106 protein-coding genes, 1 tRNA gene and 1 riboswitch (1 of these 108 running past the window's edge) are annotated in these 109637 nt (G+C 71.0%); of the genes, 40 read left to right on the top strand and 67 right to left on the bottom strand.

The annotated features are described in order from the left end of the window. The 3 genes from Q8W71_RS07665 to Q8W71_RS07655 form a co-directional block, all read right to left on the bottom strand. A protein-coding gene (locus Q8W71_RS07665; protein WP_305524745.1) for a zinc-dependent alcohol dehydrogenase crosses the window boundary here: on the bottom strand, positions 1–62 show its 5' end (the start). The gene continues 1111 nt to the left of window position 1, outside the view; only the first 62 of its 1173 coding nucleotides appear in the window; the start codon lies at positions 60–62; the stop codon falls past the left edge of the window. A 201-nt stretch (positions 63–263) separates the two neighbouring features. Next, positions 264–590 (bottom strand): metal-sensitive transcriptional regulator, encoded by a 327-nt coding sequence (locus Q8W71_RS07660; RefSeq protein WP_370875360.1) that lies wholly within the window; start codon positions 588–590, stop codon positions 264–266. Between the two features lie 86 nt (positions 591–676). Further along, positions 677–1534: a manganese catalase family protein gene (locus Q8W71_RS07655; protein WP_305524744.1), complete on the bottom strand. Its 858-nt coding sequence runs from the start codon at positions 1532–1534 to the stop codon at positions 677–679. A 230-nt stretch (positions 1535–1764) separates the two neighbouring features. On the opposite strand from Q8W71_RS07655, the gene Q8W71_RS07650 reads away from it, so the two are divergent. Then, on the top strand, positions 1765–2586 hold the full coding sequence (locus tag Q8W71_RS07650; protein WP_305524743.1) for an alpha/beta fold hydrolase: 822 nt from the start codon (positions 1765–1767) through the stop codon (positions 2584–2586). Between the two features lie 69 nt (positions 2587–2655). Here Q8W71_RS07650 and Q8W71_RS07645 read toward each other — a convergent pair whose 3' ends face one another. The 7 genes from Q8W71_RS07645 to Q8W71_RS07615 all read right to left on the bottom strand — a co-directional run bounded on the left by Q8W71_RS07645 (position 2656) and on the right by Q8W71_RS07615 (position 6828). Further along, positions 2656–3141, bottom strand: a complete 486-nt coding sequence (locus tag Q8W71_RS07645) for a F0F1 ATP synthase subunit B family protein (protein ID WP_305524797.1) — start codon at positions 3139–3141, stop codon at positions 2656–2658. A gap of 15 nt (positions 3142–3156) precedes the next feature. Continuing rightward, positions 3157–3735 (bottom strand): F0F1 ATP synthase subunit B family protein, encoded by a 579-nt coding sequence (locus Q8W71_RS07640; protein ID WP_305524742.1) that lies wholly within the window; start codon positions 3733–3735, stop codon positions 3157–3159. Between the two features lie 140 nt (positions 3736–3875). Continuing rightward, on the bottom strand, positions 3876–4103 hold the full coding sequence (locus Q8W71_RS07635; RefSeq protein WP_007566773.1) for a F0F1 ATP synthase subunit C: 228 nt from the start codon (positions 4101–4103) through the stop codon (positions 3876–3878). Between the two features lie 66 nt (positions 4104–4169). Then, positions 4170–4925 carry a F0F1 ATP synthase subunit A gene (locus Q8W71_RS07630; RefSeq protein ID WP_305524741.1) on the bottom strand — a complete coding sequence of 252 codons (756 nt, stop codon included), beginning with the start codon at positions 4923–4925 and terminating at the stop codon, positions 4170–4172. A gap of 80 nt (positions 4926–5005) precedes the next feature. Beyond that, positions 5006–5371, bottom strand: a complete 366-nt coding sequence (locus Q8W71_RS07625; protein WP_305524740.1) for an AtpZ/AtpI family protein — start codon at positions 5369–5371, stop codon at positions 5006–5008. 191 nt (positions 5372–5562) lie between these two features. Beyond that, positions 5563–6204 (bottom strand): DsbA family protein, encoded by a 642-nt coding sequence (locus tag Q8W71_RS07620; protein WP_305524739.1) that lies wholly within the window; start codon positions 6202–6204, stop codon positions 5563–5565. 141 nt (positions 6205–6345) lie between these two features. Further along, entirely contained in the window at positions 6346–6828 is a 483-nt protein-coding gene (locus tag Q8W71_RS07615; protein ID WP_305524738.1) for a DUF721 domain-containing protein, read from the bottom strand. A 113-nt stretch (positions 6829–6941) separates the two neighbouring features. Between Q8W71_RS07615 and mutY the strand changes: the two genes are divergently transcribed. Beyond that, positions 6942–8255, top strand: coding sequence for an A/G-specific adenine glycosylase (mutY, locus tag Q8W71_RS07610; RefSeq protein ID WP_305524737.1), 1314 nt, complete (start codon positions 6942–6944; stop codon positions 8253–8255). Between the two features lie 120 nt (positions 8256–8375). Here mutY and Q8W71_RS07605 read toward each other — a convergent pair whose 3' ends face one another. Further along, positions 8376–9578, bottom strand: a complete 1203-nt coding sequence (locus Q8W71_RS07605; RefSeq protein WP_305524736.1) for a site-specific DNA-methyltransferase — start codon at positions 9576–9578, stop codon at positions 8376–8378. Positions 9579–10143: 565 nt separating this feature from the next. Here Q8W71_RS07605 and Q8W71_RS07600 point away from each other — a divergent pair. From Q8W71_RS07600 to Q8W71_RS07555, 10 genes are all read left to right on the top strand, one after another. Further along, positions 10144–10455 (top strand): septal ring lytic transglycosylase RlpA family protein, encoded by a 312-nt coding sequence (locus Q8W71_RS07600; RefSeq protein ID WP_305524796.1) that lies wholly within the window; start codon positions 10144–10146, stop codon positions 10453–10455. Between the two features lie 130 nt (positions 10456–10585). Then, positions 10586–10900, top strand: coding sequence for a polyhydroxyalkanoic acid system family protein (locus Q8W71_RS07595; protein WP_305524735.1), 315 nt, complete (start codon positions 10586–10588; stop codon positions 10898–10900). Between the two features lie 82 nt (positions 10901–10982). Then, complete coding sequence (locus Q8W71_RS07590; protein WP_305524734.1) at positions 10983–11219, top strand: hypothetical protein; 237 nt, start codon at positions 10983–10985, stop codon at positions 11217–11219. Between the two features lie 51 nt (positions 11220–11270). Beyond that, entirely contained in the window at positions 11271–13079 is a 1809-nt protein-coding gene (locus tag Q8W71_RS07585) for an ATP-binding cassette domain-containing protein (protein WP_305524733.1), read from the top strand. A 90-nt stretch (positions 13080–13169) separates the two neighbouring features. Beyond that, positions 13170–15098 carry a hypothetical protein gene (locus Q8W71_RS07580; RefSeq protein ID WP_305524732.1) on the top strand — a complete coding sequence of 643 codons (1929 nt, stop codon included), beginning with the start codon at positions 13170–13172 and terminating at the stop codon, positions 15096–15098. A 43-nt stretch (positions 15099–15141) separates the two neighbouring features. Beyond that, positions 15142–15411 (top strand): hypothetical protein, encoded by a 270-nt coding sequence (locus Q8W71_RS07575; protein WP_305524731.1) that lies wholly within the window; start codon positions 15142–15144, stop codon positions 15409–15411. A gap of 74 nt (positions 15412–15485) precedes the next feature. Beyond that, entirely contained in the window at positions 15486–16160 is a 675-nt protein-coding gene (locus Q8W71_RS07570; RefSeq protein WP_305524730.1) for a YidB family protein, read from the top strand. Positions 16161–16302: 142 nt separating this feature from the next. Continuing rightward, positions 16303–17391 carry a TadE/TadG family type IV pilus assembly protein gene (locus Q8W71_RS07565; protein WP_305524729.1) on the top strand — a complete coding sequence of 363 codons (1089 nt, stop codon included), beginning with the start codon at positions 16303–16305 and terminating at the stop codon, positions 17389–17391. A gap of 3 nt (positions 17392–17394) precedes the next feature. Next, positions 17395–17865 carry a TadE/TadG family type IV pilus assembly protein gene (locus tag Q8W71_RS07560; protein WP_305524728.1) on the top strand — a complete coding sequence of 157 codons (471 nt, stop codon included), beginning with the start codon at positions 17395–17397 and terminating at the stop codon, positions 17863–17865. A gap of 1 nt (position 17866) precedes the next feature. Continuing rightward, a complete protein-coding gene (locus Q8W71_RS07555; protein WP_305524727.1) occupies positions 17867–18403 on the top strand; it encodes a TadE/TadG family type IV pilus assembly protein in 537 nt (178 codons plus the stop codon). 4 nt (positions 18404–18407) lie between these two features. On the opposite strand, the gene fabF is transcribed toward Q8W71_RS07555, so the two are convergent. The 5 genes from fabF to Q8W71_RS07530 all read right to left on the bottom strand — a co-directional run bounded on the left by fabF (position 18408) and on the right by Q8W71_RS07530 (position 22897). Next, complete coding sequence (gene fabF / locus Q8W71_RS07550) at positions 18408–19670, bottom strand: beta-ketoacyl-ACP synthase II (RefSeq protein WP_305524726.1); 1263 nt, start codon at positions 19668–19670, stop codon at positions 18408–18410. An 86-nt stretch (positions 19671–19756) separates the two neighbouring features. After that, a complete protein-coding gene (locus Q8W71_RS07545; RefSeq protein ID WP_007559070.1) occupies positions 19757–19996 on the bottom strand; it encodes an acyl carrier protein in 240 nt (79 codons plus the stop codon). A 326-nt stretch (positions 19997–20322) separates the two neighbouring features. Further along, the gene (fabG, locus tag Q8W71_RS07540; protein WP_305524725.1) at positions 20323–21060 is read right to left on the bottom strand and encodes a 3-oxoacyl-[acyl-carrier-protein] reductase; all 738 of its coding nucleotides are present in this window, start codon (positions 21058–21060) and stop codon (positions 20323–20325) included. Between the two features lie 79 nt (positions 21061–21139). Further along, positions 21140–22072, bottom strand: a complete 933-nt coding sequence (gene fabD, locus Q8W71_RS07535; protein WP_305524724.1) for an ACP S-malonyltransferase — start codon at positions 22070–22072, stop codon at positions 21140–21142. A gap of 102 nt (positions 22073–22174) precedes the next feature. Continuing rightward, positions 22175–22897 (bottom strand): carbonic anhydrase, encoded by a 723-nt coding sequence (locus tag Q8W71_RS07530; protein ID WP_305524723.1) that lies wholly within the window; start codon positions 22895–22897, stop codon positions 22175–22177. A 166-nt stretch (positions 22898–23063) separates the two neighbouring features. Here Q8W71_RS07530 and rpoZ point away from each other — a divergent pair, with 166 nt between their 5' ends. Beyond that, positions 23064–23474 carry a DNA-directed RNA polymerase subunit omega gene (gene rpoZ / locus Q8W71_RS07525; protein ID WP_305524722.1) on the top strand — a complete coding sequence of 137 codons (411 nt, stop codon included), beginning with the start codon at positions 23064–23066 and terminating at the stop codon, positions 23472–23474. Between the two features lie 167 nt (positions 23475–23641). On the opposite strand, the gene Q8W71_RS07520 is transcribed toward rpoZ, so the two are convergent. Further along, positions 23642–25471, bottom strand: a complete 1830-nt coding sequence (locus Q8W71_RS07520; protein WP_305524721.1) for a glycoside hydrolase family 15 protein — start codon at positions 25469–25471, stop codon at positions 23642–23644. A 92-nt stretch (positions 25472–25563) separates the two neighbouring features. Beyond that, positions 25564–26445, bottom strand: a complete 882-nt coding sequence (locus Q8W71_RS07515) for an SMP-30/gluconolactonase/LRE family protein (protein WP_305524720.1) — start codon at positions 26443–26445, stop codon at positions 25564–25566. A gap of 236 nt (positions 26446–26681) precedes the next feature. On the opposite strand from Q8W71_RS07515, the gene Q8W71_RS07510 reads away from it, so the two are divergent. Together Q8W71_RS07510 and Q8W71_RS07505 are read left to right on the top strand one after the other, a co-directional pair. Then, positions 26682–28913, top strand: a complete 2232-nt coding sequence (locus Q8W71_RS07510) for a RelA/SpoT family protein (RefSeq protein ID WP_305524795.1) — start codon at positions 26682–26684, stop codon at positions 28911–28913. A 349-nt stretch (positions 28914–29262) separates the two neighbouring features. Then, positions 29263–29895, top strand: coding sequence for a LabA-like NYN domain-containing protein (locus Q8W71_RS07505; RefSeq protein WP_305524719.1), 633 nt, complete (start codon positions 29263–29265; stop codon positions 29893–29895). A gap of 112 nt (positions 29896–30007) precedes the next feature. Here Q8W71_RS07505 and smpB read toward each other — a convergent pair whose 3' ends face one another. Both smpB and dapA read right to left on the bottom strand, forming a co-directional pair. Next, positions 30008–30481 carry an SsrA-binding protein SmpB gene (gene smpB / locus Q8W71_RS07500; RefSeq protein ID WP_305524718.1) on the bottom strand — a complete coding sequence of 158 codons (474 nt, stop codon included), beginning with the start codon at positions 30479–30481 and terminating at the stop codon, positions 30008–30010. Positions 30482–30498: 17 nt separating this feature from the next. After that, positions 30499–31398, bottom strand: a complete 900-nt coding sequence (gene dapA / locus Q8W71_RS07495) for a 4-hydroxy-tetrahydrodipicolinate synthase (RefSeq protein ID WP_305524717.1) — start codon at positions 31396–31398, stop codon at positions 30499–30501. A gap of 179 nt (positions 31399–31577) precedes the next feature. Between dapA and Q8W71_RS07490 the strand changes: the two genes are divergently transcribed. Next, entirely contained in the window at positions 31578–33908 is a 2331-nt protein-coding gene (locus Q8W71_RS07490) for a lytic transglycosylase domain-containing protein (protein WP_370875359.1), read from the top strand. A gap of 148 nt (positions 33909–34056) precedes the next feature. Then, positions 34057–34141, top strand: a riboswitch (ZMP/ZTP riboswitch). 20 nt (positions 34142–34161) lie between these two features. Continuing rightward, positions 34162–34800, top strand: coding sequence for a LysE family translocator (locus Q8W71_RS07485; RefSeq protein WP_305524716.1), 639 nt, complete (start codon positions 34162–34164; stop codon positions 34798–34800). 134 nt (positions 34801–34934) lie between these two features. Here the strand turns inward: Q8W71_RS07485 and metW are convergent, their stop codons facing one another. The 3 genes from metW to Q8W71_RS07470 all read right to left on the bottom strand — a co-directional run bounded on the left by metW (position 34935) and on the right by Q8W71_RS07470 (position 37277). Continuing rightward, the gene (gene metW, locus Q8W71_RS07480) at positions 34935–35630 is read right to left on the bottom strand and encodes a methionine biosynthesis protein MetW (protein WP_370875358.1); all 696 of its coding nucleotides are present in this window, start codon (positions 35628–35630) and stop codon (positions 34935–34937) included. After that, a complete protein-coding gene (metX, locus tag Q8W71_RS07475) occupies positions 35627–36832 on the bottom strand; it encodes a homoserine O-acetyltransferase MetX (RefSeq protein ID WP_305524715.1) in 1206 nt (401 codons plus the stop codon). The genes metW and metX overlap by 4 nt, the downstream gene beginning before the upstream one ends. 154 nt (positions 36833–36986) lie before the next feature. Beyond that, a complete protein-coding gene (locus Q8W71_RS07470) occupies positions 36987–37277 on the bottom strand; it encodes a hypothetical protein (RefSeq protein ID WP_305524713.1) in 291 nt (96 codons plus the stop codon). Between the two features lie 157 nt (positions 37278–37434). Between Q8W71_RS07470 and Q8W71_RS07465 the strand changes: the two genes are divergently transcribed. The 5 genes from Q8W71_RS07465 (at position 37435) to glmU (ending at position 43839) form a co-directional block, all read left to right on the top strand. Next, complete coding sequence (locus Q8W71_RS07465) at positions 37435–38562, top strand: pyridoxal phosphate-dependent aminotransferase (protein ID WP_305524712.1); 1128 nt, start codon at positions 37435–37437, stop codon at positions 38560–38562. After that, a complete protein-coding gene (locus Q8W71_RS07460) occupies positions 38555–39514 on the top strand; it encodes a prephenate/arogenate dehydrogenase family protein (protein WP_305524711.1) in 960 nt (319 codons plus the stop codon). The genes Q8W71_RS07465 and Q8W71_RS07460 overlap by 8 nt, the downstream gene beginning before the upstream one ends. Before the next feature lie 126 nt (positions 39515–39640). Beyond that, positions 39641–40171, top strand: coding sequence for a peroxiredoxin (locus Q8W71_RS07455; protein ID WP_305524710.1), 531 nt, complete (start codon positions 39641–39643; stop codon positions 40169–40171). 448 nt (positions 40172–40619) lie between these two features. Then, positions 40620–42179, top strand: coding sequence for an RNA polymerase factor sigma-54 (gene rpoN / locus Q8W71_RS07450; protein ID WP_305524709.1), 1560 nt, complete (start codon positions 40620–40622; stop codon positions 42177–42179). 283 nt (positions 42180–42462) lie between these two features. Then, a complete protein-coding gene (gene glmU / locus Q8W71_RS07445) occupies positions 42463–43839 on the top strand; it encodes a bifunctional UDP-N-acetylglucosamine diphosphorylase/glucosamine-1-phosphate N-acetyltransferase GlmU (RefSeq protein WP_305524708.1) in 1377 nt (458 codons plus the stop codon). A 121-nt stretch (positions 43840–43960) separates the two neighbouring features. On the opposite strand, the gene glmS is transcribed toward glmU, so the two are convergent. The 4 genes from glmS to Q8W71_RS07425 form a co-directional block, all read right to left on the bottom strand. Further along, on the bottom strand, positions 43961–45787 hold the full coding sequence (gene glmS / locus Q8W71_RS07440) for a glutamine--fructose-6-phosphate transaminase (isomerizing) (RefSeq protein ID WP_305524707.1): 1827 nt from the start codon (positions 45785–45787) through the stop codon (positions 43961–43963). A gap of 144 nt (positions 45788–45931) precedes the next feature. Next, a complete protein-coding gene (locus Q8W71_RS07435) occupies positions 45932–47035 on the bottom strand; it encodes a DUF2125 domain-containing protein (protein ID WP_305524706.1) in 1104 nt (367 codons plus the stop codon). A 92-nt stretch (positions 47036–47127) separates the two neighbouring features. Next, positions 47128–47574, bottom strand: coding sequence for a hypothetical protein (locus Q8W71_RS07430; protein ID WP_305524705.1), 447 nt, complete (start codon positions 47572–47574; stop codon positions 47128–47130). A gap of 127 nt (positions 47575–47701) precedes the next feature. Continuing rightward, a complete protein-coding gene (locus Q8W71_RS07425) occupies positions 47702–48478 on the bottom strand; it encodes a lysophospholipid acyltransferase family protein (RefSeq protein WP_305524704.1) in 777 nt (258 codons plus the stop codon). 97 nt (positions 48479–48575) lie between these two features. Between Q8W71_RS07425 and Q8W71_RS07420 the strand changes: the two genes are divergently transcribed. Then, positions 48576–48866 (top strand): hypothetical protein, encoded by a 291-nt coding sequence (locus Q8W71_RS07420; protein ID WP_305524703.1) that lies wholly within the window; start codon positions 48576–48578, stop codon positions 48864–48866. A 4-nt stretch (positions 48867–48870) separates the two neighbouring features. On the opposite strand, the gene Q8W71_RS07415 is transcribed toward Q8W71_RS07420, so the two are convergent. The 5 genes from Q8W71_RS07415 to Q8W71_RS07395 all read right to left on the bottom strand — a co-directional run bounded on the left by Q8W71_RS07415 (position 48871) and on the right by Q8W71_RS07395 (position 55938). Then, positions 48871–49362, bottom strand: a complete 492-nt coding sequence (locus Q8W71_RS07415; protein ID WP_305524702.1) for a hypothetical protein — start codon at positions 49360–49362, stop codon at positions 48871–48873. Between the two features lie 198 nt (positions 49363–49560). Beyond that, positions 49561–52755, bottom strand: a complete 3195-nt coding sequence (locus Q8W71_RS07410) for an efflux RND transporter permease subunit (RefSeq protein WP_305524701.1) — start codon at positions 52753–52755, stop codon at positions 49561–49563. Positions 52756–52835: 80 nt separating this feature from the next. Continuing rightward, entirely contained in the window at positions 52836–53972 is a 1137-nt protein-coding gene (locus Q8W71_RS07405; protein WP_305524700.1) for an efflux RND transporter periplasmic adaptor subunit, read from the bottom strand. A gap of 223 nt (positions 53973–54195) precedes the next feature. After that, positions 54196–54516, bottom strand: coding sequence for a rhodanese-like domain-containing protein (locus tag Q8W71_RS07400; RefSeq protein WP_305524699.1), 321 nt, complete (start codon positions 54514–54516; stop codon positions 54196–54198). A 123-nt stretch (positions 54517–54639) separates the two neighbouring features. Next, positions 54640–55938, bottom strand: coding sequence for a glycosyltransferase family 4 protein (locus Q8W71_RS07395; protein ID WP_305524698.1), 1299 nt, complete (start codon positions 55936–55938; stop codon positions 54640–54642). Positions 55939–56076: 138 nt separating this feature from the next. Here Q8W71_RS07395 and Q8W71_RS07390 point away from each other — a divergent pair. Beyond that, a tRNA-Pro gene (locus Q8W71_RS07390) sits at positions 56077–56154 on the top strand. Between the two features lie 369 nt (positions 56155–56523). Next, positions 56524–56718, top strand: coding sequence for a hypothetical protein (locus Q8W71_RS07385; protein WP_305524697.1), 195 nt, complete (start codon positions 56524–56526; stop codon positions 56716–56718). 70 nt (positions 56719–56788) lie between these two features. Here Q8W71_RS07385 and Q8W71_RS07380 read toward each other — a convergent pair whose 3' ends face one another. The 3 genes from Q8W71_RS07380 to Q8W71_RS07370 form a co-directional block, all read right to left on the bottom strand. Then, on the bottom strand, positions 56789–57622 hold the full coding sequence (locus tag Q8W71_RS07380) for an SANT/Myb-like DNA-binding domain-containing protein (RefSeq protein WP_305524696.1): 834 nt from the start codon (positions 57620–57622) through the stop codon (positions 56789–56791). Between the two features lie 580 nt (positions 57623–58202). Beyond that, positions 58203–58601, bottom strand: a complete 399-nt coding sequence (locus Q8W71_RS07375) for a hypothetical protein (RefSeq protein ID WP_305524695.1) — start codon at positions 58599–58601, stop codon at positions 58203–58205. Beyond that, complete coding sequence (locus tag Q8W71_RS07370; protein WP_305524694.1) at positions 58598–58939, bottom strand: hypothetical protein; 342 nt, start codon at positions 58937–58939, stop codon at positions 58598–58600. The genes Q8W71_RS07375 and Q8W71_RS07370 overlap by 4 nt, the downstream gene beginning before the upstream one ends. Positions 58940–60079: 1140 nt before the next feature. Here Q8W71_RS07370 and Q8W71_RS07365 point away from each other — a divergent pair. Next, complete coding sequence (locus tag Q8W71_RS07365) at positions 60080–60586, top strand: Ros/MucR family transcriptional regulator (protein ID WP_370875357.1); 507 nt, start codon at positions 60080–60082, stop codon at positions 60584–60586. Between the two features lie 21 nt (positions 60587–60607). Here the strand turns inward: Q8W71_RS07365 and Q8W71_RS07360 are convergent, their stop codons facing one another. Beyond that, on the bottom strand, positions 60608–61132 hold the full coding sequence (locus Q8W71_RS07360) for a hypothetical protein (protein WP_305524693.1): 525 nt from the start codon (positions 61130–61132) through the stop codon (positions 60608–60610). 378 nt (positions 61133–61510) lie between these two features. Here Q8W71_RS07360 and Q8W71_RS07355 point away from each other — a divergent pair, with 378 nt between their 5' ends. After that, positions 61511–62581 (top strand): hypothetical protein, encoded by a 1071-nt coding sequence (locus Q8W71_RS07355; protein ID WP_305524692.1) that lies wholly within the window; start codon positions 61511–61513, stop codon positions 62579–62581. Positions 62582–62688: 107 nt separating this feature from the next. After that, positions 62689–63162, top strand: a complete 474-nt coding sequence (locus Q8W71_RS07350; RefSeq protein ID WP_305524691.1) for a hypothetical protein — start codon at positions 62689–62691, stop codon at positions 63160–63162. A 12-nt stretch (positions 63163–63174) separates the two neighbouring features. Here Q8W71_RS07350 and Q8W71_RS07345 read toward each other — a convergent pair whose 3' ends face one another. After that, the gene (locus Q8W71_RS07345; protein ID WP_305524690.1) at positions 63175–63744 is read right to left on the bottom strand and encodes a hypothetical protein; all 570 of its coding nucleotides are present in this window, start codon (positions 63742–63744) and stop codon (positions 63175–63177) included. Between the two features lie 79 nt (positions 63745–63823). Between Q8W71_RS07345 and Q8W71_RS07340 the strand changes: the two genes are divergently transcribed. The 3 genes from Q8W71_RS07340 (at position 63824) to Q8W71_RS07330 (ending at position 65947) form a co-directional block, all read left to right on the top strand. After that, the gene (locus Q8W71_RS07340) at positions 63824–64096 is read left to right on the top strand and encodes a hypothetical protein (protein ID WP_305524689.1); all 273 of its coding nucleotides are present in this window, start codon (positions 63824–63826) and stop codon (positions 64094–64096) included. A 209-nt stretch (positions 64097–64305) separates the two neighbouring features. Beyond that, the gene (locus Q8W71_RS07335; RefSeq protein ID WP_305524688.1) at positions 64306–64455 is read left to right on the top strand and encodes a hypothetical protein; all 150 of its coding nucleotides are present in this window, start codon (positions 64306–64308) and stop codon (positions 64453–64455) included. A 613-nt stretch (positions 64456–65068) separates the two neighbouring features. Then, positions 65069–65947, top strand: a complete 879-nt coding sequence (locus tag Q8W71_RS07330; RefSeq protein WP_305524687.1) for an SDR family oxidoreductase — start codon at positions 65069–65071, stop codon at positions 65945–65947. Between the two features lie 578 nt (positions 65948–66525). Here Q8W71_RS07330 and Q8W71_RS07325 read toward each other — a convergent pair. The 13 genes from Q8W71_RS07325 to Q8W71_RS07265 form a co-directional block, all read right to left on the bottom strand. After that, positions 66526–66909, bottom strand: a complete 384-nt coding sequence (locus tag Q8W71_RS07325; protein WP_305524686.1) for a hypothetical protein — start codon at positions 66907–66909, stop codon at positions 66526–66528. A gap of 152 nt (positions 66910–67061) precedes the next feature. Next, on the bottom strand, positions 67062–68033 hold the full coding sequence (locus tag Q8W71_RS07320) for a hypothetical protein (protein WP_305524685.1): 972 nt from the start codon (positions 68031–68033) through the stop codon (positions 67062–67064). Continuing rightward, positions 68030–69364: a S49 family peptidase gene (locus Q8W71_RS07315; RefSeq protein WP_305524684.1), complete on the bottom strand. Its 1335-nt coding sequence runs from the start codon at positions 69362–69364 to the stop codon at positions 68030–68032. Before Q8W71_RS07315 ends, Q8W71_RS07320 begins: the two co-directional genes overlap by 4 nt. After that, positions 69364–69621, bottom strand: coding sequence for a hypothetical protein (locus Q8W71_RS07310; protein ID WP_305524683.1), 258 nt, complete (start codon positions 69619–69621; stop codon positions 69364–69366). Before Q8W71_RS07310 ends, Q8W71_RS07315 begins: the two co-directional genes overlap by 1 nt. Before the next feature lie 60 nt (positions 69622–69681). Then, positions 69682–70134 carry a hypothetical protein gene (locus Q8W71_RS07305; RefSeq protein WP_305524682.1) on the bottom strand — a complete coding sequence of 151 codons (453 nt, stop codon included), beginning with the start codon at positions 70132–70134 and terminating at the stop codon, positions 69682–69684. A gap of 115 nt (positions 70135–70249) precedes the next feature. Beyond that, a complete protein-coding gene (locus Q8W71_RS07300; RefSeq protein WP_305524681.1) occupies positions 70250–70537 on the bottom strand; it encodes a hypothetical protein in 288 nt (95 codons plus the stop codon). 66 nt (positions 70538–70603) lie between these two features. Beyond that, positions 70604–71143 (bottom strand): hypothetical protein, encoded by a 540-nt coding sequence (locus tag Q8W71_RS07295; RefSeq protein ID WP_305524680.1) that lies wholly within the window; start codon positions 71141–71143, stop codon positions 70604–70606. A gap of 561 nt (positions 71144–71704) precedes the next feature. Further along, a complete protein-coding gene (locus tag Q8W71_RS07290; protein WP_305524679.1) occupies positions 71705–71875 on the bottom strand; it encodes a hypothetical protein in 171 nt (56 codons plus the stop codon). Positions 71876–73092: 1217 nt separating this feature from the next. After that, entirely contained in the window at positions 73093–73518 is a 426-nt protein-coding gene (locus tag Q8W71_RS07285; protein ID WP_305524678.1) for a DUF6074 family protein, read from the bottom strand. After that, the gene (locus Q8W71_RS07280; protein ID WP_305524677.1) at positions 73515–74288 is read right to left on the bottom strand and encodes a hypothetical protein; all 774 of its coding nucleotides are present in this window, start codon (positions 74286–74288) and stop codon (positions 73515–73517) included. Before Q8W71_RS07280 ends, Q8W71_RS07285 begins: the two co-directional genes overlap by 4 nt. A 47-nt stretch (positions 74289–74335) precedes the next feature. After that, positions 74336–74539: a helix-turn-helix transcriptional regulator gene (locus Q8W71_RS07275; protein ID WP_305524676.1), complete on the bottom strand. Its 204-nt coding sequence runs from the start codon at positions 74537–74539 to the stop codon at positions 74336–74338. 95 nt (positions 74540–74634) lie between these two features. Continuing rightward, positions 74635–75306, bottom strand: coding sequence for a hypothetical protein (locus tag Q8W71_RS07270; protein WP_305524675.1), 672 nt, complete (start codon positions 75304–75306; stop codon positions 74635–74637). Next, entirely contained in the window at positions 75303–76565 is a 1263-nt protein-coding gene (locus Q8W71_RS07265) for a tyrosine-type recombinase/integrase (RefSeq protein WP_305524791.1), read from the bottom strand. Before Q8W71_RS07265 ends, Q8W71_RS07270 begins: the two co-directional genes overlap by 4 nt. Positions 76566–77137: 572 nt before the next feature. Between Q8W71_RS07265 and Q8W71_RS07260 the strand changes: the two genes are divergently transcribed. After that, positions 77138–77290 carry a hypothetical protein gene (locus Q8W71_RS07260; protein WP_305524674.1) on the top strand — a complete coding sequence of 51 codons (153 nt, stop codon included), beginning with the start codon at positions 77138–77140 and terminating at the stop codon, positions 77288–77290. Between the two features lie 10 nt (positions 77291–77300). On the opposite strand, the gene bcsN is transcribed toward Q8W71_RS07260, so the two are convergent. From bcsN to Q8W71_RS07225, 7 genes are all read right to left on the bottom strand, one after another. Beyond that, complete coding sequence (bcsN, locus tag Q8W71_RS07255; RefSeq protein ID WP_305524673.1) at positions 77301–78275, bottom strand: cellulose biosynthesis protein BcsN; 975 nt, start codon at positions 78273–78275, stop codon at positions 77301–77303. Next, entirely contained in the window at positions 78272–80185 is a 1914-nt protein-coding gene (locus Q8W71_RS07250) for a tetratricopeptide repeat protein (protein ID WP_305524672.1), read from the bottom strand. Before Q8W71_RS07250 ends, bcsN begins: the two co-directional genes overlap by 4 nt. Continuing rightward, complete coding sequence (locus tag Q8W71_RS07245) at positions 80170–81357, bottom strand: glycosyl hydrolase family 8 (protein WP_305524671.1); 1188 nt, start codon at positions 81355–81357, stop codon at positions 80170–80172. Before Q8W71_RS07245 ends, Q8W71_RS07250 begins: the two co-directional genes overlap by 16 nt. Next, positions 81354–83918, bottom strand: a complete 2565-nt coding sequence (locus Q8W71_RS07240) for a cellulose biosynthesis cyclic di-GMP-binding regulatory protein BcsB (protein WP_305524670.1) — start codon at positions 83916–83918, stop codon at positions 81354–81356. The genes Q8W71_RS07245 and Q8W71_RS07240 overlap by 4 nt, the downstream gene beginning before the upstream one ends. 10 nt (positions 83919–83928) lie before the next feature. After that, positions 83929–86385: a UDP-forming cellulose synthase catalytic subunit gene (gene bcsA / locus Q8W71_RS07235; protein WP_305524669.1), complete on the bottom strand. Its 2457-nt coding sequence runs from the start codon at positions 86383–86385 to the stop codon at positions 83929–83931. 108 nt (positions 86386–86493) lie between these two features. Further along, positions 86494–87246 (bottom strand): cellulose biosynthesis protein BcsS, encoded by a 753-nt coding sequence (gene bcsS, locus Q8W71_RS07230; protein ID WP_305524668.1) that lies wholly within the window; start codon positions 87244–87246, stop codon positions 86494–86496. A 653-nt stretch (positions 87247–87899) separates the two neighbouring features. Beyond that, positions 87900–90404: a response regulator gene (locus Q8W71_RS07225; protein WP_305524667.1), complete on the bottom strand. Its 2505-nt coding sequence runs from the start codon at positions 90402–90404 to the stop codon at positions 87900–87902. Positions 90405–90671: 267 nt separating this feature from the next. Here Q8W71_RS07225 and Q8W71_RS07220 point away from each other — a divergent pair, with 267 nt between their 5' ends. Next, the gene (locus Q8W71_RS07220) at positions 90672–91331 is read left to right on the top strand and encodes a carboxymuconolactone decarboxylase family protein (RefSeq protein ID WP_305524666.1); all 660 of its coding nucleotides are present in this window, start codon (positions 90672–90674) and stop codon (positions 91329–91331) included. A 38-nt stretch (positions 91332–91369) separates the two neighbouring features. On the opposite strand, the gene Q8W71_RS07215 is transcribed toward Q8W71_RS07220, so the two are convergent. Both Q8W71_RS07215 and Q8W71_RS07210 read right to left on the bottom strand, forming a co-directional pair. After that, positions 91370–92365, bottom strand: coding sequence for a catalase family peroxidase (locus Q8W71_RS07215; RefSeq protein WP_305524665.1), 996 nt, complete (start codon positions 92363–92365; stop codon positions 91370–91372). Positions 92366–92554: 189 nt separating this feature from the next. Beyond that, positions 92555–93778 (bottom strand): MFS transporter, encoded by a 1224-nt coding sequence (locus Q8W71_RS07210; RefSeq protein WP_305524664.1) that lies wholly within the window; start codon positions 93776–93778, stop codon positions 92555–92557. Positions 93779–94062: 284 nt separating this feature from the next. Between Q8W71_RS07210 and Q8W71_RS07205 the strand changes: the two genes are divergently transcribed. From Q8W71_RS07205 to Q8W71_RS07195, 3 genes are all read left to right on the top strand, one after another. Beyond that, positions 94063–94791, top strand: coding sequence for a DUF2490 domain-containing protein (locus tag Q8W71_RS07205; protein ID WP_305524663.1), 729 nt, complete (start codon positions 94063–94065; stop codon positions 94789–94791). A gap of 255 nt (positions 94792–95046) precedes the next feature. After that, a complete protein-coding gene (locus Q8W71_RS07200; protein WP_305524662.1) occupies positions 95047–95892 on the top strand; it encodes a hypothetical protein in 846 nt (281 codons plus the stop codon). A 112-nt stretch (positions 95893–96004) separates the two neighbouring features. Further along, positions 96005–96631 (top strand): hypothetical protein, encoded by a 627-nt coding sequence (locus Q8W71_RS07195; RefSeq protein WP_305524661.1) that lies wholly within the window; start codon positions 96005–96007, stop codon positions 96629–96631. A gap of 26 nt (positions 96632–96657) precedes the next feature. Here Q8W71_RS07195 and Q8W71_RS07190 read toward each other — a convergent pair whose 3' ends face one another. Beyond that, a complete protein-coding gene (locus Q8W71_RS07190; protein WP_305524660.1) occupies positions 96658–97107 on the bottom strand; it encodes a hypothetical protein in 450 nt (149 codons plus the stop codon). A 256-nt stretch (positions 97108–97363) separates the two neighbouring features. On the opposite strand from Q8W71_RS07190, the gene Q8W71_RS07185 reads away from it, so the two are divergent. Next, the gene (locus Q8W71_RS07185; protein ID WP_370875356.1) at positions 97364–98476 is read left to right on the top strand and encodes an alpha/beta fold hydrolase; all 1113 of its coding nucleotides are present in this window, start codon (positions 97364–97366) and stop codon (positions 98474–98476) included. A gap of 103 nt (positions 98477–98579) precedes the next feature. On the opposite strand, the gene Q8W71_RS07180 is transcribed toward Q8W71_RS07185, so the two are convergent. From Q8W71_RS07180 to ybeY, 4 genes are read right to left on the bottom strand one after another with little or no spacing between them, the layout of a single operon-like run. After that, a complete protein-coding gene (locus Q8W71_RS07180; protein ID WP_305524659.1) occupies positions 98580–99758 on the bottom strand; it encodes an MFS transporter in 1179 nt (392 codons plus the stop codon). Next, entirely contained in the window at positions 99755–101428 is a 1674-nt protein-coding gene (gene lnt, locus Q8W71_RS07175; RefSeq protein ID WP_370875355.1) for an apolipoprotein N-acyltransferase, read from the bottom strand. Before lnt ends, Q8W71_RS07180 begins: the two co-directional genes overlap by 4 nt. Further along, positions 101425–102618: a CBS domain-containing protein gene (locus Q8W71_RS07170; protein ID WP_305524658.1), complete on the bottom strand. Its 1194-nt coding sequence runs from the start codon at positions 102616–102618 to the stop codon at positions 101425–101427. The genes lnt and Q8W71_RS07170 overlap by 4 nt, the downstream gene beginning before the upstream one ends. Positions 102619–102654: 36 nt before the next feature. Continuing rightward, positions 102655–103146: an rRNA maturation RNase YbeY gene (gene ybeY, locus Q8W71_RS07165; RefSeq protein ID WP_305524657.1), complete on the bottom strand. Its 492-nt coding sequence runs from the start codon at positions 103144–103146 to the stop codon at positions 102655–102657. Between the two features lie 122 nt (positions 103147–103268). On the opposite strand from ybeY, the gene Q8W71_RS07160 reads away from it, so the two are divergent. After that, complete coding sequence (locus Q8W71_RS07160; RefSeq protein WP_305524656.1) at positions 103269–103994, top strand: hypothetical protein; 726 nt, start codon at positions 103269–103271, stop codon at positions 103992–103994. Then, positions 103991–104455 (top strand): hypothetical protein, encoded by a 465-nt coding sequence (locus tag Q8W71_RS07155; RefSeq protein WP_305524655.1) that lies wholly within the window; start codon positions 103991–103993, stop codon positions 104453–104455. The genes Q8W71_RS07160 and Q8W71_RS07155 overlap by 4 nt, the downstream gene beginning before the upstream one ends. 21 nt (positions 104456–104476) lie before the next feature. Here the strand turns inward: Q8W71_RS07155 and Q8W71_RS07150 are convergent, their stop codons facing one another. The 3 genes from Q8W71_RS07150 to Q8W71_RS07140 form a co-directional block, all read right to left on the bottom strand. After that, positions 104477–105586 (bottom strand): PhoH family protein, encoded by a 1110-nt coding sequence (locus Q8W71_RS07150; protein WP_305524654.1) that lies wholly within the window; start codon positions 105584–105586, stop codon positions 104477–104479. Positions 105587–105623: 37 nt separating this feature from the next. Then, positions 105624–106961: a tRNA (N6-isopentenyl adenosine(37)-C2)-methylthiotransferase MiaB gene (gene miaB, locus Q8W71_RS07145; RefSeq protein ID WP_305524653.1), complete on the bottom strand. Its 1338-nt coding sequence runs from the start codon at positions 106959–106961 to the stop codon at positions 105624–105626. A gap of 112 nt (positions 106962–107073) precedes the next feature. Continuing rightward, positions 107074–108072 (bottom strand): ABC transporter substrate-binding protein, encoded by a 999-nt coding sequence (locus tag Q8W71_RS07140; protein WP_305524652.1) that lies wholly within the window; start codon positions 108070–108072, stop codon positions 107074–107076. Between the two features lie 471 nt (positions 108073–108543). Between Q8W71_RS07140 and Q8W71_RS07135 the strand changes: the two genes are divergently transcribed. Then, positions 108544–109587: an IS110 family RNA-guided transposase gene (locus tag Q8W71_RS07135; protein WP_305524651.1), complete on the top strand. Its 1044-nt coding sequence runs from the start codon at positions 108544–108546 to the stop codon at positions 109585–109587. Positions 109588–109637 lie beyond the last annotated feature (50 nt).

Raw genomic sequence — 109637 nt, 5'->3', positions numbered from 1 at the left:
TGCGGATCCGGCACCGTATCGCAGCGGATGTCGTTCCTGCCGTGCCAGCAGAGAGCCTTCATCGTTCTGATCTCCAGATGGGAAGCGTGCGCGCGGGCGCGGCCTGACGAGGAAGCCCGCGATGACACGGCCAAGTTCCAACGGTGCGTTCCCGAGGTCGGCGGGTCGTCCGGCGCAGGATTTCGGGCGTGCGCGGGCGCGCGCGGCTGCCCGCGTCGGCCTCGCCGATCCGTTCGTCGTCTGAGGGCGGTCCGGAGACCCGCTTACTCGCTCTTGCGCATGGCCGCCCGCAGCACGCGCATCACGTCCGCGACGGCGACGCTCTCAGGGGTGTCGGCGCGGGCGGCGAGGGAGACCCCCGCCGCCACGTGCTCGGCGATGATGACCAGCGCCACCTCCCGCAGGGCGGCGGTGATGGCGTTGATCTGCTGGACCTCGTCGAGGCAGTAGCGGTCGGCTTCGACCATCCCGCGCAGGCCCCGCACCTGACCTTCGATCCGGTTCAGGCGCTGGAGCAGCGGCCGCTTGGCCGCGTCGCTGCGCCGGAGTTCGATCCTGTCCCCGGCGATGTCCGCCTCGATCCCGTCCACGGTTGCCCCCGTCGCCCCGAGGGTTCATGACCTATCATAGGTTATGGCGATGGTCCCCGCGCACGATGCGGGACGCGCGCGACGCCTCAGGCGATCTGTTCGTTCTGCGCGCTGCTGTCGGGCCGGGCCGGGCCGAGATTGGGCTCCTCGCCCATCGGCTTGTTCTTGAACACGGTGTACTCGCCCTTGCCGTCGAGCGAGGGCCCCTGCGTCCAGCGGCCGCCCTCGGACAGGGTGCCGTCCACCGACGTGACGTAAAAATTGTAGTTGTTGCGCTGATCCTCCTTCTCCTGCGGGAAGGAGTTCGGGATCGGCAGCGCCCCGGCGTGGCCGCCGAGTTCCTCGATCACCGCGAGCCATTGTTGCTGGTGCATCGTGTCGCGGGCGATCATGAAGTGGAGCATGTCCTTCATGCCGGCATCGTTGGTGGCGTTGTACAGCCGCGTCGCCAGCACCCGGCCGGTGCTCTCGGCGGCGACGTTGCAGTACATGTCCGCCGCGAGATTTCCGCTCGCGTAGATGTGGCTCATGTCGAAGGGCACGCCCTCGCAATTGGCCGGAAAGGCTGCCATGCCGGTCGACAGGATGTGCCGGTGCAGCATGCCCTCGACCATGTGGCGCGGGTTCTCGCCGCCCATCACTGCGCCGACGATGGTGTCGGCCGCCCCGGCCTCCTGGACCTTGGACGGCGCGGTCTCGAGATTCATCGCCACGGCCGTCGCCAGCATCTCGATGTGGCCGATCTCCTCGGTGGCCGTGTTCAGCAGCATCTCGCGGTACTTGGTCGACGGGCCGCGCGCGCCCCAGGCCTGGAAGAAGTACTGCATGCACACGCGGATCTCGCCCTCGATACCGCCGATCGCCTGCTGGAGCATGCGGGCGAAGACGGGATCGGGGCTGTCGACGCGAACGGGATACTGAAGGCGCTTGTCGAAGTAGTACATGGGAAAATCCCCGCGTATGTCGGGCGCCAGATACTCACCGTGAGTATGTGACGAATACCCCTCCAACCACCCGCGGCGGCGCGGGTTCGCACGGCCCGCGCAAAAAGGGCGTGGGAACCGATGCCGGTCGAGGCCGCTCGCGCGCGTTCGGACCGGCCCATGCCACGGCGGTGGAGCGGAACCGCCGCGGGGCTTCCGGCCGTTGACACGCTTTCGACGGAGCGATGGCGATGCCCTTCATCGAGGCCCGGGACGGCGCGCGGCTGTTCTACAAGGATTGGGGACGCGGACGGCCGGTGGTGCTGATCCACGGCTGGCCGCTCGATGCCGACATGTGGGAGTACCAGCAGCCGGCGCTGACCGAGGCGGGCTTCCGCACCATCGCCTACGACCGGCGCGGTTTCGGGCGCTCCGACCAGACCTGGGCGGGCTACGACTACGACACCTTCGCCGACGACCTGAAGGCCGTGCTCGACGGTCTCGACCTTCAGGATGTGGCACTGGTGGGCTTCTCGATGGGCGGCGGCGAGATCGCCCGCTACATGGGCCGGCACGGCGGGGCCCGCGTCACCCGGGCGGCGTTGATCTCGGCGGTGCCGCCGTACCTGCTCAAGACCGCCGACAACCCCGACGGTGTCGACGCCGCGGTGTTCGCGGGCATGATCGACGGCCTCAAGAAGAACCGCCCGCATTTCCTCGCCAATTTCGCCAAGACGTTCTTCGGCGCCGGGGTCTTCTCCTCGCCGGTGTCGGCCGAGCTGATCCAGTGGACCGGGAACCTCGCGATGCTGGCATCGCCGAAGGCCACGGTCGACTGCGTGCGCGCCTTCGGCGAGACCGACTTCCGCGCCGACATGGCCGCCTTCCGGGTGCCGACCCTGGTGGTGCACGGCGACGCCGACGAGACCGTGCCGTTTCCCGTCTCCGGCAAGGCGGCGGCCGCCGCGATCCCGGGGGCCCGGCTCGCGGTCTACGAGGGTGCATCGCACGCCGTGCCGTTCACCCACGCCGATCGCCTGAACGCCGACCTCCTGGACTTCCTGAAAGGCTGAGACCTCCATCCGCCTTGGAACGAAAAAAGCCGCCCGGAGGCGGCTTTTCGGATCGGAGGGACGCGCCCGTCAGGAGCGCATGCGGGTGCGGATCTCGCCGAGGCTGGAGCGGATCAGTCCCTGGGCGGCCTCGCCCTGCATCCGCTCGCGCAGGATCGTCTCGGAGACGCGGACCGCAGCCTCCGCGGCGGCGGCGCGAACCTGCGCCTCGGCCTGGGCCTCGGCCTGCGCGATCTTCGTCTCGGCGGCCTTGGTCCGGCGGGCGAGGAACTCGTCGAGCTTGCGGTGCCCCTCGTCGGCGGCGCGCTGCGCTTCCTCGCGGGCGTTGGCGACGATCGTCTCCGCCTCGCGCTCGGCCTCGGTCCGGCGGCGCTTGTAGTCGGCCAGCACGGCGGCGGCCTCCTCGCGCAGGCGCTTGGCCTCGTCGAGTTCGTGGCGGATGCGGTTGGCGCGCCCGTCGAGCCCCTTGGTCATCGTCGTGAAGCCGCCGACCTTCCAGACGATCGCCATGAAGACGAAGAAGGCGACGGCGACCCAGAATTCCGCTTCGAGCAGCATGAACCGTCCCCGTCAGTGTGCGGTGGCGTCGAGGGCGCGGTCGAGGCTCGCCCGGTCGGGAGCCTGCCCGGTCAGGCGCTCGACGATCGCCGCGGCCGTGTCGCCGGCGATCTCGCGGACGTTGCCCATGGCCTGCTCGGTGCGGCTGCGGATGGTCGCCTCGGCGGCTGCGAGCTTGGCGTTCAGGTCGCCTTCGAGCGACTTCCGCTTGTCGTCGGCCTCGGCGGCGAGGTCGTTGCGCGTGGCCTGGGCGATGTCGCGCGCCTTGGCCTGCGCGTCGCTCAGCGCGGTCTCGTAGGCCACGCCCGCGGCGTCGGCCTCGGACTTCATCGCCTGCGCCTGGTCCAGATCCGAGCGCAGCCGCTCGGCGCGGTTGTGCAGGATGGCCTGGATCCGCGGCAGCGCGATCTTGTCCATCAGGTAGTAGAGCAGCCCGAAGGCGAGGGCGAGCCAGATGAGCTGCGCCAGGAAGCCGGAGCTCTCGAAGGGCGGGAAGGCGCCGGTGTGGCTGTTGGCGTGCTCGGTATGGCCCGGCACGATCTGTGTGTCGGCGCCCGGAGGCGGCGTTGTGAGGGGGTTGGGCTGCGCCATGACACCGTCCGAGAGGGCACCGCGGCGGCGGTGCAGAAACACGGTGAGCGCCCGCGCCCAGGCGCCGGACGCTCACCCGCGAAGCGGCGGCCGAGGCCGCCCGGCCGGGAGCCGCGTCGCCGCGACCCCCGGAGTGCGCCTCAGACGGCGAACAGGAGGAGGAGGGCGATCAGCAGCGAGAAGATGCCGAGCGCCTCGGTGAGGGCGAAGCCCAGGAGCAGGGTGGCGCGCTGGCCGTCGGCAGCGGAGGGGTTGCGAAGGGCGCCGGCGAGGAACTGACCGAACAGATTGCCGAGGCCGATGCCCGCGCCCGCCATGCCGAGGCAGGCGAGGCCGGCGCCGATGTACTTCGCAGCGACGGGATCCATGATATCTCCTGAGGTCTCTTCTTTGCGAAAAACGTGCGCGACGTTCGCGGCGGGTGGAGCCGACCGTCAGTGGCCGGGGTGAAGGGCGTCGTTGAGGTAGATCGCCGTCAGCGTCGCGAAGACGTAGGCCTGGAGCGCCGCGACCAGGAATTCGAGGGCGGTCAGGGCGATCGTCAGGAACAGCGGCAGGGGCGATAGCACGCTCCAGGCGCCGGCGAGAAGGAGTTGCACCACGAAGAAGGCGAAGATCTTCATCGCGATGTGGCCGGCCAGCATGTTGGCGAACAGACGGACCGAGAGGCTGATCGGCCGCGAGATGAACGAGATCACCTCGATCGGCACGAGGATGCCGAGCAGCACCTTCGGCACCCCCGACGGGACGAACAGGCCGAAGAAGTGTGCGCCGTGCTTGTAGACGCCGTAGCCGACGACCACCGAGATCACCAGGGCGGCCAGCCCGAAGGTGATGATCAGGTGGCTGGTGACCGCGAAGGCGTAGGGGATCATCCCGAACAGGTTCAGGACCAGCACGAACATGAACAGCGAGAACACCAGCGGCATGAACTTCTTGCCGCCGTCGCCGGTCGCCTGATGGAGGGTGTCCTCCATGAACTCGTAGAAGATCTCCGCCAGCGCCTGCATGCGGCCCGGCACGACGGCGCGCGAGGCGGTCGCGACGATGGTGATCAGCGCGATCACGCCGACCGCGGCGAACATGTACAGGGCCGACTGGGTGAACGCGAGCTGCTGGCTGCCGATATGGCCGAGCGGCACGAGCGTCTTCAGCTCGAACTGGTGGATCGGGTCGATCGTGACCGCCATGCCCGTTTCCCGCCCTCGCATCTCGCTGCCCGGCAGCGCCGGGACTCACAACCCCTGGTGATCGGCGCGCCTTATGGCTGCTACCGATCGCGCTGTCCGGGACGCCCGCCGGCAAAGCCTGACACGCGCATCACGTTGTAGATGCCCGCCACGCACCCGAGCAGCAGGAGGACGATCAGGCCCCAGGGTTTCGTCCCGAAGACATGATCGACGATCCAGCCGAGGATGCCCCCCGCGATCACGCCCGCGACGAACTCCGTGGAGAGCGTCATCGCCTGCGCCAGCGGGGTGCGCCCAGTGTCCCGAGGGCGCGTCGAAGGATCGGGAGCAGCCAGCGGCCGCTTCCGTTCGATCTGCGTCTCGAGACGTCTGAGCCTCGCGGAAAGGTCGCTATCCGGCGGCGTGCCCTCGGCCCCGTTTCCGTCCCTGGTTCCGTCGCCGTTCACGGCTCAAAACTCACGGGGCGGAAGGATCTGGAACCGGCTGGACGCCCCCTTCAAGCGCGGCGCACCATAGTTTCGCCTACCTTGGGTGTCAAGGCGATCTGGCCTCACGGCAACCCTTTGTTTTTGCTCTATTTTCGTCGTTCGAGCGCGGTTTGTCCGGCCTGTTTTCCGGGCGGTTCCGGAGCGCCGGATCAGGCTCCCAGGATCGGCTTGATCACCTTCTCCATCCCCTCGATCGTCATCTCGCCGGTGAAGCGCTCGCCGTTGATGAAGAAGGTCGGCGTGGAGTCGACCTTGAAGGTCTCCAGGCCGCGCTGCTTCACGCCGTTGACGGCGTTGTAGATCTTCTGATCCTTCAGGCAGGCCTCGAACTTCTCCTTGGTGTAGCCCGCCTGCCGGAGCATCTGTTCGAGGGCATCGACCGGCTTCTGGGTGAACGCCCAGGCGGATTGCTGATCGAACAGCAGGTCGGTGATGGGGTAGTACATCTTGTTGCCCTCGCAGCGCGCCAGCATGAAGGCGGCGGTGGCCAGCGGGTCGAGGGGGAACTCGCGCAGGGTGAAACGGACCTTGCCGGTGTCGATGTAGCGCGCCTTCAGGGCCGGCCACGTGTCGCGGTGGAACGCGGCGCAGTGCGAGCAGGTCATCGAGGCGTACTCGATGATCGTCACCTTGGCATCGTCCGGCCCGAGCCAGACGTCGCCCAGCGGTCCCGGCTGCATCAGGGCCGCGACGTTGATCGAGTCCGCGCGCGCGGAGCCGGTCATGCGCGGCAGGAGGCCGGCGCCGAGGGCGAGGCCGGAGATCTTCAAAGCGTCGCGTCGCGTGGTCATGGCCGTGACTGCCTCCGCCCGAGGGCCCGTTCCGATGGCCTGACCGGGTATCCGCGGACGCAGCGCGTGGCAAGGCGGCGCGTTCGCGCGCGGGCGCCTGCCGGGGTCGGTCAACGCGGCGGGCCGACAGGTCCGGAGCGGTCAGGGCACTTGGCGGGTCGCCACGGCGGCGACCCCGAGACGGTCGAGCGCATCGCGCAGGCGCTCGTCGGCGATCGGCGCGACCGCCTGCGCGACCTCCCCGCGGCGGCCCGGATCGACGGCGCGCGCCGCCTTCCGCGCCGCGCCGCCGCCGACCCGATCCTGCTGGAGGACGATGCGGCCGACGCAGGCCCAGCCGTAATGAGCGTTGATGCGCTGGATCACCACCGGCGCGAGGTGCTGCAACTCGATGGCGAACACGCCCTCGACGCGCACCACCAGCGTACCGGAATCCGGCGCCTCGGCGGATTTCCGCCGCCGCCGCGGCCATTCGAGCTTTGAGGGGCGGCAGTAGCGGGCGAGCCGCTCGCCGACGATCTCGGGCCACGCGGCCAGGATGTCGGTCGAGGCGAAGCCCTGCGCGGCGAAGGCCGGCCCGATGCAGCCCTCGATCAGCTCGGCCAGCGGTTTGACGCGCGCCATTCGTCCCAGGGCCCCGGCTTCGACATCCGGCAGGTTAGCGCAGGACCGTTGACGAATGCAGCGGCCTCGGACCCTTTGAACGCCGGGCCGTGCCCGCTATGCAGCCCTGGCCCATGCCGATCCGCCCCGCCCCGGGCCCGCGACCCGATCCCGGACCGCGCGCCGCCGACCTGCTCGTGTGGTACGACCGGCACCGCCGCGTCCTGCCCTGGCGCGCGCTGCCGGGGCAGGTGCCCGACCCGTACCGGGTCTGGCTCTCCGAGGTGATGCTTCAGCAGACCACCATCGCGGCGGTGCGGCCGTATTACGCGACGTTCCTGGCGCGCTTCCCGGACGTGGCGGCGCTCGCCGCCGCGCCCGAGGACGCGGTGATGTCGGCCTGGGCCGGACTCGGTTACTACTCACGCGCGCGCAACCTGCACGCCTGCGCGCGCGCGGTCGCCGCGGCCGGACGGTTCCCGGACACGGCCGAGGGCCTGCGCAAGCTGCCGGGCATCGGCGCCTACACGGCGGGAGCGATCGCGGCGATCGCCTTCGACCGGGCCGAGGCGGCGGTGGACGGCAACGTCGAGCGGGTGATGACGCGCCTCTTCGCGGTCGAGGCGCCGCTGCCGGGGAGCCGGCCGGAGATCCGGCGTCTGACGCAAACCCTGGTCCCGGCGGAACGCCCCGGGGACTTCGCGCAGGCGCTGATGGACCTCGGTGCGACGATCTGCACGCCCAAGCGCCCGGCCTGCGCCCTCTGCCCGTGGATGGCGCCCTGCCGGGCCCGCGCGCAAGGCACCCAGGAGAGCTTCCCGCGCAAGATCCGCGCGGTGAAGGGCGCCCTGCGGCGGGGCGCCGTGTTCGTCGCGATCCGCAGCGGCGACGAGGCGGTGCTGCTGCGGACCCGTCCGCCGGAAGGCTTGCTCGCCAGCATGGCCGAGCCGCCGGGCAGTGCCTGGGAGTCGGACTACGACCCGGCGGCCGCGCTCCTCGACGCGCCGCTGGACGCCCGCTGGAAGCGTCTGCCCGGACTCGTCCGCCACGGCTTCACGCATTTCCCGCTGGAACTGACGGTGTTCTCCGCGCGCGTCGCGCTCGCCACCGTGCCGCCGCCTGGCACGCGGTTCACCCCGCGCGCCGCCCTCGACGGGGAGCCGCTGCCCGGCCTGATGCGCAAGGTTCTGGCCCACGCCTTCGATCCGAAGCCGGAGCCCGAGAAGAAGCCGCGCGGCCGGCCGAAGCGCGAGCCGGCGCCGATGCCGCTCCTGGCGGCGGCCGAACCGCCGCCGGAGCCCCCGCCGCCCCGTCCGACCGTGCGGCCGGTGCCGAAGCCGGCGCCGCGCCCGCAGACGCCGCCTGCCGAGGCCATGTTCGACGAGGATGCCGAGTCGGTTGCGCCGCCGCCGCCGAAGTCCGCGCGGCGACCGGCGCGCCGGCGCTGAGATCGAACCGGGATCCCGAAGGGCGAGCCCTTCGGCGGGTTTTCAGGGCCGAGCCCTGGAGCGCGGGGCTCCGCCCCGCACCCCGCGAAAGGGCGCCGCCCTTTCGGAACCCCGATTTGCTCAGCTCCCCATCGCGGCGCGCAACTCGGCGCGGTAGGTGTCGATGACCACCGGCCGGCCGCTCCGCTCGGCGTGCCAGAAGGTCCAGCCGTTGCAGGCCGGCAGGCCCTGGACCAGCGCTCCGATCTTGTGGATGGAGCCGACCACGAGGCCGTTGTCGAGCTGGCCGTCCGGCCGAACCGTGGCGCGGTAGCGGCGGCGCTCGTCGGTCAGCGTCTCGCCCGGCCGGATGTGCCCGGCCTCGATCACCGACAGGAACGGCACGCGCGGCTCGGCGCGCTTGGCCGGCGCCACGAGCAGGGCGGCCTGCGACAGGCGCTCCACTGCCGCGATCCGCGTCCGCGCCGCGGCGGCGTAGGCCGGATCGCGCTCGATGCCGATGAACCGGCGGCCGAGGCGCTTGGCGACCGCGCCCGTCGTGCCGGTGCCGAAGAACGGGTCGAGCACCACGTCGCCGGGATTGGTGGCCGCGAGCAGGGTGCGGGCGAGCAGCGCCTCGGGCTTCTGGGTCGGGTGGACCTTGCGGCCTTCGCCATCCTTCAGCCGCTCCTCCCCCGTGCACAGGGGGATGAACCAGTCGGAGCGCATCTGGAGATCTTCGTTGCCCCCCTTCAGCGCCTCGTAGTGGAAGGTGTAGCCCTTGGACTCGGCCGAGCGCGACGCCCAGATCAGCGTCTCGTGGGCGTTGGTGAACCGCTTGCCGCGGAAGTTCGGCATCGGGTTGGCTTTGCGCCAGACGATGTCGTTCAGGATCCAGTAACCGAGATCCTGGAGCGCGCTGCCCACGCGAAAGATGTTGTGGTACGACCCGATCACCCAGAGGGTCGCGTTCGGCTTCATCACCCGGCGGCACGCGGTGAGCCACTCGCGGGTGAAGGCGTCGTAGGCGGAGAAGCTCGCGAACTTGTCCCAGTCGTCGTCGACGGCATCGACGCGGCTCTGGTCCGGGCGCAGCAGGCCTGCCTCGCCGAGCTGGAGGTTGTAGGGCGGGTCCGCAAACACGCAGTCCACGCTGCTCGCCGGCAGCGCGTTCATCGCGGCGATGCAATCCCCGACGAGCACGTCGTCGAGGGGCAGAGTCGGGGTCTGAAGAGGCGACGGTCTGGGTACGAGACCCATCCGTGGCGCCGACGCGGGCCGCCCGGCACGCGAGACCTGTTTCCGGGCGAAGGCGTCGGCGGCCACGGTACGCTGGGAAGCCATGGCACACACCGGTTACGCGACTGACCCGGGGACCATGCGTCGGACAGGGTAAAGGCCGCGTTCTCCGATTTTCGGTGCGTGCGTCCCGTTCTGGGGCTGCAATTTTTGCCGGCGTCGCGGCATCCGCCCTCTCGTCGATCGCCGGCCCTGGGGAACCCTGACTGGGCAACCGAACTTCGCGCGGAGGCGTAGGCGCCTCTCGCTGACCCCGGCACCAAGCATCGTGCCGAGACGGCAGCCACGTGGGACCCAGCATTTCGCCGCGTGCAGAGCTAGGACATTATGCAGAACATCGCGCCGCGGAGGTGCGCGCGACGTCGACTTGCCCAATACGCCGCCGCGAATGTCCGCAAATATTGATTATTTCGATCGCGTGACGGCCGATGTAATCCTCGATGTCTTCGGCATGACCAGCTCGAAATCGGCGAAATGATGGCCGGAAACGGCGCAGAAACCCTGCCACATTCCGGCCCGGTTCGGACACGACTGGCGCCGCCCCACGAAAACAAAAGGGAATGCGCTGGGTATGAAGTCCGGTTTCACCACGTTCGCCAAGACTCTCGGAATGCTGGCCGCCCTCGTCGGGACCGGCCTGCCCGCCGCCGCACAGAGCGGTGGCGCCTCCTGGTACGGGAGCGGACACCGGACCGCGAGCGGCGAGCGCTTCAATCCGAACGGGATGACCGCGGCGCATCGCACCCTGCCGTTCGGCACCCGCGTCCGCGTCGAGAACACGCGCACCGGCCGCTCGGTGGTGGTGCGCATCAACGACCGCGGACCGTTCGTGCGCGGCCGCATCATCGACCTGTCCCGGGGTTCCGCCCGGGCGCTCGGCATGGGCGGCACCAGCTACGTCTCGCTGCACGTCGTCAACTGAGGCATCCGGAGGTCGCCGCCATCCGGGCGGCGCTGCCGCCGGATGGGACGGGCCGCCCGGCGTCACCGTTGTCCGCGGTGCCGGGCGGCCCCATCTGCTGCCGTATCACCCCGCAGCCGGTCGCCGTCCCATGCCGAAGCCCCTCATCGTCGACATCCCGCACGACCTCGGCCGCGACGAGGCCAAGCGGCGCCTGGAGCAGGGCACGGAGCAGGCCCGGGCGCTCCTGGCCAAGAGCGGCGTCAGCGTCGACCAGCTCGCCTGGACCGGCGACCGCCTGGATTTCGGCGTCTCGGCCATGACGCAGCGGGTGGCGGGCACGATCGACGTCGGGGCCGAGAGCGTGCGCCTCGAAGTGAAGCTGCCGTTCCTGCTCGCCCTGTTCGCGGAGAAGATCCAGAAGGTGGCGAGCAAGGAGGGCAACCTGCTGCTCACCAAGAAGTAGCCGGAACATCCGGCATGGGGACCCGTTCGCCTCGACCGAGCGGCGCCGGGAGAGGAGGCCGCCGACCCTTGAGGAGCGCGCCATGCCCGACATCCGCCTGTCCGATCCGGGAAACATCCCCGAAGTGCCGCAGCCGGCGCCGACGCCCGCCCCGGACACGCCCTACGAGCCCCCTCAGGTGCCGACGCCGGGGCCCGCGCCGGAGATTCCCGGCGGGACGCCCACCGAAGCCCCCGGAATCCACCCGCCCGAGATCCCGGTGAACGATCCCGGCGGCCCGACGATCAGTCCGCCCGGCCCGGCCAACCCCACCGCGTGAGGGCCGCGCGCCGCGTTTGAAGAGCGTGCCGGCCGCTGCCATAAGCCCGGCATGGCCGCTCCCCCCCTTCTGACCCTTCAGGACGCCGCGCTGACCTTCGGCGGCACGCCGCTGATCACCCGGGCCGATCTCAGCATCTCGCCCGGGGAGCGCGCCTGCCTCGTCGGCCGCAACGGCTCCGGCAAGTCGACGCTGATGCGCATCGTCGCCGGGCTGGTCGAGCCCGACCGCGGCCGCCTGTTCGTCCAGCCCGGCACCACGATCCGTTACCTCGCGCAGGAGCCGGACTTCTCCGGCTTCGACACCACCCTCGATTTCGTCGAGTCCGGGCTGGCGCCGGGCGATGCGACGCACCGCGCCCGCTACCTGCTGGAGAGCCTCGGGCTCACCGGCGCCGAGGACCCGACGAAGCTCTCGGGCGGGGAGGGGCGGCGGGCGGCGCTCGCCCAGGCGCTCGCCCCTGAGCCCGACGTGCTGCTCCTCGACGAGCCCACCAACCACCTCGACCTGCCGGCGATCGAGTGGCTGGAGGCGGAGCTGAAGGCGACCCGCGCGGCGCTCATCCTCATCAGCCACGACCGCCGCTTCCTCTCGGCCCTGTCGCGCGCCACGATCTGGCTCGACCGGGGCGAGACCCGGCGGATCGAGCAGGGCTTCTCCGGCTTCGAGGCATGGCGCGACGCCTTCTTCGAGGAGGAGGAGCGCGAGCAGCACAAGCTCGACCGCAAGATCGTCGCCGAGGAGCACTGGCTGCGCTACGGGGTCACCGCCCGGCGCAAGCGCAACGTCCGCCGCCTCGGCAACCTCCAGGCGCTCCGCCAGAGCCGCCGCGAGCTGCGCCGCCCGGTCGGGCAGGTCAGCATGCAGGCGGGCGAGGCGGAGAGTTCCGGCAGCCTCGTGATCGAGGCGCGCGGCGTCTCCAAAGCCTACGGCGACCGCCGGATCGTCGACGGGTTGTCGCTGCGGGTGATGCGCGGCGACCGCCTCGGCGTCGTCGGCGCCAACGGCGTGGGCAAGACCACCCTGATCAACCTGTTGACCGGCCAGCGCGCGCCGGATGCGGGCGACATCGTGCTCGGCACCAATCTCAAGCCGGTGTTCCTCGATCAGACCCGCTCGACCCTGGAGCCGGGCATGACGGTGAGCGACGTGCTCACCGGCGGGCGCGGCGACAGCGTCACGGTCAACGGCCGCAGCCGCCACGTGGTCGGCTACCTCAAGGACTTCCTGTTCTCGCCCGAGCAGGCACGCACGCCGGTCTCCGTCCTGTCGGGCGGCGAGCGCAACCGGCTGCTGATCGCCCGTGCGCTCGCCCAGCCCTCGAACCTGCTGGTGCTCGACGAGCCGACCAACGACCTCGACCTGGAGACCCTCGACCTCCTCCAGGAGATGCTCGGCGAGTACGAGGGCACGCTGATCCTCGTGAGCCACGACCGCGACTTCCTCGACCGGGTGACCGGCAGCGTCCTCGTCTCGGAGGGGGAGGGGCGCTGGGTCGAGTACGCGGGCGGCTACACCGACATGCTCGCCCAGCGCGGATCCGGCGTCGAGGCCCGGGCGGCCGCGGGCAGAGCCAAAGCCGAGACGAAGCCCGAGCGCTCCGAGCCGCGCGAGCGCCCCGCGCCGGGCAAGCCGAAGCTCGGCTTCAAGGACCAGCACGAGCTGAAGACCCTGCCGGGCCGCATCGAGAAGCTGGAGGCGGCGATCCGCCAGCTCAAGGGCATCCTCGACGACCCCGACCTCTACGCCCGCGATCCCGGCCGCTTCGACAAGGCCTCGGCGACCCTGGCTCAGGCCGAGACCGAGCTGGCTGCGGCGGAGGATCGCTGGCTGGAGCTGGAGATGCTGCGCGACGGCTGACCGTTCCGGGCAGACGGCATCGATGCTGCCGGCCTTCATGCTGCCGGAAAGCCGGTGGATCTTGGCGGACAGATCCACCGGACGATGCCCGTGCCGCTGCCTGACGCGACCGCCCGAGCCCTGAGCCGCGCCGGCTGGCTCGCCGGCCTGCCGGCCGTGGCGCTGATCTGGGTGGCCGCGACGTACTGGGCCGCGCCCGGCATCGGCGCCCGCGTCGAGGCCGAGGGGGCCGAGGTCGTCGCCGGAACCGGCACCGAGACCGGCGAGCCCTGGCTGCGGGTCGAGGCGCGCGGACGCGACCTCGTGGCCCGGGGCGAGGCGCCAGACGTGGTCGAGCGCGAGAGCATTCTGGCGCAACTCGCCGCCCTCGACGCGCCGCGACGGGTCGTGTCCGAACTCGGCGTCGTCGAGACCGCCACCCCCTTCGTCTGGTCCGCGACCCGGACGGGCCCCGCCAGCGTCGCGCTCGAAGGCAGCCGCCCGGTGGAGGTCGGCCGGCGCGCCCTGGAGGTGCAGGTGACCGGCGCGCTGGCCTCCGGCACGCGCCTCGACGACACCGCCCGCGCCGCCCGCGGGGCGCCCCCCGACTTCCCCGGGGCGGCCGCTTTCCTCGCGGCGCGGCTCTCGGGGCTCGGCAAGGGCGGCCGGGCGACGCTCAGCGACACGGTTCTCAGCCTGTCCGGCGAGGCGCTGGACATGCCGGCCTACGACGCCCTGCGCGCGGCGCTGGCGCAGCCGCCGGACGGCTTCAGCGTCGGCCGGGTCGAGGTGGTGCCCCCGCGCATCGCCGATTATCGCCTCGTCCTGGAGCGCGCACCCGCCGGGCTCGTCCTCGACGGCTTCGTGCCCGCCGAGGCGGCGCGGACGATGGCGAACGCCATGGCCGCCAAGCTCGCCGAGGGCGCGCCCGTCGAGGACCGCCTGCGCACCGCGCGCGGCCTGCCCGACGGTGTCGATGTCGCGGAACTGGTGGCGTTCCTCGGCCGGCTCGCGGAGTTGATCCAGGCCGGTCGCGTGACCTACGCGAACGGCGCGGTCTCCGTATCGGGCGACGCCGTCGACGCCGACGCCGTCCCCGAGGCACGCGCGCTGCTGCGCGACGGCCGTCCCGCCGGCGTCGCGGCGGGATCTGTCGATCTCGCCGTCCGGCCGCTCTCGCCCTACCGCGTGACGATCCGGCGCGCCGCCGACGGCGTGACCGTCAGCGGGCACCTGCCCGACCGGGAGATGCGCGAGCGCGTCCTCGCGGCCCTGCGCCCCCGCCTGTTCCGCGAGCCGGTGATCGACCGGACCCGGATCGCCGACGGCGCGCCGTCCGGTCTCGGCGCGGCGCTGGCCGCGACGGCACCCCTGCTGGCCAACCTCGCCGCGGGCGAGATCGCGGTCTCGGACCGGACGGTGCGGTTCACCGGCGAGAGCCTCTACCCGGAGAGCGCGGCCCGCGCCCCGGAAGCGCTCGCCGCCGTCCTGCCCGGCGGCTGGAGCGGCAAGGCCGCGGTCGCCCCGCGCAGGCCGGAGGAGCGGCGCGATCCCGCGACGTGCCGCGCGGACTTCTCCGCTACGATGGCAGCGGCGGACCTGCGCTTCCCGGCCGGCAGCGCGGCCCTGGCGGCGGGCTTCTACCCGACCCTGGACGCCCTGGCCGCCCTCGCCAGGGCCTGCCCGGCCCTGCGGATCGCGGTTTCGGGGCCCGCCGACCCGGTTAAGCCGCAGCCGGCCGTCACGGCCGGTCAGGGCGAGGCTGCTGAGACCGCCGGGGCGAAGCCGCCGAAGGTGGACGCGCCGACCGAAGCAAAGCCCGAGCCGGCCAAGGCGCCCGGCGCTGCGCGCAAGGCGAAGCCGGCTCCGAAGCCGGAGGCGGCGAAGAAGCCGGACGAGTCCGAGGTGCCCGCCGATCTGCCGCGGCAGCGGGCGCTCGCCCTGGTGGAGTACCTGCTCCAGGCCGGGGCCCGGCCCGATCAGGTCGCGCCCGGCCCCGACGCCGCGCCCGGCCGCGCCGCCTTCGCGCTGCTGCCATGAGCCGGGCCGCGCCGACGCGTGTCCCCGTGGAGACCGCCCGCCCGTGACCCTGCTGCTCACCGCGCTGTGGCCCGGACTCGCCGGGGCGACGGTGCTCGGTCTCCTGATCGGCTGGCTGGCGGGTTGGCCGGAGCGGCCGGGCGTGCCGCTGGCGATCCTCGGGCTCGCGGCCGGCCTCGCCGCGCTCGCGGTCTCCGGGCTCGTGCCGGGCGCCCCCGGCCTGTGGCTCGACAGCGCCTGCGCCCTCGTGGCGGCCTACGGAGCCGGCTGCGCTCTGGGCGCGCTCGCCCGGAGCCTCGGCGCCCGCGGCTGAGGCCGCGCAACCGGCCGCGCCCGGCCCCCGTTGTCGCTCCGGGGCGCCGATGCGCCCGCCTCGGGGAGGGACGGATGGGTCTGCTCGAATCGGCGATCGGCGGCGTGCTCGGGCAAGTGCTCGGCGGCCGCCAGGGCGGTCAGGGCGGCGGGATGTCGCCGATCGTCAAGGCGCTCCTGATGCTGCTGCTGGCCAAGGGGGCGAGCGGCGGGTTCGGCGACATCTTCGGGCGGGGGCACCGGGGGGAGCCGGGACCGGAGGCCGACCGCTCGGCCGGGGACGGCCCGGCGCCGGGGCGCGGACCGGGCGGGGATATCGGTGGCTACGATCAGTACGGGGATCGCCGCGACGAGCCCGGCTCCGACCTTCCGGGCGGCGGCTTCGACGATCTCGGCGGCATGCTCGACGGCCCCGGCGACGCCCCGGCCCGGGCCGGGACGGGCCCGCGCGATGTCGGGGGCGATCGCGGGGATGATCTCGGAGGTCTCGACGGGCTGGTCGACCGCTTCCGGCAGGGTGGGCTGGGCGACGTCATCGAGTCCTGGATCGGATCGGGGTCCAACCGCCCGGTCGGGCCGGACCAGCTCGCCCGCGCCCTCGGCGACGATACGGTGGGCGCGCTGGAACGCCGGACGGGCATGGACCGGGACCAACTGCTCGCCGAGCTGGCGCGGGCGCTGCCGGAGGTGGTCCACGCCCTGACCCCGCGCGGGCGGATGCCGGACGCGGAGGAGCGGCGGATGTGGTGACGCGCCGCGCGGGACTTCGCGCCGGCTGGAGCCTCACGGATCGGTGATGCCGATACTGAGGATTGTCGTGTTGGACCTTAAACGGGTGTTAGCCTCCGGGCTCTAGCCTCGGCCGCTCGAAACCGGACCGAGCGGGACACCCATGCCTGGCAGGGGCACATTCTCACGCGACCGGCGCGGCAGCCTCGCCGTGATCGTGGCCCTCGCTGCGCCCGCCCTGCTGGTCGGGATCGGCGGCGCCATCGAGATGTCCCGCGCGGTCACCTTCCGCCAGCGCCTGTGGAGCGCCGTCGAGTTGTCGTGCATCCAGAGCGCGGCCTACGTGAACGCGCAGAAGCCGCAGGACGTGACGGTGCGTTCCACAACGACGACCTACCCGGACATGGTCGCGGATATCGCCAAGCGCAACTTCGTTGCCAAGAATATTTCCATCGCCCCGCCGCCGATCACGCTGAACACCGATACAAGCGTTCATGTCGAGGCGACTCGGGACCAGAATCTGGTATTCTCATCGCTTTTCAATACTATCAAAATGACCTTCACTGCCGCGAAGGACTGCGCGGTGATCTCAACCACGGTTGCCAAGACGACCTCGACGTCGATGCCGGAGGTGCTCATCTCGGAATCGTTCGAGGGCAACCACAATGTGGGCGCCAACAGTTGGAGCGTGCTCGGCGGCTACAACAACAGCAACACTTGGAACGGCTGGACCACACAGGCGGCCGGCATCGAGATCAACAGCCAGATCTCGACCTCGGGAACGACGATCCTGTTCGGCACCTACTTCGCAGAGCTCGACAGCGATTGCGGCACATCCGCCAATTCCGGCAACCGCTCCTGCAAGTCAAACTCGACCATGTCGCGGATCCTGAACCTGCCGGCCGGCACCTACCAGATCCGCTACCAGTACCTTTCGCGGCTCCGGGACTGGTCGATCGGCAACTCGGTGATCTGCGGTTCCACGAACAGCGCCGTCTCCTATTACACCACCGAAGGCCAGACCAACCGCATCGAGGTTTACGTCGAGAAGCAGGGCAACTACACCTACAACGCGGCAAACATGGTCGATGTCTGCGTCCAGTCGAACTACTGGACGGAGCGGGTGATCAACTTCACCGTGCCTGCCACCGCGAATTACCGCATCTCCTGGCGGGCGGCGGGACGCGAGGACACCTTCGGCGGCTTGATCGACAACCTGCTGATCTGCCGCAACTACTGCCCGGCGAGCTGAGTCGTGCACCCGACCCTCCAAGCCCTCCGCCCGGTGCGGCGTCTGCGGGCGGACCGGCGCGGAAGCGTGGCGGTGGAATTCGCGCTGCTCGTCTGGCCGGTGATCCTGCTGGTCATGGGCGGGATCCAGCTCGCCATCTATCAGTACACCCAACTGACGCTGAGCAACGCGCTGTTCGACACGGCGTCCGACCCGGAGCCGGCCGTGCTGCTCGGCAATCAGGCGGGATACAAGTCCATCGTCTGCGCCCGCATCCGCATCATGCCGGCGGCGACCTGCGAGGAGAAGCTGCTGGTCGAGATGACGCCGCTTGCGGCGGTCCCGACCGGGACGCTCTCGATCCAGGGGGCGGCGTTCTCGCCCGGCCTGCCGATGAACCTGCTGGTGCTGCGCGCGGCGATCCCCGCCGTGAAGATCGTGCCGCTCTGGCCCCCGACCTGGGCGAAGGCCTCGGTCGTGTTCCGGCGATCGTGAGATGGGTCGCCTCGCACGCTTCGTCCGGGCGCGCCGCGGCGCCGCCGCGGTCGAGTTCGCGCTGCTCGCCACGATGCTGATGAGCCTGACGGCGGCGGCCATCGACCTGATCAACATCTCGGCCTTCAACCGCGAGATCGAGCGGTCGAGCACGCAGATCGCGTCGGCGATCGTGTCCTGCCCGGCCTCCTCGACGCCGGGCTACCTGAGCTGCACCACCGATACGATCCAGGCCTACACCGACCGCAAGGCCAACGTGCTGGTCCGCTTCCCGAGCATGACGCTCGGCATTCTCCAGATCAACGAGGTCTCGGGGGCGATCCGTGTCTGCCGCGGCACCAGCACCTCCGTCGATGCGGATATCGCGGCCCGGGCGCTCGCCGTGCTCAACGAACTCGACGTGGCGATCGTCGTGGTGATGTCGATGACCTACAGGCCCTACCTGCCGCAGATCACTCGGCTGTTCACCGGCACGACCACGAATGATTTACGCGGCTACACGATCGCCGTGCAGGTCAGCAACGTGAAGCTCTGCTGAGGGCTCAAGCGACCCGCCGCACAACCAGGGATGCGTTCGTCCCGCCGAATCCGAACGAATTGGACAGCGCCACGTCGACCCGCTTGCGCTTGGCCTCGAACGGCACGAGGTCGATCTTCGTCTGGACGGAGGGGTTGTCGAGGTTGAGCGTTGGCGGAATCACGCCGTCGCGGATCGTCAGAATCGAGAAGATCGCCTCGACCGAGCCGGCGGCGCCGAGCAGGTGGCCGACCGAACTCTTGGTGGAGGACATGGTCGCGGTGCCGGCGGCGTCGCCGAGCAGGCGCTCGACAGCCTTCAGCTCCAGCTCGTCGCCCATCGGCGTCGAGGTGCCGTGGGCGTTGATGTAGTCGATCGCACCCGGATCGATGCCGGCGCGCTTCACGGCGGCGGTCATGCAGCGGAAGGCGCCGTCGCCGTCCGGCGAGGGCGAGGTGATGTGATAGGCGTCGCCCGAGAGGCCGTAGCCGATGATCTCGGCGTAGATCCTGGCGCCGCGGGCCTTGGCGTGCTCGTACTCCTCCAGCACGACGATACCGGCGCCCTCGCCCATGACGAAGCCGTCGCGGTCGCGGTCGTAGGGGCGGCTCGCCCGCTCGGGGGCGTCGTTGAAACCGGTGGAGAGGGCGCGGCAGGCGGAGAAGCCGGCAATCGACAGACGGTTGACGGGCGATTCGGCCCCGCCCGCCACCATCACGTCGGCGTCGCCGAGGCCGATCAGCCGCGAGGCATCGCCGATCGCGTGCGCGCCGGTGGAGCAGGCGGTGACCACCGCGTTGTTCGGCCCCTTGAGGCCGTGGGCGATCGAGACCTGGCCCGAGGCGAGGTTGATGATCCGGCCGGGGATGAAGAACGGCGAGATCCGGCGCGGTCCCTTCTCGTGCAGGGTCACGGAGGCGTCGTAGATGCCGCCGATGCCGCCGATGCCGGAGCCGATCAGCACGCCGGTGGCGCACTGGTCCTCGTGGGATTTCGGGTGCCAGCCGGCATCCTCCAGCGCCTCACCCGCCGCCGCCATCGCGTAGACGATGAACGGGTCGACCTTGCGCTGCTCCTTCACCTCCATCACCGCGTCGGGGTTGAAGGTGCCGTCCGTCCCGTCGCCGAACGGGATCTGGCAGGCGATCCGGCAGGGCAGGTCGGCCGACTCGAAGCCGCGGATCGGGCCGGCGCCGCTGTCGCCCGCGATCAGCCGGCTCCAGGTGTGCTCCACTCCGCGCCCGAGCGGCGTGACCATCCCCAGACCCGTGACCACGACCCGACGCATGCTTCCCGTCCCGTACTGACCTCAAAAACGATAACGGCGCGGGGGCGAAATCGCCTCACCCGCGCCGCATGAAAACCGACAGCCCGTCAGGCGGCGGAGTTCTTCTCCAGGAACTTCACCGCGTCGCCCACCGTCTGGATCGTCTCGGCGGCATCGTCCGGGATCTCGACGTTGAACTCCTCCTCGAACGCCATCACCAGCTCGACCGTGTCGAGGCTGTCGGCACCGAGGTCGTCGATGAAGTTGGCGCTCTCGACCACCTTCTCGGGCTCGACGCCCAGATGCTCGACGACGATCTTCTTCACGCGCTCAGCGATATCGCTCATCGGTCTTCCGTCCTCGTCCTTCTGGTCTGTTCGCGTCGTCTTGGGTGTGCCGTGGCCCGCCGAGCCCCTGCGGGACCCTTGGCAGGCCGGTGTCCGATCGCGCGTGCATCGCGGTGAGCCGGGACAGCCCCGGCGAGGGTCTTGGACTGAAAACCCGCTGAACCGTCAAGCCCCTGTACGGCCGCCGGGGGTGGTAGCACAGGGTTCCCGCGCTGGCGAGGGCCCGTTCACCGCCCCTTCATCGCTGTGGCTTTTCCGTGTCCCGAGCCCCTCGGCGGGGCCGGTTCGCGCCGCGCGCCGGCCCCGGTCTCCGCTCCGGCGAAGCGCTAGAACATCGCCATGCCGCCGTTCACGTGCAGGGTGTGGCCGGTGACGTAGCCGGCCTCCGCCGAGGCGAGGTACACGCAGGCGGCGGCGACCTCGGACCCCTCGCCGAGCCGGCCCGCGGGCACGCGGCCGAGGATGCCCTCGCGCTGCTTCTCGTTCAGCGCGTCGGTCATGGGCGAGGCGATGAACCCCGGGGCGACGCAGTTCACGGTGATGCCGCGCGAGGCGACCTCGGCGGCGAGCGCCTTTGTGAGGCCGACGAGGCCGGCCTTGGCCGCGGCGTAGTTCCCCTGGCCGGGATTGCCGGTGGCGCCGACCACCGAGCCGATGCCGATGATCCGGCCGTGGCGGCGGCGCATCATGCCCTTCACCGCCGCCCGCGACAGGCGGAAGGCGGCGGTGAGGTTGACCGCGAGCACCTGCTCCCACTCCTCGTCCTTCATCCGCATGAACAGGTTGTCGCGGGTGATGCCCGCGTTGTTCACGAGGATGTCGAGGGGCCCGGCCGCGGCCTCGGCCGCCGGCACCAGCGCCTCGACCGCGGCCGGGTCGGCGAGGTCGGCGGGCACCGGGTGCGCGCGCTCCCCCAGGTCCGCGGCCAGCGCCGCCAGAGCCTCGGGCCGGGTGCCCGAGAGCGCGACGGTGGCACCCTGCGCGTGCAGCGCCGTGGCGATGGCGCGGCCGAGGCCGCCGGTCGCGCCGGTGACGAGGGCTTTGCGGCCGGTCAGATCGAACATGCTGAGGTCCCGCTGGAGCGCCCGGTGCCGAAGCGGAGGCCGGTTCGGCGCGGGAGGGCGCGTTGAGAAGAGATCCGCGTCAGAGCGCGAAGGCGGCGACGTCGGCGGGCGTGCCGATCGCGGCGGCCTGGGCGCCGGGGGCGATCCGCTTGACCAGGCCGGTGAGCACCTTGCCGGCGCCGAGTTCGTGGAAGCGGTCGATGCCCGCGGCCGCCATCGCCGCGACGCTCTCGCGCCAGCGCACGGTGGCCGTGACCTGCTCGACCAGGGCGGTGCGGATCGCGTCCGGCCCGGTCGCGGGTGCGGCGGTGACGTTGGCGTAGAGGCTCACCCGCGGGGCGCGCAGGTCGACCTTGGCCAGGGCCTCGGCCATCGTCCGCGCGGCCGGCGCCATTAGCCGGCAGTGGAACGGGGCGGAGACGTTGAGCATCACCGCGCGCTTGATCCCGCGCGCCGGGGCCAGGGCGACGGCGCGCTCGACCGCGGCGCGGTCGCCCGAGAGCACGACCTGCCCGCCGCCGTTGTCGTTGGCCACGCCGCAGACCGTGCCCTCCGCGGCCTCGTCGGCGATGGCGTGCGCGGCGGCGACGTCCGTGCCGATCAGCGCGGCCATGGCGCCGGCCCCCGGTGGCACCGCCGCCTGCATCGCCTCGCCGCGGATCCGAAGCAGGCGCGCCGCGTCGGCAATCGTCAGGCTGCCGGCGGCGGCGAGCGCCGCGTACTCGCCGAGCGAGTGGCCGGCCACGCAGGCCACGTCGCGGGGGAGATCGAGGCCGCGCTCGGCCTCGAGCACGCGGACCACCGCGAGGCTCGCCGCCATCAGCGCCGGCTGGGCATTGGTCGTCAGGGTCAGTTCCTCGGCCGGGCCCTCGAACATCAGCCGGGACAGGTGCTGGCCCAGGGCGTCGTCGACCTCGTCGAGCACGGCCCGCGCCTGCGGGAACGCCTCGGCCAGGTCCTTGGCCATGCCGACCGCCTGGCTGCCCTGGCCCGGAAAGATGAGTGCGCGCATGGCTCCCGCGGCGCGCCCGCGCCGCCCCTCTCGGCCGCCTCCGGAATTCGGGACCGGGCAGTCGCACCCGCGGCGGCGCGTTGTCAACAACGCGCCGGGCGCTCAGGCCTCGTTGAAGAAGTCGACGTTGCCGGTATCGAGGCTGTAGGCGGCGCCGACCACCCGGAGCTTGCCCGAGCCCAGCGGATCCAGCAGCAGCGGCCCGGACGCGGAGCGCAGGCGGGTCACGGTGCGGTCCACGTTGGCGCGGACAGCGTTCTCCAGGAGATCGCCCGGCTTGTCCTTCACGCTGAGCACCGCGGGGACGATCGGCTCGACCATCTGGCCGATCGCGCCGGGGAAGACGGTGTTCTTCTGCACGACGTTCACGGCGGCCTCGACGGCGCCGCAGCGGCTGTGGCCCATCACCAGGATCAGCGGCACGCCGAGCTGGGCGATCGCGTACTCGATCGAGCCCATCGCCGTCGTGTCGATCGTGTTGCCGGCGTTGCGGACGATGAACAGCTCGCCGAGGCCGCGCCCGAACAGGATCTCGGGCGAGACGCGGCTGTCGGAGCAGCTCACGAGCACGCAGAACGGCGTCTGGCCGAGCGCGATCTCGATGCGGCGGTCGCGCCCCTGCGCGGATCGGACCGGCGAGTCGGTCAGGTAGTTGGCATTGCCGTCCTTCAGCGCCTTGAGCGCTTGGTCCGGCGTCATGTCGGTCTTCTTCGAGGAGGGCGCCGCCGCCAGCGCCCGGGCGGGCATCGCGGCCGCCGCGATCAGGCCCGCGCCGAGGCCGCAGCCGCAGCCGAGCAGATGGCGCCGGTTGAATCCTTGCCGCATCGTATGCCTCCCTCCAGGCGTTGACCGTGCAGCAACATTCGGCAACGCGCCCAGCCGGTAAACCCGGCAGGGGGCGGTCAACCCCCTCTGCTTGTTGCACATCGGCTTCCGGTGTAAGACGCCGCCAACCCCCGAGAATCCCGTTCCCGAGAAGGAGCCGTCAGGCATGGCGCGCGTCACCGTCGAAGATTGCATCGAGAAGGTCGAGAACCGCTTCGAGCTGGTGCTGCTGGCGAGCCACCGCGCCCGGCTGCTCGCGGCCGGTGCCCCGCTGACGGTGGACCGCGACCGCGACAAGAACCCGGTCGTCGCGCTGCGCGAGATCGGCGACGAGACGATCACCGCCGACGATCTCAAGGAGCAGTTGATCCACTCGCTCCAGAAGTACGTCGAGGTCGACGAGCCGGAGGCCGAGACCGTGCCGCTGCTGTCGAGCTCGCCGGCCGCCGCCGCGGTGGCCCCGCAATCGTCGAGCGACGACGCCTCGGTGCAGTTCGACCGGATGAGCGAGGAGGACCTGCTGCGCGGCCTCGAGAACCTCGCGCCGCCCGCCGAGACCGACGACGAGGCGGAGTGATTTTCTAGGACTCAGAGCTGCTCCCGATCGCGTTGCGATCGGGAGCAGCTCCGATTTCTTGTTCTGTCGCGATCTCTTTCGCCGAACCGGCATCTACCTCGGCGGAGAGCGCTCTGGGGGCTGCCCTTCGGCCGTCCCGCATCCGTGTTCGAAAGGGTGGTCCCGCCTCAGCCGCGGGGCGATTCGATGCGCGGGGCCCGGCGCTCGTCGGTCTCGCGCAGGGTCCGGTCGGCGTAGGTGCCGCGCACCGCAGCCCGCCCGCCATGGGCGTAGAGGTCCAGCACCAGCGCCGAGTGGATGAAGGCGAGGTGGCTGAACGCCTGCGGGAAGTTCCCGAGGAAGGTGTGGTCTTCGGCGACCTCCTCGGCGTAGAGGCCGACATCGTTCTGGAGCGCCCGCAGGGCGGCGAACCGGGTCGTCGCCTCCTCGATGCGGCCGAGCCACGCCAGGGCGTCGACGAGCCAGAAGGCGCAGATCAGGAACGTGCCCTCGTGGCCCGGCAGCCCGTCGTCGTTCAGGTAGCGGTAGACCAGGGGCCCGCGGCCGAGCCGCTCGATGATCACGTCGACGGTGCGCGCGAACACGGCTTCGTCCACGGGAAAATCGACCATCGGCGCGATCAGCAGCGCCGCGTCGACGTCGTTGCTGCCGATGTATTGCGGGTAGTAGCCGTCGCGGTGAACGCCCTCGCCGTTGACCCGGGCGACGATCCTGTCGCGCTCGGCGCACCAGTCGTCCCGCTCGCCGAACAGGCGGATCGCCCGGTCGAGCGCGACCCAGTTCATGATCGCGGCGTGCAGGTAGTGCTTCTCGGGCTTCCGCGGCTCCCACAGCCCCGCATCGGTCTCGTGCCAGTGCCGGGCCGAGAACTTCACGAGGTGGCGCGCCCGCGCCGCCGCGGCGTCCGGGATCGTGCCGCCGAGGCGGTGGTACATGTACAGGAGGTCGAGGAGCTGCCCGTAGGCGTCGGCCTGATGCTGGTCGGCCGCCTCGTTGCCGTAGCGGACCGGGCTTGAGCCCCGCCAACCCTCGAAATGCGGCACCGCGTGCTCGCTGAGATCCGATTCGCCGGCGATCGCGTAGAGCGGGCGCAGGCCGCCCTTCTCGCGCTCGGAGAGGCTGCAGACGTAGCGGAAGAACGCCTCCGATTCAGCGACCATGCCGAACTTCTTCAGCACGTAGAAGGACAGGCAGGCGTCCCGGATCCAGCAGAACCGGTAATCCCAGTTGCGCACGCCGCCGATCTCCTCCGGCAGCGACGTGGTGGGCGCGGCGACGATCGCTCCCGTCGGCTCGTAGATCAGGCCCTTGAGGACCAGGGCCGAGCGCGTCAGCGCGTCGGAGAGCGGCCCGTCGTAGGCGGCGCCCGCCGTCCACCCCGCCCAGGCGCGGCGCGCCATTTCCAGGAGATCGCGGGCGTCCGGCCGCAGCGGCCGCTCGCCCTCGGCGTGGAGCGCGAAACTGTGGTCCTCGGCGCCGTCGATGCTGAACCGGGCCACCGCGCAGTCGCCCTCGATCGCGAACGGCACGTCGGCGGCCAGCCGCGGATGGCCCGGGGCGGTCACGTGCCCGTCCTCGGCTTCCAGGGGCTCGAACGCCTCCGCGAAGCCGCGCAGGGGCCGGTAGATCGCCACCATCGGCACCTTGCCGGACACGCCGGTGACCAGCCGGACGAGATGGGGGTGGCGGGCCCCGTCCTCCGGGGCCACCATGAAGTCGTGCAGGCTCACCACCCCGGTCTCGGTGGTGAAGGTGGTGCTGAGGATGTTGGTGCGGCGCAGGTACAGCCGCTCGGCCTCGAACGCGCCCTCGGGCCGCAGCGCGAAGTAGCCGCCGCGCAGGCGGTCGAGGATCCGGGAGAAGATCGGCTCCGCGTCGAAGCGCTCCAGGCAGGCCCAGTCGATCGAGCCGTCGCGGGCGACCAGGGCGGCGCCGTGGCCGTTGCCGATCAGCGCGTAATCCTCGATCGGGCGATAGGGCCGGTCCGGCTCGGGCATGGGGTCTCCGAAGTCTCCAGCGCGCGTCGACGCGGCCGCCGTCCCGACGCGCGGGGTGGGTGGTGCGTTCCCGCGGCGACGGGGGAATCGCCTCAGGGGCGGAAGGCCGGCTCGAGCGGGCCGCGCGTGCCGGGATCGAGGAGGAACGTCAGGCCATGGCCGGGATCGGCCGCCCGCTCGGCCGCGTCCATGCCCTCCCAGGCGGAGGTGACGAGCAGCCGGTCGAGGCCGCGACCGGCGAAGGTCGGGCAACTCGGGCGGCTGGCGGGCACGGGCAGACTGCGCACACGCTCGCCCGCCGGGCTGTAGGCGTCGATGCAGGCCGCCCCCCAGCGCGCGCTCCAGATCAGGCCGTCCGCGTCGACCGCCGCCCCGTCGATGCCGCCCGCGCCGCCGCGGTGGTCGTAGAGGGTCGCCGGCTCGGCCACCGGCAGGCCGGTCGCGGAGTCGAGGGCGACCCGGCGCAGGAGCCCCTCGTCGGTATCGACGAAGTAGCCGCTGGCGCCGTCCGGCGAGAAGCAGATGGCATTGGGGATGGTGAGGTTGGCGTAGAGCCGCGTCACGGTCGTGCCCGCCACGTGGTAGATCGCGCCGCGGCCGGGCTCGGCGTCCCGGCCCATGGTACCGATCCACAGGGCGCCGCAGGGATGGACGCGCCAGTCGTTCGAGCGCGTGCCGGGATCGTCCGCCTCCAGCGGGCCGTGCAGGGTCAGGGTCCCGTCGCGCAGGTCGCGCAGGTAGAGACCGTCCTCGGCCGCCAGCAGGATCCGTCCGGGATCGACCGCCGCGATGGCGCTCGCCATGAACGGCAGGGTGTGCGTCAGCGCCGGGCCCGTCCCGTCGAGCGGGATCTCGAACAGGCGCCGCTCCAGGATGTCGAGCCAGCGCGCGGTGCCGGTCGCGGGGTAGTAGCTCGGCCCCTCGCCGAGATGGCAGCGCGGGGCATCGAGGGTGCGGATCCCGGTCTCGTCCATCGTTCCTCCTGTCCCGCTGCGCGCGTCCGACGCGGCGGCGGACCCGCTCTCAACGCGCCGGGCCGGCCGCGGCATCCCCCGGCGATGTGCGCTGCGGCACGGCGGAACCTCAAAAAAACGCCGGTTGCGACGCCTTTGCAGCGCCGCGGGGCTGGCGCGGGCGCGAGCGTTGCGGGACAACGCGGGTGGTGAACATGGCGGCGCGCGGCGCGCAGGAGGCGACGATTTCCCGGCGGATGATGCGCCAGTACGAACTCGTCGAGCGGGTCAAGCGCTACAATCCGGCCGCCGACGAGGCCCTGCTCAACCGCGCCTACGTCTACGCGATGCAGGCGCACGGCACGCAGAAGCGGGCCTCGGGCGACCCGTTCTTCGCCCACCCCCTCGAAGTGGCGGCGATCCTCACCGACCTGCACCTCGACGACGCCACCATCGTCGCCGCCGTGCTGCACGACACGGTGGAGGACACCGAGGCGACGCTGGAGGAGATCCGCCGGCTGTTCGGCCCCGAGATCGGTGCGCTGGTCGACGGGCTGACCAAGCTGAAGCGGCTCGACCTCGTCTCGAAGCAGGCGGCCCAGGGCGAAAACTTCCGCAAGCTCCTGCTGGCGGTCGCGGCAGACGTGCGCGTGCTGCTCGTCAAGCTCGCCGACCGCCTGCACAACATGCGCACCCTCCAGCACATGCGCGAGGACAAGCGCCAGCGCATCGCCAAGGAGACCCTCGACATCTACGCGCCGCTCGCCGCCCGGATGGGCATGCAGGAGCTGCGCGAGGAACTGGAGGATCTCGGCCTGCGCAACCTGGAGCCGGACGTCTACGCGACGATCTCAGACCGGCTGGCGCGGCTCACGGCCAAGTCCGAGCGCCTCGTCGAGAGCATCGAGCAGGTGCTGACCGACAAGCTCGGCGCCCGGGGCATCGCCGCGACCGTGACCGGGCGCCAGAAGCGGCCCTACTCGATCTGGTCGAAGATGGAGCGCAAGTCGGTCGCGTTCGAGCAGCTCTCCGACATCTTCGGGTTCCGGGTCGTGGTGGATTCCCTGGAGGCCTGCTACGCGGCGCTCGGCGTCGTCCATACGAGCTGGCCGATGGTGCCGGGCCGCTACAAGGACTACATCTCGACCCCGAAGCAGAATGACTACCGCTCGATCCACACCACGGTGATCGGGCCGCAGAGCCAGCGGGTCGAATTGCAGATCCGCACGACCGCGATGGACGAGATCGCCGAGTACGGCATCGCCGCCCACGCCCATTACAAGGAGGGCGCGGCCCGCCGGTGCGCCGACGGCAGCGTCCACGCGCGGCTGGCCACCGAGAGCGGCGCCTACCAGTGGCTGCGCCGCACCATCGAACTGCTCGCCGAGGGCGATAGCCCCGAGGAGTTCCTGGAGCACACCAAGCTCGAACTATTCCAGGACCAGGTGTTCTGCTTCACCCCGAAGGGCCGCCTGATCGCCCTGCCGCGGGGCGCCACGCCGATCGATTTCGCCTACGCGGTCCACACCGACGTCGGCAACACCGCGGTCGGCGCCAAGATCAACGGCCGGATCGCGCCGCTGCTGCACGAACTCGCCAACGGCGACGAGGTCGAGATCAGCCGCTCAGACGGCGCCGCGCCGCCGGCAGCCTGGGAATCCCTCGTCGTCACCGGCAAGGCGCGGGCGGCGATCCGGCGTGCGACCCGGGCGGCGGTGCGCCGGCAATATGCCGGCCTCGGGCGGCAGATCCTCGACCGCGCCTTCGAGCGGGCCGCCAAGGCGTTCACCGAGGACAAGCTGCGCGGCGCGCTGCCGCGGCTCGCGCGGGCGACCACCGAGGACGTGTTCGCGGCGGTGGGGCGCGGCGAGATGTTCTCCGGCGACGTGGTCCGGGCGGTCTACCCCGACCACCGCGACGAGCGCCGTCCGAGCGCGCCGCAGGCCCCCGGCAACGGCGCCGGCCGGCTCGTGCGCTCGCCCGACCAGACCATGCGCCTGACCTTCCCGGGCGGGGAGGGGGGCGACGCCAAGTCCGGCGCGATCCCGATCCGCGGCCTCGACGGCGACCTGCCGGTCACCTTCGCGCCGAACGGCGGCGCGGTGCCGGGCGACCGGATCGTCGGCATCCTGACCCCGGGCGTCGGCGTCACGGTCTACCCGATCCAGTCCGCCGCGCTCGCCGCGTTCGACAACGAGCCCGAGCGCTGGCTCGACGTCCGCTGGGACACGGAGGCCTCCGGCTCTGAGCGCTACCCCGCGCGGCTGGCGCTGAAGTCGATCAACGAGCCCGGCGTGTTCGCGCAGATCGCGCAGGTCATCGCCGACCACGACGGCAACATCGACAACATCTCGATGAAGCGGCGCACCCAGGACTTCACCGACATCACCATCGACCTCTCGGTCTGGGATCTCCAGCACCTCAACGCGATCATCGCCGAGCTGCGCGGCAAGCGGCCGGTCAACAGCGTCGAGCGGGTCAACGGCTGAGGTCTCGCCCGGACGGCGAGGCGCAGCGTCCGGACGAGATCGCGTTCCGATCTCCTTTCGCGGTCGGCGTCCGCCGTATTCACGGGCTTTATTACCTTAGGTGATTTCACCGATCGATGCGATCGGTCATGAGGACGCGATTGATCAGAAAATCTTAAACTCGACTTGACAGCGTGGATTTCGGGCTCGAATCTGTCGAAGCCCGGCCGGCGATCGCGACCCACCGATCCGCCCTTTCGCCCGCCGGATTTCAGCGGGCCGACAATCGAACGACCTCGGGAGACCTCGGGGCCGCCTTTACTGCGAATATATTTCTACAATCGCACATTCTTTCACGATCGGATCTTCGATGAATTCAAGACAACGCAGCGCCATCTTCATCGACGGCGCCAACCTCTACGCGACCACCAAGGCACTCGGTTTCGACATCGACTACAAGAAGCTTCTCAAGGAATTCCAGGCGCGTGATAATCTGCTTCGCGCCTTCTACTATACTGCGATGATAGAAGATCAGGAGTATTCGTCGATCCGTCCTCTGATCGACTGGCTCGACTACAACGGCTACCGGGTGGTGACGAAGCCGGTGAAGGAGTTCACCGACTCGGCCGGGCGTCGGAAGTACAAGGGCAACATGGACATCGAGCTGGCGATCGATGCCCTGGAGCTGAGCCCGCACATCGACCACATGATCCTGTTCTCCGGGGACGGCGATTTCCGCTCGCTCGTCGAGGCGATGCAGCGGCGCGGTGTGCGCGTGACGGTGATCTCGACGATCCAGACCCAGCCGGGCATGATCTCCGACGACCTGCGGCGGCAGGCCGACGAGTTCGTCGACCTCGCGAGCCTCTCGTCGCGTATCGGCCGCGAGCCGGGCGAGCGCCCCGCGCGCCCGCAGGGCGAGGCCCCGAGCCGCTACCGCGGCGAGGGCCGGAGCCTGGAGAACCGCTACGGCATCCGCCAACCGGAAGCCGAGGAGGGCTGAGGCCCGGCGGCGCGATCCGGTCGACCGGGATCGCGCCGCGCCCGACGGTGGGCCCCGTGACCTCGATGGCACCGCGCGGGTGACGCCACGCGCGGCCAGGAGTCCGAAAAAGTCAGCCGCGGTCGCGCAGGATGCGGGCGCGGTCGCGCTCCCAGTCGCGCTGCTTGACGCTCTCGCGCTTGTCGTGGGCCTGCTTGCCCTTGCCGAGGCCGAGTTCGACCTTCGCCCGGCCCTTGTCGTTGAAGTAGATCTTCAGCGGGATGACCGTGTAGCCCTGGCGCTGGGTGGCGCCGAGCAGCTTGTTGATCTGGCGGCGGTGCAGCAGCAGGCGGCGCGGGCGCTTGGTGTCGTGGTTGAAGCGGTTCGCCTCCAGGTATTCCGGGATGAAGGCGTTGAACAGCATCAGGTCGTTGCCCGACGGGCCGGCATAGGCCTCGCCGATCGTGGCCTTGCCGCCGCGCAGGGATTTCACCTCGGTGCCGGTCAGGGCGATGCCGGCCTCGAACGTGTCCTCGATCGCGTAGTGGAAGCGCGCGGAGCGGTTGTCCGCCACCACGCGCCGCCCGGGCTCCGGCTTCGGCGCCATCGTGTGTTCGCTTTCCCTCAGCCGTCGAGCAGGCCGGCGTGGCGCAGGGCGTCGTCGACGATCCGGCGGGTCGCGTCGGAGACGGGGACCATCGGCAGCCGCAATTCCTCGCGCACGTGGCCGAGCCGGGACAGGGCGTACTTCACCGGGGCGGGGTTCGCTTCGGCGAACAGGCCGGCCTGGAGCGGGAACAGCCGGTCCTGGATCGCCAGCGCCTTGGCGTAGTCCCCCGACAGCGAGGCCTCCTGGAGGTCGGCGCACAGCCGCGGCGCGACGTTGGCCACAACCGAGATGCAGCCGTGGCCGCCGTGGGCGTTGTAGCCCAGCGCCGTCGCATCTTCGCCCGAAAGCTGGACGAATCCTTCGCCCATGGCCTGTCGCTGCTGGCTGACGCGGTCGATCTTGGCGGTCGCATCCTTCACGCCGGCGATGTTCTTCAGCTCGAAGAGCCGGGCCATCGTCTCGACGCTCATGTCGATGACGGAGCGCGGCGGGATGTTGTAGATGATGATCGGGATGCCGACGGCGTCGTTCACGGCCTTGAAGTGGGCGTAGAGGCCGCCTTGCGTCGGCTTGTTGTAGTAGGGCGTCACCACGAGCACGGCGTCGGCGCCGGCCCGCTCGGCGTGGCGGGCCCGCTCGACCGCCTCGGCGGTGGAGTTCGAGCCGGCGCCCGCGACCACGGGCACGCGCCCGCCCGCGACATCGATGCACGCCTCGACCACGCGGTCGTGCTCGGCATGGGTCAGCGTCGGGCTCTCGCCGGTGGTGCCGGTCGGCACGAGGCCGTGGCTGCCCTGCTCGATCTGCCAGTTCACGAACTTTCGGAAGGCCGCCTCGTCGAAGGCGCCGTCGCGGAACGGCGTCACCAGCGCGGTCAGCGAACCGCGCAGGCGGTTCCCGGTCATCTCGGTCATCTCAGGCGTCCCAGAGGGTCTCTGCGGCCTCGGCGCGGCGCGGCGCGTCGGCGCAGGGGCGCAGACATAGGGGCTCGCGGCGCCCCGCGCAAACGGATCGGCACCAGGGTTAACGGGCTTTTAACGCTCTGGCCGCGATCCTGGCCCCTTGCCGCGCCCGTCGACAGGAGGGTGGGACCGTGATCCGAGCCGTGGCCTGGAAGCGCTCGCATCTGGCCGCTGCCGCCGCGCTCGCGGCGAGCGTCGGCGTCGCCCTGGCGGGGCAGGGGGTTTCCGGGCACGGAACCTCCGACGCGCCGGCGACCCAGCCCGCGCCGCCGGCGAGCGACGCGCTGCTGCCGGCCGCACAGGTCAACGGTCAGGCCCCCGGCCCGGTCTCGGTGAAGGCCGCCGAGAAGGGCGGCGACGACGCGGTGGTGGCCGACGCGCTCAAGCTCGACGGCACTGCCGCGCGGGCGGAGGAGCCGGCGCGCAAGCTGCCGGTCGCCGCCTACGCCTCCGCGGATGCCGACGCGCCGATCGCCTTCCCGCTGCCCGACGCCGCGACGACGCCCGCAGCTCCCGTGCCGGAGGTGCCCGATCCCGCCCGGCCCAAGATCTCCGGCGACACAGACCCGACGCTGCTGCGCGGGGCGATCGACCTCTACCGCCGCGGCCGGGTCGCGGACGGCGACCGGATGCGCGACGGCTTCACCGATCCGGCGGCCCGGGCGCTGCTGGAATGGACCGCGATCCGCGCGGGCGCCGGCATCGGCTTCGAGCGCACGGTCGCCTTCGCCCGGGCCAATCCCGACTGGCCGGCGGGTCCGCTGCTGCGGCGCCGCGCCGAGGAGGCGCTGCTCTCCGAGCGCAAGGCGCCCGCGATCGTGCGCGCCTACTTCGCCGCCGCCCGGCCCGCCAGCGCCCCGGGAAAGTTCGCCCTGGCGCTCGCTCTGCGCGCCGACGGCCTGGAGGCGGACGCCGCCGACCTCGTGCGCGACCTGTGGCGGGGCGAGACCTTCGGCCGGACCCTGGAGGGGAAGGTGCTCGACGCCTTCCCCGGCACGCTGACCCGGATCGATCACCGCTACCGAATGGAGCGGGCGCTGCTGAAGGAGGATTGGGAGACGGCCGGCCGCGCCGCGGGCTACGCGGGCGGGGCCTATGCCAGCCTCGTGCGCGCCCGGCGGGCCGTGGAGGACAAGAGTTCGGGCGCCGCCGCCGCGCTGGCCGCGGTGCCGCCGTCACTGCGCAACGACACCTCCTACCTGTTCTCCCGGGCGCAGCACTTCCGCCGGGCCGACAAGCCCGAGGAGGCCGCCGCCGTGCTCGCCGCGGCGCCGACCAACCCGGACGTGCTGGTCGACGGCGACGAGTGGTGGATCGAGCGCCGGATCGTCGCGCGCAGGCTCCTCGACCTCGGCGACGCGCGGGGCGCCTACGCGGTGGCGAGCGGTCACGCCGCGCGCTCGCCCGAGAAGCGGATCGAGGCCGAGTTCCACGCCGGCTGGATCGCCCTGCGCTTCGCGGGCGACCCGGCCGCCGCCGCCGCCCACTTCGCCCGGGTCGCGGCGGTGGCCGAGAGCCCGGTCTCGCTGGCGCGGGCCGCCTACTGGCAGGGCCGGGCGGCCGACGCGCTGAGCAAGCCCGACGAGGCGCGGGCGTTCTACGAGCGGGCGGCGCAGCAGCCGATCGCCTATTACGGCCAGATGGCGCGGGCCCGCATCGGCCAGACCTCCCTGCCGTTGCGGCGGCCGGCCGAGCTGGAGGGTGCCGACCGGCAGGCGTTCGAGGGGCGACTCTACATCCGGGCCCTGCGCCTCCTCGAAGAGGCCGGGCTGCGGGACCTCGCGCTGCCGCTCTACATCGACACCGCCCAGAAGCTCTCCGACGCGCGCGAGTTGCAGGCGCTCGGCGACCTCGCCACCGACATGAAGGATGCCCGGGCGCTGGTGGCGATCGGCAAGCTCGCGGTCCAGCGCGGCCTGCCGCTCGACGCGCACGCCTACCCGACGATCGGCATCCCGCACTACGACACCTTCACGGCGGTGCCGCAGGTGGAGCGGGCGATGGTCTACGCCATCGCCCGGCAGGAGAGCCAGTTCGACCCGCGCGCCCAGTCGGGCGTCGGCGCGCGCGGCCTGATGCAGATGATGCCGGCCACCGCCCAGCGCACCGCCAAGCGGGTGCAGACCGCCTTCGACGTGGACCGCCTCACCAGCGACCCGGCCTTCTGCGCCAAGCTGGGACAGGCCCATCTCGGCGAGTTGATGGAGGATTGGCGCGGCTCCTACGTGCTCGCCTTCGCCTCCTACAACGCCGGCGGCGGCAACGTGAAGAAGTGGATCGACGCGTACGGCGACCCGCGCAAGGGCGACGTCGACGTGGTCGACTGGGTCGAGCGCATCCCGTTCACCGAGACGCGCAACTACGTGCAGCGGGTGATGGAGAACCTTCAGGTCTACCGAACCCGGCTCGACGGCCGCAGCGCGCTGCTGATCGAGGGGGACTTGAGGCGCGGGGCGCGGTAGAGGCAAAACCCAATCAGCTTAATCGTGTGGATAGCTGTTTTTGATCCTTTAAAGACGTAAGGGCGCCATTATGAGGCGCCGAATTGCCGACATTCGAGTTTCCCGTCTCAGAGCCAATTGCGCTATATCTGACATCGGCTCATAGTATCCCGATCCGCGTGACTGGCGAAGTCGGATGGATCACCATCGGGGAGCGCGGATCGTTCGCGATGCCGCTCGCCTGGGCACTCCACTCGGTTCAAGGAGTCTGCCCATGTCTGCGACCCTCGCCTTCATCAGTATCCTCGGAGCTCTTCTCATCGGTGCCGTCAGCCCCGGCCCGAGCTTCGTTCTCGTATCCCGCGTATCGCTGAAGGCGTCCCGTCCGGACGGTTTGGCCGCCGCACTCGGCATGGGCGTCGGCGGCGCGATCTTCGCGACACTCGCACTGTTCGGCCTCGTGACAATCCTTCTCCAGGTGGAGTGGTTGTATCTCGCGCTCCGTGTTCTCGGTGGCCTGTATCTCCTCTATCTCGGCATGCGGATATGGCGCGGGGCGCTGGAGCCTCTGGAGTTGTCGGAGGCAGAAACGCCTTGCTCCTCGACAGCGCTGCGCTCCTTTGCGCTCGGGCTCGTTATGCAGCTCAGCAATCCCAAGACGGCCATCGTCTATGCGAGCATCTTCGCCGCTCTCCTGCCTTCGCCCGCACCTACATGGTTGTATTTTTCGCTGCCTCCACTGGTTTTTGCGCTGGAGGCTTCTTGGTACGCCCTCGTAGCAGTTGCGTTCTCGGCACAACGGCCACGTTCGGCCTACCTACGCTCGAAGGCTTGGATTGATCGCGGTGCAGGCGCGGTAATGGGTACGCTCGGCGCGCATCTCGTGTCGGAAGCGGTCGTGTCGAGAAGCTGAACCGACCGGGGCTGGAAAATCCGCTTCCTTCGATCTGAGATTGGGAAGCGGACCGGCAGAAAACCACCCAAATCAGCCCTTCACACGATCAGGCTGATTTGGCTTCTGGACCCAAAGGATGGAAGAGCGCGCGACTAACGTCGCCCGTCGCCGCCCCCACGGCGCAACAAAAACACCCCCTGCGCCCCGAACAGGTTCCACACCCACCAGGGCATGGCGAAGCGCATCGGCCGCCCGTGCGAATCGAGCGCGGCGGCGGTCTCGATCTTGGCGCCGACCACCCGGCACAGGCCGACGAAGTCGCGGATGGTGCAGTGGTGGATGTTCGGGGTCTCGTACCACGCGTCGGGCATGATCTCGGTCACCGGCATCCGGCCGCGGAAGGCCAGTTCCGCCCGCACCCGCCAGTGGCCGAAGTTCGGGAACGAGATGATCACCTGCCGGCCGATGCGCAGCAGGTGCTCCAGCACCACCCGGGGCTGGCGCGTCGCCTGGATGGTCTGGGACAGGACGACCACGTCGAAGGCGCCGTCGGGGTAGTTGGCGAGGTCGGTGTCGGCGTCCCCCTGGATCACCGGCAGGCCGCGGGCGAGGCAGGCGTTGACGCCCTCGCGGGACAACTCGATGCCGCGGCCGTCGACCCCGCGCCGGTCGCGCAGCAGCGCGAGCAGCGAGCCGTCGCCGCAGCCGATGTCGAGGACGCGGGCGCCCGGCGGCACGAGGCCGAGGACCACGATGTGGTCGACGCGCGGGGCCGGGCCGGCGCCTTCGCCCGCCCGCGGCAGCGCGACGGTCGCCTCCCAGGGCCGGCCCGCGGCGGCGCCGCTCACAGGCCGCGCGCCCGGGCGGCTGCGTCGATGAAGCCGCGGGCGGCGGAGAACATCGCCGGCTCGTCGAGCAGGAAGGCGTCGTGACCCTTGTCGGTCTCGACCTCGACGAAGGCGACCGGGGCGGCGGCCGCGTTGAGCGCGTGGACGATCACCCGGGAATCGGCGGTGGGGAACAGCCAGTCGGAGGTGAAGGAGATCACGCAGAACCGGGTCCGCGTGCCGCGGAAGGCGTTGGCCAGCACCCCGCCCCCGTCCTCGGCGAGGTCGAAATAATCCATCGCCCGGGTCAGGTAGAGGTAGGCGTTGGCGTCGAACCGCTCGACGAAGCTCAGGCCCTGGTGGCGCAGGTAGCTCTCGATCTGGAAGTCGGCGTTGAACGAGAAGGTCGGGGCCGAGCCGCCTTGGAAGCGGCGGCCGAACTTGCGGTGCAGCGCCGGCTCCGAGAGGTAGGTGATGTGCGCGCCCATCCGCGCGACGCCGAGCCCCTTGGAGGGCCGCGTGCCGGCCTCAAGATAGCGTCCGTCGTGCCAGGCCGGATCGGCCATGATCGCCTGCCGGCCGACCTCGTGGAAGGCGATGTTCTGGGCGGAGTGGCGCGCGCCGGTGGCGATCGGCATCGCCGCGAAGACCCGCTCCGGGTGGAGCGCCGCCCATTGCAGCACCTGCATCCCGCCCATCGAGCCGCCGATGCACAGGAAGAGCTGGTCGATGCCGAGGTGGTCGAGCAGCATCGCCTGGGCACGGACCATGTCGCGGATCGTCACCAGCGGGAAGTCGAGCCCGTAGGGCCGGCCGGTGGCGGGGTCGATCGAGGCCGGGCCTGTCGAGCCCATGCAGGAACCGACGACGTTCGAGCAGACGACGAAGTAGCGGTCGGTGTCGATCGGCTTGCCGGGGCCGACGAGCGTGTCCCACCAGCCGCCCTTTCCGGTGAGCGGGTGGGTGTGGGCGAAGTGCTGGTCGCCGGTGAGAGCGTGGCAGATCAGCACCGCGTTCGAGCGCGCGGCGTTGAGGGTGCCGGCGGTCTGGTAGGCGATCTGGAAGGGCGCGAGCGCCACGCCCGCATCGGTGAGCAGCGGCTTGTCGGGGCCGAAACGGACGACCGGGCTCTTCGGGTCGAGCGCCTGCGAGACCTCGGGGGTGCGCCGGGCCGTGTCGTCGATGGGATCCGGCCGCAGGGCCGTGTCCGGCTGGATGTCCATGGCGTGTCGGGGCGACGTGTCGTCCGCCGCGGAGGCGGCGGCGGCGACGGGACGCGCCGCGTGCGCCTCCAGCGGCCAGCGTCGCGGTGAGGTAATGCGCCGCGGCGCGGGCGTCAACGCGGCGGGAGACGCCGCGCCGGCTCGCAGCCCGGAATCAGGCGCGGCTGGGGCGGGTGTCGAAATCCTCCGGGCCCATCTCCATCAGGTCGTTGGGGAATGTGCCCCGGTCGTAGGCTTGGCTCGCGGCCGCCTCGATAACCGCCTGGTTGCGCGCGAACAGGTCGAGCGGGGCGTCCTCGCCGGCCTCGCCGAACTGCGTCCGCAGGGTCGCGATCGGTACGTCGATCCCGATCACCCGCTGCCCGTTGGTCATCGCGAAGCGGATCAGGCCGTCGTCGGCCGGCAGGATGTGGGCGCCGCCGTCCATGTAGCGTTCGAGGGGCATCGGTTCCGTCCGCGCGAGGGGGGCCGGGTTCGCCCGGCGATCACGGCTGAGAGATAGCGAGCGCGGCCGCCCGGGCCAGCCCGGCGGGCCGACCCGGTTCACGCTCTCGCGAAATGCTGTAGACGGACCCGTCCCCCGCTCGACCGAACCGACGCCGATGTCCGCCGCCCCGACTCCCGCCCGCCCGGAACCGCGCCCCGGCGTCCTCCGGATCGACACCTACGTGCCCGGCAAGAGCGGGCGGCCCGGCGGCGGCAAGGTCCACAAGCTGTCCTCCAACGAGACGCCGCTGGGCCCGAGCCCGGCGGCGCTGGAGGCCCTGCACGCGGCGACCGCCAAGCTGGAGACCTACCCGGACGGGCGCGCGACCGCCCTGCGCACGGCCATCGCCCGGCGCTACGGCCTCGATCCCGAGCGGATCGTCTGCGGCGCGGGCTCGGACGAGCTCCTGTCGCTGCTGGCCTACGCCTATTGCGGGCCGGGGGCCGAGGGCATCTACAGCGAGCACGGCTTCCTCGTGTACCGGATCGCGATCCTGGCCTCCGGCGGCGCGCCGGTGGTGGCGCCGGAGCGCGACCTGACCACGGACGTCGACGCGATCCTCGCCCGGGTCACCCCGCGCACCCGGATCGTCTACGTCACCAACCCGAACAACCCGACCGGCACCTACCTGCCGTTCGAGGAGATCCGCCGCCTGCACGCCGGGCTGCCGGCCAACGTGCTCCTCGTCATCGACGGCGCCTACGCCGAGTACGTCCGCGCCAACGACTACTCAGCCGGGCTCGAACTCGCGCTTGAGGCCGAGAACGTGGTAATGACCCGGACCTTCTCGAAGATCCACGGGCTCGCCGCGGTACGAATCGGCTGGATGGTGGCGCCAGCGCACGTGGCCGACGCGGTTAACCGCATCCGCGGCCCGTTCAACGTCTCGGGGCCGGCGATCGCGGCGGGCTCCGCGGCGATCGCCGACGAGGCGCACATGGCCGCCGCCGCCGCCCACAACACCGCGTGGCTCCCGAAGCTGACGGAGGGCGCCCGCGCGCTGGGCCTCGCCGTGACGCCGAGCGTCGCCAACTTCCTGCTGATCCACTTCCCCGACGCGCCCGGCCGCTCGGCGGAGGACGCCGACGCCTTCCTCACCGAGCGCGGCCTGATCACCCGGCGGGTGACCGCCTACGGGCTGCCGAACGCCCTGCGGGTGACGGTGGCCGGCGCGGAGGCGAACACGGCCTTCCTCGCGGCGCTGACCGACTTCGTGCGGGGCGAGGGGCGCGTGCATGGCTGAGGGTAAGCCCGAGCCGTTCGACCGTCTCGTCGTCGTCGGCCTCGGGCTGATCGGCTCCTCGATCGCCCGGGCCGCGCGCCGCTACGGGCTCGCCCGCGAGATCGTGGCGGTCGACGGCGACGCCGCCGTGCGCGCGCGGGTGCAGGATCTCGGGATCGCCGACCACGTCACCGGCGACGCGGCCGAGGGCGCGGCCGGGGGCGACCTCGTGGTGCTGTGCGTCCCCGTCGGCGCCATCGGCCCGGTGGCGCTGGCGATGCTGCCGCACCTGAAGCCCGGCGCGATCGTTTCGGATGTCGGCTCGGTCAAGGCCTCGATCGTGGCGGCGATCCGGCCGCACCTCCCGGAGGGTGTGGCGCTGGTGCCGGGCCATCCCGTGGCCGGCACCGAGTATTCGGGGCCCGACGCGGGCTTCTCCACGCTGTTCTCGGGCCGCTGGTGCATCCTCACGCCCCCCGAGGGCACCGAGGAGGCCGCAATCGAGCGGGTGCGCGCCCTGTGGGAGGGCATGGGGGCGATCGTCGAGACGATGAGCCCCGAGCACCACGACCTCGTGCTGGCGATCACCAGCCACGTGCCGCACCTCATCGCCTACAACATCGTCGGCACCGCCGCCGACCTGGAGACCGTGACGCAGTCGGAGGTGATCAAGTTCTCGGCCGGCGGGTTCCGCGACTTCACCCGCATCGCCTCGTCCGACCCGACCATGTGGCGGGACATCTTCCTCAACAACCGCGACGCGGTGCTGGAGATGCTCGGGCGCTTCAACGAGGATCTCGCGGCGCTGGCCAAGGCGGTGCGCTGGGGCGACGGCGAGGCGCTGCACGCGATGTTCACCCGCACCCGGGCGATCCGGCGGAGCATCGTCGCGCTGGGCCAGGAAACGGCGGCCCCCGATTTCGGCCGGCCGCGAACGGCCGAGGATGGCACGGGCCCGGCCGCGAAGCCGTAGGCGTCCGGGCGGTCGGGTCCTGGGCGCTGCGCCTGTCAGCGGAACGCCCGGTCGGGGCGTGTTTCCCAACGCGTTCGGTGGCATGGTCGCGGCCGACCCGCCACCCGCATAAGCGGACCCGCGCCCATGACACCCGACGTCGTCCCCGAGATCGTGTTCCACACCCGCGTCCGGAACGACGCGCTGGGCGGTCCCAACCCGTTCGAGTGGAAGGACGTCACCACCGACGACCTGTTCGCCGGCAAGAACATCGTCCTCTTCGCGGTGCCGGGCGCCTTCACGCCCTCCTGCTCCGACAGCCACCTGCCGGGCTACGAGCGGCACTACGACGCCTTCCGCGCGCTGGGCATCGACGCCGTCTACTGCGTATCGGTCAACGACGCGTTCGTGATGTTCCAGTGGGCCGCCAGCCGCGCGGTCCGGAACGTGTTCATGCTGCCGGACGGCAACGGCGAGTTCACCCGCCTGATGGGCATGCTGGTCCAGCGCACGCGGCAGGGGATGGGCCTGCGGAGCTGGCGCTACGCGATGCACGTGCAGGACCGCCGGATCCGCAAGCTGTTCGCCGAGCCGGGCTTCCGCGACGAGCCGCCGGGCGTGGGCCTGGAGGTCTCGGACGCGGAGACGATGCTGGCCTACCTGAAGGCCGGGACTTAGAGCGCGCTCCGCCGAGGTGGACACCGGCTCGGCGCGAGAGCGCGCGTCAAAACAAAGGCTTAGAGCCGTGCACGATTGCAACGCGATCGGGAACGGCTCTAGGACGCGCGTCGTCCCCGGACCGGGGCGGCCGGGCTGCGCCCGGCGCGATCCGGACCTTGCACAGGTCCGGTCGACGGCGCGCGTCGCGATTCACGCCGTCTTCAGCGTTGCGTGGCCCTGATCGCTCGGTGAACCGCGCGGGGACCGGTATGCTTGGGGGGCAGTCAGCGATGTGGCCGCTCTGCCACGTCCGCCGCCGGGTGATCGCGGGCCGGCGCCGGTCATGGGATCGTGCTTTGACGCGCCCCGGGTATGAAGCTACACAGGGTGGCACCTAAGCAAGAAGCGTGCCGCGAGCCGCGTGCTCCCGGCCGTCGGGCGTGACCGGAAGGCATCGGGGCGTGGCATGAGTCTGCTGCAACGGCTGGAAGTGCGCCAGGGCCAAGCCCTGGTGATGACGCCGCAGCTCCTGCAAGCGATCAAGCTCCTGCAACTCTCCCACCTCGACCTCGCCGCCTACGTCGACGCCGAGCTGGAGCGGAACCCCCTTCTGGAGCGCGTGGAGAGCGAGGTGCCGGCCGAGGCTCCGGATGCCGGGCAGGGCGAGGCGGCCGCGGACGATTTCGACGCGCCGGAGCCCGACCCGTGGCTCGCCGCCGACCTGAACCCCAGCCGCACCGAGATCGAGGGCGACATCGATACCCGCCTCGACAACGTCTTTCCCGACGAGACGCCGACGCGGGTCCGCGAGGCGGAGGGCGGCGACAGCCTCTCGCTGACGCCCGCGCCCTACGGCAGCACCGGCGGCAGCTTCGATGCGGAGCCGCCGGATTTCGAGGCGACGCTCACCGCCGAGACGAGCCTGCGCGACCACCTCGCCGCCCAGCTCGATCTCGCCACCCGCGATCCCGCCGAGCGCCTGATCGGCGGCTTCCTGATCGACGCGGTCGACGAGGCCGGCTACCTGCGCGAGACCGTGGAGAGCGTGGCCGAGCGCCTCGGCGCCGCGCCCGCCGCGGTGGAGCGGGTGCTGGCGCTCGTCCAGACCTTCGATCCGTCGGGGGTGGCCGCCCGCGATCTCGCCGAGTGCCTGAGCCTCCAATTGCGCGAGCAGGACCGGTTCGACCCGGCGATGCAGGCCCTGGTCTCGCGCCTCGACCTCGTGGCCAAGCGCGACTTCGCGGCGCTCCGCCGCCTCTGCGGCGTCGACGACGAGGATCTGGTCGACATGCTCGGCGAGATCCGCCGCCTCGACCCGAAGCCCGGCCGCGCCTTCGGGTCGAGCGCCGTCGAGGTGCTGGTGCCGGACGTGTTCGTGCGCGCCGCCCCCGACGGCTCCTGGCTCGTGGAGCTGAATGGCGAGGCGCTGCCGCGGGTGCTGGTCAACCAGAGCTACTATGCCCGCGTCTCCCGCAACGCCCGCGCCGAGGGCGACAAGGCGTTCCTGTCCGAGGCGCTCCAGAACGCCAACTGGCTCACCCGCTCCCTGGAGCAGCGGGCCCGCACCATTCTGAAGGTCGCCACCGAGATCGTCCGCCAGCAGGACGGGTTCTTCGCCCACGGCGTCGCCCATCTGCGGCCCTTGAACCTGAAGACGGTCGCCGAGGCGATCGGCATGCACGAATCGACCGTCTCCCGCGTCACCTCCAACAAGGCGATCGGCACGAGCCGCGGCACCCTGGAGATGAAGTACTTCTTCACCGCGGCGATCCCAGGCGCGGCGGGTGCGGCGGCCCATTCCTCGGAAGCCGTGCGCCACCGCATCAAGCAGCTCGTGGACGGGGAGGCGGAGGACGTGCTCTCCGACGACGCGCTGGTGCAGAAGCTGCGCGGCGAGGGGATCGACATCGCCCGCCGGACGGTGGCCAAGTACCGGGAGTCGCTGCGGATCCCGAGTTCGATCGAGCGCCGCCGCGAGCGCTTCGCCCATGGCGGCGCCGGCCACGCGGCGATGGCGCTGCGCTGAGGCCGGCCGGGCTTGCGCTGCGGCCACGTTCGGACCATCCGTCGCGGACCGTGGGCGTGCCGCACAATACACGACAGTTCGACGTTTGCGTCGGTCGATCCCACCACCCCCCCTCATCCTGAGGTGCCGGAGCGAAGCGGAGACCTCGAAGGAGCCCTCCAGCCAGCCGCGCGATCCCGGGAGGTCTCCTTCGAGGCCCGCTGCGCGGGCACCTCAGGATGAGGTAGAGGGTCGGAAACGCCTCCCGGCGACCACTTCGGCGAAACCTGCCCAGGGACCCGCGATGACCTCGACCGCCACGCCGCAGCGCAGCCTCACCGCGATCGTGCTCGCCGCCGGCAAGGGCACGCGGATGCGCTCCGAGCTGCCGAAGGTGCTGCACCGGCTCGCCGGCCGCAGCATGCTCGGCCACGTGCTCGCGGCTGTGCAGGCGGCGGGTGCCGGCCGCCTCGCCGTGGTGGCCGAGCCCGGCCGCGCCGACGTAGCCGAGGAGATCGCCCGGCAGGCACCCAGCGCCGAGGTGTTCGCCCAGGTCGAGCGGCTGGGCACCGCCCACGCCGTCCTGGCCGCCGCCGCGATTCTGGAATCGCCGGACGACGATGTGGTCATCGCCTTCGGCGACACCCCGCTGGTCACCGCCGAGACCTTCCTGAGGCTGCGCGCGCCGCTCGCCGCGGGCGCGGCGGTCGCCGTCCTCGCCTTCGACACGGCGAACCCGGCGGGCTACGGCCGCGTGCTGACCGAGGGCGCGCGGGTGCTGGCGATCCGCGAGGAGAAGGATGCGAGCGCGACCGAGCGCGCGGTGACGCTGTGCAATGCCGGCCTGATGGCGCTCTCCGGCGCGCACGCGCTCGCCCTGCTCCGGCGGATCGGCAACGACAACGCGGCCGGCGAGTATTACCTGCCCGACGCGGTGGCGCTGGCGGTGGCCGAGGGCCTCACCGTCGCCGTGGTGCCGGTGGAGGAGGCGGAGGCGCAAGGCGTCAACGACCGGGCGCAGCTCGCCGTCGCCGAGGCGGCGATCCAGGGCCGCCTGCGCCGCACCGCCATGCTCGGCGGCGCCACCCTGGCCGCGCCGGAGACGGTGTTCCTCAGCCACGATACCGTGCTGGGGCGCGACGTGACGGTCGAGCCCAACGTCGTGTTCGGTCCCGGCGTCACCGTGGCCGACGGCTGCACGGTGCGGGCGTTCTCGCACCTCGCCGACACGCGGCTGGAGGCGGGCGCCCGGATCGGCCCCTTCGCGCGGCTGCGCGGCCACGCGGTGATGGAGGCGGGTGCCGAGATCGGCAATTTCGTCGAGCTGAAGAACGCCCATCTCGGGCCCGGCGCCAAGGCCGCGCACCTGACCTATCTCGGCGACGCGGAGGTCGGCGCCAAGGCCAACATCGGCGCGGGCACCATCACCTGCAACTATGACGGCGTGTTCAAGCACCGCACCACCATCGGCGCGGGGGCGTTCATCGGCTCGAATTCGGCCCTCGTCGCTCCCGTCACGGTCGGGGCGGGGGCCTACGTCGCCTCGGGCTCGGTGATCACCGACTCGGTGCCCGATGGGGCGCTCGCGGTCGCGCGCGGGCGGCAGGCGGTGAAGCCGGAGCGGGCGACCCGGATGCGCGCCGCGCTTCTCGCCGAGAAGGCCGCCCGCGCGAAGACCTGATTCGGGATTCCGGAGGGCGAGCCCTTCGGTGGGTCGTCAGGCCGAAGCCCTGACAGGTTCGCGGGCTCCGCCCGCACCCGCGCGAGGGCTCGCCCTCTCGACACCCGGATCGGCGCGATCGTCACTCCACCGTGACGGACTTGGCGAGGTTGCGGGGCTGATCCACGTCTTTCCCCATGAACACGGCGGTGTGGTAGGCCAGGAGCTGGATCGGCACCGCGTAGACGATCGGCGCCACCATCGCGTCCACCGCCGGCATCGTGAAGGTCGCGAGCGTCTCCAGTCCGTGCTCGGCCGCGCCCTTCGCGTCGCCGATCAGCACGATCCGCCCGCCGCGGGCGGCCACCTCCTGCATGTTCGACACGGTCTTCTCGAACACCGCGTCGTGCGGCGCGATGACGATCACCGGGACGCTCTCGTCGATCAGCGCGATCGGCCCGTGCTTCAGCTCGCCCGCCGCGTAGCCCTCCGCGTGGATGTAGCTGATCTCCTTGAGCTTCAGCGCGCCTTCCAGCGCCATCGGGTAGCTGGTGCCGCGGCCGAGATAGAGCACGTCGCGGGCCTTCGCGACCTCGCGGGCGAGGATCTCGATCGCGCCTTCGTGGGTCAGCGCCTCGGCCATCAGGCCCGGCGCCCGGATCAGCGCGTCGATCAGCCGGCGCTCGCCCGCCGCGTCGAGGGTGCCCCGCGCTCGGCCCGCCGCGATGGCGAGGCAGAGCAGCACCGTGAGCTGGCAGGAGAACGCCTTGGTGGAGGCGACGCCGATCTCGGGACCGGCGAGCGTCGGCATCACCACCGAGGATTCCCGGGCGATCGTCGAGGTCGGCACGTTGACGACGCTGAGCGTGTGCTGCCCCTGGCTCTTGGCGTAGCGGAGCGAGGCCAGCGTGTCGGCGGTCTCGCCCGATTGCGAGATGACCAGCGTCAGCCCGTCCCGCTCCAGCGGCGCCTCGCGGTAGCGCGCCTCGGAGGCCACGTCGATCTCGACCGGCAGGCGGGCGATCTGCTCGAACCAGTAACGCGCCACCAGCCCGGCGTAGAAGGCCGTGCCGCAGGCGGTGATGTACACCCGGGTGAGACGCGCGAAGTCGAAGGGCAGCGCCTCGGGCAGCATCACCCGGCCCGCGGCCATGTCGACGTAGTGGGCCAGCGTGCGGCCCACCACCTCCGGCTGCTCGTGGATCTCCTTCGCCATGTAGTGGCGGTACTCGCCTTTATCGACGCGGAAGGCCTGCGTGGCGATGGTCTGCTTCGGGCGCTTCACGACGGCGCCGGAGGCGTCGCGGATTTCCGCACCGGCCCGGGACAGGATCGCCCAGTCGCCCTCGTCGAGGTAGGTGATCGCGTCGGTGAAGGGGGCGAGCGCCAGGGCGTCCGAGCCGAGATAGGTCTCGCCCGCGCCGTAGCCGACGGCGAGCGGGGCGCCGTGGCGGGCGCCGATCAGCAGGTTCTCCTCACCCGCGAAGATGAAGCCCAGCGCGAAGGCGCCGCGCAGGCGGGGCAGGGCGGCGGCGACCGCGTCCACCGGCCCCATCTGCCGGTCCATGTTGCGGCTGACGAGCTGGGCGACGACCTCGGTGTCGGTCTCGGTCTCGAAGCGGACGCCGTCGGTCTCCAGCTCCTGCTTCAGCTCGCGGAAATTCTCGATGATGCCGTTGTGCACCACCGCGAGCCGGGCGGTGGCGTGCGGGTGGGCGTTGGTCTCGTTCGGCCGCCCGTGCGTGGCCCAGCGGGTGTGGCCGATGCCGATCGCGCCGGCGAGCGGCGCCTCGGCGAGCCGGGCCTCCAGGTTGACGAGCTTGCCCGAGGCGCGGCGGCGCTCCAGCCGGCCGTGCTCCAGGGTGGCGATGCCGGCGGAATCGTAGCCGCGGTACTCCAGCCGCCGCAGCGCCTCGATCACCCCGCCCGCCACCGCGTCGCGCCCGACGATGCCGACGATGCCGCACATGATGGATGTCCCTCGCTCGGACGGGCGATGCCGCCGCGGCGCCCCGCGCAAGACGCGCGCCGCGGGTGCGGCCCGTCCGCCCGGCCCCGCTTTTGCCGGATCGGCACCGAATGTGCCAGCCTGGGCGCCGCCCGGGCCCCGGGCTCAGTACAGGGCCGGCAGCCGCACGTTGGGGATCGGGAAGCCGCTGAACAGGATCCGCCCGTCGACCAGCCGCAAGGGCGGCAGCGCCTTCAGCGGCGTCCCCTCGGGCTGTGGCGCCCCGGCCTCCGCCCGGCGGCTGCCGAGCCCGAGCAGTCCGCCGACGAGCTGCCCGACCAGCGCCCCCTTGTCCGAGCCGAGGCTCTGACCGACGATCCCGCCGATCAGCGCGTCCACGCCCGCGGCGCGCAGGTCGATCTGGCCCGCGGGCCGGTGGGCGGCGTCGAGGGTGATCGTGCCCTTCGCCTGCACCCGCTGCGCGCCCTTGGCCAGGGACAGGGCGGTGAGGTCGAGGCTGCCGCCCGCCTCCCGCCAGCGCTCCAGCTCCCGCGGCACCGCGCCGGTTCCGAACACCGTGGCGCGGGTGATCGTGGCGTCGAGGGAGATGTCGGCGGGCGTGTCGGTGCCGGTCAGCGCGTCGAGATCCGGGATCGCGGCTTGCGCGAGCTGAAGGCTGACATCGACCGCACCCTCGGCGTCGAACCGGCCCGGCGTCGGGCGCGCGTGCAGCTCGAGGTGGCGGCCCGCGATCGCGATCGGCTGCGGCTCGGCCCCGGCGACCGTGACCTTCGGGCCGTCGATCACGAGGGAAGCGCGGGTGAAGCCGGTCTCGGCGCCGTGGAAGCTCCCCTGCAACCCGGTCCACGTCGCGTCGCCCGTCAGGTCGCCCTGCTCGACGTGGAAGGGGCCCTGCGCCTCGAACAGCACGAGGCGCGGCTGGTAGACCTGCGCGGCGGCGGTGATCGGGCCGAGGCGGAAGCGGCTGTCGGAGCGCTCCAGGGTCACCGCCGCGCAGCGCAGCTCGATCCGGAACGGGTAGCCGGTGACGCTGCGGTCCGCGCAGGTCCAGGTGCGGCCCGCGCCGGCCTCGCGGGCGAGCCACGCATCCATCTCCCGCTCGGCCCGGCCGCGGATGTAGAACCAGCCCGCCGACCAGAGCACGGCGACGACCAGCAGCAGAATGTAGGGCAGGAACAGCCCGAGGCGGCCGTACCGCCTTGACGCTCTCGTTCCCCGGGCGTCCCGCCGCGTCGGGTCCTGCGTCATGCCACTCGCTCCTGCCAACGGGCCCCGCTTGAGGCCACGCTGGGGGCGAAACTGGGGCGGAAGCCCGGCGGGTCGACGGTCCCGCCCGCGACTCAGGCGCGGCCCGGCTCGGCGGACTCGATGCTGAGATCCTCGACGATCGCGACGCGCTCGGCCTCGCCCTCGGCGAGCCGGTGCACGTGCATCTCCGTGGCGCCGGAGCGGCGGACGCGGTCGAGCCACACCCGCCGCAGGTGCTCGCGGGGGCTCTCGTCCGAATTGGCCACCGAGACCAGCTCGGCGATCCCGGACGCGTCGCGACGCACCGCCATCACCACCGCCTCGCTCATCTCCTCGGGGCCGAACGCCCCCGCCTCGTGGACGCCGACGACGTAGCGCCGGCCCGACCGTCCGCGCCACGCCGACAGCGCCAGGGCGGGGGAGCCGCGCAGGCCCGCGGCGGTCCTCAGGCGTTCTTCACGCACGTCCCGTCTCCGTGTGCGGTCGTCCTTCAGGTCGCGTAGCGCGGCCGACCAGGACAGGGCTCTCTTGTTCGCCATTTGTTCTAAAATATCCGCAGCGCCTCGGGGGCGTCAAGGGCGACGCATCGTTCCCCGGATGTGGTGGCGGACCGGGTTATCCACAAGCACCGGGCGCGGCAGGGTGCAGGACGAGCCGGCCTCGGGATCAGCGGCGCGGCGCGGCCGCCGGCGCCTCGGAGGCGGGCACGGTGTGGCCGGCGGCGGAGAGGTCGGAGAGGCCGCCGCCGATCAGGACGTTCGAGGCGGACTCGATCCGCTCCAGCGCCAGCGCCTGGAACTCCTGCCGGGGCAGGCCGGGCGGGATCGGCGGCAGGAAGGCGATCACCGCCTTGCCCGGCCGGCGCACGAGGCTGTTGCGCGACCAGAACAGCCCGGTGTTCAGCGCCACCGGCAGGCAGGGCACGCCGAGCGCGGTGTAGAGGTGCGACAGGCCCTGCTTGTAGGCGGGGGGCGCCCCCGGCGGGCGGCGGGTGCCCTCTGGGAAGATGATGAGCTGGCGGCCGTCGCGCACCGCCTCCGCCGCCGCCGCGTTCATCAGGGCCATCGCCCGGGTGCCCTTGCTGCGGTCGATCGCCACCATGCCGCCCCGGGACAGGTGCCAACCGAACAGCGGAATGAAGAGCAGCTCGCGCTTCAGGATGTAGGCGAAGTTCGGGAAGATCGCGCACAGCGCCACGGTCTCCAGCGCCGACTGGTGCTTGGCCGCCACCAGGAGCGGCCCCGGCGGGATGTTCTCCAGGCCGCGGAACTCGACCTCGATGCCGGCGACCGTCCGCAGCAGCCACAGGGTCAGGCGCGCCCAGGTCCGGGCGACGTGCAGCACCAGCCGCCGCGAGGCCAGCGCCGGCAGGCCGGCGAAGGCGATCACCGTCGTGGCGGCGTAGAAGCAGACGTTGAAGGCGAGGGAGCGGAGGGCGAGCATCGGGACCTGTCCGTGGCGGTCCCCTGTAGCGCGGCGACGCGGCCCCGTCCAAGCGCCCGTCCGAGCGTGCCCGGACCTGCCCGAAGCGCGGGCACTCGTGGTGGTACGCAACCACAGGAGGAACCCCCTGCGCGTTCCGACCCCGCTCGTCCTGGCCGCGGCCCTCGCCGCCTGCGCGGCCGCGTCGGCCACGGCGCAGACGCCCGGTGCGACGCCCGCGCCAGAGGCGGGCCGGACCGCCGCGCCGCCGGCCACCGACAAGGAGGGCAACCCCGCCCCGACCCTGCCCGGCGCGGCCGAGGATCCGAACCTGAAGGTGCCGAGCGGGCTGCCGCCCGCGACGCAGCCCGGCGCCACCGCCGATCCCGGCACCGGTCCGACCCGCTGAGGGTTCAGGCCGGCGCCCGCGCCCGCCCGGCGCTGCGGCCCGCCACCAGCCAGTAGACGAGGCCGGCGCACGCCCCGACCACGAACAGGATCAGCGTCAGCCGCGCCTCGGCGGCCACGAGCCCGGCCGCTCCCGGACGGGTCGCGCCCCGGGCCAGCCAGGGCAGGGCGGCGGTAACGAGGCCGCATCCGCCCCCGTACCAGAGGATCCCGCGCGCCCCCAGCACCTCGCCCGCGAGGCCGACGAGGGCCGGGGGCAGGCACAGCAACACGAACAGCGCCTGGGCGAGGCCGGCGACCAGCAGGAACAGGCTCTCCGGCGGCAGTCCGGCGGAGATGTCGCCCAGCGCCGCGTCGAGGCCGGCGAGCGCCCCGTGCGTCAGCCACGCGTTGGCGCCCGGATCGAGCACGAGCGCCAGAAACAGCACCGCCGCCCCCGTGGGGACGGCGAGCAGGAGGGCGAACCCTCCGAGGAGGAGGCGGCCGAGGACGTGCATGGCTTGGCCTTACACGTCCTCGGGCCGCGCGTCTGCGCCGGAGCCCTCGTCCTGACGCGCTCCCTGCCGAGCCGGTGTCCACCTCGGCGGGGAGCGTCTAGAGCATCGTGCCGAAAGGCGGTCACCGGCTTTCGGAAAAGATGATGCAAAAACAATGGCCTAGCGCATCGTCCTGGATCCGATATCCAGGACGATGCGCTAGGCGTGGGCCGGCGTATGCCCGTCCGACCCGCTTTGCGGCTTGCGGCGCAGCCGGCCGAGCCACAGCGAGAAGTGCCGGATCACCACGTAGAACACCGGCGTCAGGAACAGGCCGAAGAAGGTCGCACCGATCATCCCGAAGAACACCGCGGTGCCGAGCGCCTGCCGCATCTCCGCGCCGGGGCCGGTGGCGACCACCAACGGCAGGGTGCCGAGGATGAAGGCGAAGGCCGTCATCAGGATCGGGCGCAGGCGCAGGCGGCAGGCCTCCACCGCCGCCTCGACCGGGCCGCGCCGCTCGCGCTGCTCGATGTCGTGGGCGAACTCCACGATCAGGATGGCGTTCTTGGCCGCCAAGCCGATCAGCACGATCAGGCCGATCTGGGTCAGGATGTTGTTGTCCTGCGCCCGGAACTGCACGCCGGCGAGCGCCGCCAGCACGCCGGTGGGCACCACCAGCAGGATCGAGAGCGGCAGCGCCCACGATTCGTACTGCGCGGCGAGCACGAGGAACACCAGCAGCACGCCCAGCGCGAACACGTAGGCGCCGGTGCCGCTCGCCGCCTTCTGCTGGTAGGCGATCTCGGTCCAGTCGTAGGCGTAGCCCTCCGGCAGGGCCTTCTTGGCGAGCTGCTCCATCGCTTCGAGCGCCTGACCGGTCGAGACGCCGGGCTTGGCCACCCCCTGCACGGGGACCGAGTAGTACAGGTTGAACCGCTGCACGATCTGCGGACCGGTCACGTCGCGCACGCTGGCGAGCGTCCCGAGCGGCACGAGCGCGCCGGTAGAGGAGCGCACCTTGATCTGGGAGATGTCCTGGATCGAGGTGCGGAAGGGTGCGTCGCCCTGGAGGCGCACCTGGTAGATGCGGCCCAGCGTGTTGAAGTCGTTCACGTAGGTGCCGCCGAGGTCGGCCTGCACCGAGGAGAAGACGTTGCCGAGCGGCACGTTGAGCATGCGCGCGATGGTGCGGTCGATGTCGAGGTAGAGCTGCGGCGTGTCGTTGCCGAAGGTGGTGAACACCCGCGTCACGTCCGGGCTCTGGTTGGCCTGACCGATCAACTCGCCCGCGGCGGCGAGCAACGGCCCGATCGACGAGGATTGGCGGCTCTCGACCTGCATCTTGAAGCCGCCGCCGTTGCCGAGGCCGCGCACCGGGGGCGGCGGGATGACGATCACCCGCGCCTCCTCGATGTTGCTCGTGGCCTTCAGCACGTCGCCGGTGACGACCGCCGCGCTGCGGCCCTGCTCGGCCCGCGCCTTGGCGTTCTTCAGCGTCAGGAACATCACGCCGGCATTGGTCGTGTTGGTGAAGGTCGCCCCGTCGAAGCCCGCGATGATCACCGCGTTGGCGATGCCGTCGACCTTCCGGGCCTCGGCGGCCGCGCGCAGCATCACCGCCGTGGTGCGGTCGAGGGAGGAGCCCGCGGGGAGCTGCACGACGCCGATCAGGTAGCCCTGGTCTTGGTCCGGGATGAAGCCGGTGGGCGTCGTCTGCGCGAGGTGCAGGGTGCCGGCGATCACGCCCGCGTACACGAGCAGCATCGCGGCGAGGCCGATGACGCCGCCGGTCAGCATCCGGACGCTGCGCCCGTAGAAGTCCGAGGTCTTCTCGAAGCCGCGGTTGAAGCCGTTCGCGAGCCAGTTGACGAAGCGGGCCACGAAGAAGCGCGGCGGCCGCTGCTCGTGGTGCGGCTTGAGGAGCAGCTTGCAGAGCGCGGGCGACAGGGTGAGCGAGTTGAAGGCCGAGATCAGCGTCGAGGCCGCGATGGTGAGGGCGAACTGCTTGTAGAACTGGCCCGAGATGCCGGGGATGAAGGCGGTCGGCACGAACACCGCCGCGAGCACCAGGGCGATGGCGATGACGGCGCCGCCGACCTCGTCCATGGTCTTGTGGGCCGCGTCGCCGGGGGAGAGCCCCTCGGCCATGTTGCGCTCGACGTTCTCGACCACGACGATGGCGTCGTCGACCACGATGCCGATGGCGAGCACCAGCCCGAACAGGGTCAGGTTGTTGAGCGAGAAGCCGAACAGGGCCATCGCCGCGAAGGTGCCGATCAGCGACACGGGGATCGCGAGTACCGGGATCAGCGCCGTGCGCCAGCTCTGGAGGAAGACGATCACCACGATGACCACCAGGGCCACCGCCTCGAACAGGGTCTTGTAGACCTCGTGGATCGATTCCTCGATGAACTCGGTGGGGTTGTAGGCGATCCGGTACTCGACGTCCGGCGGGAAGTTCTTCTTCACGTTCTCCATCACGGCGCGCACCGAGGCGGCCGCGTCGAGGGCGTTGGTGCCCGGGCGCTGGAACGCGCCGATGCCCACCGCCGGCGTGTCGTTGAGGAACGAGTTGGTGGTGTAGTCCTTCTGCCCCATCTCGACGCGGGCGATGTCCTTCACCCGCACCAAGCGCCCGTCCTGGGCCTTGATGATCACGTCGGCGAACTCTTCCGGCGTCTTGAACCGGGCCTGCGACTGCACCACGAGCTGGAAGGCGGCGGTGGGCACGGCGGGCGGGGCGTTCAGCGCGCCCGCGGCGACCTGGACGTTCTGCTCCTGGAGCGCGCTCGTCACGTCGGTGACGGACAGCCCGTAGGCGGCGAGCTTGTTCGGGTCGACCCAGACGCGTTCGGCGTACTCGCTGCCGCCGAAGATCGTGATGTCGCCGACGCCGTCGAGGCGCAGCAGCTCGTCGCGGATGTTCAGGTAGATGTAGTTGGCGAGGTAGCTCTGATCGTAGGTCTTGTTCGGGGACAGGAGGTGCACGACCAGCATCAGGTCGGGCGAGGCCTTGCGCACGGTGACGCCGAGGTTGCGCACGTCCGGCGGCAGGCGCGGCTGGGCGACCGAGAGGCGGTTCTGCACCAGCACGTTGGCGATATCGAGGTTGGTGCCGACCTTGAACGTCACGGTCAGCAGCATGTTGCCGTCGTTGGTGGACAGCGACGTCATGTAGAGCATGTTGTCGACGCCGTTGACCTCCTGCTCGATCGGCGTCGCGATGGTGGCGGCCACCGTCTCGGCGTTGGCGCCGGGGTAGCTCGCGCGCACGGTCACGGTCGGCGGCACGATCTCGGGGTACTGCGAGACCGGCAGCGTCTCGTAGGCGACGAAACCGAGGATCAGGAAGACGATCGACGTCACCGACGCGAAGATCGGCCGGTCGACGAAGAAGTGGGCGAAACGCATCGGTCGAACCTCTCAAGGCCCGCCGGTCGCCCGGGCCGGGCCTCGCGCCGGACGGACGGCGCGGGGAGCGTGTGGGGTCTTCAGGTCTTGCTCGGGGGCAATTCGATCGTCTCCGGCGTCACCTTGGCGCCGGGCCGCACCCGGAGCAGCCCGTTGACGACCACGGTCTCGTCGCCCTTCAGCCCGTCCTGGATCACGCGGTAGCCGTCGACCTTGGGGCCGAGCTTCACGTCGCGCTGCTGGATCACGTTGTCCGGCCCGAGCAGGTAGACGATCCGCTTGTCCTGGTTGGCCGCCACCGCGTCGTCGGGCAGCAGCACGCCCCGGAACGGTTTCGTGGCGGGCATCGAGACGATCCCGAACAGGCCGGGCTTGATGAACTTGTCGGCGTTCACGACGGTGGCGCGCAGCAGCACCGTGCCGGTGGCGTTGTCGACGCGGTTGTCGACGAAGTCGAGGGTGCCCTTGCGGGTCGGCTTGGGCTCGCCGGACAGGGCGATCTGGATCGGCACGCCCTTGCCCTGCTGGGTCTCGCCCATGCCGATGCCGAGCGTGTTCTGGTACTTGAGGAACGACTTCTCGTCGACGGTGAAGTTGAACCAGATCGGGTCGAGCGAGACGATCGTGGTCAGGAGCGTCTGGTCGGTGATGACGATATTGCCCTCCGACACGAGGCGGCGGCTGAGCCGCCCGTCGATCGGCGACTTCACCTCGGTGAAGTCGTAGTTGAGCTGCGCGTTGTTGAGCGCGGCCTGGGCGCTGTCGACGTCGGCCTGGGCGGTGAGCGACGCTTGGCGGCGCTGGTCGGTGACCTGCTCGGAGATGTTGCCGCTGCGCGACAGCGTCTGCGCGCGCTCCAGGTCGGTCGTGGTGAAGGTCTGCCGCGCCTTGGCCGAGACCAGGGCCGCCTGCGCCTGCTCCAGCGCCGCCTTGTAGGGGCGGCGGTCGATGACGAACAGGACCTCGCCCTTCTTGACGTTCTGGCCGTCGACGAAATTGATCTTCTCGAGGTAGCCCGTGACGCGGGCCCGCATCTCGACGAAGTTGATCGCGTCGAACCGGCCCGTGTACTGGTCCTGCTCGACGATCTCCCGCACCACCGGCTTGGCGACCGTCACCTTCGGCGGCGGGCCGCCCGGGGCCTGGGCGTGGGCTGCGTGGGATCCCGCGGCGAGGCCGACGAGGATCGTGACGAGGCTTGAGAGCCGGCTGCGCATCGTGTCGTGCTGTCCTTTGGCTGCCGGGCGTTAATCCGGCCCCGCCACGCTTTTTGTGCGCGAGCGCACATCCCGGTCCAAATCTCCGTGACCGGCGCATCTCCGCGCCCGTCCCCGGCGCGGAGACGCGCCGAAACGCGGTCGGGCTCCTCCCGGACCGTCCCCGGGCCGTCGCCGACCCGCGCGTTCGCCGGACCGGTGACCGATCCGGCGCGAGGGCGCCCTAGGCGATGGTCTCGCCGGCCGCGTACCAGTCCTTGAACCCGCCCTTGTAGTGCTCGGACAGGTCGAGCCCCGCCCGCTGCGCCGCCATCAGCGCGTGGGTGGAGCGGACCCCGGCGGCACAGGCCAGCACCGGCCGGCGGCCGTCCGCGCGCACGAGTTCCGCGAGCGCCTCCGGATCGAAGGCCGAGAGCGGGTGCGACACCGCGCCGGGGATGTGCCCGGCCTCGTACTCGTGCTCCTCGCGCACGTCGATCACCAGCATCGAGCCGTCGGCCAGCCCCCGCTTCACCGCCTCCCGATCGAGGTCGATCACCCGCATCGGCCGGATCTCCGTTCCACGTCGAGAACGCCGCGCGCGAGGGCGGACGCCCCCGGTCGCCGCTGCGGACTGACGCTTTCCCATATTCGTCAGGGCACGGGGGCGCAACCGAGGGGCGCGCCGTCAGAGCGCGGTGAGCGTCGGCCCCACGGCGGCGAAATGCGCGGCCCAGCTCGGCGGCGCGTAGCCGGTCAGCCGGGCCGCGAGGTCGGCGCGCAGCGGCGAGGCGGGGTCGCTCAGGGCCTCGATCGCCGCGAGCCAGCCCGGCCCGTCGAGGGGATCGCGGAACTCCGCGAACGTCCCGGCGATCTCCCGGTGGACGGGGAGGTCGGAGGCGACCACCGGCAGGCCGCAGGCGGCGGCCTCGACGATCGGGATGCCGTAGCCCTCCGCGAAGGAGGGCATCAGCAGCGCGGTGCTGCTGCGCATCAGCGCGGCGAGCCCGTGCGTCGAGAGGCCCGCGGCCTCGACGACGTGCGCCCGCACCCCGGGGCAGCGCTCCAGCATGTCGAGGGCGCTCTCGGCCTCCCAGCCCCGCCGCCCGACCACGACGAGGCGGGGCGCGCCCGCCCCGTGCCGCTCCGCCAGCACCCGCCAGAGCTGGAACAGCAGCAGGTGGTTCTTGCGCGACTCGATCGTGCCGCAGACGAGGAAGGTCGGCCGCTCGGGGGCGAAGCGCGGACCGTCCGGCCGGAAGGCGGGCTCGACGCCGAGATGTCCCACCGCCAGGGGCGGCCGTCCGAACCCCGCGGCCTCCAGGTGGTCGAGCGTGCGGGCGCCGGTATCGGCCGAGTTCACGAGGATCGCCGCCGCGTGCCGGCCGACGCTGCGCATCCGGGCTGCGTGCCGCTCCGCCTCGCCCGCCCGGCCGTACTCGGGATGCGTGATCGGGATGATGTCGTGCACGAAGAAGGCGGCGCGCACGTCGCGCCGGTCGTAGAGCCAGTCGAATCGCCCGGGGCGGTCGAGGCGCAGGTGCGAGGTGTGCAGGTAGAGCGCGTCGCGCGGCAAGGCCGCGAGCGGCCGGCCCCGCGCCAGGATGTCGGCCGCGGTGCGGGCCTGGATCAGGCGCCGCTGCCGGGCCGCCGGGGCGGCCGGCGCGGCGCCGCGCCCGGCCTGCCCGCCGAGTTGCCCACCCCGTTGACCGCCGAGGCCCCCGGCGAGCCGGCCGTAGACTGGATCGGCCTCGGCGTCGCGGTCCTCCACCCAGCCCGCCGCCACGGCCTCGACGATCGCCAGCGCCCGCTCGCGGTCGAGCACGCGGGGGCCCGCCGCCGTCGAGACGAGCCCGACCGCCGTCCCCGGCCGCGCGAGGAAGGCGCGGGCGTAGGCGAGGTCGACCCGGTCGATGCCCGACGGGCTCGCGTGCCGCAGGCGGGTGACGAGGCGGGTCAGGTCGAAGGCGACGGGGCGGTCGGTCATGGTCCTCGGACGGTGCGGGAGGAAGGCACCACCCGTAGCCCCCCGGCCCGGCGAGAGCCAGCGTCCGGCGGGGCCGCGCCGTTCGGGGGTTGCGCAGCCCGAGGCCGAAAGCTATGAGCCCCGGGCCCGCAGGGGCGTCGGAGTGTAGCGCAGCCCGGTTAGCGCACTAGTCTGGGGGACTAGGGGTCGTGGGTTCGAATCCCGCCACTCCGACCATAAATCTCATTGACCGGCAATGAGTTAGCAGGGGCGGCCCTCGGGTCGCCCTTCTGCTTTTCTGGCTCTGGGGTTCACCTGGGGTGCAGAAATTTTCTGTGCGGGCGTGGGGTTCTTGAACCCCGGATGCACCCCCGCGCCCCAGAGCCAGCTCACCGCCGCCCGAACACAACGATGGCCCCGGCGAATGCGAGCGCGGCGGCCATGACCGCGAGGCAGGTCGCGTCCATTCGGACCGCGTGGTGGGTAGCCCGGGGGCCAGCCATCTGACGTTCGGCCGCTGCGGCATGGTGGACACGGCCATGGGCGCGCTACGCTGGCTTGCCGAATCACGATGGCGCCGAGATCGCGTCGATCTGGGAGGTCCACATGCCGCGGAAGAAGCGCCACCCGGGCTGGCCGAAGCCGGCGCCTGAGCTCGTTCGCTTCGTCCGGGCGCTCGCAGAAGCGGACGCACGACGGGATCACGCCGAGGCCCTGAAAATGGCTGCAGCCAAGGCCGAAGAGGCGCGCAAGAGAGCGGACGGGCAGGAGGGAAAGCCTTTCGACAATCCCGGCAAGTAGTGCGCTCCGCCTGCACCAGCGGCTCGCATTCCACGGGTTGTCGCATTGAGTAAGCACTGCAGCCGGTCATTCAGAAGTGGAAGGTGTCGCTGGTGATGCGATCGCCGAGCGTGGCGCCGCCATCATCGAACAGCGGCATGTCCAGAGACACCGGCGCACCGAGTACCGGGTACCGCTTGTAGACGCCCTTGATCGCCTTGCTCACGGCGGTGGCCACGTTCGCCAACTCGATCTCGCCCTCGAGAATAGCGAGCGCCAGATCCGAGAGGACTTCCTGCTGGATCTGTCGGGGGAGTGTGCGGGGGATCGCTCGCTGAACCGCATTCATAATGAGCGCTCCGGCAGGCGCTGCGGGCTGTATCGGCCGACGGATTTTCCGAAGGTCGATACCAAGCTGACCTCGGATGACCCGCGTCGCGCGCTCCGTTCTTCCAGCGATCGCGGCTCTTGGATCAATCTTGAGAGATGATTTCTCGGCGGAGGTCCATCGCGGCTGGATCAGAAACTTTAATTTGGACCGCTTTGAGTGGACGGAGGCCATCGACCGTCCGGGCAACCGAACAGCACCATCTTTCCAAGCCCGTAATTCTTGTGTGGAGAAATCTACATGTGTGCGAGGATTTTTAAGACCAAGCCGTTTGCAGGCCACACGGGTCACAAGGGTCTTATTTAACTCCGGCGCCTCGGAGACGATGGCATTCAGATCTGGCCAGAAGCGCTTGATGATTTCGATCTCAAACTCTGAAACTTTGCCTCTTCTCTTTTTTGCGACGCCGATCCGCACAGCATGATCACAAATCTGCTTTCTGCTTCGATCAGGAAGCATCTTTTCAAGTAGCGCATAGTTCGGCGCGAACCGCCTGATCAGATCATGCTCTTGTTCGCTCCAGGGCAAACCGGGCATTTGCGCCTCCGTCGAAGCACCCCCATGCCCGCAGGGCTCGCCGTGCTCTCTGCCGGCCCGATCGATGCCAACGCTTACTCGCTGCAAGGCGCGCGACGCTGGCTCGGGTGTTTGGTGAGTCGGCACCCGTTGGACTGCAGATGTCCAATGTCCCAGCCCCGCTACCCAATACGAGGGTAAGCTGAGCGGCGAGGCCGACTCACCGGGTCAATATCGAGGTCTCAGCTCGTCGCCTCTTCAGTGTGAGATATTGCTACGGACAGCAGGGCCGCCTTCATTAAAGAAGAAGTGAGATCCGACATGCGCCTTGATGCGCGTAGGAGAGCCCCGGACCGCCTCAGCGGCCGGGGCTTTCATCGTCAGAACGGCCGCAGGCCGTACGCCTTCTCATAGGCCGCCAGCCGCCGGTTCAGCGTCCGCATGGCCCGCGTGAGCCGCCGAAGCCGCCACGCGTGGAGCAGGAGCCCGAGCGGGCTCACGGTGTGGGAGCCCCTTGCAGAGTCCTCACTGTCAGAACTGACAGTGAGGACGGGAGCGGTCTCACTGATAATGTTTTCAGTGAGGCTCGTTGCGCGGGGGCTCACCGGTCGCCATCCTTCCAGTCGCACCCGACCGCGCTCAGGACGAGCGCGGCGCGGGATGATGGAGGACCAGCCACAGCCGGATTGCCCTGCCTTTCCAGAAACGGAAAGTCGAGGTAGCGAAGGCTCAATTCTGCCTTGGCAACCGCTCCAGATATGTACTCGGGACCAAGATGCATCCCAGCGGTCAGGACTTCATGAGCCGCGCAACGTTCCACGTTTTCAATCATCGTATTTTTGAACTCTCGCGCCAGAAACGCGAGATAATTGGTCATCAACTGTCCGGTGATGGGCTCGGCCACCGCAGAGGGTTGACCGATGAGGGTCACGCCGCCGCCGACGAGCGGGAGCGTGGTGAGGCCGCGCAGGAAGCCGCGGCGGTTGGCGGGAGCGCTCATGCCGAGAGCCCTCCACGGATCAGGTACCGGCCGCGCTGCTCTGCAAGGCCGCCAACGTCGCCGATGCCCGTGTCATCGCCGTCCTCACGGTCGTCGAGGCCGCCGCGGGACCACCAGAGCTGCGAGCCCCCAAGCGAGCCGAGGGACGGCTCGGTGTCGCCGCCCTCCTCGATATCCGGATCCGGCGTCAGGGCGTCCAGAATCCTCAGGCAGCGGTCGACCCGGTCGAGGTCGGCCTCGATCTGCCGGGCGATGCGAGCGCGCAGGTTCGCGAGGCGCGCGCGCTCAAGCGCGTGCGCGGCCGCCCAGGTGGGCAGCGCAGAGGTATGGGCGTTCATCACGCGCGCCCTCCCTGGTTATGTACAGGGACATGCCGCCAAATTTCGCCCCGTACGATCTGGCGAACGGTGCTGCTGTCGATACCGAACTGCCGCCCAAGCACGCTGCTTGATATACCTGCCGATGCTCGTTCCCTGATCGTAGCGACATCCCTTTCCTTGATCTTAGCAGCGCCGTGCGCCTCGCCGAATACTCGATGATGGCTGCTAATGGCCTTGCGGCCCTTCGCAATCATGTCGGCTGTGTTATCGGCGGCAGATCCTAAAAAGAGATGGCTAGGATTGACGCAACTTGGGTTGTCGCATCGATGACAGACCAGAGACCCGACAGGATCAATTTGGGTCGCAATCTGAAACGACACGCGGTGCGCGTAAGCGGTGTCGTTATTCTTTGTGCCCCTATGCAGAACGCCATATCCGCCGTTCTGTCTCTTGCCTGTCCATAACCAGCAGGCATTCGGTCCAGCCGATTTATCGACCTTTAACCAGAATCGCCGCTTGAGATCGGGTGTTACCTCGATCTCTCTAGTCGGTATCTCAGATATCATCGTTGTCGGTCTCTGTGAGAACCGGCTTTGCAGGGCCGGCCCACTCTCCAAGATTGGAGAGTGGTCGCCCGCAAACGGTGCGGGCGCCGGGAGTCTGCAAACACGCCACAGAGAACGTGCGCCACGGCCTTCACCCGAAGGCTGTTGTATCGCCGCCAAGATCGCTCTTGACGGTGCCGTGGCACTCCCGGCATAGTTTCACCGGTCGCGTCGCACACCTAAGTGCGACACGTTCATACAGCGGGATCGAAGCCCGGCAAGGCCTGGATTTCCGCTCTGTGGCTGTGACGCTATCCCCGGCAAGGGACCGTCACGGGAGTTTGCAGGCTCCACGGACGAAGTTAGACGCAGACCCCGCGCCCGGCAAGGGACGGGGTTTTTGCGTTTCAGGTCTCAGTTGCGCGGGCGCCCGTCCCGCAACCTCCGGCGCTTAGGCAGGCCAGTCGATCGGCTCGAAATGCCAATCTTCGCCGGGAGGCACTGACCTTGGCGCGACAATTTATGGATGATCGCGCCGTTCCCAACGTTATGACTTGCGTAAGCGCATGATTTGCACCAATGCGCACGTGAGGGGACGAATGAGGATCAGATTTTGACCGATGAGTTTGCGGGGCGTGGCCCCGATTACATCACCATGGCGGGCGATATCGTCTCCGCCTACGTCTCGAACAATCCCGTCCGGCCGGCCGATCTGCCAGAGCTGATCGCGAGCGTGCACGCCGCGGTCGCCGGGCTGGCCTCGGGCCAGCCGGCCGGTGCCGCCGCGGAGGCAGTCGAGAAGCCGACGCCCGCGCAGATCCGGAAGAGCATCACGCCGGACGCGCTGATCAGCTTCATCGACGGCAAGGGCTACAAGACCCTGAAGCGGCACCTGACCAGCAACGGGCTCAGCCCGGAGACGTACCGCGAGCGCTTCGGCCTGCCGCGGGACTACCCGATGGTGGCGGCCGCCTACACCGAACGGCGATCCGCCCTGGCGCGGTCGATCGGTCTTGGTCGGCCGGGTGCGCGGGCCGAGCAGGTCCCGGAGCCCGACGATTTCGATCAGGCTGCCCCCGAGCAGGAAGCGCCGAAGGGACGGCGGCGGAAGGCCGCCTGACACGGTTGGGGTGCCGGTCGCTCAGGCGCCGGCACCCGAAACTACGGCGGCGATGATCTGGTCGCGTACGTCGTCTCGCTCAATCTGCACCGCCGGCATCTGAATGAGAGCCAGCGAGCGATGGTCGCCGCGAAGCTGGCGAACCTGACTGAGGGTCGACCGAAGGAGGAAAAGACAGCGCCGCTGCTTGGCGAAACTGCGCAAATTTGCGCAGTTCCACAGCCACGCGCAGCAGAGATGCTGAACGTCAGCCGACGGTCTGTACAGCACGCGACAACCATTCATCGCGACGCTGTTCCTGAAGTCAGAAAAGGAGTCGAAAGCGGTAGGGTCGCCGTCTCGGCTGCTGCGCAGGTGGCTCGCCTGCCGCAAGTCGAGCAACGCGCGGTCGCCACCGCTGGCGGCAAGGCCATCGCCGGTCGCCAGCCGCTCGTCCAGCGTGCGGTGGATGACGCCCGGGTCGGCCGCCTCGGCATCGCGAAGCTGCCGGGCTTCGTGGACCGCCTTGCGGGTCAGGCCGAGGTCCGCGACGGTGGCCGGGGGCATGTTCCCGCCCGGAACATGCCCTGCCGAGCCCGGATTGTGCTGCCGGGTCGCAACCTCGCCGCGTTCCTGCGCAGCGTCGTATTCGTCCGCCAGCCGGCGCTTCGCCCGGGCCTCGATCTCCAGAGCATCGGCCTGCGCGGTGGGCCAGCCCGTTAAATGCAGATCTGCAAGTGAACCTCACACCTCCACAGGGCATAGCGACAGCATGAAACGCTCCAATCGCTCTTGCCCACAGGGAAAGTAGTGGATCGCTCATTTTGAAGGAGCTTACCCGCTCGTTTCCCATTGAAGTCAGCGTTCCGACAAACCTAAGGTCACCGAAACTGTCGCCTTCTGTCATTGGCTCAGAAGTCGCGTGGTAGACACATTGAGTCGGAAATGGCTGCTCCTGTCAACGAACGCCTCATAATTCTCAACCATCTAGTAAGTCGTTCCTCATCGCACGCTGGTCAAGAACACGCGCCGCCTATTCATGGGGCAGAAGAACTGTTGCGGATTCTTGATATGCGCCGGTCAAGAGGAGAAGCTATCGAATATTTAGGCGCCACGGATCACGAAGATGAGAAAATACGGAAGGAAAATGGGTTCAGGCATGATTTTGTGCGCTTGAAGCATTTCAATATAACACAGGGTGAATTTTGTAAATATGCTGTTATGCTTTTTGAGCATGCAGATCAAACACAGAAAACATTCCCGGTGATCCATCGACGTAATTTAGCCGGTCGTGAATTGTCAGGTGATGAAGAGGAAGTCGGCGCATCGACAGCGCACGTCGTAGTGCGATTGCCCAACGATGGCGACTACGATGATGGCTCCTATCGATGCGCCATTGAGCATGTCCACAGCGGCGTAAGCAGAAAACTGATCAGCACGCTTATGAGGCGGCAACTTCGGCGCCATGCACGTAATGAAATTTGGACGTTTGAGAAATTTATAAAAAATAAAAAGGGCAAGCCGGAGATTAAGAAATACCGTTACTCTCCAAAGCTCGATTTGCTAGCGGACGTTGCAAGGGCGCTCGCAGATGGAACTGCCAGCGCAAAGGTTCTAACATCAATGACATTCACAAAGCGATCAGAGCGACGAGCCACTGGCAGAGAAACTTCGGTAAAACATGCTGAATACGAAGCTGATGTCGCAATTAAAGTGGCAATGACGCAAGCTCCGAAAGATTCTACTGAACGCCGAACCTGGGTGCAACGAATTCGCGACGAATTTGATCAGCTCGGCTATACGTCACAACTCTACTACCGGAGCGCTGGCGGCTCCGAGATGCGCGGCAAGGTGCACCAGGACGTAGAGGGGGCCGCAGACCTACTATTGTGCCCAAAAGAGATTATATCACTCAGCTCGCCTGCGCGTCGGTGGCGCGATGACATGTGCGACGAAATGGTCGCGGCGTTGCGTGAGTTGGTGGATAGGGATGAGTTATGGACTCGCGTCGGATAGGATTGCAAGACGTTAGACAGGGCGGCCATACGTCCCGTCTGCGCTTGCTTGCTCCTATTCGCTATTTATTCATCTATAGCGAAGAAAAGGCTCGTTACGATATCATAGTGCCTTTGCTGTTCGGCGTTTCTGGCTGGGCAATCTACGCGGCGCTCAGCCCAAAGATACCGCTTTTTGGCGATGCCGGCCTGCTAAGATTTGCTCGGGATCTGCTGATCATGGCAGTTCCCTTTATGGTTGGCGCTTTGGCTTCTGTCGCAATGGGGGCACCTGGTCCCGCGTTCGATCGTCGACCGGTGGGCGCCGATTTAATCTTGGACGGTGAATCTCTTACGCTTCGGCAATTCGTTTGTTATCTGCTCGGATATTTATCATTTCTTGGTCTTTTGACACTCGGCGCAGTCGTTTTCGCGGGCCTATTCCACGATCCGGTAGTGGCGTGGACCAAGGGGCTACCGATCCTTAAGGCTGCGATCCACCTTAGTGGGGCATTTGTTTTGTCCGTGCTGTTGTCTACCCTTACTATTACCGTGTTTTGGGCATTATATTTTCTGACGGAAATCGTCAATCGAAAACATTAGAATGATCTGATTTCACGCTGACGTTAAGCGCCATCCCAGCTTCCGCCGGCACAGCCGCAACCCGATCGCAGCCAACCTCGGCCTGAACGCCTCGACGGCCGTCTGAAGGGCGGCCTCGTCCTTCCATGATCCAGCGGCCACCAGCGCGGGCACCGGGTGCCTGCCCTTGCCCATCAGGACCGCCAGGGACCGCAGCAGGGCCGCCCCGCAGCCGACGGCGCCGAGCGGGCCGATGAGGAGTAGGGCGTCCATGTCGACCGCCGCCAGCCGCCCAGGAGGCGGCAGGAGGCCGAGGCGGGCCTCCCCGCGGATCTTTCGCACCTCTTCGGCCAGACGGGCCGCGTCGGCCGCTCTGGCGGCCTGGCGCTCGATCTCACGGCGCCTGGTGTGGGCCTTGGACGCTACCCGATCGCGCTCGGCGTAGGCGGCGCGCCGGGCGGCGCGCTCCTCGTCGCTCATGACGTACCCGGGGCCGTTCCAACGCAGGTGCAAATGGTCCTGCCGCCAGCTCTGATCCGGCTTCCGCTTCGCGACCTTGGCCGCTTCGGCCTCACCAAGATTCGTGGTCGCATCTGTAATCATTGTGGGATCCTCAGCGAACACTTGGTCACGGGCCGCGTTGGCCCTGTAAGCCCGATCACGGGTCGAATGAGGAAGCGATATGTCCAAGAAGATCCTCGGCCTTGCGGCCGCGATGACGCTCGCCCTGTCGGGTGCGGCCTACGCCCAGCAGCCGGCCGGCGGCGGCAGCGCAACCGGCAACATGAACAATCCAGGCTCGGTCAAGAGCGACACCCAGAAAATGAACGAGCGGAGCGGCGGCACCGGGATGACCACCGGCTCGACCATGGGCGCGGGCGGCACCGGGATGGCGCCGGGCAACAGCATGGCGCGCCCCAACACGGCCGGCAGCGCCGCCGCGCCGGTTCGGTAGCATCAGGGCAGCGGCAGGGACCGGCTCGCGTCCGACCCTGCCGCCGCGCGCCTCCCCGGCAGCCACACCCCGTGCGTGCCGGGGAAGGTCAGTCACGACCGCCGCAAACATGCTCCCTGCATGGCATTCGCGCGGCGGCGTGCTCCACCGCACAGTCTTGGGAACGGCCGAGCTGCATGCCCGTTGAATTACAGTTCGGAGTGCCGGCCATGAAGCCAGTGTTCATCCCCGCCTCGCCCTTCTCGCCCGCTGGGTGGTACGTCGCCGATCGCGACGGCATGCCGATCATGCGGGGCCCGGGCTACCGCGACCGCAAGACGTGCCTGCGGGCGATATCGGAGCTGCGGGCGCGGACTTAAAGCCATTCTGCCGTCACCTGACGCCTGAGCGCTGGGCCGCCTTCCGCGACGCTTGCCTGGACTTCTGCGATCGGTTCGGCGCCAAGGCGCATCGACTCGGCTGGACGCCATCGCGGCTCTTCGGGGTACACCACCAGGACGGCACACTCCGGCTCAAAGACCGTGGGGCGATGATGGTCAACGGGCGGAAGGCGACCAGGGTGGATGAGGTCGGGATCTGGCTCGGGAACCAGGCCCTCCCGGCGAGACCGGCCGGGCAGGCCTGGGGTCCGCTGATCTGGGAGTTCGCGGCGAAGAGCTGAGGACTACGCCTCATCCCGCCCGTAGGCCGCCACCGTCCGCCGCCCGAGCGGCGTGAACACCCACGCCGCTCGCCCCGCACCAACCCCATTTCCACCAGCAGCGGCATCACGGTCGGGTAGGCCTCGATCCGCAGGCCGCCCGGGTTGGCCGCGACCGCGCGCAGAGCGGCGAGGGACCGACCGCACGACGGTGCGGATGCCGACCCGCATGCCACGCGCGGCTCCGCGCGTAGGGCTACACGACGCAGGCGAGCGAACTGCCGGCGGTCCTGCCTCGACTTAGATGAGGCGGACGAAACCGGAGATCTCTCATGTCCGACGACCACCGCGAGGCAGGACCGCGGCCGCCGTTCCCCGGCGATCAGCAGCAGCCGAGGCCCGGACTGACCTCGAAGATGACGCCGCGGCCCGACCACGGCGAGGACAGCTATGTCGGCAAGGGCCTGCTCGCGGGTCAGGCCGCGCTGATCACCGGCGGCGATTCCGGTATCGGCCGCGCGGTGGCCATCGCTTACGCTCGCGAGGGCGCGGACGTGGCGATCTCCTACTTGGAAGCGGAGCAGTCGGACGCGGAGGACACCGCCCGGTGGGTCGAGAAGGCCGGACGCCGATGTCTGCTCTTGCCCGGCGATATCCGCGACGAGGCCCACTGTCGCGCCCTCGTCGCACGGACGATCGAGGCCTTCGGTCGCCTCGACGTGCTGGTCAACAACGCCGCCGCGCAGGTCGTGAACGAGGGCCTGGACGACCTTACGGCCGCCGACATCGAGGGCTCGTTCCGCGCCAACGTCTTCGCGATGTACTACCTCGCCCAGGCCGCGGTGCCGCACATGAAGCCGGGCGCCGCCATCGTGAACTCGACGAGTCAGCAAGCCAAGATCGCCGACAGCACGATGCTGATCTACGCCGCGACCAAGGGGGCGATCGCGAGCCTGACGATCGGGTTGTCGAACCTGCTGGCGCCGAAGGGCATTCGCGTGAACTGCGTCGCGCCGGGCCCGATCTGGACGCCGATCCAACCGATCGTCAAATCGCCCGAACAGATCGAGAAGCTCGGAGCCGATACGCCGCTGGGCCGGGCCGGGCAGCCGGCGGAACTGGCTCCGGCCTACGTGCTGCTGGCCTCGCGGGAGGGCAGCTACATGTCGGGGGCGCTCGTGCCGGTCACCGGCGGCACGCCGATGCTGTAGGGGCAGCGGGTCTATCGAGGACGACGCTCGCACTTCTGGGCAAGTCGAGAGATTGCGGGCGGCGCACGGCAAGATGGGGCGCCCTGACCTGCCGGCTCGCACGTGATCGTCTCGCCTGCTAAAGGGGCCGCCTTCCCGTCAGCACGCCTGAGGCGTTCGCGACACCGCAGGGCGTGCGGCGGGCGAGCATGCGACGACAGGCGGGTGCGGGCCAGTTCCTCGCGCTTCGCCCGTGACGCCTTGGCCGGGCTGTCGTGTGAGGGTCGGCGCGGCGGGGGACCTGGACACCGCAGAACGCCGGCTCACGGCCTGGGATCCCCAGTAGCCGCCGTGGCGGGATTGATCGCGGCGTGCACGATCTCTGTCGCTGCAACGTTGCTGTGGCGCGAGGCGGGCAGCAGTCCGTAAACGGCGTACCTTGTTCAGCCTCAACGATGATCCGGCGGGCGCGCGGTGCCCGAGCCATCACGCGCCGCTCTGAGGCCGCGGCGTGTCGATCGCCTCCAGGCAGGCGCAGAGGTGGCGCAGGGTCTCGGCGTGGCGGTCGACCACCGGCGGGTCGGGCTGGGCGTCGTCGCTCACGCGGCAGCCCCATGGATCCGCATCAGCACAAGGCTGGCGCCTCGGGCGGGAAGCGGGGCCTCGCGCGACTTGCCGCCCCACGCGCAGTATCGCCCCGTCACGACGGGATCCGGACCCGGCTCGTGACCGATCACACCGCCGTTGTCGTCGAGGATCGGCGTGGGGGCGGGGCGGGTCGCCTCGTCCAGCCACGCGCCTACCGCGAAGGTCAGGCCATCGGCCGAGGTGACCCGCACCCTAAGTTCCATACCGGCTGCCGCCGGCGGGATCGTCGGCGACACCGCGAGGCGGTCGCCTGTGAACGCAAGCGTCTGCGAGCCGAGTTCGGTGAAGTTCTGATCGGCCGTCGGGCGGCCGAGGATAGCAATGTCTACGTTCATCCTGTCCTCTGAATAGTTGCCGCCGCATAGATCATGTCCGGCGCATGCTTGTCGGGGCCCGGTGATCTATTTCCCGGTGTTGGACCGGCGGCGAGGCCCGCAAGGTATCGCCCCGCACTGTGTTGCCGGGCGCCTTGTGCGCCCGGCGAAACTCACGCCCGCCCAGCGAGCTTGTCGGCGAGGGTAGCCGTCTGGCGGAGATCTTCCTCCAGATCGACTGCGCCGATCAGCTCAAGCTCGACTTGCTCGGCCGACGCCCGCGGCGTCGATCTGCCAGCGGCCTGCGCCGCAAGGCTATTGAGCATGCGCAGGACCCCGCGCGGCCCGGGGGTGACCATCGGGTCTGCCGGCTTGAAGAAGGGAGCGTCGTCAGCCCGCAGGCCCGGCAGGCTCAGGCGCACGGCGAGATCGTATGCAGGGTTCCCGGGGATGCTCTCGATGAACCGCCGTTCGGTGTAGGTGCGCTTCACCAGGTACTCGATCTGACCGGATGATGGCTGGACGTAACCCCTACGGTCATGGCCGATCCGGACGCGGCTTTGGTCCAAGGCGCCCGGCATCCGCTCGCCCGGGCGGCACCACCGCTCGACGGTCTCCTCCGAGATGAATTGCCGCGGGGTGCCCGGCACGTCACGCACGCTACCCTCGACGCTCGGGATGCGTTCGGCACCGCGCGGGAGGTCGGCGTTCACATCCGACACGGCGATCTCGGCCTCGGCGACACCGCGCAAGAGGTCGACAAGGCCCTGCGCGAGGTGCGGGTACATCTCACGCAGAGCGGCCGCAGCATCATCGGCCTGCCGCCGCGCCGCCTCGTACCGTTGGACACGGGCGGCCTCGGCCTCCCGCGCCTCGGCCTCGGCGAGGCGCTCGCGCAGGGCTTCCACCAGGGCGGTCGCCCGGTCGACCCGGACACCGGCATCGGTGCGGGCCTCGACGAGGCGGCGCAGGCCGGTGTCATCGCTGGTGAGGAGGTTGGCCTTGTAGGCCGCCTCGGCCGCCGCCTGTGCCTCCCGCGCCGCGACGAGCTCCGCCTCGGCCGTCGGCAGCGAAGGCGCGAGCTCGCCGGTGGTGGCGTCCTCGCGCTGCGCGAGGCCGAGCAATCCCTTGAGGACCTTCATCATCGGTCGCCCCCGGTCTGAGCGCGGCGAGCGGCGTAGACGCCGGCCGCATTCGGTCCGCGGCGGAGACCGGCGTCAGCGTTGACCCGATCCACCACCTCGTCCCAGTTGATCGTCTCGCTGGCCGCGCCGCCCGATGCCTGCGCGGTCGCCGCCTGCTCCCGGCGGCTGGCGTAGACCGCATCGGGCGACACGCCGCGGGACGCACGAAGCGCCGCGTTCTGCTTCTCGATGGTCTCGTCCCAACCGTTGCCAATCGGAGGACCGGAGCGGCCTTCAATGATCGCCCGGCGCTGGCCGTAGACCGCCTTCGGGCTCACCCCGGGGGTGAGATCCAAGCGGGCATTCTGCTCGGCGACCACGGTGTCCCAATCGATCGACCCGGCCGGCGCCGGGCCCGAGGCGCCAGGCTGGCGCGCGGTGTGTGTCACGGTGGGGGTTCCCTGTGCGGTGGTGGCGCTGATCCGCCCGGCCGAGAGGTCGGCGAGGGCGCTCTCGAAGGTGCCGACGGCGTCGGCGAGGCCGGCGGCGACGGCCGCCGCGCCGATGAACGTACTCGCTTCGGTCCCGCGGATCGCAGCGGCCGACAGGTTTTTGCGGCCGGCGGCCACGCAGTCGATGAAGGCGCCGTAGAAGGCTTCGATCTCGGCTTTCAGGCTCGCCGCGACGCTGTCCGGGAGGGGGCCGTAGGGGTTCCCATCGACCTTGTGCGCGCCCGCGTAGATGAGGGTCGGCTTCACCCCGGCCTTGGCCAGGGCGCCGGACACGTCGGTGTGGAGCATGACGACGCCGATCGAGCCTGAGATCCCCGAGGGCGTGGTGATGATCCTGGTGGCGCCGCTCGCCATCGCGTAGGCGGCGGAGGCGCACAGGCCGTTCACCACCGCGACGACGGGCTTCTTGGCTGCCACCTGCCTGACGACGGCCGCCGCCTCGAAGGCGCCGACCGCCTCGCCGCCGGGGCACTCGAAGTCGAGGAGCACGGCGCGGGTACGGCTGTCTTCGGCGGCATGGGCGAGCTGGAATTTCACACCCTCGTAGGAGACCAGACCGGAACTGGCGCCGATCCAGGCCCCACGGTTGACCGTGGAGCCGATGACCGGGATCACGGCCGTGCCGTCGGCCGTGCGCCGGTATGGGAGGGTGCCCTGCGATCCCGTGCCGTCGCGATCGACGTAGGACCCGACGAAGCGCGAGGCCTCCGGCGTGAGGCCGGAGGCGTCGACCCCGATGCGGCCGCCGAGGACGGCCGCCACCGTCTCCAACTTCGAGGGGAGGAGCATCAGCGGCCGGTTGAGCACGAGACCGGCGATGTGGTGGAGGGTCGCCGACATCAGAAGGCGCCTCCGGAGAGTCGACCCGTGAGCCGCTCGACGACCGCCTCGGCGCGCTCGACATCGACCCCGGCCGCGCCGAGCGCGGCGCGGGCGGCGATCGACTCGCCGAGGTCGTCGCCGAGGAGGGCGTCCTTCCAGCGGCGCTGCGCGGCGTTTCGCTGGGCGACTGCAGCGCCGAGGGCAGCCTGGGCGGTGCCGAGGGCGCTTCCGATGGCGGCCGGAGCGGTGGCGGACAGGAGCGTTCTGAGATCCATGCCCGCGAGGGTGTCGCGGCTGGACCGGAGGTTCCATCCGGAAAAAATGGATGAGCTAAGTCACTCCGATGCTTTGGTTTCCAGCGCCAACGCCTCGGCGAGCCGCAAGGCTTGGCGGGGGATCGGCCCCTCGACCGGCGGCAGGTTCGAGCGGAACGCGGCATCGAGGCGGGCGGCGATCCGGGCGAGCGTAGGCCCCCAGCCGAGCGCGCGCAGCTCGTCGAGCGGCGGCGCCATCCTGCCGGCGTCGCCCTCGGACAGCACCAGCCGGAGAAGGGCGCTGCAGCTCTCTACGATCCAGACCTCCTCCGCGTCGGTCCGATCCTGCAGCGCGGCCTCAGCACGCCGCCGGATGCTGTCAGCGCGCCCCTTCAGCGTAGCGTGATCGACACCGGTGCTCAGTTGCAGGACGAGTTCGCCGACGGCCTCGGCTCTGATGGGGCGCGTGCTGAACAGCCCGGCCACCGCTGCCCCGGCGTTCGCCGGTCCGAGCCCGAGGCTGAGCGTCGCCATCGTCCATGCCGCGGACTCGAACCGTCGCGGGTGCTGGAGCAGCGGCACCGTCGAGCCCTGCGGGCGGCCGCGCCTCGAGGCGCGGCGCCGCTCGACCAACGCGGCCTGGCGCTCATCAGGCCGAGTTGCCATCACCGGCCTTGTGAACAGCTTCCCTCGCATCGCGCTTGCTGATCAGGTCCTGCCGACGCTCCATCACGACGCGAACCTTGCCCGTAAGCTCCTGGGCTATGACAGCCGCCATTTCAGCCGCCTCGGATCGCACCTGAGGATCCTCAAATCGCCTCGGAAGTTCGTCTAGCATTTCATAGATCATTGTCATGCCTTCTTTAAGGATATCCATTCTATCAAACAGTGCGCTGACATTCGGATCGATATGACGAATGTTATTTTTGGCCATCATCTTTCCTTTTTTATTACGATCATTAATTATATGCTGGCTAGGCGGATGCGCGCTCGACAGCCGGACTTACGCGGCAATTTTCGGCTTCCGCGACCGTGCAGACCGTCGGGGCGCCCGGTTTGGAGCCTGCGGACTTACGCCGGATGCCTCGTCGGCAGCCCTCTTGGACGCCACACCGAACTCAGTCGCGAGATCGTCCTCGAGCTTTCGTCGGAGAGCTAGATCCTTCACGTGGCGGGCCGGCACGGCCATCACCCCGGCTCGAAGCTGCCCAGCCTGTTCCTCGAACACCTCCCAGCCGGCCGCCTGCGCCTCGGACACGAGCGCGCCGCTCTCGCGTTCGAGGCGAAGGGCGAGCGCGTCGGCCCGCAGGTCGCGGATCCTGTTCTCGCCGGCCGTCTGAGACGCCCGCCGATCCTCATCTTCCCGGAAGCGAAGCGCGCCGCGCGCCACATCGGTAGCGAGGTAGCCGTCCGGGCTCGGCTCGGGGATGTAGCCGTCCTTCACGAGATGTCGGACCCAGACCTTCGATTTACCGATCAGGTCCGCAGCAGCAGTGAGACCGATCCGCAAGCCCTTGATATCGATGCTGTTTGCAGATGCCACGGTGGGCCTCCGGGTTAAGTAAAGTCGGAATTGATGACCGGCCGATAAGGTCGATGATGGCGCCTCTACTCGCCGCATGGCCGCCAGGGCGGTCTACGGTCCCTAAAGTCCTATTCCGGGGGTATGGCGCGCACGGTCGGACGGCCTGGTGAGGGGATCTCACCGGGGCGGCCGTGCTGTCCGACGTCTCGGGGGCAGGCGGCGGCGTCAGTTGCCGGAGCGCGACGGCTCGCGAGCGAGGACGCTGGCGTCGCGGCTGCGTTGAAGCTCTGCCTCGGTCTGCTCGCTGTTGTTGCTCCCGAGGATGAGCCTGCACGTCGCCATCGCGAGGACGGCGGCGCAGGAGCTCAGCGACCCTGCGAGAACGGCGAGTAGCGGTCCGTGAGACCAAACCAGCGCCGCTACAATAGGGGCGACGAGTAGGGCGGGCAGAACGATATCGAGCAACCGAAGACCTCGCTATTGAGCGAGCAACAGGCTTGCCAACGGTCGATGCCGCTATTCGTTGCGGCCGAGGTTCGGGCAATACCGCTACACAAGCCCAGCGACTGCAACTCGGGTCTAGTCCTGGTGACTGCCGTGGCGGCGCGCACCATCCCAACTCGCGATCACGAAGAACACCAAGCACGCGGTCAGGAGCGCCGCGGAGAGGGCCAGCACGACGCTGTGCGGGAGCACGAGCCCGACGATGAGCGAAGCCGTCAGCAGCGCAGGCAGGACGAAAGCGAGCATTGCCGCTCTCCGGCGTGGCACGAAGGTCCGACTGACCAACGGCGGACACGGTGGCGGGTTGCAGTCGCGCTTGGCCCTGGAGGGTGACACGCGTGCACCGCGTGTCTTCAGCGGCGAGCGAGCCAGTGAGGGACATGAGGGAGTGCGCCGTGTGACGTCCGCGTGCTTCAGCGTGACATCCGGCATCTTCGCCGTGACAGCGCTGCGCGGAGCAGCGCTGCGGCTGCCTCGCGCCGTGACGCTGCGGGTGGCCGTTGTGACATTCTGAGGCCGCGACGGTGACAGAGCGTCGTGACCGCGTCCCCCGAAAGGGGGCGCGAGCGGTCACGCGCTCGTCGCATCGCTCCGACCAGCAAAAATTGCTGAGTATCTTGGGAAATCCCAAGATGCGCCCCGCACAGTCTCCCGTGGGGGCACCATCAGCTCGATGGCGGCCGGCAACACCAGCAACCGGTCTGCACGACTGGAGCGGCGTCGCGATTCTGAGGACCAGAGAGGCTGCGGGTCTGCCGGAAGCCCGGCCGTGCAAGCTGGAGGCGCGCCGGACGGATCGGACGCCTGGAGGCGCCGACCGCCGGCCGCTCGCGGCATGCCAGAATCCTAGAGAGGTCCTGGTAGAGACATAGATAGGATGAACAAGCTTGTTCGCGACCGTCGTGAACAAGCTCGTTCGCCCCCCTCGCGAACAAGCATGTTCGCGTTTCTGCGAGGCTGGAAACGCGAACAAGCTGTTCGCGCCCCCCGTGAAGAAGCTGTTCGCGTTTCTGACCCCGATCCCACGGCCGATCTGGCAGGAGGTCATGCCGCCCCCCGCTTCCCAGGATCCAGCTTCAACCGGTACCGATTGGCGTGGCCAGAGCCTCGGCTGAAGACGACGTCCAGATGCCCGTGGTTCTGAAGCTGACGTACCACAAGTTGGACGCCTCGCCTCGTCACGTCCAGGTCATCGGCTACCTTCTTGAGAGATGGATGCGCATACCCCTTCCTGCGGTCTACGCACTGACTGAGCTCGATAGCTACGCGGTAGCCGAGGGGCGTCAGGTTAGGATCTCGAGCGATCTGCCTGAGCCAGAGGAAGACGTCCCGGGCTGCACCCTTGCCGTTCGCCGGCTCTCCTGGTCTCGCGGTCTCGCCTTGACCACTCAGAGGATCGAGGTCGGTCGGCTCGGTGCTGCTGTCGTTGCCGGAAGGCGGCGGACGGCCGGCATTCACGCTCGTCACGCAGCCGACCCTCCGCCGGATCCGCAAGCCGGTCGCCCATCGTGGATCCACACGACACGAGCAACGGCCTTCTCGAGCCGTGCGAGTTCATCCTGCACGACGTCGGCGGGGATGCCGAGTTTACGCAAGCGCGCGCCGATCGGCCGGAACCGCTTGTCCAGCAGCATGGCGCGGCAGCGACGGCCGTGGCGCTCGCGGAGAGCCATGAAGGCCTGCGCGAGATCCGCGACGAGACGCACGTCCCGACTGGCCGGGAACGCCAGGACCGTTGCCTTCTCAGCAGGCGGCTCAGTTGCATCGAGATAGGTCGGCACAAGCTCGACCACGAGCTTGTGCTCTCGCGGGCGGCGCTTCTTCGGCGCCGGTCGTGATTCGACAGCTGGGGTGCCGCTGAAGAGCGGCAGATCGGAGACGTCGCTCATATGCGTTCCCCCGTTCGAGATGATCGCCGTTTCAGGCAGGAAGCCATGCGTTCGAAATCAGCGCGCAGGGCGGTGAGCAGAGCAGACTGAGTTTCAGGGTCAGGCGTCATCCCAGACTGGTTCGTGTGCTCCATCCACGACAGGCGAGCGCGCATGTCGTTGAGCGATCGGGCAGGGAGCGTGTTGAGGAGACGCTCGACGAGCTGCTCGCGCAGGGCCACCGGTGCCGAGGGATCGCCGTAGCCGGCTCCGCGTGCTTCTCGATCACGCCCGAGCTTGTCCCAGTACTGGTATTCGGCCCATGCCTGCTGGACGCTCGCTGGCATCGGATAGGCCGCCTCGACGGCGGCGACGATCTCCGGCGCTGGATCCTTCACCGAGATGGCGCTCCAGCCCCATAGGCTGCCGATCGGCCAGCCTGCCGTCTTCTTGCGGATGGTGAACCGCGCGCATGCCGCAACGAGAGCCTGCTCCCACGGTCCACGAGCGAACACGGCCGATTCCGAGCCGTACTCCTGGACGACGCGTTGCCATTCGGGTGACCACGCGCGCTCTTCCTGCTGCGGCTCAGCCTTCTTGCGCGGCTTCCGAGGTGCGGCCGTCTTCCCTCCATCCAGCCTACGGAGTGCCTGTACGAGTGTCAGGCCCGCGGCCTTCGCCATGGCTTCCATGCGGCTCGCGGCGGCCGCGCGCTCGCCAGGGATGTCCGTCCGGTCGTGAAGTACGCGGACCTTGGCGAACCGATCGGCGTCAAAGGCTGCGGCAGGCATCTCAGGCGGCCTGCGGCGTACCGGTGAAACTCATGGTCGACCCCCCCTCACGCTGCGGTCGCGGAACGGAGGGGCTGGCGCTCGCGCGTGGCCAGCCACGAATCGATCTCGTGCTCGGGCCAGGCGATGCGGCGCTCCCCGATCCTGATTGGATCGGGGAAACGGCCCTTGCGGCGGAGCCGATGAAGGGTTGCGCCGGACAGGCCGATCTTCTCCTCGACTTCGCGTTGGGTGATGTACCGGGACGTCATGGCTACCTCCGAAACGATGGGTAGCCGTCTGAGTAGACACAGCCCGTCGCGCCGTGACGGGGGTCGATGACAATTTTTTCGCGAGCGATTTACCCCTACCCGGCGCTTTCCACCGCGGCGGCAAGCATCCGAAGCTCTGCTATCTCGTCACGAAGGTCGGCACTCTCCGAACTCCGGTACCGATCAACGAACTGATCGACCATGTCGGAGGTTACAGCCTCACCCGAACCGATACATTCAGAGATTGCAACAACGAAACGAACAAAATCCCCTTGAATGTGGCCATCTTTGTTCTTTGACGTGGCAACTCTTCGTTCGGTGGCGTCCTCAAATATCATTGCAAGACGGATCCATAACCGTCTGCGAAAGTAGACCGCCTCTTTGACGCTCTGATCTGGCGCCTCATCAATCGTCGCAGCGAGAGCGTTGCGTAGGGCTCGGAGGGGCGAATGTTCACCATCGTGGATGATCTCTTCGACGTCAGCACCGCCCCATTGGATCGGGTCTAAATTTGCGTCTAACCAATCTCGATTGTTAGCTACTTCCGATATTAAATCGCCGCACAAATCAACGATCCGTCGCAGCTTCTTAGCGCGAGCTTTGCTTCTGAGCCCGACCCGGCGCTCACGCATATAGTTGCTCGCTGATCGAATGATCTCACTTCCGTAACGCTCGATCGCGTGCTCGCCCCCGAGCGCAGCACATAAAGTCTGCCGGAAGGCGCCAGCACGTTCGGTGTGGGAGGTGCAGACGGCCTCCGAGGTCATGTCTGCTCTCCCACAACGGAGGTGACATGTCGGTCCCACGCCTCCAGGGCGGCTCGCTTCTCGACGAGCCGCTCATAGCGATCGTAATGGCGCCCATGAACGTCGTCCTCGACGTGCGCGAGGACGGCCTTCCGGTCCTCGCGCGGGATCTTGAGGCGCGCCAGTCCGGTGCCGACCGTCCGGCGGAAGTCGTGCGGGGTAGGGGGCTTCTCCTGAAGCGATGCAACAGCCTCGGCATCGCTGCCGTCGGGCTCGAGGCCAGCGATTAGCCGCTTGAGACCCTGGCTCAGCGAGTGCCGGGCGAGGTTGTCCCGAGAGACGAAGCGGCTTGCGAACACGCGCTTGCCGTCGCCATCGAGTTGCCGCCGCTCGATGGCGGCTAGCAGTATCTTGAGTGCGGAGCAGGGGAGGGGGACGACATGGAGCCGACGCGCCTTCATCCGCTCGGCCGGGACCTGCCAGCAGGCCTTCGCGGGGTCGTCGAGGTCCTGGAGCTCGACCTGAACAATGCCAGCGACCTCGCCCGGCCGCTGGCCGGTCAGCAGCAGAAATTTCAGAGCCTCGGCGACGTCGAGGGTCACGCCGGCGGTCCGGTCGAGGGCCGTCCAGAGGACGCGGAGCTCGCGGTCCGTCAGCACGCGGTCCTTCGCCACCTCTTTGGCGCGCTTCTTCAGCCCTGCGATCGGGTTGAGTTCGAGGAGCGCGTCTTCCACGGCCGAATTGAACAGGGTGACCAGCACCGTCTGCGTTCGATTTGCGCTGACCGGTGCCGTTTTCTTGATGGCGTCGAGGAGGTTGATGGCGTCGCGCCGGGTGATGCTCGCGGCGGCGCGCTTACCCCAGGCCGCCCGGGGACGCCGGAGGTAGCCCAAGTCGTTCTGCCAGGATGCCTTCGAGACCTTCGCGTGCTCCTCAAGGTAGCGCTCGGCGAGCGCATCGAAGGTCAGGACGCTCTCTGCCGCGGACTTCCGCGCCCGCAGCTCACGCTGCGGGTCACCGCCGTCGGAAACGCTGACCCGGTGCCGGGCGGCGCGCTCGCGCGCGTCCGCCAGCGTCAGGTCAGCGAGGCGGCCGAGAGTGACGCGCTGATATCCGCTGCCGGCCTTGGGCCGATATCTGAAGGACCAAGTGCCGATGCCGGTCGGGCCGACGCGGAGGCAGAGGCCCGGGGTCTTGGCGTCCCAGATCTCGACCCGGTCGCCCGGCGGCTTGGAGGCGAGGCCGGCCACGTAGGTTGCGGTTAAATTCACCACCGGCATCTCGCGCACTAGTCTCCGCGGCCGCCTGGGGTGCAGCCGGGGTTCAGCGACGCGAAACGTCGTGAACCCCGGCGGAATCCCGTGACGCAGAAAGATACGCTACGACAGTGAGATGTGAAGCCCTATGGGACTTGTTGACTCCCCCTGAAACCGTCAAAGGGGCGGCTGGGGGACTAGGGGTCGTGGGTTCGAATCCCGCCACTCCGACCATTGTTCATTGGAACGCTCGCCGAGACGGCCCGCACGTGCTGCGTGGCCGGAGGTCGCGGCGTTCCGGTCGTTTCCGTCTCTCCGACAGATCCGGGCGCCGCTCGCGCCACATTGCGCCTCGCGTCGCGGCCGCTTCGCAGCGGTCCGCCGGCTCGGTGCCCGCCGCTGCACAGAACGATTAACCACGCCGCACGTTGACCGATCCCACGGGGAGGCGATGAGCGATGCGGATCCGAGCGCTACGTCGGCACGCGGCGGCCTGTCTTCTCGCGCCGCTCGCCGCGCTGGGCATCTCTTCGGAGGCCTGTGCCGGCCCCGGACGGGACCGGACCATCGACCCTTGGGCGGTGCCCGCGCGCGCGGTGACCGTCGGATACCCGCTCGCCGTCCGCCCGATCGCCGGGTTGCCGCCGTGCCGGCTGGGCAGCGCGCGCTGGTACGGCCCCTACGGCTACATCTGCTACCGCCCGCAGCCCGGGCTGTCCGGGCTGCCGGGTCCGTACCTCGTCCGCTGACGCCCGCCCATCACCAGCCGAGCGGCGGCGGCGCCGGGCCGCGATAGGCCTGCGCCGGAAGCTCGGAGGAGAGGGGCTGCGGCTTCGGCGCCGACGGCGCCGGGACCACCGTCCGGACCGCGCCGCCATCGGCGAGGTAGCGGGGCTCACCCGACGTCTCGGATCCGGCCGCGCCCGGGCGCGGGATGGGAACGGCCACGGGCGACGGGCCCGTCGCTGTGCCCGGACCCGGGGCGGGCGGCAGGCTGATGAGCGTCCGGCTGCCGTTGACCGTCACGGTCGGTCGGGCGGGGGGCGGGAGCGACACCACCGGCGCCGGCTCGACGGGGGCGGCCTCGGCCGCAGGCGCCGGGCGCGGCGCCGGGCGCCGCCGGGGCCGTGACGCGGCGGCCTGCGCCGCCGGGCCCGCGCCCAGGCGCAGGTGGACGAGATCGGCGACCAGCCGGTCCGGCGATGCGGCGCCGCAATGGCGGACGCGCAGCGACGCGGAGGTGCGTCCCGGTCCGAGGGTCGTGCCCGGAAGCGCGAGCGCGCGGGCGTCGTCGATCCACTGCCACGCGAAGACGCAGCGGGCGCCGAGCGCGACGCCGATCGGCCCGTAGGCGTTGTGGGTCCGCGTCCGGACGATCCGGTAGGGGCCGTCCCCGAGGGCGGCGAGTTCCGCGTCGATGCCGGCCTTGGTCGGCCGGCCGAGGAGCCCGCCGCGCCCCGCGCCGGCCGCGCCGACCGACAGGTCCGCCCAGCCCCCGTCGAAGCCGCCGTAGGTGATCCGCTGGCGCAGGCCCCCGCCGGGGCGGGTCTCGTCGACGGAGGCCACCCGTCCGCTGTTCGGCACGGAGACGAGGGGCGCGTTCGGGGCGGCGAGGCCGGGGGCCGGCGCCTGCACCGCGCCGAGGATGACGAGGAGCGCCGGCAGACGCCCGCGTCCGAGGTCGGCGAGGCGGCCCGGGCGTCGGGCGGGCGGGAGGATCGGTCGCTGCATCATCGGTCCTGTCCCGGGCCGCGCGGCCCGGCGCCGGCCGTATCGAAGGGTCCGAAGCGGTCGCCGTCCTGCGTCCGGGCGGTGCGGGTCACGCCGCCGGCGGCGGCCGTTCCCGCCTCGGCCTGGGCCAGGGTGCCGGCCGGGGGTGTCGGCTGGGCGGAGGGCGGCGTCGGGCGGTCGAGGCCGTTCCAGGCGGGCAGCAGGGTGTAGCCGTAGCGTTCGTAGGGCATCGCCCCGACGCCGGGCACGCGGTGGGCGACCAGGGGCTCCTGGGCCCGGGGTTCCCGGAGGTACTCGCCGTCCCGGGCGCGCTCGGCCGGTTCGGGGAAGCGCGTCGGGTTCTCGGCGGATACCGCGACCGGGAACTCCCCGCGGCGGACCGGCAGGCCCCGGCCCGGGACGGCGGGCGTCGGCTTGGGCACCGCCGCCGCGCGCGCGACCGCCGCGTGGGCGGCGGGGCGGACCGGGTCGCAGGGGCCGGGAGCCCCCGAATCCGCCGGCAGGGCGAGGTCGACCACGGACGGGAACAGGCCGTCGTAGCGGTTGATGATCTCCAGCGCCTCGCGCGGGCGCTTCAGGCGGTTCAGCGTCAGCGCCTCGCCCAGGATCGCGCCCTCGGCCGGCTTCCACGCCGCGGCCCGCCGGAACCAGTCCAGGGCGGCGTCGAACTGGCAGGCGTTGTAGGCGTACCAGCCGAGCGCCTGGGCGCCCTCGCCGGAACTCGTGGCCAGGACGAGCTTGGCGAACCGGTCGAGCCGCGCGGCGTCCACCGAGCCGTCGCCCTGCGCGAGCCGCTGGCCGACCATGTCCAGGTAGAGCGCGGTGTTGCTCACGGACGGGCCGCGCCACGCGTAGGCCACCTCCTCGGCCTCGCGCTCCTGCCCGAGCGCTCGGAGCGCCAGGGCGAGCCCGGTCGCCGTCCGGGCATCGCCGCCGCGGGCGATGGCGGCCTTGAACCAGTCCAGGGCCTCCGCGAACTGTCGGCGCCGGTAGGCGTACCAGCCCAGGAGGCTCATCTGGTCCGCCACGCCCGCCTTGCGGACCTGCTCGCCCAGAGCCGCGAGTTCGGCCGCGTCGACCCTGCCGGCCGGCTCGTCGTGCAGGAACGCGGCGATGCGGGCCCGGGCGATGTCGAAGCGCAGCGCCCGGAACTCGCTCGTCCCGTCGGCGGCCTGCTGGCCCAGCGCCAGGAGCGATTCGACCTGGCCGATCGGCAGGTTGGCCAGGGCCTTCTGGACGGTGGCCAGCCGCAGCGCGCTCTCGGTCTGGCCGGCGAGGATGGTGCGGTAGGCCGCGGTCGCCTGCGCGATGTCGCCGGTGCGGGCGTAGGCCTCCGCGACGAGCCACGCGATGTCGAGGTCGAGGTCGCGCAGGGCGCCCGGCACGCTGCGGACGCGCGCGAGGATCTCCTTCCAGTCCCCGTCGCGCTCGGCCGCCTTGATCTCGCCGCGCAGGGTGCTGCGGTTGAGCTTGCGCGTCAGATCCTCCGACGGGCGCCACTCCGGATCGGCGCTCTCCCGGGCCGCGATCGCCGCCCGGACGTCGTCGATCCGCCCGGCGGTGAACAGGTCCCAGAGCGGGGCCTCTTCCGGAGGGCTCGGCTTGAGCGTGTCGAGATCGGTCGGCACGGTCCAGTTCGGGTAGCGCCGCTTGAGCCGCGCGATCTCGGCCTGGACCCGGGCGGTCTGGTGCTGCGCCGCGTAGTAGCGCAGGCCGCTCTCGTCGACGATCTCCGGCCCCGAGGCCGGGGCGGGGCTGCCCCCGAGGATCACCGGTGCCCGGCGCGGGTCGGCCCGGACCGTCTCGACCGGCTCCGCGGCGGGCTGCGCCGACGCGGCTTCGAGGGTCGCGTCCAGGCCGAGCCCGGCCAGGAGCGTCAGGGCCGCGCCGCGACGCTTCAGCGCCCGAGACATGTGCGATACCTCGCGTTGGCGGCGGAGAGCGCCAGGAGATGGAGGGTGGCGGGATAGTAGTTCTCGACCGGCGACGGTTGGGCGAAGCCCGCGGGCAGCGGGGTTCCCGACGCCGCGCAGGCGGAGAGCGCCGCCACGGCCGCGTAGCCCGGCTCCTGGAACCGGCCGGTGGCCTGCCCGCTCTGCACGTCGAGGATCGGCAGGCCGGCCGGGTCCGGCTCGGCCCAGAGCTTGACGAACGGCTCGTAGACGCCGCGGTCGTCGATCCCGGCCATCGCCAGGTACAGCGGCACGCGGATGGCGTTGTAGGAGAAGGTCGGCGGGAACCCCTCGGCGGGCTTCGGGGTGCCGCCGCGCATGGCGATCCACTCGGTCGGCAGCCGCGCCGGCCCGAAGCGGGCGCGGCGCACGAGATCGAGGCCGGCGCCGTCGAGCCGGGTCCAGTCGAATTCCGGGGCGACGGCGGCGAGCCGCGGGAAGGCCGGGAACACCCAGTACGACAGGTTCACGACCGGCCCGTCGGCCCGGTCCTCGGCGGAGAAGCCGGCCATGGCGGGCAGCAGCAGGGGCCCGCCCTCCGCCTTCCACAGGACCGTGCGCCGCGCCACGTCGACGGCGATGCGCCGGGCCGCGAGGCGGTAGCCCTCGTCCGACCACGCGTCGGCCGCCTCGGAGAGCGCCCAGGCGACCAGGATGTCCCCGTCCGTGGCGTCGTTGGTGTCGGCGACGCCCGGGCGCTTGTCCGGCTCCCAGCGCCAGGCCAGCAGGGCATCGCCGCGCACCATCAGGTTGGCCCGCGTCCAGCCCCAGATCCGCTGGAAGGCGTCGCGGTCGCCCGCGGCGACGGCGAGCAGCATGCCGTAGCCCTGCCCCTCGCTGTGGCTGACGCGGTTGTTGCCGGTGTCCACGACCCGCCCCTGGTCGGTGACGAAGCGGCGCTTGTAGGTGCGCCACGCCGGGATATCGCCGAGGGTGTTGACCATCGGGACCGCTCCCGCCGGGCGCTGCGCCGTCCCGGAGCGCTCGGGCTTCTCGGGTCCGGCCGTCTGGCCCGGCCCCGCATCCGGCGGCCGGTCCTGGCCGCGCGAAGCGACGGGCGCGGCGAGCGCGAGGCCCAGGCCGAGCGCGAGGCGCGCGGGCAAGGCGAGGCGTCGTGCGACGGGACGGCTCATCGCTCGGAGTCCGGATCGTTGGCCGCGGGGCCCGCCCCGTTGGCGCGCCCGACCCCGCCCAGCATGGCGCGGGTGCTCAGCCCAAGGGCGACCGCGGCGGCGAGCAGGATCAGCACGAAGGTGTTCGGGTTGGTGGCGAACCACCCCGCCAGCACGAGGCGGCTGTTCTCCAGGGACAGGGGCGCCGTCTCGATGATGCGGGTCTGGTTGGCCGCCACCGTCGTGACCGTGCCCTCGTTGGCGTCGAGGGTCGCGGCCCGCCCCTGCAACTGCTCCCAGACGATCGGGGCGCCGAGGCAGGTCGCCGCCGCCTGGAGCGTGGCGGCGTTCGGCGCGGTGAAGACGGTGACGGTCGCGTCGCCGTCGAGGCCTGCGAAGCCCTGGCCGACCGCGAGCGAGGCGCTGGCGCCGACCGCGACGGGCCGGTCGCGGACCTGATCGGAGAGCCAGTGCCGGATGTCGGTCAGGCCGTCGCCCAGGGCGCCGTTGAGCCGGGAGGCGGCGTCCGAGAGCCGGTCGCCGACCGCGTTGCGCGCGCCGAGCGCCGTGCTCCACGACGAGGCGAGATCGCGCGACTCGGCCTCGGATCCGGCCGATTGAGGCCGGCGGAGGCCCGGGATCCCCCCGCGCGCGGCCGAGGCCGGCAGCGCGCAGGAGGGCGGGATGTCCCGGCGCAGCCGATCGAGGCTGAGGCCCGGCACCGCGTCCCGCAGGGGATCGGCCGGCACCGCGGTCATCGCGGAGCGCCCCTCCCAGACGCCGCGGATCTGGTCCGGGTCGAAGCCGACCGCCCGCAGCAGCTCCGGGTCGAGGGAGCGGGCGGGGCCGACGACGACGGTCGGCGCCCGGCCCTGGAGGGCGCCGTCGTTGCCCATCTCGAACGGGATCGGGCGGCCGGCCGAGAGCGCCATCCGGACGGCGATCGTCGCCGCGGCGGACATCGACTCGCGGTCGGGGGCCGGCACGATCAGCCGCGGCCGGCGCTTGGCGTCGAGATAGGGCAGGCCGCCGCTCGCCGTCGCGGCGAGGTCGGGCAGCCGCAGGGCGCGGGCGAGCGGCGGGATCGTCAGGGTGGTGTCGCTGAGGAACAGGAAGCGCTTGCTCTCGGCCGCGCCGTCGGCGCAGGTCCGGTCGGCCGGCGACGGCAGCAGGGCGGTGATCTCGATCCGGTTGCGGCCCGGGCGCCAGCGCTCCAGCGGCAGCGGCATCGCGACGTCGCGAAACACGTCGCCGTCGGCGCGGGGCAGGGTGTCGCTGACGACGTTGCGGCCGTTCACGTCCACAATGACGCGCGCGCCGGTGTCGAGGCCGGCAGCGTAGCCGCCCGCGAGCGCCAGCGTCGCCTTGGCGTAGTCGGCCGCGATGAAGTCGGCGGGCAGGGACACGTCGAAGCCGGTGCGGAACAGCCGGCCGGAGAACTCCCGGTTCTGGACGCCGAAGCGGGACAGGGGCAGCGTCTCGCCGCCGTGCATCCGCAGGCCGTCGGCGAGCGCGAGCAGGCGCAGTCCCTGCGGGCTGCCCTCGGCGGCGCGCGCGGCGGAGGCGGCGAGCACCGCGCCCGCCGCGTCGAGGTCGGCCGGGCCGCCGCCGGGGACGACCAGGGTCGCGGCGCGCTCGGGCGAGGCCGGGGCGAAAGCGAGCGACTGGCCCGCGCCGACCAGGGCCGGGTCGAGGCCCGGCAGGTCGCGCAGGTCGTCGGGGCTGCCGATCACGAGATTGAGGCCGGCCCCGGCCCGGAGGGGGCCGAACTCGACCGCGACCTGGGCGTAGCGGCCGGCGAGCGCCACGCGCTGGAGGAGGCCGACGATCTTCTCGAAGGTCTGGAAGCCGGGCTTGTTGCGCAGCACCACGCGGATCGGCACGGCGCCGCCGGCGTCGGGCGGCACCGCCGGGAGGTCGTGCAGGACGCGCGGCGCCTCGACGCCGGCCGGCATCACGAGGCCGGTCCAGGACGGGTCGATCTGCGTCCACAACTCGTAGGTGGCGGCGATGGAGCAGTCGACCCGGTGGCGCTGGACCGCGCCGATCTCCACCGCGTTGTAGCCCGGCCTCAGGGCGCCGGCCGGGATGTCGAACTCGATGACCCGCACCGCCCCGGGGGCGCGGATCGTCGTGCGGCCGACGACCACGTCGTTGACCGTCGCGGTGAGGAAGGAGGCTTCCGGGACGACCGAGATGGCCGCGAGGTAGCCGATCCGCAGCCGCAGCCGCTCGCGCGCCTGCTCGGCGGTCACGTAGACCGGCCAGCGCAGGGCGCTCTCCTCGCCGCTCAGGCGCAGGCTCTCGCCGAGGGCGGGGAACGGCCGCTGCGGCAGCGCGGCGCCGGGCGACGCCTCGCCCCGGGTCGGGGCGCCGGCCGGGGCGGCCACCGGAGCGTCGTTCCGCGGCATCGCCGGGCTTCGCGGGGCCGCGTCGGCCTCCGCGCCGGGCAGGGTCAGCGCGCGCGGCGCGCCGCGTCCGAGGAAGCTCTGTGCGCAGGCCGGCGCGGCGGCGGCGATGAGCAGGCCGCAGGCCAGCAGCACGGCCCGCGACGCGGGGAGGCCCGTGGCGGACGAGATCATGGCGCTCTCCCTAGCCCCGGGCCGGTTGGGCGGTGCCGAGATCGGCGGCGCGGCGGCCGCGCGTCCCGGCCGCGTTCTCGGCGTCGAGCATCAGGCGCAGCCAGCCCGGCGCCTCCTCCTCGGCGACCGCGGGCGCCGCGGCCGCCGTCGGAGCGGGCGCGGCCCGCGGCGCGTCCGCCTGTGCGGTCCGCGCCGCAGCGGGCGCGGCGGCGGGTGCGGGCCAGGCCGCGTCGCCGAGGCGCCGCTGGAGCGCCACGCTCGGCGCGGGCGCCACCTCGGCGGCCGGGGCGGCCGCGTCGGCCCGCGACTCGGGCTGGCCCCGGCCGAGGCAGGCGAGCGCCCGCAGCGGTCCGATGAGACCCCACCAGATGAACTGCGCGGTGCCGGACACCAGATCCTTGTGGCCGCGGCGGCGCTCCTGGAACCGCGCCATCGCCCGGGCATCGCCGTACATCAGGTCGGCGAGGACGAAGTAGGCGTCCGGGGGCAGGGGCTCGAAGTCCAGCTCGCAGACCGTCTCCTCGCCGGCCGCCGTCATCGCCGCGATCCGCACGGGGATCGCCGCGCGCGCCGCCTCCGGCAGTTGCCCGTCGTGCGGGGGCACCGAGAGGGCGCCGAGATTGGTGTCGGTGCCGCGCCGCATCGGCACGATCGCGTCCATCCGCACCCGGCAGCGCGCCGCCGAGATCCGCTCGACGGCGACGTCGACCGCGAGGCCGTTGAGCGTCAGCACCGCCCGGCGCTCGACCGCGAGCGACGGGCTGCGCTCGGTCTGGGCCCGCTCGGTGGCGACCCCGAGCGCCGCCCCGGCGGTGATCAGGTTGAAGGCGTTCCACAGCCCGACCACCAGCATCAGATCGGTGATGCCCGGCTCGAACAGGTAGCGGTAGGCCGCGACGAAGGTCCCGGTCAGCAGCACGGCGAAGACGACGAAGAACGGCAGCGCCAGCGGCGAGAGCTGGTCGCGGTCGAGGGTCACGTTCTTGGCGGTCACGTTGAACTGCGGCTTGCGCGGCGACAGGATCACCGCCGCCGTCGCCTTGATCAGAAAGAGTCCCTGGACGTACTCGTACAGTTCCGAGACGAACGGCCAGCGCACACGGCCGTACAGGTAGTTCTGCATCATCAGGTTCACGACGATGTAGGTCGCAGTGTAGGCGATCGCCTCGTCGACGTTGGCGACGACGATCTTCATGTCGAAGAAGATGTACAGCAGCGGCGCGATCATGAAGATCAATCGCGGGATCGGGAAGAACCAGAACGTCATGCTGGAGAGGTAGCAGAGCCGCTGGATCGGCCGGAGGCCGCGCTTGAACAGCGGGTTCTTCAGCAGCATGATCTGGAGCATGCCCTGGCACCAGCGCGAGCGCTGGCCGATGAAGGCCGTCAGCGTCTCGGGCTGGAGCCCGGCGATCAGGGTCTTGTCGACGTAGACGCTGGTCCAGCCGCGGCTGTGCAGCTCGAAGGCGGTCTCGCAATCCTCGGTGATGGTGATGCCGGAGAACCCGCCGGCCTCCTCGAGCGCGGCCCGGCGCAGGAGCGCGGCCGAGCCGCAGAAGAACGAGCCGTTCCACTTGTCGAGGCCGCACTGGCTGACCGCGTAGAACATCTCGTTCTCGGAGGGCATCCGCTCGAACGTCTTGAGGTTGCGCTCCACCGGGTCCGGGTTGAGGAAGGCGTGCGGGGTCTGCACGAGGAACAGCCGCGGGTCGCGGGCGAAATGCCCGACCGTGTCGCGCAGCAGGGAGCGGAACGGCACGTGGTCCGCATCGAGCACCAGCACGATCTCGCCGGAGGAGTGCTGGAGGCCGTTGTTGAGGTTGCCGGCCTTGGCGTGCACGTTGCGGCGGCGCGTCAGGTAGGAGACGCCCAGCTCGCGGCAGAGCGCCTGCAACGAGGCCTTCCGCGCCCGGGCGCTCGCGGCCTTGGCCGAGTCATTGTCCGAGCACTTCTGGTCGGTGCCGCCGTCGTCGAGGAGCCAGACGGTCAGCCTGTCGGCCGGGTAGTCGAGCGAGCGCGCCGCCGCCAGCGTGGCGGCGAGGATCTGGCTGTCCTCGTTGTAGCTCGGCACGAAGATGTCGACGGTCGGCAGGTCCGCGCCGTCCGCCGGCACGATCGCGCGCGCGAGCGGATCGGCGTTCACGATCAGGCTGATCATGAGGATGTAGAAGCAGTACACCTCGGCCGCGACGAGGATCACGCCCGCGCCGAAGCCGAGGGTGTCGCTGGTCGGCGGCAGGGTGCTCGACAACCGCCAGTAGAGGTATCGCAGCACGACGAGGCTTCCGACCGCCAGGAAGACCGACCGGCCCGCCCGGCCCTTCACGAACAGCCACAGCAGCACCATCAGCGCGATCGCGCCGAGGCTCATTTCGAGCTGGACCGTCGTCCCCACCGGCTGGGCCAGCAGGAGCAGCACCAGGACCGCGCTGACCAGCCAGATCGTTCGCGCAAACACCGCCCGCACTGGTCGAACTCCTGAACCTCGCCGGACGCGCCGGATCGGACGATGATCGCAGATCCCACGGATCTGCAGTTTTGAGCGACGGTCTTCGTGTCGGATGTACTGTAGAAATCAGAAGGCCGCCCGCGCCTCGACGGTCGTGTAGTAGCCGCCCTTCTGGATCCGGTCGCGCGTGTAGCCCGCCCCGAGCGAGAACTTCATCGGCCCGATCGCGAAACCGGTGAGGTGGGCGCCGACCCGCCACTGATTGAAGAAGGCGTCGCCGAGCAGCGTCACTTCCGGTCCGACGAACACCCCGTCGGCGACCGCGAAGCCGGCCTTGGCGCGGACGTAGTAGGCGCGGAACAGCGTCGAGTAGGAGGCATTGACCGAGACCAGCGAGTCCACCGTCGGGTTCAGGTAGAGGTCGGCGGCGAACTTCGCGCCGACCCCGGTGCCGACCACCGGGTTGCGGGGATCGAGGATCGACAACTCGTTGTTCCGGACGTTGAACCCGACGTAGCCGGCCAGCGCGGCCTGCTGCCAGATCCACTCGTAGCCGAACATCGCCGTGGCTTCCTCCTGCTGCCCGCGCACGGTGCGGCCGGCCGAGTTCGGATAGGTGTAGACGCCCGCCAAGCCCTGAAGGCGGATGCGCGCCCCGCTCTCGTTGAGCGGGGTGATGGGCGCGAGCGTTCCGGTGACCACGCCGAAGGCGGAGCTGTTCGAGGTGACGCTCGCCGAGACGTCGACCGCGACGATGTAGTCGTCGCGGACGCCGTCACCCTCGACGCCGGTGTACCAGTCCGCGGCCTGCGCGGTGCCGGCCGCGCCGACCGCGGCCAGCACCGCGGCGATCCGGGAGGAGAGGCGAGATTTCGTCATGCCGCACGCGTTCCGCGCCAGTCCCCGACATCGAGGAGATGCTGGGCGGGATATCAGTTGATCTTGGTGAACAATCGGTAAATCGTCTCGTGAGACGGCCGCTATAGACCTCGTTCTACAACTTTAACGCGAATATGCAGTATTGCCCGTCCGCGGCTTGTCCGTGCACCCGATCCGCACGCGCGTGGCCGGCGCGATGATGCTTTCGCGAAGGCGGTTGCGGCGGTGTCGGGGTCACTGCGGCGCGCGCATCGACGCCGGAAGGCCGCACGGCGGACCACCACAGGCGTGGCGCATCCGGGCGCAGCGCAGGGTGCGGCCGCTGCGGCCGCGTTATGCAATCGAAGATTGAATCACCCCGCTCCGGTATCGCCGTCGGGGGGTGCGTCGGGCCGAGACGGCCGCCCGGCCCACGGTCCACGACGGTTCGGCGTTTGCGTCGGCCGCTCCTACCAATCCCCTCATCCTGAGGTGCCGGAGCGCAGCGGAGGCCTCGAAGGAGCCCTCCAGCCGGCCGCGCGATCCCTGGAGGTCTCCTTCGAGGCCCGCTCGCGCGGGCACCTCAGGATGAGGGGGAGGGTCGGATATACCCCTCGGCTCGCCGCGTCGTGTACCGTGCGCCCGGGCCCCGAAGGGCGTGCCCGGACGCGGCCTCAGGCCGCGCGCAGGGGACGCGAACGGGCCTCGTCGAGGGCCCGCGCCAGATCCCGCGCGCCGAACGGTTTGACGAGGACGCGCGATCCCGCCGGCCACTCGGTCCGGTCGCCGTCCGCGACGGTGAGGACGACGGCGACGGCCGGGTGCGTCCGCTCGACGACCTTGGCGAGCATGACCCCGTTCAGGTCGGGCGGGGCGTGGGCGCAGAGCAGCACCGCGAAGTCGCGCCGCGCGGCCAGGGCGGCCTGCGCCGCCTCGCTCGACGCCACCGCCGTGACGACGTAGCCGTCCCGCGTCAGGCAATCCGCGGCGGCCGCCCGCAGGACCGCATCGGGCTCGACGAGGAGGACCGCCCGCTCCGCGGCGGCGCCGCGGTCGTCGTCCCTTGCGCCGTCCCTTGCGCCGTCCCGGTCGTCGTCCTTGCTGCCGTCCCTGGCGCCGGACTCGGCGGGCGCGGGCGGGAACAGCAGCGTCACGGTGGTGCCGTCGTCGGCCGCGGCCACGCGCAGCGATCCGCCGAGCGCCTCCATGAGGAAGCGGACGGCGGCGAGGCCCGCCCCCGGCTCGAAGCCGGCGGGGGCGGCCAGGGCGACGCGCAGGCCGGCCGGCCCGTCCTGCCCGGTGCGGGGGACGTCGCGGGGGACGTCGACGGTCAGCGACAGGGCCGCGTCCCGCGGGAGCGACGCCCGCGCGTCGCAGGCGAGGTTGAGCAGCACCGCCTCGAAGCGCCGGGCGCTGCACGGCAGGGGCGGCAGGTCCCGGTCCTGCGAGACCGCGAGGATCGCGTCGGGCAGGAGCGTGGCGCGGATGAGGTCGACCGTGTCGGCCAGCACGGCCTCGGTCTCCGGCCGGTCCGCGTCGCCCTGCGCCAGCACGAGCATCCGCCGGACGAGGGCGGCGCCCCGCACGGCCGCCCGCTCGGCCCGCTCGGCTTCGCGGCCGTCGGCGGCGTCGCGCGCCACGATCTTCAGCGCGGCGCGGATGGCGGCGATGGCATCCGCGAGGTCGCGCGCGAGGCCGGCGACGATCTCGCGCGCGGGGAAGGCGGATCCCTCGGCGGGGCTGCGGGCCGGGATCTCGGCAAGGGGCTCGGCAGGGGGCTCGGCAAGGGGCTCAGCATGGGGGGCAGCCGAAAGCGACGGCGGCAGCATCGCCAGCCCGACCTCGCGGCTGAGCACGTGCAGGCGGATCGGCTGCGTGTCGCGGGCGACCGCCGTGAGGCGCAGCATCAGGCGGCGCTCCCCGGCCTCGTCCGGGCCCGGCAGCGTCCGCACGAGGATCTCGCGGATGGAGCCCGGCTCCGCGCAGGCGTCCCGCATCGCCTGCCGCAGCGGAGCGCGGTCGTCGTCGGCGACGCGGGCGAGAACCTCGTTGAGGTCGCAGGCCCGCTCGGACGCGCTCTTCGCGGCGGCGGCGGAGCCGTCCGCCCAGGTCACCTGACCGTTGCGGAGATCGACCTCCCAGCACGTGAACCCGCCGAGCAGCCGGACCGCCCGCACGCGGTCGCGGCTGCGGGCCAGCGCCGCGCGGGCCTCGACGAGGAGGCGTTCGCGGGCCTGACCGCGGTCGACGCAGGCCCGGACCGCCTCGGCGAGGTGCGCGAGGTCGGTCACGGCGCTTCCGGTGGCGAGCCCGTCGCCGGCCGCCGCGCGCCGGATCCGGTCGAGGCCGCGCGTCAGCCACGTCCCGACGAGCCAGCCGGCGAGCGCCGCGGCGGCGATCACCGTCGCGAGGAGGGCCCAGGGCAGGGCGGCACCGTCGATGCGGGCCGGTCCCCGCTCGGCGGAGACCAGCCAGCCGAGCCCGGCACCGTCCGAAACGGGGACGGTCGCCTCCACGGCGTCGCGCCGCGCCGCCGCCACGCCGGAGCGGTGCAGGGTGCGGCCGCCGCCGTTGACGACGCGGATGGCGGTCTCGCCCGCGAAGCCGCCGAGGTCCCGGCGCGCGGCGGCGATCACCCCGTCGATCCAGTCCGACGTCAGTTGAACCGCCAGGACGCCGGTCCCGGCGCCGCCCGCCGCCCGCACGGGCGCCGCGACGATCAGGTTGCGCGAGCCCGAGTCGCCCCGGCCGCGGTCGCTCGCGTCGCCGATCACGAGACCGGAGCGGCCGCGGGTGAACCACGTCGTGCCGGACACGTCGGCGCCGGAGATGCCGCTGCTCGCCGTGGCGAGGACCCGGCCGGACGCGTCGGCGAGGAGCACGTCGCCGTATTCCGGATGCAGCGCCCGCCAGCGTTCGAGGAACCGCTGCGTCTGGGCCGTGGCGTCGCCCGCGAGGAGCGCGTTCTCGGCCGCCAGGTGCAGGTCGCGGCCGATCTCCGCGAAGGCGGCGCCGAAGCGCTCGGCCGCCGCGGTCGCGACCTGCTGCACCGCCCCCTGCTCCGAGCGGCCGCCGGCCGCCCCGCCGAACCGCGCCCCGACCAGGACGCTGCCGCCGCCCACGAGGACGAAGCCCGCGACGACGAGACCGCGCAGACCGATCCATCCTCTCGCCGTCATGTCAGGGGGGCCGGCATGCTCTTCACCCGATCTTTACCGCACGATGCTACAGGCGATCGGGGTTAAGGACGCGTTAAGAGACCGCGCGGGCGCCGGAAGCCGTCGACGCTGCGCGGCCCGGCGGGACCGGGATGCGCGGGATCCGGATCGGGCGACGGTCGCGCGACGGGCGCGGCGGCGACGCGGATGGACCTCCGGCCCGGCCGGCCCGAAGATGCCCGCGACGCCGGGGCTCCGAGAGCGAGCCCGCGCACGGGAGGGATCGACATGGGCTTGGTCAGAGCAGGTTTTACCGCGACCGTGGCCGTCCTGGCGGCGGCCGGCGGCTGGCTGGCCGCGCGGACGCCGCCGGGAGCGGCCGCGGGCGAGCCGCGCTTCCCGCAGCTCACCCTGGAGCAGCTCACCCCCGCCCAGCGGCCGCTCGGCGAGAAGATCCTGAAGATCTCGAGCGTCGGCCTCGCCGGCCCCTACAACCCGATGATCCGCAGCCCCGAGATGGCGCAGCGGATGTACGACCTGCTCGACTACCTGCGCTGGCACACCTCGGTCCCGACCCGGCTGAACGAGTTCGCCATCCTGATCCAGGGCCGGCTCTGGCGCTCGCAGGTCGAGTGGTACGCCCACTACCCGCTGGCGATCAAAGCGGGGCTGTCGGAGCAGGTGGCGGCGGACCTGAAGGCAAACCGGCGGCCCGAGGGCATGAAGCCCGACGAGGCCGCCGTGTACGATTTCTGCATGGAACTCTCGACCCGGCACGCGGTCTCGGACGCGACGTTCGCGCGGGCGAAAGCGGTGCTCGGCGAGCAGGGCGTCGTCGACCTGACGGCGCTGACCGGGACCTACGTGACGGTCGCCATGCTGCTCAGCATGGCCGAGGAGGGCGTGCCGCCGGGCAAGGAGCCGCCGTTCAAGCCCGGCGAGCCCTGACCGGTCGGACGCCCGCGGGTCGCGCCGGCGGCCGCCGCTCAGTTCGCCCGGCGCGACAGCGAGACGGCGTAGGCCGGCGAGCGGATCGCGAACATCGGGTCGTCGGCCGGGCCGGCGATGCCGTCGGGCATGTCCGCCACGGGGTCGAAGGTGGCCGCGTCGCAGGTGGCGTCCGGCTCGATCGCCGCGATCGTGAGCGTGCCGAGGGTCCGGGTCTTCCGGCTCTCCTCCGGCCACGTCGCGGTCGGGTCCGCGGTCGGGTCGCCCGGCTCGGCGAGGATCGCCACGAGGTCGAAGCGCGCCGGGCCCTTGGCCAGCCGCTCCTTCAACTCGTCCGCGTAGAAGCTGTCGGGCTTGGCCTTCAGCTCCTCGTCGGTGAGCGTCGCCTTGTCGGCGGCCACGAACTTCAGCTTGGCGGTGGTCTTCTCGCCCTTGGCGTTGGTCAGGGTGTAGGCGTGCACCGCCCAGTAGTCGGTGCCGGCGAAGCTCGCCGGCACGGGCCGCGCGTTCAGCCACGCCGCCTGGCGGCCGGTCTCGGGGTTCTGCGCCGCGAAGGCCTTGATCTTCTCGGCATCCGGCTTGCCGTCCGGACCGGGCGCGCGCACCTGGAGGAACTCCAGGAGCTGGGCCGGGGTCTTGGTGGAGAACATCGGCGCGGAGATGATCACGAAGGTCATGTCCCCGGCCGGGTCGGCCATCCGCATCGCGAAGCCGCGGGTGACCGGCTTGGCCTTGTCCGAGACCTTCGGGTTGCTGCCGCCCATCGAGAAGCGGGCGGTGACCGGCACCGCCTTGGCGAAGTGCGGCGCCTTGGACAGGGCGGCGGCGTCCGGGGCGGGCGCGAAGCGGCCGGTCAGGCAGACGCCCTTGGCGCCGCTCGCGCGCACCCCCTTGTGGTCGCCGCCGGCGGCGAACTGGGCGGCGACGATGGCGGCGGGATCGGCCTCCTCGGCGGCCCGAGCGGGCGCTGACAGGCAGGCCGCCGCGGCCGTGCCGGCCAGGAGGCCGGCCAGGAGCGTGTGGAAGCGGATCATCGGCGTCGTTCCCCCCGGACGCGGCTGCGTTGTTGCCTGCCGCCGAGAACGACTTTGGATTGTGCGCAACCGTTTTTCAAGAGCGATTCCAAACAGCGGGCGCCGGATGCGCGCCGCGAACGCCGCGCGAGCGCCCGGCGCCGCGTCGCGCTCGCGCGGCGCGCGTCCGCGGACGGCGCCGCCCGCCGGTCAGGCCGGGGCGAGGCGGGCACCCGGCAGGCGGCGGTGCATCAGCCAGAGCACGATCGCCACGTTGAGGGCGTTCCAGGCGAGGCCGTTGACGAAGGCGGCCCGGTAGGAGCCCGTCGCGTCGAAGATCGCCCCGGTGAGCCAGCCGCCCAGCGCCATGCCCGCCAGCGTCGCCATCAGCACGGCGCCGATGCGCGCGCCCGCCTCCGCGGCGGGCAGGTACTCGCGCACGATGATCGCGTAGGCCGGCACGATCCCGCCCTGGAACAGGCCGAACAGCGCCGAGATCACGTAGAGCGCGGTCACGCCGTCGAAGGCGAGGTAGAGCGCCAGCGCCGTCCCCTGGAGCAGCGCGCCGCCGAGCAGCGTGGCGAGCCCGCCGATCCGGTCGGCGATGAAGCCCGAGGCGACCCGGCTGACGATCCCGAAGCCGAGCATCAGCGACAGCATCTGCGCCCCGCGGGCGACGCCGTAGCCGAGGTCGCTGCAATAGGCGACGATGTGCACCTGCGGCATCGCCATCGCCACGCAGCAGGCGATCCCGGCCACCACCAGGAAGCCCTGCACCGCCCCCGGCGACAGCGACAGGGCGGCCCGCTGCCCGGCCGGGCCGCCGGCCGCCGCCCGCGGGGCCCGCCCCCGCATCAGCAGCGTCAGCGGCGGCATGGCCGCGAGGCAGACGAGGCCGATGCCGACCTGCGTGGCGCGCCAGCCGTAGAGCTCGACGGCCCGCTCCACCAGCGGCGGCCAGACGGTGCCCGCGAGGTAGTTGCCGGAGGCGCACACCGCCACCGCGAGCCCGCGGCGGCGGCGGAACCAGAACGAGATGTCGGCCATCAGCGGCCCGAACACGACGGAGCTGCCGAGCGCCCCGACGAGCACCCCGTGCGCGAGGGCGAACTGCCAGATGGAGGTGGCGCGGGCGCTGAGCGCGTAGCCGGCGGCGAGGCAGAGCGTGCCGACGATCAGCGGGCGCACCACCCCGAACCGGTCGGCGAGGCCGCCCATCAGCAGGCCGCCGAGCGCGAAGCCGATCATGGTGAGCGTGTAGGGCAGGGTCGCCGCCGCCCGGTCGACCCCGAACTCGGCCTGCACCGCGGGCAGCACCACGACCACCGACCACATGCCGACGCCGCCGACCGTGCCGAGGGCGGTCGCCGCCGCGAGCCGCCGCCACGCGGCGGGGCCGTCGATCGCCTCGTCTCCGCCGCTCGCCGCGCGCATCGCCGTCTCCCGGGCCCGGTCCGCACCGGCCCGCCGGCGCCCCCGACACGCCCGACCGCGCGCGTTGCTTACACGGACAGACGGTGCGTGTCGTGCCGGGCGCGGGGTGCAGGGCGCGTCTCGGGTGCCCGCGCCGGGCCTCGCGGCGCGCATCCGACTTGACGGGGTATCGCGGACACGCAGAATCGACCCCGGCTCCGGGCGTCGCGCGTGTCGCCGCGCCGGCGCCCCCATGAGGCGCGCCCATGAGGGCCCCCAAGAGGCGCCCCTTTGAGAGGTAGATCGTGAAACGCCGCGCGCGCCCGCTCGCCGCCCCGTGCCTCACTGCCCTGAGCCTCACCGCCCTGTGCCTCACCGCCCTGTGCCTGACGGCACCGGCGGGGCCGGCCGCCGCCGAGGCCGTCCGCCCGGGTCAGCTCTGGCTCAACACGACGGTGTTCGGTTCGCTCGGGGACGCCGCGTTCTTCGCCGAAGTCCAGCCGCGCTTCGGCAACGGCATCTCGCAGCTCGACCAGCTCCTCCTCCGGCCGGCCGTCGGCTGGAAGGTCAATCCGGATCTCACGCTCTACCAGGGTTATGCCCGCATCGAGGACCACGGCCCGCGCGACCGCGTCCGGTTCGAGGACCGCAGCTTCCAGGAGATCAACTGGCAGCTCGGCGTGATCGGCGGCGTGCAGGTCTCCTCGCGCACCCGCTTCGAGCAGCGCTGGCAATCCTACGGACGGGACGTGGGCTTCCGGCTGCGCGAGAACCTGCGCTTTTCCGTGCCGCTGACGGAGGCGAAGAACGGCGTCGCGGCGGTCGCCTCGTCGGAGGTGTTCGTGGCCCTGAACGACACGGATTGGGGCGGCCGCGCCGGTTTCGACCGGGTGCGCACGTTCGTCGGGGTCGCGTTGCCGATCGGCGGGAAGTCCACGTTCGAGATCGGCTACCTGAACCAGACCTTCAGGACGCCGGCCAACGGGTTCGACATGGACCACATCCTGGCCCTGAACGTGCTCGTGCGGAACTGAAGGCAATGCCTGATGCGGCTGGCCCTGAAGGGGGCTGTTCTCGACCCTTCCGAGCCATTCTCACTCCCGACGTCCTCGCCTGAAAGCTGCCATTGGCCGTTCAAGGTGTGAGAGATCCGCCTATCAGGAGCGTGAGCACGATCGGCGAGGTGGGTTTCCGTCGGCAGCCGGATGCGCTTCATTGGCGCGCATGCGATCCGGCCTGTGGGTGACGGCGGCGACAGATTCTTGGGGCGTGTGTTTGGGGCAGGTGTCTTGAAGGCCTACGACATCGAGATCCTGTTGCGTCCCGTCCAACGCGAGGTCGACCCGCACGGCTGGGTGTTCGGCCTGCCGCCCGGCATCGCCTCGCACGAATGGCCGCTCGATCCCAACAGCGGCTATCCCCTGATGCACGGGTTCACGCTGCTGCTGCCGGAGGACCATCGCGTTTTCGGCCCAGACATCGTCGGCTTCAGCTTTTTCGGCGCCGCGTTCGACCACTGCGACGGCTCGCCCTTCATCGTGGACGGCGCACGCGCTCTGGTGGACGCGGCGCCGACCCATCCCCGTCTTCACCGCATGCAGGACATCCTGGACCAGGCGTATGCCCTGATCATGCACACGCAGGACTCGTTCGACGGGCCGCTCTCGACGCCCCCCGAGCCGTTGATCGAGACGTCGCACACGCCCCTCTGGCTGAGCAGAGGCGCGGCCGCGACCTACTGGAAGATGAGCAGCATGGGCACCGACAGGTCCGGCGACTTCCTCTGGAGAACGCTCGGAGGACCACCGGCCGCCGAACTCGGCTACACACGAGCCATCCGCTGGCGGCCGCGCGAGAACGATCCCAATGCCGGACGTGCGTTCGGCCCGCCGGGTACGCCGGTCGGCGAAGGCTACCGGCCCTACTGCCGCCTGGAGAACGATGAGCGTTTCGGCGAGGTCCACGAGTGGACGGAAGGCTTCCTGAATGAACACATCGGCGGCACGGCGTGGTCGGTGGATCACCATCCGGACCCCAGCCCGTACTACGTCGAGTTCGGCGATCACTTCGGAGGGTTCAACTTCGCTATCCGCAATGGGCGGCTCGACCTAGGGAAGATGTGCCTTGACTGGTGACGCCTAGGTCGCGCGAGGGCTTCCGACCCTTCTACGACATTCGACGTTCACCGAGGACAACCCCGAAGCGGACGCTGATCGGGCAGGAGCGCGCATGGGATATGCACAAGAGATGGCGGACCGGATGCCGCCGAGCATGGTGCTCCCGTTCGAGTTCCACGCTCTGTTCGACTGGATGGAGGCCAACGGTTTCCTCATGCCGAGCGAAGCCTATCCTGGTGACAGGTTGGGCCTGCTGGGCACGGAGGACGATGTGCAGTCGGATCGCGTCACGGCGATCCTCTTTCGGGTCGCCACGGGCGAACAGGCACGCTCCAATGGCAGGGATTGGTTCGGCGAGATCGTTCCGAACATCGAAGAGCGTCTCGTCCCCTTCGCCCGAACGGGCGGCGACGGCTCCTGCGCGGCGTTCTGGCTCGATGACGAAGGCTGCCAGCAAATCGTGCATCTCGGCTCGGAGGGGCTCGTCTGCCGTCTTGGTCGAACGCCGCTCGACTTCCTGCGCCTTCTCGCCATCGGCTACGAGGAGATCAGCGGGGACGGCCTGGGCGCACCGGGCGAACCGCCCCGCGACACCTTGCGCAACGAAGCCTACAGGGCTTGGCTCGCCGAGCGATTCGCGGTCCCGGTCCCCCGTACGGCGGCGGAGATCCTGGGCGAGGTTCCCGACGCGCTTGCCGAGACTTCGAGCGATCCGTTCTGGCGCTGGGTGCGCGAGCAGCAGGACGGGGCGGCGTGAGACGCGACCTGCCGCGCGAATCGTGGCTACGGGCGGTCGTCGGTTTGCAGGGGCGGCGCCGTGCGCACGGCATAGCTGCTGTCGGTTTCCTCGAACGTGAACCACCGGATCAGGAGACGGCCGTCGGGATAGGCGACATGGAAGTGCCAGTCGTGCTCGATCCCGGGAGCGGCGTCCCAGGCGACCGTCAGGCCATGCTGCCGCGCCAAGGCCGGGAAGACCGTCGTATCCAGGCTCTCGCGGTACAGCACGATGTCGAGAACGACGCGGAACTCGCTCTCCGCTTCCAACCGGTGGGCGCGCACCCAGCCGCTGCCGCCCCAGGCGGCTTCCTGCGCCTCGAACGTGGACGCATCCGTCAGCGCCGCGGCTGTGGGAAGGGCGAGCGCCCGTGCCACCAGAGCGGCGATCTCCGCATCCGCGCCCGAGCCGTCCACGAAGACGTTGCAGCCGGTGATGGCTCCTTCGTCCGCCATGGAGGCATCCTTCGAGGCCGGGCGGTGCGGCGTCAAGCGACGGGGTCTGCCCGGCAGGGCTCCGAACCCGGGTTAACGCCGGGCCACCTCGGTTGCGATCCACCACCACCGTCATTCCGGGGCCGCACGGGCGGACCGCCGTCGCACGGCGCTTGCATCGGCCGGGTTCCGGGGCCGAGCGCGGCTGGACCGGGTATGACAATCCGGGCGCGCCGGCGTAGGACCGGCCGCCCCGCCGGAGCCGATCCGGCGGCGCGTGCCGACGACGAAACCCGCGTCCCGCGCGGTCGCGACGCGATCGCGCGGCTCCACGGAGGCCGCCCTGTTCCCGCTCGTCCCGAACCGCAAGGTGCGCCGCCTCGCCCGCCGCAGCGCCGCCCAGGCCGGCCGGACCCTCAAAGCCGCCGCGCGGGCGGCGGAGACGGCGATGCGGCAGACCGCGAAGGCCGCCCTGGCCGCGTCCCGCGCGGCGGAGCCGCGGCCGGCTCGGACCGAGCGGGCGCCCGCCGGGCGGTTCGTGACCGTCGACGGGCTGCGGGTGCACGTGATCGTGCGCGGGCGCGGGCGGCCGGTGGTGCTGATCCACGGCAACGGCACGATGGCCGAGGACTACGCGATCTGCGGCCTGATCGACCGCCTCGCCGAGCGCTACCGGGTGATCGCCCTCGACCGGCCGGGCTTCGGCCGCACCGACCGGCCGCGCCTGCGCGCCTGGACCGCCGCGGCGCAGGCGGCGCTGGTCGGCCGGGTGCTCGACGCCCTGAACGTCGAGCGGCCCCTCGTCCTCGGCCATTCCTGGGGCACGCTGGTGGCGCTCGCCCTGGCCGCGGAGGGCCGGCGCGACCTGCGCGGCCTCGTGCTGCTGGCGGGCTACTACTTCCCGCAGCTCCGCGCCGACGTGACGCTGGCCAAGCCGTTCGCCGTGCCGATCCTCGGCGACGCGGCCCGGGCGGCGGTGCCGGGGCCGGTGAACCGGGCGCTCGCCGAGCAGTCGTTCCGGCAGGTCTTCCGGCCGCAGCCGGTCCCGGCGCGCTTCACCGCGCGGTTTCCCGTCGAGATCGCGGCGGCGCCGACCCAGTTGCGCGCCGTGGCCGAGGACGCCGCGGCGCTGAACGCGACGGCGGCGTGGCTCCAGACCGTCTATCCCCGCCTGACGCTGCCGGTCGAGATCCTGACCGGCGACGCCGACGGAATCGTCGACCCGGCGGCGCAGTCGATGCGCCTGCACGCGGCTCTGCCCGGCAGTCGCCTGACCGTCCTGCCGGGCCTCGGCCACATGATCCATTACGGCGGCCGCGCGAAGGTCGAGCGGGCGGTCGACCGGCTGATGGCGCCGCCCACGGGGCGGGGCGGGCGCGGGGCCGCCTGAACGGCGTCGGGGACATCGCCGCGGGGTCTGCCGGGCGCCGCCGGACGCGGCGCGCGACGCTCCGCACCGTTCACGCCGACGGACGCAAACGGGTCGGTCGGAATCAATCCCGCCGGGCGGCCGAGACGGTGCGGGCGCGCCCGGCCGGCAGGCCGGCGACGACCGCCGCGGCGGTGATGCCGACGAACAGCAGCCCGGCCAAGCCCCAGCCGTCGGTCGCCTCGTGGGCGAGGCCGAAGGCCAGCGGGCCGAGGCTCGCGAAGAAGTAGCCGATGCCCTGCGCCATCGCCGAGAGGCCCGCCGCGCTCGCGGCGTCGGCGGCGCGCAGGACGATGAGGGACAGCGCCAGCCCGAAGCACCCGCCGACGCCGAAGCCCAGGGCGCAGGCCGCCGGGATCCGCAGGGTTTCCGAGCCGAAGGCGAGGACCAGGAAGGCGGCGGCCGTCAGCGCCGGGATGCCGACCACCCAGCGGCGCTGGTCGCGGGCGCGGGCGGCGAGCGTGGCGGTGATCAGCGCGCCGGGCGCTTGGTTCAGGGTGACCAGCGAGGCGTAGAGGCCGGCATCGAGGGCCGGGAGGCCGCGCCCCTGGAGCAGCAGCGGCAGCCAGCCGAACAGGATGTAGGCCAGCGACGATTGCAGCCCCATGAAGGCGGTGACCCACCACGCCAGCGGGTCGCGCAGCAGCCGGCCGGCCTCCGGCGCCCGGGCCGGACCGCCGCGCCGCGCGTAGGGCGCCCAGGCCAGCGCCGCCACGAGGGCGGGCAGCGCCCATACCGCGAGCGCCGCCGGCCAGCCGCCGACCGCGTGCTCCACCGGCACCGCCGCCCCGGCGCCCGCCGCCGCGCCGAGGCACAGGGTCATGGTGTAGAGCCCGGTCATCGGGCCGCTGCTGCGGGCGAAGTCGCGCTTGACCAGCGCCGGCAGGAGCACGTTGGCGAAGCCGATCCCCACCGCCGCCAGGGCGCTGCCGAGGAACAGGGGCCAGAGGCCGCCGAGGCCGCGCAACCCCAGGCCCGCGGCGACGATCACCATCCCGGCGAGCACCCCGAGATCGGGTCCGAGCCGCCGGATCACCCAGCCGACCAGGGCGCAGGCGAGCCCGAGGCAGATCACCGGCAGGGTGGTGAGCGCCGCCGCCCCCGCCGCCGAGAGCCCGGTCGTCTCCCGGATCTGGCCGAGCAGCGGCCCGACCGTGCTCAGCGCCGGACGCAGGTTGAACGCGACCAGCATCAGCGCGAGCCCGAGCACCAGCCGGCCCGGGGCGGCCCTGCCGCCGGTCACGCCGGCCGCCGGCCGACGACGGCGCCGCCGAGGCAGGCGGCGAGCATCAGCACGAAGGCCGCGTCCCCGAACTGGCCGTAGAGCGTGCCGCCGACGATCCGGGCCGGGAGGTCGGCGTCGAGCCACGTCTCGGTGTCGAGGGGGGTGCGGGCGGTGATCCGCCCGTGCGGGTCGATCACCGCCGAGATCCCGGTGTTGGCGTCGCGCACCAGCGGCAGCCCCTCCTCGACGGCGCGCAGCCGCGCCTGGGCGAGGTGCTGGCGGGGCCCCGGCGTGTCGCCGAACCACGCGTCGTTGGTGACGTTCAGGATCAGGCCCGGCGGGTCGGCGGAAGGGGCGGCCCGCCCAGCCGGCAGGATCGCCCCCGGGAAGATCGCCTCGTAGCAGATGGTCGCCGCCACCGGCGGCAGGCCGGGCACGGCGAGGATGCGCTGGCCGGCGAGCGATCCGGCGGAGAAGCCGCCGGGGATCGCCACGAACTGGCGCAGGCCGAGCGCCCGCAGGATCCCGTCGAGCGGCCCCGGCAGGTACTCGCCGAACGGGACGAGGTGGACCTTGTCGTAGGTGTCGGTGATCGTCCCGTCCGCCCCGATCACCATCACCGCGTTGAAGATCCGCGGCCGCTCGCCCGGCAGGGCCGCGTCGGCGCGGGCGGCGCCGGTGACGAGGTGCTGGCCCGGCGCCAGCCCGGCGGCGATCCTGGCGAGCGCGTCCGGATCGCGCTGGATCAGGAACGGGAAGGCCGATTCCGGCCAGACGATGTGGGTCGGCTCCGGCTCGCCGGAGGCGGGCGGGCGCCGGCTCAGCTCGATGTAGCGGTCGACGATGTCCTCCCGGTTCTCCGGGCGGAACTTGGCGTCCTGGGGCAGGTTCGGCTGCACGAGCCGCAGGCGCACCCCCGTCACCGACAGGTCGGCGGGCCCGAGCCGCTCGGCGCCGTAGAGGGCGAGGGCGGCGAGCAGGATCGCCGCCGCGGCGCTCGGCCCGTAGCGCTCGCGCGGGACGCGGCCGGTGGCGAGCGTCGCGGGCGCCGCGCAGACCAGCACCGCCAGCACCGTCAGGCCGTAGAGCCCGATCGCCGCCGCGATCTGCATCAGCCAGAGGTTCTGGCCGAGCGCGAGGCCCAGCGCGTTCCAGGGGAAGCCGGTGAACAGGTGCCCGCGCAGCCACTCGGCACCGCCGATCCCGAAGGCGAGCGCCGCGATCCGGGCCGGCCCCCGGCTCCACAGCAGGCCGGCAGCGGAGAACCCCGCGCCGTAGAACAGGCCGAGGCCGAAGGGCAGGCCGATCACGCCGAGCGGCAGCGCCCACAGGAACTCGTCCGCCTCCACGAGGAAGGCGGAGCCGAGCCACCACAGCCCGGCGGTGAGGTAGCCGAAGCCCCAGGCCCAGCCGACGAGGAAGCACGGCCAGGCGCGCCGCGCCGCGCTCCGGTCCGCGGCGGCGCCGTCGATGAGCCACACGGCGACCGTCAGCGCGACGGCCAGCGCCGGCAGCCATCCGTAGGGCGGCATCGCCAGGGCGCCGAGCGCGCCCGCGACCCACGCGAGGCCGAGCCGGCGCCAGCCGGTCAGGCGCGCGACCCGCGCGGCGAGGCGGGGCAGGGGGCCGCGCGGCGCCGTCTCCGGCACCGCGGCGGCACGGGCGAACCCCGAGGCCAGTGCGGTCACGGGCGCGGCGTCTCGGCGACCGGCGGGCTCGCGGGCGGGGGGAGCGCCAGGGGCACCACCGCGGTGATGCGGGCGGCGCCCTTGTGGAAGCGCAGGCGCTTCAGGCGGCGGGGATCGGCGTCGAGCACCTCGAATTCCAGGTCGCCCGGCCCGGCGATCAGCTCGCCGCGGGACGGGACCCGGCCGGCCAGCGTGACGATCATGCCGCCGAGCGTGTCGATCTCCTCGGCCATCTCGCCGACGGCGGCGGCGAGGTCGACGCCGGTCGCCTCCGAGACCTCGGCGAGCGGCGTGCGGGCATCGGCCACGAACACCTCGCCCTCGCCCTCGACGCGCTGGACGTGCTTGTCCTCGGCGACATCGTGCTCGTCCTCGATGTCGCCGACCACGACCTCGATCAGGTCCTCGATCGAGATCAGGCCGTCGGTGCCGCCGTACTCGTCGATGACGAGGGCCATGTGCGTGCGCGTCGCCTGCATCCGCACCATCAGGTCGATGGCCGGCATGGAGGGCGGCACGAACAGGACCGGGCGCTGGATGCGCGCGGCCACCAGCGTGGTGGTGAGATCGACCTTGCCGAGATCGAGGCCGCGGGGCAGGCGCGCGGCGGCGCGGCGCGCGCGGGTTCCCGCCCCGTCGGCCGCGGCGCCGGCCTGCCCGTCGAGCGGCCCGGCTTCGGGCGTCTTCGCTTCGGACGATCGGGCCTCGGCCGATCGGACCTCGGCCGGCTTGGCCGCACCGTTGACCGGCCGGCGGGGGGCCGCCTCCGCGCGGGCGGCGATGTGGTCGACGAGGTCGCGGATGTGGACCATGCCGCGGGGATCATCCAGCGTCTCGCCGTAGACCGGCAGGCGGGAATGGCCGGCGGCGCGGAACTGCTTGAGCAGGTCGCCGAGGGAGATGTGGTGGGAGACGGCGACGATGTCGGCCCGCGGCACCATCACGTCGTCGACGCGCACCTTGTGCAGGCCGAGCACGTTCTTGAGCATCGCCCGCTCGAGCGGCGAGAGCGCGTCCTCGCCCGCGTCGGGCTCCGCCAGGGCCTCTTCCAGCCCCTCGCGCAGGGTCTCCCGCGGCTTCAGGTGCAGGGCCTGGAGGAGGCGGTCGTACCAGGGCTCGCGCGGCGGCGCCTCGCCCTCGGCCATACCGGACGCGGCCTGGGCCGCGCCGCGACTTCGATCGTTGGTCATGTCTCTCTGTTCTGGGGAAGAAGAGTGTCGCGCCGTTCAGGGACCGTCCACGTAGGGATCGGGGATGCCGAGCGTCGCGAGAGCCGCGACCTCAAGGGCTTCCATCGCGTCGGCCTCGGCCTCGCCGGTCTCGTGGTCCTGTCCGAGAAGGTGCAGCGTCCCATGGACGAGGAGGTGCGCGAGGTGATTCTGAAGCGGCTTCGACTGCTCGGCACTCTCGCGCACCAGCGTCTCATAGGCAAGGACCACGTCGCCGAGCGGCGTCGCGGCCTCCGCATGACGCGGCTGGGCGGCGGCGGGGAAGGACAGCACGTTGGTCGGCTTGTCCTGGCCGCGCCACGTGCGGTTGAGGTCCTGCACGGTCGCGTCGTCGGCGAGCAGCACGCTGATCTCGACCGGCCCCTCCGGCGCGTCGGGCGCCGCGGCGAGGCCGGCCTCGACGGCGCGGGTCACCAGGGCTTCGAGGTCCGGCACGGCTTCTTCCCACTGCGCGTCTTCAACGGCGATGTCGATCTCGTTGTCGGCCATGGCGGTGAGAGCAGCCTTCCGTCATCGGCCCGGTTCACTCCGGGCTCTGCCGAGGCATCTTTCAGATCCTCTATCACGTTTCGTGACGACCTGCGGTGCAAAATGCGGTAAGGCGCGCGGCCATGAGCGATCAGCAGCCTCTCCACCTCGATACAGAGAGGCTCAAGCGCGTCGTGGAGGTGCTGCGGACGCTCGGCGCGGCCGCCAACGAGGCCGATTGCCGCTTCGAGATCGAGAACGACGACGCCTCAAGGGAGGCTGCGGAGGACGCTCTGCGTGAAGCGGGATACGATGGGGGCCGCCTGGGCCTGTCGAGACTCGATAATCCTCAGGATGAAGCCGACATCGTGATCTTCGATCAGGATCGCTTCGAGAGTTCTATGCACGCTGAACAAGCGTGGCGACGAAGCTATCACGAGCGATGGCACGATCGCGTCGAACGACGCGTCGATGACTGGCTCGGAAGGCTGAACCGCCTGCGCTCCCAGATGCAGGAATGGGCGACGTCGTCCGATCTTCCCGAGCTGACCGTCGAAGACAAGCCACCGGCGATCATGTCGGAGGAATTGATGCGCCGCTTCGATGTCGGCGCGCAGCAGATGCCTGTCTTCGAATTCCGGGCCGGTCCGAAGCGGGTGATGCGGTTCCAACCCAAAGGATTATGGGTCATCGGCGCCAATGGCCGGATCGATCTGATCACGCGATCGGCGGCGCCCATTCTGGTCGATCGGTCCGAACCGTTGTCGCAATCGAGCGATTGGCAGCTCTATGATCCGAACGCCGGGCACCAGTCCACGCCTCTGACGGCCGACTCGTTCAGGGCCTTGCTGCGCGCCAGCCTGCAATGAGCATCTTCCTGGAGATCGCCGATCAGTATGCGCTGGCCGACACGGCGTTCGCGGACGCGGAGCGGACCGCATTCCAGGCCGACGACGACGCTGCATTCGATCGCGCTGCACAGGCGAGGCAGCGCAACGATCAAGCCTATTTCCTCTATCTGTTCACCCGCTACGAGGCTGCGGTGAATGCGGCCATCGACACCCTGCTCAGGGGACGTGCCGACCCGTCCGCATCCTGGGCGGACAGGCGCGTCTGGCAGGCTTGGTCCCGCCTGCCCGTGCGCGACATTCCTCTCCTGTCCAAAGTCGAGGTGCTGACCGATAAGGGACGCGGGGATTATGCAACGTCGAAGCAATATTACGAAGGGCGGAATGCGATCGCGCACGGTGCGATCTGGGAAGCGCAATTCTTCGTTCCGGATGTCGCCCGGACGATGCACCATCTGGCGAACCGCTTCGTCACGACCTGAACCGCAGGATGCTCGGTCTCTTCACGCCAGCGGCCGGCGCCGCGGGTTCGGGTTGCGGTCGGCCTCCGCCTCGCTGTGCGAGGCGCGCTCGTAGGCCGTGACGATGCGGCGGACGAGGTCGTGGCGCACCACGTCCACGTCCTTGAAGGTCACCCGGCCGATGCCCTCGACGCCGTCGAGCACGTTCACCGCCTCGACGAGGCCGGACTTCTGGCCCGGCGGCAGGTCGATCTGGGACGGGTCGCCGGTGACGATCATCCGCGAGCCTTCGCCGAGGCGGGTGAGGAACATCTTCATCTGCATCGAGGTGGTGTTCTGCGCCTCGTCGAGCAGCACCACCGCGTTGGTCAGCGTGCGCCCGCGCATGAAGGCCAGCGGCGCGATCTCGATCACCCCGGTCTGGAGGCCGCGGTCGACGTGGCGCGCCTCCATGAAGTCGTAGAGGGCGTCGTAGATCGGCCGGAGATAGGGATCGACCTTCTCGCGCATGTCGCCGGGCAGGAAGCCCAGCCGCTCGCCGGCCTCGACCGCCGGGCGCGACAGAATCAGCCGCTCGGCGTGGCCCTGCTCCAGCAACGACACCGCGTGGCCCACCGCGAGCCAGGTCTTGCCGGTGCCGGCCGGCCCCTCGGCGAAGACCAGCTCGTTGGTGCGCAGGGCCTTGATGTAGGTGTCCTGCGCGGCGTTGCGGGCCCGCACCGCGCCGCGGCGGCGGGTGGCGATCTGCTCGAAATGCGGCGTGTCCGCCTCGGCCGAGACCTCGGCTGCCGGGAACAGGTTGGCCTGGGCGGTCGATTCGCGAATCGCCCCGTCCACGTCGCCGATCGTCAGGGCGCTGCCGCCGCCGCGCACCCGGGCGTAGAGCTTCTGGAAGACGCGCCGGGCCTTCTCGGCCGCGTCGGGCGAGCCCTTGATCACGAGGTGGTTGCCGAGTGCGGTCGCGGTCACGTCGAGCCGGCGCTCGATATGGGCGACGTTCTGGTCGTACTGGCCGAAGACGAGGCTGGCGAGGCGGTTGTCGTCGAAGGTCAGCGGCACCTCGACCGCCTCGTCCGGCCCGATCCGCCCTGCGGCCGGTCCCCGTCCCTTCAGGGCGCCGCCGCGTCCGCCCCCGCCGTCCGCGACACTCAAGCCCGCATCCCCGCCATCCCAGACCTCGCCGATCCCCTCACGCCGCCGCGGCCTCCGGGAGGAGGGCGCCGAACAGGCTGTTGGCGCCGGCCTCGGTGATCCGGACCGGCACGACCTGCCCGATATGGTGCGCGGGCGCGTCGAACTGGACGGCCAGCAGATGCGGCGTCTTGCCCGCGACCTGCCCCGGGTGCCGTCCGCGCTTCTCCACCAGCACGTCGAAGACCTGCCCCACCGCCGCCCGCTGATAGGCGTGGCGCCGCGCGTCGAGCAGCCCCTGAAGCTCGGCGAGCCGGGCGGACATGACGGATTCCGGCACCCCGTCGGCGCGCTCGGCCGCGGGCGTGCCGGGGCGGGGGCTGTACTTGAACGAGAAGGCGCTCTCGAAGCCGATGTCGCGCACGAGCCGCAGGGTCTCGGCGAAGTCCGCGTCGGTCTCACCGGGGAAGCCGACGATGAAGTCCGAGGACAGGGCGATGTCGGGGCGCGCCGCGCGCACCTGGTCGATCAGGCGCCGGTAGGCGTCGGCCGTGTGCCGCCGGTTCATCGCCGCGAGGATCCGGTCCGAGCCCGACTGCACCGGCAGGTGCAGGTAGGGCATCAAGGCCGGCACCTCGGCGTGCGCCCGGACCAGGGCGTCGTCGAAGTCGTTCGGGTGGCTCGTTGTGTAGCGGATCCGGGCGATGCCGGGGATCGCGGCCACCGCCCGGACGAGGTCGGCGAGGCCGGTCGCCGCGCCGTCCGCGCCCGCGCCGTGATAGGCGTTGACGTTCTGGCCGATCAGCGTGACCTCGCGGACCCCGCCGGCGGCCAGCTTCCCGGCCTCGGCCAGCACGGCGGCCACCGGGCGCGAGACCTCGGCGCCGCGGGTGTAGGGCACCACGCAGAACGCGCAGAACTTGTCGCAACCCTCCTGCACGGTGAGGAAGGCGCTGGCGCCCAGGCCGCGCCGGGCCGGCAGGTGGTCGAACTTGTCCTCGACCGGGAACTCGGTGTCGACCACCCGTCGCTCGCGCGAGCGGGCCAGCAACTCCGGCAGGCGGTGATAGCTCTGCGGGCCGACCACCACGTCGACGGCGGGCTGTCGGGCCTGGATCTCGGCGCCCTCGGCCTGCGCGACGCAGCCCGCCACGACGATCCGGGTGTCCAGCCCGCGGGCCTTGCGCTCGCCCTTCAGCACCCGCAGCCGGCCGAGCTCGGAATAGACCTTCTCGGCCGCCTTCTCGCGGATGTGGCAGGTGTTGAGCACCACCACGTCGGCCTCCTCCACCGAGTCGGTAGCTGAGAACCCCTCCGCGCCCAGCACGTCGGCCATGCGGGCCGCGTCGTAGGCGTTCATCTGGCAGCCGTAGGACTTGACGTAGGCCTTCTTCAACGCACCCGGTCCCGGTCTCCATCCGCTCGCAAAGCGGGTCCGCCGGCCCCGGATCCGGAGCCGGCGCGAGCCCTTAGCACGGTTTGGCCGCGCCGTCGCGGCGCCCCGGACGTCAGGTGCCGGGCAGGTCGTGGACCGCCGGGAAGAAGTAGTCCTTCCAGCCCTTCGGCTTGGTCTTCATCAGGCCGGAGCGGGCGAACAGGTCGGCCACCTTCTCGGTGTTGTAGGGGGTGGTGGAGTAGACCACGCCCGGGGCGGTGATCATCGCCGTCAGCTCCTCGGGGGTGAACTTTTCCTTGGTGCTGGCGAGGTAAAGTTCCGAGGCCTTGCGCGGGTCGGTCTTGATGAGCTGGATCGCCTCCTCCAGCGCGGCGCGGAAGGCGGCCATGGTCTTCGGGTTGGCGTCGCTGAACTTGCGGGTCGAGAACACCACGCCGTTCGAGAGCGGACCGCCGACCACGTCGGCCGAGTCGAGCACCTTGTGCACCCGGGGATCGGCCAGCTCCTGGTTCAGGTAGGGCGGCAGCGAGAAGTGGCTGTTGATCTCGTGGTTGGGGCTCAGCACCGCAGCGGTGGCGTCGGGATGGCCGAGCTGCACGGTGAGCGGGTCGAGCTTGTCGCGGCCGGCATCCCCGAAGGTCTTCTCGGCGGCGAGCTTGAGGGCGGTCGCCTGCATCGACACCTTCAGTGTCGGCACCGCGATCCGGTCCTTCTCGGTGAAGTCGGCGATGGTCTTCACCGCCGGGTTGCGGGTGACGAGCACCATCGGGATCGCCGAGGCGCCCGCGACGCCCTTCACCTCGCCCTTGGTGCGGTCCCACAGCAGCAGCAGGTTCGAGCAGCCGCTGGTGACCATGTCGATGTTGCCGGCGAGCAGGGCGTCGGTGGAGGCGCCGCCGCTGTTCATGGTGGTCCACGTGACCTTCAGCGGCCCGAGCCCGGCGGCCTCGGCCTGCTTCTCCAGCAGCTTGGCCTCCTGCATCACCACGAGCGGCAGGTAGACGATGCTCGGCTGGCGGGTGATGCGCACCTCGTTCACCTCGGCGCGCAGGGCGCTCAGGCCGCCGAGCAGCACGGCACCGGCCAGGGCGGCCGCCCTCAACATCCGCATGGTGTCTCCTCCCGTATTCGGCCTGATTTTGTGGATCCCCGCCCCGAACGCGAATCGGGCGGGCTCCGCGGCCACGACGACACTCGTCGCATACGGGGTTCGACGGCGGCAAGAGGCCGTTCACGGGCCTGTGAGGTTGCGCCGCCGGGCTGACACGGTTTCCGGTTCGATGGTTCGGGATCGCCGCTCTGCCGACTTCGCGAGCGGAGCGAAGCAATCCAGGGGCGCCACCGTCTCAAACCGCGCGCAGCCCTGGGTCGTACGTCATCTCCATCGGTTTGCCGGTTGACCGGTCGGACCGATGATGGAGGGCGGCCGGCGAGATCGCTCCTGGGTGGACCGCGAGGTCGCAAGCAATCTGGATCCGCCGGCCGTCCCTCCGCGGTCTTGAGCACGAACGGTAGAGCGGGAGCAGCCCGAGCCTACGATCCGGTGCCAGAGGACCTCGCCTCTCTCGCGAAAGGTCTCGCCATGGTAGCCTCCGTCCAGCCCAGCGCAACGTCCCGCGCCGGAACGTCCCCCGCCACGCCCTTCCCCACGCCCTTCCCCACGCCGCCTGCTCCGTCCCCCGCTCCCTCGCCTGCGGCCCGCTTCGTCGGCGCCGACGTGTCCAAGGCCTGGGTCGATCTCGCCGACACCACCGGCCGCAGCCTGCGCACCGCCAACACCCCCGAGGCCCTGGCGGCGGCGTTCGCCGGCCCCTGGGCGCCCGCCGCCTGCGCCGCCCTCGCCTACGAGCCCACCGGCGGCTACGAGCGCCCGCTGCTGGCCGCCGCCCAGAGCCTCGGTCTGCCGATCCGCCGCCTCCACCCCAACCGCGCCCGCGCGTTCGCCCGCGCCACGGGCCGGCTGGCCAAGACCGACCGGATCGACGCCGCCGTCCTGGCGGGGCTGGCCGCCTTCACCGCAGACGAGGCCGCCGTGCCCCCGCCCAGCCCGGCCCAGCGCGCCCTGGCCGAGCTGATGGCCCGCCTCACCCAGCTCAAGGACCAGCGCCACGCCGAGCGCTGCCGGGCCGAGCGCGCCGAGAGCCCGGCCGTGCGCGCCTCGATCGCGGCCTGCCTCGCCGTGATCGAGGCGCAGATCGCCGCGATGACCCAAGCCCTCGACGCCGCCATCGCCGCCGACGCCGACCTCGCCCGCAAGGCCGCCCTGCTGCGCTCGTGCAAGGGCGTCGGCCCGCGCGCCTGTCAGGCCGTCCTCGCCTGGCTGCCCGAGATCGGCACCCTCAACCGCCGCACCGTCGCCGCCCTCGTGGGCGTCGCCCCCATCACCCGCCACAGCGGCTCGGCCCTGCGCGCCGCCGCCATCGCCGGCGGCCGCAAGCCCCTGCGCGACGTGCTGTTCATGGCAGCGCTGACCGCAAGCCGCCACAACCCCACCTTCACGGCCGTCTACGACCGCCTGCGCGCCGACGGCAAACCCCACAAGCTCGCCCTCATCGCCGTCCTGCGGAAGCTCGTCACCGTCCTCAACGCGATGATCCGAGCCGGAAAGCCCTTCAAACCCGCTTGACCCGAGACACGGTAGATCGCTTCGCCTGCGGCTCGCGATGACGGCGCGGG

The sequence above is a fragment of the Methylobacterium amylolyticum genome (assembly GCF_030700245.1).
Taxonomy (GTDB): Bacteria; Pseudomonadota; Alphaproteobacteria; order Rhizobiales; family Beijerinckiaceae; genus Methylobacterium.
The sequence above is the reverse complement of the archived record's forward strand: the minus strand, read 5'-3'. Positions and strand labels throughout refer to the sequence as shown.

What these genes read in the sequence shown, in the direction of transcription:
- Q8W71_RS07655 (WP_305524744.1), bottom strand. Translation starts at nt 1,534, where the DNA reads ATGTACTACTTCGACAAGCGCCTTCAGTATCCCGTTCGCGTCGACAGC.
- Q8W71_RS07650 (WP_305524743.1), top strand. Translation starts at nt 1,765, where the DNA reads ATGCCCTTCATCGAGGCCCGGGACGGCGCGCGGCTGTTCTACAAGGAT.
- Q8W71_RS07640 (WP_305524742.1), bottom strand. Translation starts at nt 3,735, where the DNA reads ATGGCGCAGCCCAACCCCCTCACAACGCCGCCTCCGGGCGCCGACACA.
- Q8W71_RS07635 (WP_007566773.1), bottom strand. Translation starts at nt 4,103, where the DNA reads ATGGATCCCGTCGCTGCGAAGTACATCGGCGCCGGCCTCGCCTGCCTC.
- Q8W71_RS07630 (WP_305524741.1), bottom strand. Translation starts at nt 4,925, where the DNA reads ATGGCGGTCACGATCGACCCGATCCACCAGTTCGAGCTGAAGACGCTC.
- Q8W71_RS07620 (WP_305524739.1), bottom strand. Translation starts at nt 6,204, where the DNA reads ATGACCACGCGACGCGACGCTTTGAAGATCTCCGGCCTCGCCCTCGGC.
- Q8W71_RS07615 (WP_305524738.1), bottom strand. Translation starts at nt 6,828, where the DNA reads ATGGCGCGCGTCAAACCGCTGGCCGAGCTGATCGAGGGCTGCATCGGG.
- mutY (WP_305524737.1), top strand. Translation starts at nt 6,942, where the DNA reads ATGCCGATCCGCCCCGCCCCGGGCCCGCGACCCGATCCCGGACCGCGC.
- Q8W71_RS07605 (WP_305524736.1), bottom strand. Translation starts at nt 9,578, where the DNA reads ATGGCTTCCCAGCGTACCGTGGCCGCCGACGCCTTCGCCCGGAAACAG.
- Q8W71_RS07600 (WP_305524796.1), top strand. Translation starts at nt 10,144, where the DNA reads ATGCTGGCCGCCCTCGTCGGGACCGGCCTGCCCGCCGCCGCACAGAGC.
- Q8W71_RS07595 (WP_305524735.1), top strand. Translation starts at nt 10,586, where the DNA reads ATGCCGAAGCCCCTCATCGTCGACATCCCGCACGACCTCGGCCGCGAC.
- Q8W71_RS07590 (WP_305524734.1), top strand. Translation starts at nt 10,983, where the DNA reads ATGCCCGACATCCGCCTGTCCGATCCGGGAAACATCCCCGAAGTGCCG.
- Q8W71_RS07585 (WP_305524733.1), top strand. Translation starts at nt 11,271, where the DNA reads ATGGCCGCTCCCCCCCTTCTGACCCTTCAGGACGCCGCGCTGACCTTC.
- Q8W71_RS07570 (WP_305524730.1), top strand. Translation starts at nt 15,486, where the DNA reads ATGGGTCTGCTCGAATCGGCGATCGGCGGCGTGCTCGGGCAAGTGCTC.
- Q8W71_RS07565 (WP_305524729.1), top strand. Translation starts at nt 16,303, where the DNA reads ATGCCTGGCAGGGGCACATTCTCACGCGACCGGCGCGGCAGCCTCGCC.
- Q8W71_RS07555 (WP_305524727.1), top strand. Translation starts at nt 17,867, where the DNA reads ATGGGTCGCCTCGCACGCTTCGTCCGGGCGCGCCGCGGCGCCGCCGCG.
- fabF (WP_305524726.1), bottom strand. Translation starts at nt 19,670, where the DNA reads ATGCGTCGGGTCGTGGTCACGGGTCTGGGGATGGTCACGCCGCTCGGG.
- Q8W71_RS07545 (WP_007559070.1), bottom strand. Translation starts at nt 19,996, where the DNA reads ATGAGCGATATCGCTGAGCGCGTGAAGAAGATCGTCGTCGAGCATCTG.
- fabG (WP_305524725.1), bottom strand. Translation starts at nt 21,060, where the DNA reads ATGTTCGATCTGACCGGCCGCAAAGCCCTCGTCACCGGCGCGACCGGC.
- fabD (WP_305524724.1), bottom strand. Translation starts at nt 22,072, where the DNA reads ATGCGCGCACTCATCTTTCCGGGCCAGGGCAGCCAGGCGGTCGGCATG.
- Q8W71_RS07530 (WP_305524723.1), bottom strand. Translation starts at nt 22,897, where the DNA reads ATGCGGCAAGGATTCAACCGGCGCCATCTGCTCGGCTGCGGCTGCGGC.
- rpoZ (WP_305524722.1), top strand. Translation starts at nt 23,064, where the DNA reads ATGGCGCGCGTCACCGTCGAAGATTGCATCGAGAAGGTCGAGAACCGC.
- Q8W71_RS07520 (WP_305524721.1), bottom strand. Translation starts at nt 25,471, where the DNA reads ATGCCCGAGCCGGACCGGCCCTATCGCCCGATCGAGGATTACGCGCTG.
- Q8W71_RS07515 (WP_305524720.1), bottom strand. Translation starts at nt 26,445, where the DNA reads ATGGACGAGACCGGGATCCGCACCCTCGATGCCCCGCGCTGCCATCTC.
- Q8W71_RS07510 (WP_305524795.1), top strand. Translation starts at nt 26,682, where the DNA reads ATGATGCGCCAGTACGAACTCGTCGAGCGGGTCAAGCGCTACAATCCG.
- Q8W71_RS07505 (WP_305524719.1), top strand. Translation starts at nt 29,263, where the DNA reads ATGAATTCAAGACAACGCAGCGCCATCTTCATCGACGGCGCCAACCTC.
- smpB (WP_305524718.1), bottom strand. Translation starts at nt 30,481, where the DNA reads ATGGCGCCGAAGCCGGAGCCCGGGCGGCGCGTGGTGGCGGACAACCGC.
- dapA (WP_305524717.1), bottom strand. Translation starts at nt 31,398, where the DNA reads ATGACCGAGATGACCGGGAACCGCCTGCGCGGTTCGCTGACCGCGCTG.
- Q8W71_RS07485 (WP_305524716.1), top strand. Translation starts at nt 34,162, where the DNA reads ATGTCTGCGACCCTCGCCTTCATCAGTATCCTCGGAGCTCTTCTCATC.
- metX (WP_305524715.1), bottom strand. Translation starts at nt 36,832, where the DNA reads ATGGACATCCAGCCGGACACGGCCCTGCGGCCGGATCCCATCGACGAC.
- Q8W71_RS07470 (WP_305524713.1), bottom strand. Translation starts at nt 37,277, where the DNA reads ATGCCCCTCGAACGCTACATGGACGGCGGCGCCCACATCCTGCCGGCC.
- Q8W71_RS07465 (WP_305524712.1), top strand. Translation starts at nt 37,435, where the DNA reads ATGTCCGCCGCCCCGACTCCCGCCCGCCCGGAACCGCGCCCCGGCGTC.
- Q8W71_RS07460 (WP_305524711.1), top strand. Translation starts at nt 38,555, where the DNA reads ATGGCTGAGGGTAAGCCCGAGCCGTTCGACCGTCTCGTCGTCGTCGGC.
- Q8W71_RS07455 (WP_305524710.1), top strand. Translation starts at nt 39,641, where the DNA reads ATGACACCCGACGTCGTCCCCGAGATCGTGTTCCACACCCGCGTCCGG.
- rpoN (WP_305524709.1), top strand. Translation starts at nt 40,620, where the DNA reads ATGAGTCTGCTGCAACGGCTGGAAGTGCGCCAGGGCCAAGCCCTGGTG.
- glmU (WP_305524708.1), top strand. Translation starts at nt 42,463, where the DNA reads ATGACCTCGACCGCCACGCCGCAGCGCAGCCTCACCGCGATCGTGCTC.
- glmS (WP_305524707.1), bottom strand. Translation starts at nt 45,787, where the DNA reads ATGTGCGGCATCGTCGGCATCGTCGGGCGCGACGCGGTGGCGGGCGGG.
- Q8W71_RS07435 (WP_305524706.1), bottom strand. Translation starts at nt 47,035, where the DNA reads ATGACGCAGGACCCGACGCGGCGGGACGCCCGGGGAACGAGAGCGTCA.
- Q8W71_RS07430 (WP_305524705.1), bottom strand. Translation starts at nt 47,574, where the DNA reads ATGGCGAACAAGAGAGCCCTGTCCTGGTCGGCCGCGCTACGCGACCTG.
- Q8W71_RS07425 (WP_305524704.1), bottom strand. Translation starts at nt 48,478, where the DNA reads ATGCTCGCCCTCCGCTCCCTCGCCTTCAACGTCTGCTTCTACGCCGCC.
- Q8W71_RS07415 (WP_305524702.1), bottom strand. Translation starts at nt 49,362, where the DNA reads ATGCACGTCCTCGGCCGCCTCCTCCTCGGAGGGTTCGCCCTCCTGCTC.
- Q8W71_RS07410 (WP_305524701.1), bottom strand. Translation starts at nt 52,755, where the DNA reads ATGCGTTTCGCCCACTTCTTCGTCGACCGGCCGATCTTCGCGTCGGTG.
- Q8W71_RS07405 (WP_305524700.1), bottom strand. Translation starts at nt 53,972, where the DNA reads ATGCGCAGCCGGCTCTCAAGCCTCGTCACGATCCTCGTCGGCCTCGCC.
- Q8W71_RS07400 (WP_305524699.1), bottom strand. Translation starts at nt 54,516, where the DNA reads ATGCGGGTGATCGACCTCGATCGGGAGGCGGTGAAGCGGGGGCTGGCC.
- Q8W71_RS07395 (WP_305524698.1), bottom strand. Translation starts at nt 55,938, where the DNA reads ATGACCGACCGCCCCGTCGCCTTCGACCTGACCCGCCTCGTCACCCGC.
- Q8W71_RS07385 (WP_305524697.1), top strand. Translation starts at nt 56,524, where the DNA reads ATGCCGCGGAAGAAGCGCCACCCGGGCTGGCCGAAGCCGGCGCCTGAG.
- Q8W71_RS07380 (WP_305524696.1), bottom strand. Translation starts at nt 57,622, where the DNA reads ATGCCCGGTTTGCCCTGGAGCGAACAAGAGCATGATCTGATCAGGCGG.
- Q8W71_RS07375 (WP_305524695.1), bottom strand. Translation starts at nt 58,601, where the DNA reads ATGAGCGCTCCCGCCAACCGCCGCGGCTTCCTGCGCGGCCTCACCACG.
- Q8W71_RS07370 (WP_305524694.1), bottom strand. Translation starts at nt 58,939, where the DNA reads ATGAACGCCCATACCTCTGCGCTGCCCACCTGGGCGGCCGCGCACGCG.
- Q8W71_RS07360 (WP_305524693.1), bottom strand. Translation starts at nt 61,132, where the DNA reads ATGCCCCCGGCCACCGTCGCGGACCTCGGCCTGACCCGCAAGGCGGTC.
- Q8W71_RS07355 (WP_305524692.1), top strand. Translation starts at nt 61,511, where the DNA reads ATGGCTGCTCCTGTCAACGAACGCCTCATAATTCTCAACCATCTAGTA.
- Q8W71_RS07345 (WP_305524690.1), bottom strand. Translation starts at nt 63,744, where the DNA reads ATGATTACAGATGCGACCACGAATCTTGGTGAGGCCGAAGCGGCCAAG.
- Q8W71_RS07340 (WP_305524689.1), top strand. Translation starts at nt 63,824, where the DNA reads ATGTCCAAGAAGATCCTCGGCCTTGCGGCCGCGATGACGCTCGCCCTG.
- Q8W71_RS07335 (WP_305524688.1), top strand. Translation starts at nt 64,306, where the DNA reads ATGAAGCCAGTGTTCATCCCCGCCTCGCCCTTCTCGCCCGCTGGGTGG.
- Q8W71_RS07330 (WP_305524687.1), top strand. Translation starts at nt 65,069, where the DNA reads ATGTCCGACGACCACCGCGAGGCAGGACCGCGGCCGCCGTTCCCCGGC.
- Q8W71_RS07325 (WP_305524686.1), bottom strand. Translation starts at nt 66,909, where the DNA reads ATGAACGTAGACATTGCTATCCTCGGCCGCCCGACGGCCGATCAGAAC.
- Q8W71_RS07320 (WP_305524685.1), bottom strand. Translation starts at nt 68,033, where the DNA reads ATGATGAAGGTCCTCAAGGGATTGCTCGGCCTCGCGCAGCGCGAGGAC.
- Q8W71_RS07315 (WP_305524684.1), bottom strand. Translation starts at nt 69,364, where the DNA reads ATGTCGGCGACCCTCCACCACATCGCCGGTCTCGTGCTCAACCGGCCG.
- Q8W71_RS07310 (WP_305524683.1), bottom strand. Translation starts at nt 69,621, where the DNA reads ATGGATCTCAGAACGCTCCTGTCCGCCACCGCTCCGGCCGCCATCGGA.
- Q8W71_RS07305 (WP_305524682.1), bottom strand. Translation starts at nt 70,134, where the DNA reads ATGGCGACGCTCAGCCTCGGGCTCGGACCGGCGAACGCCGGGGCAGCG.
- Q8W71_RS07300 (WP_305524681.1), bottom strand. Translation starts at nt 70,537, where the DNA reads ATGATGGCCAAAAATAACATTCGTCATATCGATCCGAATGTCAGCGCA.
- Q8W71_RS07290 (WP_305524679.1), bottom strand. Translation starts at nt 71,875, where the DNA reads ATGCTCGCTTTCGTCCTGCCTGCGCTGCTGACGGCTTCGCTCATCGTC.
- Q8W71_RS07285 (WP_305524678.1), bottom strand. Translation starts at nt 73,518, where the DNA reads ATGAGCGACGTCTCCGATCTGCCGCTCTTCAGCGGCACCCCAGCTGTC.
- Q8W71_RS07280 (WP_305524677.1), bottom strand. Translation starts at nt 74,288, where the DNA reads ATGCCTGCCGCAGCCTTTGACGCCGATCGGTTCGCCAAGGTCCGCGTA.
- Q8W71_RS07275 (WP_305524676.1), bottom strand. Translation starts at nt 74,539, where the DNA reads ATGACGTCCCGGTACATCACCCAACGCGAAGTCGAGGAGAAGATCGGC.
- Q8W71_RS07270 (WP_305524675.1), bottom strand. Translation starts at nt 75,306, where the DNA reads ATGACCTCGGAGGCCGTCTGCACCTCCCACACCGAACGTGCTGGCGCC.
- Q8W71_RS07265 (WP_305524791.1), bottom strand. Translation starts at nt 76,565, where the DNA reads ATGCCGGTGGTGAATTTAACCGCAACCTACGTGGCCGGCCTCGCCTCC.
- bcsN (WP_305524673.1), bottom strand. Translation starts at nt 78,275, where the DNA reads ATGATGCAGCGACCGATCCTCCCGCCCGCCCGACGCCCGGGCCGCCTC.
- Q8W71_RS07250 (WP_305524672.1), bottom strand. Translation starts at nt 80,185, where the DNA reads ATGTCTCGGGCGCTGAAGCGTCGCGGCGCGGCCCTGACGCTCCTGGCC.
- Q8W71_RS07245 (WP_305524671.1), bottom strand. Translation starts at nt 81,357, where the DNA reads ATGAGCCGTCCCGTCGCACGACGCCTCGCCTTGCCCGCGCGCCTCGCG.
- Q8W71_RS07240 (WP_305524670.1), bottom strand. Translation starts at nt 83,918, where the DNA reads ATGATCTCGTCCGCCACGGGCCTCCCCGCGTCGCGGGCCGTGCTGCTG.
- bcsS (WP_305524668.1), bottom strand. Translation starts at nt 87,246, where the DNA reads ATGACGAAATCTCGCCTCTCCTCCCGGATCGCCGCGGTGCTGGCCGCG.
- Q8W71_RS07225 (WP_305524667.1), bottom strand. Translation starts at nt 90,404, where the DNA reads ATGACGGCGAGAGGATGGATCGGTCTGCGCGGTCTCGTCGTCGCGGGC.
- Q8W71_RS07220 (WP_305524666.1), top strand. Translation starts at nt 90,672, where the DNA reads ATGGGCTTGGTCAGAGCAGGTTTTACCGCGACCGTGGCCGTCCTGGCG.
- Q8W71_RS07215 (WP_305524665.1), bottom strand. Translation starts at nt 92,365, where the DNA reads ATGATCCGCTTCCACACGCTCCTGGCCGGCCTCCTGGCCGGCACGGCC.
- Q8W71_RS07210 (WP_305524664.1), bottom strand. Translation starts at nt 93,778, where the DNA reads ATGCGCGCGGCGAGCGGCGGAGACGAGGCGATCGACGGCCCCGCCGCG.
- Q8W71_RS07195 (WP_305524661.1), top strand. Translation starts at nt 96,005, where the DNA reads ATGGCGGACCGGATGCCGCCGAGCATGGTGCTCCCGTTCGAGTTCCAC.
- Q8W71_RS07190 (WP_305524660.1), bottom strand. Translation starts at nt 97,107, where the DNA reads ATGGCGGACGAAGGAGCCATCACCGGCTGCAACGTCTTCGTGGACGGC.
- Q8W71_RS07170 (WP_305524658.1), bottom strand. Translation starts at nt 102,618, where the DNA reads ATGACCAACGATCGAAGTCGCGGCGCGGCCCAGGCCGCGTCCGGTATG.
- ybeY (WP_305524657.1), bottom strand. Translation starts at nt 103,146, where the DNA reads ATGGCCGACAACGAGATCGACATCGCCGTTGAAGACGCGCAGTGGGAA.
- Q8W71_RS07160 (WP_305524656.1), top strand. Translation starts at nt 103,269, where the DNA reads ATGAGCGATCAGCAGCCTCTCCACCTCGATACAGAGAGGCTCAAGCGC.
- Q8W71_RS07155 (WP_305524655.1), top strand. Translation starts at nt 103,991, where the DNA reads ATGAGCATCTTCCTGGAGATCGCCGATCAGTATGCGCTGGCCGACACG.
- Q8W71_RS07140 (WP_305524652.1), bottom strand. Translation starts at nt 108,072, where the DNA reads ATGCGGATGTTGAGGGCGGCCGCCCTGGCCGGTGCCGTGCTGCTCGGC.
- Q8W71_RS07135 (WP_305524651.1), top strand. Translation starts at nt 108,544, where the DNA reads ATGGTAGCCTCCGTCCAGCCCAGCGCAACGTCCCGCGCCGGAACGTCC.